We start from the raw sequence: 112137 nt of genomic DNA on the forward strand, positions 1-112137 counted from the left end.
TGAGCACCTCGTTGGCCCGTCGAAGCTCCCGGTTCTCCTGCTCAAGCTCTCGCACCCGCTGCGCCTCCGCAGTGCTGATACCGGGCGTGACGCCGTCGTCGATGTCGGCCTGCTTGACCCACATCCGCACGGACTCGACCCCGTATCCGAGCTGCGTCGCGACCCGCTGCACGGTCCCTTGCGTGAAGCCCAGCTCGGCGCGCAGCGCCCTCACCATCCGCACCGCGGCGGCCTTCTCCTCGCTCGAGTAGCGACGCGTCGTCGGCTTCCCCGACGCCAGTTCCTTCGGCATAACTCCATCCTCGTTTCCAAGGTCAGGAGCCTCCAACAATCTCAGGGCGCTTCAGCTACCTCTCCGACATCTCCATGTGCAAACTCATCCAGACCCTCCACGAAAACCCCGAACCACACGATCCGAGCTCTACCTCACCGCCTGACCACCCACCAGGACACAGCCAAAGCCACCCCACAGGACTTGACCTCACGAGGCGAGCCGACGCACGCGGAGTTCTAGGAACCCATTCCCAGGAAGGACACCTGACTCGGCTTGGTCGACTTTCCATCCGAAAGAGCACGAACTCGAACACATGTCGTCCAAGACCGCCCGCAAATTACGGAACTGGGCCTCGGAGTCTGAATCTCGCACGGAGTCAGGCGTCGTCGACAGCGTCTTCAGTCCGCAGTTGCATCACCCGCCTCGCTGCGGTCAAATGGGGTGGGTGAATCCGTTGCCGCGGCTCCACCCACCCCGGTGCCTACCTAGGTTCCAGCGTGATTGTGACTGACCCCTTAGTCCAAGCGATTGTCAGTCGAAACCCTCGCCACTTCATCGGCACCACCTCCTCGATGCTGGTCGCCCCACACCGTCTCTCGGCGCTGGGGCCCAGCACCATCCACTATCGGGCACGCACGCCCCTTGCGCGACCCAATCACAACCCCGGTAACAGCGGATTGACAGCGAGGATTTCAGCGGAGCCTACAAAACGTAATCAGCGGAGTCGCCCCCACACCTGTGGCAGAATGACACTCGAGATATGAGCAGACTCTCTTTACAAGTACTACTAGGTACCTCGTGGACCCCTATGAATCCCATGGGACCTCTCCGGGATCCGCTCAAACCGTGAACGAGTTCCTTACTCAGGTAGGAGATGACCATGTCGCAGGCTTTACCCGCTGAGGCACTCAACAAGCTGCGCCGGTTTGTCGAACGTTCCAAACGCTCGTCGAGCGTCCGGTTTCCAGTCAGCTTCGTCCGATCCCAACTCGACTCCGCAACCCCACCGCTCGCCCGTCTCGTCATATCAGGCGGTGTCCGCCTCAACATGCATCTCTTGCTGGCATTGATGGCGACACGGGACCCGTTCGAAATCTCCGAGCCACCTCCAGCGAGCTACTTCGCCCAGGCCCTTGCCTTGCCGAACCCCGACACTGCCGGCGCCCGACGAGTGACGGATGCTCTGACCTGGCTGCATGATCACGAATACATCGTTCGCACACGGCGCCCCGGCAAGACTGCACACATCCGTCTCCTGCACCACGGATCTGCCAACACCGGCGCCGGCCGTTACGTGGCGGCCCCGCTGGCTCTCTGGAACCAGGGCTGGATCCTGACGCTCCCTGCTCGAGCCGTCGGCATCTACCTCGTACTCAAAGAGGCGACCGGTGGCAACGCGAACAAGGCGGCAACGCTACCCGGAACACGAAAGGCTCAGTATGGCCTTTCACCTGACACTTGGACCCGAGCCACTCATGAGCTGGAGATGGCCGGGCTGCTGACCGTTAAGGAAGTCTTCGCAAAGGCCTCCCCCACGGACGAGTGGGAGCCAAAGCGACGGCGGCTCGAATACAGGCTCACAGATACCGTTCTGGATCTGGGCCCCAGCACCTTAAGCCGGGTCAGCTGAGCACGCGACCAAGACGATTATCGGTCGAGTCTTGGCTCGCGGTCTTGCCGTGGCAGCTCTGGTGCCAGCTGGGCAGGGGTGGACTTCAGAGATGGCCTCGGCTCGGATCCCTTCTCCGCACGGTCACGTAGTGCTGCGGCTCGTGCCGCAGGGCATCAGTCGCGCTTGGCATCTTGGCCGCTCCTGTCGACGGCCCCGCCTGGGTCGGTGGCCGGTGTGTCGTTGGGGTCGGTTCGCGTAAGGGTCGCTGGTTGACGCCTTCAATGAGCATGGCCGGGGCCTAGTCGTCGTGGGTAGGTGGTTCGGTGTTGATGGTGGCGCCGAAGGCGAGCATGCGGCCCCTTTTGGCGGCTGGCGGCGACGTAGGGACAGGCGTTGTCCGGTGAGTAGCTCCCTGAAGCGCCCTGAGCGCCCCAGGTTTGATGCCGTTCCTTTCTGAGTCACAACCAGGAAGGATGGGCTTGTGTCCACGAAGATTGATCCGGAGCTGAAGGCGCGGGCTGTGCGCTTGGTGTCCGACTACCTCGGGGCGTAGTCGTTGACCGCGGCCTCGGCCGCGGTTGCCAAACAGGTGGGTGTCAGGGGCGAGTCCGTGCGTTGCTGGGTGATCCAGTCCCAGGTCGACGAGGGATCCCGTCCCGGGGGGCACCACCGACGAGTCCGCCGAGATCAAGCGGCTCAAGGCCAAGAACAAGCGGATGCGTGAGGCCAACGAAATCTTGAAGGCGGCCTCGATCTTCTTCGCGGGGGAGCCCGACCCCGCAACCACTGATCGTGGGTTTCGTCGACCACATGAGGGCGAAGGGGCATGCCGCCGAGTCGGTCATGGCCGTGCTGCGTGAGCAGGGCGTCCCAGATCGCGGCACACACCCACAGTCACGCCTACTATGTTTGTTTAGTCGTCGTTAAACAAACGGCTAGACAATCTCGCCACCCGGTGGCCCGGGTTCGCCAGGAACAGCGTTCGGAGGTGGTGCGATCCGTGTCGTCACGAGGCTTCCACGACGCTTCGGTCCGGGTCCGGCCGGAGCGGGGTCGAGCAGCCCGGGCGCCAACTATCTGTCTCGGATCGGCTTGGACGATGTGCGACTGGTCGACCTCGCCACCACTCGGTGTTCGGTCAAACGTCGTCCCGCCCTGCGTGCCTGCGACGTTGAGCCGCTGGCCCTGGTCATCGTGCAGCGCGGCCTGGAGACGGTTACCGGCCCACGAGGCGAGCAGGTGAGCCTGAGAGCCGGGGACGCTGTGCTCTGGGATACCGGCCAATCAGCGGATTTCGCGGTGCCCGGTTCGTTGGCCAAGCAGAACATCCTGCTGCCGCGACGGGCTCTGGATTCGCTCAGCGTCGATCCGGCGAAGGCCAACCAATGGGTCGCCCGAGGCCCCTGGTGCACGCGCTCAGTGTGCTCACCACCCTGCTGGCCGAGCAGGCCGCGACGCTCCCGGCCCCGCAGGCGGTATCCGCCCGCAATGCGGTGGTGGAATTGGTTGCGGCGGTCGTCCGCGGGGAGCACGCGCCGCTGCGCAGCACCGATCTGCGTGCCACGATCGACCGGTGGGTCGAGGCGAATCTGCACGCTTCGGTGACCGCCGGGGAGGCTGCGGCGGCGCACGCGATTTCGGAGCGGACGCTGGCCCGGCTCTACCAACGCGACGGCGAGGGCTACGCCCGACACGTGCGCCGGCTTCGGCTGGCGCGCGCCCGCCGGGAATTGTTGGACGGCACCGAGTTGATCTCGGTGATCGCACACCGGTGGGGCTTTGCCGACGCCAGCCACTTCACCCGTCGCTTCGTCGAGGAGTACGGCGTAACCCCGAGCGAAGCCCGCGACCAGAACCGCGAGAGTCCCTGAGCGTCGCGGGCGGGCACCGATCCCGCTAACGTCCCCGGAAGACCGGCGGACGCTTGTTCCGGTACGCCTCGGCGCCCTCGCCGAAGTCCTCGGTGCCGAACAACGCGACCTGTTCCTCGAGTTCGAGGTCCAGCATCTCCAGCGGCGTGGCCCCGGCGTGCGACCACAGCCGCTTCATCGCCGCCACCGCCAACGGCGGCAGCTGCGCGATGCGTTCGGCGTCCGCGCAGGCGGCCTCCAGCGTGGTCCCCGGTTCGACCAGGCGATCGACCAGGCCGAGTTGGTGGGCGTCGGGCGCCGGCAGCACCTCGGGCAGCAGCATCAGTTGCCGCGCCCGGGCGACGCCGACCCGGTGCGCCAGCGTGGCGAAGATGCCCATATCGCCCGCCAGCCCCACCGCGGCGAAGGCGGTGCCGAAGCGGGCGTCCGCGGCGGCGACGACCCGGTCACCGGCCAGTGCCAGCGACAGCCCCGCGCCGAAGGCTGCCCCTTCGACCGCGGCGATGACCGGCTTGGTCCCGGTCCAGATGATCCGGGGAATCCGCTGGGCCGCCTCCGTCCGCGGTCGCGACTCGGACTCCGACATCCGGGTCATCGTGGAGATGTCCCCACCCGAACAGAATGTGCCGCCCGCGCCGGTCAGCACGATCCCGCGGACCGCATCCTCGGCCATCGCCGCCGCCAGCACCTCAGCCAGGGCGAGCCGCAACGGCAGGTCGATGGCGTTGCGCACCCGGGGCCGGTTCAGCGTGACGACGCGGATGCCGTTGCGGTCCTCGTACAGGACGACCTCGTCGGCCATCATGCCCCCTTGAACGACGGCGCCCGCTTGGCGACCACGGCCTGCAGACCCTCCAGGGAGTCGGCCGTGCCGGACAGTTCGGCCACGGTCCGGGCCTCCTCCGACAGCCGGGCCGCCACACTCGAGCCGAGGCCCTCCCACAGCAGCCGCTTGATCCCGGCGATGGCCAGCGGCGGCGCAGCGGCGATCTCGGCGGCCAGCGCATCGACGGTCGGCACCAGGTCGTCCTCGGCCACCACGCGGGTGAGCAGGCCGTGGTCGAGCGCCTCGGCGGCGGTGAGCACCCGGTTGGTGAGCAGCATCTCCTGGGCCAGCCGCAGTCCGACCAGTTGGGCCAGGGTGACCGAGACGCCGGCGTCGGGAGCCATCCCGACCCGCGACACCCCGGACACGTAGCGGGAGCCCTCGGTGCCCACCACGATGTCACCGGAGCAGACCAGCCCCAGGCCGCCACCCCCGGCAGCGAACCCGTGCACGGCCACGATCACCGGCGCGGCGAGCCGGTGCAGCCCGGTCACCACCAGTTGCAGCCACGAGGTCGCCTCGCGCAGGTAATGCGGCAGGTTCTCCCCCTGGGCCAGGAAGTCCTTCACGTTGCCGCCACCGGAGAAGTTCTTTCCCTCGCCGCGCAGAATCACCGCGCGGACATCCGGATGCCGGTGGCAGGCCATGATCGCCTCGTGCAGGTCGCGCAGGAACGGCACGTCCAGGCCGTTGGAGGTGTCGGGCCGATTCATCACCAGCCGCGCCACTCCCGCGGAGATGTCGAGCAGGACGTTCGGGGCCGGGGTGCTCATGGGTTCCTCTTTCGGTTGACGAACTCGTCCATGCCGTCGGTGGCTCCGCCGGACAGGTGCTGCAGGACCGCCTCGCGCTCGGCGGCCAGGCCGTCGGCCAGCGGCCGTTCGGTGGCGCTGCGCAGCAGTCGTTTGGTCGTTGCCAGGGCGACCGGATCCTTCTGGGCGAGCGCGGCAGCCAGGGCGGCGACATCGTCCTCGAAGGTCTCGGCGGGAAAGGCCCGGTACGCCAGGCCCCAGGCGACTGCCTCGGCGGCCGTCAGCCGGTCCCCGGTCAGGATGTGGGCGTACGCCCGCTGCGGACCCACAACCCGCGGCAGCCGTTGGGTCGAACCCCCGCCGGGCACCATCGCGTGGTTGCTGTGGGTGTCGGCGAGTTTGACGCCCTCGTGCACCACCACGATGTCGGCCACCTGGAGCAGTTCGAAGCCGCCGGCCATGGCGTACCCCTCGACGGCGCACACCACCGGCTTGGGCAGCTCGCCGATCAGGTCACAGGCTCGCCGGAAGTTGTCGAACATCGGCTCCATCGCGGTCCGCCCCCGGCGCTGCAGTTCCTGGAGCTGCTTGAAGTCGCCACCGACGGAGAAGTTGCCGCCGCGGCCCCGCAGCACCACCACCCGAACGCCCGGGTCGGCGGCCCCGGTCAGGGCAGCGATCAGCGCCTCCCCCTGCCCGATGGTGAAGGCGTTCATGGCGTCCGGTCGGTTCAGCCAGACGGTGAGAATCCCGTCGGCCAGGGTCGACTCGACCGAACCGTCGCCATGACTGGTCACGGTGCTCACATGTACCGCCCCCCGCCGACCTCGAGGACCGCACCGGTCATGTAGCTGGACAGCCCGGACGCCAGGAAGAGCGCCACATTGGCCACTTCCGCCGGCTCCCCCGCGCGCTGCATCGGGATGTCGGCCTCGCGGGCGGCGAACACCTCCGGTTTCATCGCGTCGGTCATCGGCGTCCGGATCAGGCCCGGTTGAATGGCGTTGACCCGCACGCCCTTGTGGGCGAGTTCCTTGGCGGCCGCCTTGGTCAACCCGACAATGCCCGCCTTGGCCGCGGAGTAGTTGGTCTGGCCCTTGTTGCCCGACTTGCCCGACAGCGAGGACAGGTTGATGATCGACCCCGACCCCTGCTCCCGCATCAGGTCGGCGGCGGCGCGTACGCCCAGCCAGGTGCCACTCAGGTGGACGGTGGTCACCAGTTCGAAGTCGGCCAGGGTGAGGTTGCGCAGCGACGCGTCCCGGGTGATGCCGGCATTGTTGACCCAGGTGTCCAGCCGCCCCCAGCGCTCGCTGACCAGGGCCGCCACCGCCGCCACATCGGATTCTTTGGTGACATCGCAGGCCATCCCGACGATCTCCCCGCCGCCGTCGTCGGCCAGCCGGGCGGCGGCCGCGATCGCCGCGTCCCCGTTGATGTCCACCAGTACGACGTGCGCGCCCTGCTCCGCCAGCACCCGGGCGATCTCGTAGCCGATCCCCTGGGCCGCTCCGGTGACCACGGCCACGTGCCCCTTCTCCAGTAGTTCCATGTCGCTCCTCAGCTCGTGGTGAAACTGGCGGCCAGCCCCTGGCCGCCGCCGATGCACATCGTGACCAGGCCCCGGTGGGCATGGCGGCGCTGCAGTTCGTACAGCAGCGTGGTGACCATCCGGGCCCCGGTCGCGCCGACCGGATGTCCCAGCGAGATCCCGGAACCGTTCACGTTGAGCCGGTCCCAGTCGGCCCAGTCCAGTTCGGCCAGGACGCCGAGCACCTGGGCGGCGAAGGCCTCGTTGAGCTCCACCAGGTCGTAGTCGGCCATCGTGCGCCCGGTCCGCTTCCCCAGCCGGGCGATCGCCGGGACCGGCCCCAGGCCCATCAGTGCCGGGTCGGTGCCCGCGGCGGCCCAGCCCTCGAGGAAGCCGAGCGGCTCCAGCCCCAGCTCGGCCAGCCGGTCCTCGGCGACCACCAGCATCGCCGACGCCGCGTCGTTCTGCTGGCTGGCATTCCCGGCGGTGACCACCCCGTCCTGGACCGGACGCAGTTTCGCCAGACTCGCCACGGTGCTGTCGGGCCGGATCCCCTCGTCGGTCTCCACCAGTACGGTCGACCGGCCCCGGGCGTCCGGGGCCTCGATCGCGACCACCTCGTCGGCGAAGCGTCCCTCGGCCCAGGCCGCGGCGGCGCGCTGGTGACTGCGGGCGGCCAACTCGTCGCACGCTTCCCGGGTGATCCGGTGCTTCTTCGCGACGTTCTCGGCGGTTTCGATCATGCCGCTGATCACCCCGAAGCGCTCCACCGGCTGGGACCGTTCCCGGCCGCGATCCAGCCGGTCGTACATCGTCACCGCGCCGGAGCGGGTGCCCCAGCGGGCCCCGGTGGTGTAGTGCTCGATGTTGCTCATCGATTCGACGCCGCCGGCGACGACCACATCGGCCGCGCCGGTCTGGATCATCATCGACGCGGTGGCGATCGCCTGCAGTCCGGTGCCGCAGCGCCGGTCCAGCTGCATCCCGGGCACCGAGATCGGCAGTCCGGCGGCCAGTCCGGCCCAGCGCCCGATGCAGGGTGCCTCGGAGTTGGCGTACGACTGGCCGAAGATCACGTCCTCGATCACCTCGGGATCGACCCCGGATCGGGCGACGGTCTCCTTGATCACCACGGTGGCCAGGTCGGCGGCGGTCAGGGTCCGCAGCGCGCCGCCGAACTTGCCGACAGGGGTACGCACCGGGGCGACCAGGGCTGCTCTGCGCAATTCGGTCATGGCGATCAGTCCAACCCGCTGCGGGCGACCAGTTGGCCGACGATGACGTTGCGCTGGATCTCGTTGGTGCCCTCACCCACGATCATCAACGGCGCGTCGCGGAAGTAGCGCTCCACGTCGAATTCGGTGGAGTAGCCCATCCCGCCGTGGATCCGGACCGCGTCCAGGGCCGCCTCCATGGCGATCTCGGAGGCGAACAGTTTGGCCATCCCCGCCTCCATGTCGCAGCGTTCCCCCGCGTCGTAGCGGTCGGCGGCGTAGTAGGTCAGCTGCCGGGCCGCGGTCAGCTTGGTGGCCATGTCGGCGAGGTAGTTGCCCACCGACTGGTGCTTCCAGATCGGCTTGCCGAAACTCTCCCGCTCCTGCGCGTACTTCAGCGAGTCCTCCAGCGCGGCCGCCGCGACCCCGAGCGCCCGACAGGCGACCTGGATCCGGCCGGTCTCCAGGCCCTTCATCATCTGCGCGAACCCGTGCCCGGGGGTTGTGCCCAGGATCGCCGAGGCCGGGATCCGGTAGTTGTCGAAGATCAGCTCGCACGACTCGACGCCCTTGTAGCCCAGCTTGGGCAGGTCCCGGGACACCTCGAGGCCCTCCCCCGGGGTCGCCAGCACGATGGACATCCCCTTGTGCCGCGGCTGGGCGTCCGGATCGGTCTTGCACAGCAGGGCGATCAGCCCGGCCCGCCGCGCGTTGGTGATCCAGGTCTTCGACCCGCGGACCACCAGGTCGTCCCCGTCCCGGGTGGCGGTGGTCAGCATCGCCTGCAGGTCGGAACCGCCGCCGGGCTCGGTGAGCGCCATCGTGGCGCGCACCTCACCGGTGGCCAGCTTCGGCAGCCACTGCGCCTTCTGCTCCTCGGTGCCGAACAGCGTGAGCAGCTTGACCACGACGGTGTGCCCGCCCATGGCGCCGGCCAGCGACATCCAGCCGCGGGCCAGTTCCTCGGTGATCCGGGCGTAGCAGCGCATCGAGACCGGGGTGCCGCCGTACGCCTCCGGAACCGCCAGTCCGTAGATGCCGAGCTGCTTCATCTGCTCGATCCACGCCTCCGGGTACTCGTTGGCGTGCTCCTTGGCCTGCACCTCGGGCTTGACCTCGCGGTCGATGAAGCGCCGGACCAGGGCGACGAGCTCCTGCTCCTCTTCCAGCAGGTCGATCATGGTTGTGACTCCTTGTCGCTGTCGGTCACGAGTCCCCACTCGTCGACCAGGTGGGTGACTTCATCGGGGGTGAGTCCCGCCCGGGCCAGCACGTCGGGGGTGTCCTCGCCCAGGACCGGGGCCGGTCCGGCCTGCGGGTAGCTGCCGTCGATGTCCAGGGGGACGCCGGCGGCGAGGTAGGTGCCCAGGCCGACCTGGTCCAGGGCGCGGAACAGCGGGTTCTCGCCGAGCTGTCCGCCGGTCACGTACTGCTCGGTGGTCTGGAATCGCTCAGCCAGCACCGAGGTGTCCGCGAGCTCGGTCAGCACCGCAGCGGTGGGACGGGCGGCGAACCACGGGGCCATCAGGGCGATCAGCCGGGCGCGGTGCCGGAACCGGTTCGCCTCGGTGGTGAAGTCGACGCCCAGGTCGGCGGCGAGGGCGTCGACCGCGTCGGTGGTGCCGGTCACCGCCAGCAGGTCCCGCCAGTGCCGATTGCTCAGCGCAACCACCATCACCCGGCCGTCCGCGGTGGGGAAATCGTGCCCGAAGGTGCCGTAGACGTCGTTGCCGACGCGCTCGCGGCCCCGCCCGGTGAGCTGGACCTCGGCCAGATAGCCCAGCTGGCCCAGCAGGCCGGCCCCCACGTTCTCCAGTGGGATCACGATGTTCGCGCCCGCGCCGGTGGCGTCGCGGCGGCGTACGGCCGAGACGACGGCCAGGGCGGCGTACAGACCACAGGAGATGTCCCACGCGGGCAGCGAGTGACTGACCGGGTCACTGCCGGGCGGTCCGGTGAGGTACGGAATGCCGAGCTTGGCGTTGACGGTGTAGTCGACCGCCGCCGCGCCGTCGTGGCGGCCGGTGATGCGGACCATGATCAGGTCCGGACGCACCGCCGACAGGGCTTCGTAGCTGTGCCAGGGGCGGGCCGAGTTGGTGACGAACACCCCGGTTCGCCGGACCAGTTCGGTGAGCACGTCCTGCCCCCGGGCCGAGCGCAGATCGAGGGTCGCCGACTGCTTGCCACGGTTCAGGCTGGACCAGTAGATGCTGCGGCCCGTGTCGGTGACCGGCCAGCGGTCCCGGTCCGCGGAGCCGCCGAGCGGATCGATCCGCAGCACGTCGGCGCCGAGGCCGGCCAGGGTGGTCCCGCACAGCGGCCCGGCCACGAAGGTGACCAGTTCGACCACCGACAGGCCGGCCAGGAGTCCCGCGGTCGTCATCGGACCACCGCCTGGAACACCCAGTCCAGGACCGGCCGGGCAGCGTCGGTGCCGGCGTTGACCAGGCTGCGGAAGGTGACCAGCTGGCCGCCGCTGGCCGGGTGGTCGGCAACGGCCTCGACGTGCAGCCGGCTGGTGAGCAGGTCGCCTTCGCGGACCGGCCCGGTGTGGTCACAGGATTCCCAGCCCAGCACCGCGAGCAGGCCCGGAACCGCGCGGGTGGCCTGGGCCAGGGCAATCCCGATGGTGTGGCCGCCGTAGACCAGCCGACCCTCGGGGCTGGTGCGTACGTCGTGGTGCGCGGCGGCGATGTTGAGCGTCAACCGTGCCAGTTCGGGGGCCGAGGAGACGACATCGCCGCTGCTGCGATAGACGTCGCCGGCCACCAGCGCCGGGCCGGGCGACCCCAGCGCCGCGAAGTTCCAGTCGGCGGTCGGGTCGCCGGGCGGGGTCTGTTCGGTCACCGCGTGGACGTCGTCGGCGGGTCCGGTGACCGCCCCCGGTTGCTCCCGATACGGGATCATGGGGCAGCGCCGGTAGTCCAGCACCGGGCGGCCCGCCTGGTCGGTGGTGGTGATCCGCAGTACGGCCAGTCCGGTCGCGGGCCGGCCGGGGCGTACGGTGTTCTGCTTCAGTGCCTCCACCTCGGTGCGGGTGGACAGGGTGTCGCCGAGCAACGGGAACCGGTGGAACCGCAGCCCCCGGTAGAACAGGTTCGCGCGGACGTGGTGGGTGGCCAGCGTCGACTGGCCGATGCTCACGTCGCACACGAGCCCCGGATGGGCCAGCGCCCCACCGGCCACCGCGGTCGCGCGGTGGTGGTCCAGGGGCAGGGCCATCCGGTCCCCGAGAATCGCCTGGTGGGTGGCGGCCAGTCCCTCGGTCAGCGTTACTGCCGGTGCCCCGTCGAACACCTGCCCGTGCGCCAGGTCCTCGAAATGGGGCCCGCCGACGTCATACTCGCTCACGCACTGTCTCCTCGTCCTCGCCCGGGGCCGTCGCCGGCACCGGTACCCGTTCATCTGTCGGTCCAACTGCACCACTGCAACCCCCGACGGCGCAGCACCTGCCGCGCGCCCCCACGCCTCACGCCCGACCGACCCCTTTCTGGTCGGGTGCGAGGTCCTGGCGTACGCGGCGGCGCAGGAGCTTGCCGACGCCCGACTTGGGCAGTTGATCGACGAAGACCACCGAGGTGACCTTCTTGATCGAGCCGACCAGGTCCCGGGTGTGTGCGATCAACTCGGCCTCGGTGACCTCGGCGCCGGGGTGCAGCACGACCACGGCGGTGGGGGTCTCGCCCCACTTCGGGTGATGGACGCCGACCACGCACACTTCCCGGACCGCCGGGTGGGAGGCCAGCGCGTTCTCCAGTTCGGCCGGCCAGATGTTGTAGCCGCCGGAGACGATCATGTCCTCCTTGCGATCGGTCACGAAGATGTAGCCCCGCTCGTCGACATAGCCCATGTCCCGGGTGAGCAGACTGCCGTCGGGCAGCAGCCGGGCAGCCGTGGCCGCCTCGTCCTTCCACAGGTAGTTCATCTGGCCGGGGGCGCGGGCGGCGATCTCGCCCACCTCACCGGCGGGCAGCGGGTTGCCCGCGTCGTCGACGACGGTCACCGTGACGTGCGGGGTCGGCCGCCCGCCGGAGCGCAACAATTGCCGCTGCTCGGCAGTGCCGTCGGGGACGTGCTCGTGCGGGAGCAGCATGCTGATGGTGATGGCTTCGCTCTGGGCGTACAGCTGGTAGAGCACGGGACCGAACCGCTGCACCGCGCGCGACAGGGTGTGCTCGGCGATCGGGGCCCCGGCGTAGTTGAAGCAGCGCAGGCTGGACAGATCGCGCTGGTCGATGTCGGGATGGTTCAGCAGGGCGGTGATCATCGTGGGTACGCCGAGGGTGACGGTGGCCCGCTGCTCCTCGATCAGCTGGAGCGCCCGGCCGGCCTCGAACTGGCGCATGATGATGATCTTGGCGCCGACGGTGAAAATGGGCCAGACCCACAGGGCCGCGGCATGGGTCAGCTGGCCGGCCGCAAGGTACCCGTCATTCTCGTCGAGCTGCGGGGTGACCCAGCGATACTCGTCGTCGTTGGCCCGCCACCGCTGGTTGGTGTGGACGATGCCCTTGGGGCGCCCGGTGGTGCCCGCGGAGAACCGGATCACGTGAATGTCGTCGGGCTGCCCGATCCGCATCGGGTCCGCCGCCGACGCTGCCGCCAGGACCTCCTCGTACGCCAGGGTCCCCTCAGGCGCGTCCCCGGCGTAGACCAGGACGTGCTGCAGGCTCGCGACGGTCTTGAGTCGCTCGGCGATCACCGGGTACAGGCCCGCCTCGACGATCAGCACCTTGGCGTCGACCAGGTCGAGCAGGTAGCCATTCACGTCGGCGGTTTCATGGGCATACAGGCCGGCGCGGGCGAACCGGCCCAGGGCCAGCGCCGCGGTCTGCTCACCGGTCAGCAGGGAGTTGTAGCCCAACAGCGCGACCCGGTCGCCGATCTCGACCCCGAGGTCGATCAGCCCGTTGGCCAACCGACTGGCCCGCTCGTACAGCGTGGTGTAGGTCTGCGACCGACCGTCGTCCCAGATGGCGATGTTGTCGCCGAAGCGCTGCGCCGAGTTCCTGATGATCGATCCGAAATCCATGAGGCTCCCTTGCCTGCCGGTCGAATAATTTAATTGAAACTAGATTAAGTGGCTGGGTCGCGGCTGCGCAACCCCATGTTCAGGTTTGACTCAGGCGCCCAGGGCCGCCGATTCGACGCCCACCGCGGCGGGCGGCGCCGCGTCCTCGGCGCACCCGACCATCCGCCGGACGGCCGTCTGGGCCGAGTGGATCAGCGCCTCCAGCGTTCCGCGTGCGGGCCGATACCAGTCGACCGCGGAGTTCAGCGCGCCGATCAGCAGCATCCGGGTCACCCGCACATCGAACTCCGACCGGGGCTCCTCACCCGCCTCGCGCACCAGCTTGTCCCAGAAGTCCAGGTACTCCCGGCCCTTGGGCTCGAGATCCTTCTGGACCTCCGGCGGCGCGTGATTGGCGTTGCGCGCCACCGCGGTGGCAAATGCCGACAGGCGCAGCTGGGTGACCATGTGCACCCGCACCGCCGTGTCCAGGCGCTCGACCGCGGTCGAGTCGAGCGGCAGCTCGTCCACGGCATTGGTCACGTTCTCGATCAGCGCGCGCTGCCCCTGGCGCAGCACCTCGGCGATCAACTGCTCCCGGGATTCGAAGTAGTAGTAGAGCGCGGGCACCTGCACCCCGGCGATCTTGGCGACGTCGGACAGCCGGGTCCCGGCGTACCCCTTCTCGCTCAACACCTGCGCGGCCGCCTCCAGGAGCCGCTCGCGTGAGGCAGCGCCCTTGGCGCTGGGGGTCTTCTTGGCCATGGTCGACATGCTATCCGCCGCCTCCCCGATCACGGCATCACGAATCCGCCGCTGACCGACAGGATCTGCCCGGTCGTTTGCCGGCTGCGCAGCTCCGAGGACAGGAACACCACGGTGTCGGCGATGTCGGTGGCGCTGGTCAATCGGCGCAGCGGCAGGCTCTTTTCGATGGAGGCGACCTGCGCCTCATCGAAGATCTCCGCCCCCGACCACAGACTCTCCGCGCCGATCTCCTCGGCCGATTCGGGCACCACCAGCCCCGGGCACACCACGTTGCAGCGGACGCCGTCGCGACCGAACTCCTTGGCCACCGTCCGCGCCAGCGCGACCTGCGCGGCCTTGGTCGCGCCGTACACCCCTTGGCGCAACTGACCGAACGCGGCATCGCTGGCAATCATCACGATCGAGCCCCGCCCCTGCCGCTGCATGAGCGGCAGCACCGCCTGGGTGCACTCGATGGTGGCGAAGAGGTTCACGTCCACCAGTCGCTGCCACCGGGAGCGATCGGTGTCCTTGAGCAGAAAGTTGGGCACGCTCCACCCGGCGTTGTTCACCAGGGCGTCGACCCCACCCCAGGCATCCTCCATCGCCGCCACGACCGCGACCGCCGCGCCGGGTTCGACCAGGTCGGCGTCGGACAGCAGGATCCGGTCCGTCGGTACGCCGGAGGCGTACAGGTCCTCGGCGGTGCGGTCCAACTGGTCCCGATCGCGATCGGCGATCATCACCCGAGCACCCTCGGCGACGAAGCCGCGGACGATGCCCCGACCGATGTTGGCCGCACCCCCGGTGACCATCACACGCGCACCGCTCAAACCCAGATCCATGTCACATCCCGTCAGTTCCACCGGCCCACTGGCACGTCAATTTTAATCTAGTCTAGATTAAATAGCGTGCGAGCGAAACCTGCCGCGCAGACCGCCGACCCGATGAGGTGCCATGACCACACTGCCACTGCCCGGAACACCACTGCCCGGAAAACCACTGTCCGGAACGACCGTGATCGAGCTGGCCGGACTCGGCCCGGCCCCGTTCGCCGCCATGCTGCTGGCCGAGCTCGGCGCCGACGTGATCCGCGTCGAGCGCCCGGCCGCCAACATCTTCTTCCGCGGCCGGGAGACCGACGATCTCACCAACCGGGGCAAACGCTCCTTCGCGGTCGATCTCAAGCAGCCGGGCGCGGTCGATCTGGTGCTGGAGCTGGTCGAGCGCGCCGACATCCTGATCGAGGGCAATCGTCCAGGGGTGGCCGAGCGGCTGGGCCTGGGTCCCGAGCAGTGCCATGCGCGCAACCCCCGGCTGGTGTACGGCCGGATGACCGGCTGGGGGCAGGACGGCCCATTGAGTCAGAGTGCCGGGCACGACATCAACTACATCGCCCTGACCGGCGCGCTGCACGCCATCGGCACCCCGGCGGACCCGATCCCGCCGCTCAACCTGGTCGGCGACTTCGGCGGCGGATCGCTCTATCTGGTCGTCGGGCTGCTGGCCGCCCTGAACGCCGCGCGTACCGGCGTCGAACGGCAGGTCGTGGACGCCGCGATCGTCGACGGCACTGCCCATCTGCTCACCGCGATCCACGCCTTCCTGGCCGCCGACAGCTGGGTGGAGCGGCGGGGAGAGAACCTGCTCGACGGCGGCCGGCCGTACTACACCACCTATCGCACCAGCGATGGGCGGCACATGGCGGTCGGCTGCCTGGAACCGCAGTTCTACGCCGAGTTCGTTCGGCTGCTCGAGGTGGACCTCGATCCGGCCGACCAGATGAACGCGGACACCTGGCCGGCGGCTCGGGTGGCCATCGCGGCCCGCTTCGCCACCGCGACGATGGCGGAGTGGTCGGCCCGGTTCGACGGTACGGACGCCTGCGTCACCCCGGTGCTGTCGCTGACCGAGGCGGCCGCCTCCCCGCACCTGCGGGCCCGGGGCACCCTGCAGGAATCCCCGCTCCAGGCCGCTCCCGCTCCCCGTTTCGCGGGAGTACGCCCGAGCGTACCCACGCCGCCGCCGGCGCCCGGGGCACACACCCTGGAAATCCTCGCCGAACTGGGCCATGCTCCGGAGCAGTTGGTCCGCGAGGGGGTCGTGTTCACCCCGCAGACCCGCGCCGGCCGCTGACCACCGACCCCTGACCACCGAACCCTGCCCACCGAACCCTGACCACCGAACGCTGACCACCGAGGAGACCACGATGAACGTCAAGAGTTACGCCGAGTCGACCGCCTTCATCATCGGCGGTTCCACCGGGATCGGGCTGGCCACCGCGTACCGGCTGGCCGAGTCGGGCGTACCCCGGATCGCCCTGGCCGGCCGCACCGCAGCCCGGGTCCGGTCGGCGGCCGAAACCCTCAGCACCACCTACGGGATCCCGGCGGAGGGCTTCGCCTTCGACGCCACCGACCTGGCCGCCACCCGGGCCGGGGTCGCGGCGGCCGAGGAGTTTCTCGGCGGGGTCGACATCATGGTGAGCTCGGTGACCGACGCCGCCACCCCCGAGTTGTTGGTCGACCAGCCCGTCGAGGGACTCGAGGGCGATCTCCGGGGGCTGCTGATCCCGCCGGTGACCCTCACCCGGCTCATCCTGCCGGGCATGTACGCCCGCGGCGGCGGCTCGATCGTCCTGGTCGCCTCCGACGCGGCGAAGACGGCCACCCCCGGCGAGACGGTGATCGGCGCGGCGATGGCGGGCATCGTGATGTTCGCCCGCACCGTCGCGATGGAGGCCAAACGGCAGGGGGTGCGGGTCAACGCGGTGACACCCTCGCTGGTGGCCGGCACCCCGACCAGTGAGCGGCTCATCCAGGAGGGCTTCAGCGCGAAACTGTTCGCCGCGGCCACCAAGCAGGCTGCCCTGGGGGTCACGGTTCCCGACGATGTGGCCGCACTGATCGCCTACCTCGCCGGGCCGGACGCCGCCCGGCTGACCGGGCAGGCGATCAGTGTCAACGGCGGCATCTCCGCCGCCTGACCGAGCCGGCCGGGGTTAGCGCGCCGGCACCCACCGCGGGAAGTCCCCGTCGGTCTGGGAGCGGACCCGGCCCTCGTCCTGGAGTACCAGCAGGTGCGCGACGACCTCCATCACCGCCGACATCTGGTGCACGACGTCCAGGTCGTCCAGCTTGCGCTCACGCTTGGTCCAGGGCAGGGCACGCGCCATCTCCAACGCAGTCCGGGAGCCGCCGGCGACCAGGTGTTCGATCTCGGTCAGCCGCTCGGCGTGATGCGCCAGGAGTTCTTCGGTACGCGCGTGCACGCTGCCGCCGATCGGCCCGTGCGCCGGCAGCATCAGCGCATCCGGGTCGGCCCGCGTACGGCGCAGCGAATCCAGGTAGGTGCGCAGCGGATGTTCGTCGGGGACGAGTTCCATCGCCAGCGCCGGGGTGGCATTCGGCAGCACGTGATCCCCGGTGAACAGCATTCCGGCGGCGGGCCAGCGTACGGTCAGATGGCCCTTGGTGTGCCCCGGGGTCTCCTCGATCTGCAGGCTGCCGTCGGCCAGCGGGAGGCGGTCCCCCTCGGCCAGATAGCGGCTCGGCGCATCGAAGGGCACGTCCCGCTCATAGGCCTCGCGATCCTTGGCGTCCACGCGGTCGGCGATCTCGGCCGCGCCGTGCCGGCGCAGTTGCGCACTCTGGCCGCCGTGGATCCCGATCTCGGAGGTGTATCCCTCGATCGTCTCCCGCTCGCCGCGACCGACCACCAGCCCGACCTGCGGGTGGTCCTGCCGCACCCGGGACGCGAGGCTGTAGTGGTCCCAATGGGCATGGGTGATCACGAACGTGTCGATGTCGCCGAGCCGGTGCCCCAGTTCCGCCAGCCCCTGCCCCAGTCGGTCGTACGCCTCCTGCGAGGCCCAGCCCGCATCGATCAGGATCAGCCCGTCGGGACCTTCCAGGACGTACACATTCACCGCGGGCAGGCCGACCAGGGGCAGCGGCAGCGGCATCCGGTACAGGCCCGGGGCCACCGGAAACACCCCTCGTTCGGTCCAGTCCGCCGGCTGTTCGGCAACCGTGTGGGTCATCTTCATGGCCGTCCCCGTCCTCTGTGCATCTTGACGCCTTACTTAATTGAACCTAGATTAAATACTTGTCCGAGGCAAGGAGGCTGCGTGACAAGCCAGCACATCGATCTGATCCGACGCCTGTACCCCGCACTGGCCACCGGCGACCGGGAACAGCTGACCACAATCCTGTCCCCCGACCTGGTCGGCATCACCACCCCCGGGCTGCCGCTGGACCTGGGCGGACGCTACGAGGGTCGCAGCACGATGCTGAAGCAGTTCTACGGCCGGATCGCCCGCCACTTCCGGGCGCAGGCCGACCCCGAGACCTTCACCGAACTCGCCGACGGACGCCTGCTCGTCGAGGGCCGGTACACCGGGCATGCCTTGCACGGCGGAACCGAACTCGACGCCACGTTCTTCCACATCTTCACCTTCGCAGACGGACAAGTCGTTCGCCTGCAGCAACTGACCGACAGCGGACGATGGCGCGACGCCCTCCCCCACACTGATCACCCGGCAACTACTGATCACCCGGCAATTGGAGACGATTCATGAGCGACACCCCCCTCGAGTACGACGCACTGGTCATCGGCGCCGGCGCCGGTGGCCTGTTCACCGCCGCCCGCCTGGTGCAGGCCGGCTACCGCACCCTGGTCACCGAGCGACTCGATCGCGTCGGCGGCCGCGCCTCCACCCACGACATCGACGGCTTCAAGGTGAACAACGGCGCCATCGTGATCGAGATCGGGGGCATCACCGAGCAGACCTTCACCGAGTTGGGCATTCCGTTCCCGGTCCGCGAACCGAAGCCGCCGATCCTCTACCGGATCAAGAACAAGGACGTCGACGTGACCGGCGGCGGCTGGGGCATGCTGATCGGGCAGCTCACCCGCCAGGGCGCCAAGCTGGTCTCCGGGCTGGGCGCGGCGCGCAACGACTCCGGCCTGCCCGAGGACGAGATCTCCACCGCCGACTGGGTGCGCAAGTTCACCAAGAACGAAGCGGTGCACGGCATCTTCCACAACATGTGCGGCTCCATCTTCGCCGTGGGCTCCGAAGACCTGCCGGCCCGGGTCTTCCTCACCTACTTCACTCGCAAGAGTGCCTTCAAGCGGTTCGGCTTCTGCCCCGACGGCACGATCGGGGTGTGGCAGGCCCTGGCCGACTACATCACCGGCAACGGCAGCGATGTCTGGTTGAACACCGAGGTCACCGGACTTCAGGTCACCGAGAACCGGGTCACCTCCGCGACCGTACGCCGCGACGGCACCGACACCCGGGTCAACGTCCGGGTCGCGGTCAGCGATGCCGGCCCGTCGGCCACCGTCGGCCTGCTCGGCGCCGACACGCTGCCCGCGGACTACGTCGCCGAGGTCGCGCGCAAGGACCGGCCCTGCGCCATGATCGCGGTCACCTTCGCCAGCCGGACCCCGTTGATCAAGGCCTCGGGCATGCTGTCCTTCGCCACCACCCAGCGGTTGTGCTACATCGCCAACTTCACCGATCTGTGCCCGGAGATGGCGCCCGAGGGGTGGCATCTGTACGTCGGCACGGCGGTCCCGAAGCCGGCCATCGGCGACTTCGACGAGGCGGCCGAGACCGAACTGCTGATGGCCGACCTGCGCGAGCAGGTCCCCGGCTTCGAGCAGGCCCGCATCCTGTCGACCACCATCACCCGGGACGGGTGGCCACCCCAGCGCGCGGTCGCCGGGTTCGATCTGCCGCACGACACCCCGCTGGACAACCTGTGGAACGTGGGTGACGCGGTCAAGGAGTACGCCAACGGCGGCACCACCGCCTGTGCGGAGACCGCCCAGCTCGTGGTGGAAAAGATCCGCGCGGCCGTGCCGGTTGCGACCGGAGCGGGAGACCCCGCATGAGCGTCATCCGGACCACCGGCCATGACGGCTGGATCCACGTCGAGCTGAGCAGCCCCGCCAACCGGAACGCACTGGGTACGCAGTTCGTCGAGGCTCTGATCGCCACCGCCGAGCACCTGCACCGGGAAATGCCGCGGGCGGTACTGGTGACTGCGGAGGGGCCGACGTTCACCGTCGGCGGTGACCTGAAGCTGTTCGCCGGGCTGTCGGCCGAGGAGCTGCCCGCCACCATGGACTGGATGGTGTCGGGATACCACGGGGCCCTGCTGCGGTGGCTGGAGTTGCCGATGCCGGTGGTGGCGGCGGTGCACGGCGCGGTGGCCGGTGGCGGCCTGGGCCTGTTGGGGGTGGCCGACACCGTGCTCGCCGCCGAGGGGACGGTGTTCGCGTCCGGCTTCGCGGCGCTCGGGCTGTCCGGAGATGGCCTGTGGTCCTGGTTCCTGCCGCGGATGATCGGCCAGCGGCGTACCGTCGAGTTCGTCTTCGAGCAGCGCAACCTCGAGGCCGCCGAGGCCGCCGACTGGGGGTTGGTGACCCGGGTCGTGCCCGGCGCGGACCTGCTCGCCGAGGGCACCCGGGTCGTGCAGCGGTACGCCGCCGGCCCGAGCGGGTCCTTGGCCCGGATGAAGGATCTGCTGGTGGGGCCGACCCGCGAGGCGCTGCGGCAGCAGGCGGCCCGGGAGACCGCGGCGATGCACGACACGGTTCGCTCGCCGGACGCCGTGACCGGCATTCGGGCGTTCGTGGCGAAACAGCAGCCCCGCTTCCAGGGCTCCTGACTGCCGGGGTGGCTCGGGGCGTCCCGGAACGCCCCGAGCATCACCCGAGCACGGGCACGTCGGCCGGTTTCAGGATCTGCCAGACGGTGTGGGCGACCCGCTCGGCCGGCACGTTGTCGGTGGTGCGGGCCCACCAGACCAGGGCCGCGGTGAGGACGGCCCCGTGCAGGTGCGCCATCAGGTCCGCCGACGCCGCCGCCGCACGCGATCCGGCTCGGGGCGCCCGCGCCTTCAACTGTTGAACGAGCTCGCGGGTCAGGCGTTGGGTGGAGGCGGGTGACAGGTCCGCGTCGGCGAGCAGGAGGAACAGGGTCGGATCCGCCCGCATCCGGTCCAGAAACCCGGCCAGCCGCTCGACCGGCTGCCCGGGCGCCGGCACCAGGTGACCGGCGGGCAGGCCCGTTGCGGTGAGCACCTCGTTGATCCGGTCGCTCAGCAGGTCGTCGAACAGCGCTTCCTTGTCGGCGTAGTGCTTGTAGAACGTGGTCCGGTGGACCAGCGCGGCCGCGCACAGCTGGGTCACGGTGATCTCCCGGAACTGATGCTGCCCGAGCAGCTCGGCCAGGGCGCGGCGCAGGTGGGCCCGCGTACGCCGCACCCGCAGGTCCTCGGCTTCGTCGTGCCTGATCGACATTTCGCTCCCCCTGTCGAGTTACCCGACACCCGGCGCCGCGCGGGTGGTCCGTCGGCGGCGACGCACCTACCGTCAAATCTACATCCGTCGCCTAACTGGGCGATCGTAGAAAGGGAGCTCAGATGTCCGATCTGGAACGAACCCGCCTGGCGAACCGGGCGCTCGCGGCGGTCGGGGCCGCGTACGCGCTGACGACGATCCACCATGTCTACGGTGGTCTGGTCGACGGCTCGACCGGTCGGTTGCTGGTTCCGCTGATCCTCGCACCGCCGGTCCTGGTCGGGGTCGGCGCGCTGCTGCGGTACCGACGCTCCGGGCGCCGCCCCCTGCTGATCGGGTACGCCGCGATCACCGGAGTCGTCTTCGTCGGCCTGCTCGGGATCTTCCACGGTGGGTACGCGCACGTGTACAAGGACCTGATCTTCCTCCTGGGCGCCCCGAGCCAGTGGTACGCGGCACTCAATCCCGACGAGCACTTCCCACCCGATGATGTGTTCTTCGAGGTCACCGGCGTGTTGGAGGTCGCCGCCTCGGCCCTGGTCGCCCTGACCACCGTACGCCTGCTCCGAGCCGACGCAGCCCGACCGGAACAGACCGCCGGCATCCCCGTCGCAGGTGGGCACCGGTGACCGCGGCCGCGCTCGCCCGGGAGTTGTACGCCGCGCTCGACACCGGACAGGACGCGACGATCGCCCGGCTGCTGCACCCCCGGGCCCGGCTACGGGTGCCCGGCGACAACCCGCTCTCGGGGACCTACACCGGCACCGCCGGGCTGCAGGAATTCAGCACCCTCGCCCGGACGATCGCCCCCGGCGGAGCACACACCACCGTGCTGGAGATCCTGGCCGGCCCCACCCACGCCGCCGTCCTGGGCGTCTCGCACGCTCGCCGCGCGGGCCGACCGGATCTGGCGAACCGGACCCTGCACCTGCTCGAGGTCTCCGGTGGTCAGGTGATCGGGGTCGAGATCTTCAATGCCGAGCAGGCGGCGGTCGACCGATTCTGGTCCTGAGCACGTCCGGTCATCAGCGGGAGCGGCGCACCAGGCGCCACACCAATCCGGCAGCGCCGGCGGCCAGGACGGCCGCAGCGATCCACCTGCCCCGCCCGGCGGCCCCGGTCCGTTGCGGCGCGGCCGGGGTCGGCGCGGCCGGGGTCGGCGTGGCGGCCTCGTCCAGCAGGGTGACCGTCCCGGCCTCCCCGTCGACGGTGATCCGGTCCCCGGTGGCGATCCGCGTGGTGGCGACCGTGGTCCCGAGGACCGCCGGAATCCGGTACTCGCGGGCCACGATGGAGGAATGGCTCAACGGCCCGCCGATATCGGTCACCACCGCGGCCGCCAGCCCGAACAGCGGGGTCCACGCCGGGGTGGTGATCTGCGCGACCAGAATCTCCCCGGGTTGCATCCCGCCGAAGTCCTCCTGGCCGCGCACCACGCGCGCGATCCCGGTGACCCGGCCACCGCTGGCGCCGGTCCCGGTGAGCACCGGTCCGCTCTGGTCGGTCATCACGTTCGGCATCACCGAGTCGAACGCGTGCCAGATCGAGTTCAGCGGCAGGATCGCCGGGGGTGTGGCGCGACGCCGGCCGCGCCAGTCGGCCTGCCGGCCGGCCACGAGGTCCGTCATGGGCTCCGGCGGGTCGGCCCGGTCCAGCCGTCGGGCGGCTTCGGCGAGTTCCTCGCGGTGCAGCCAGTACACGTCATCGGGCCCGGACAGAGTCCCGGCGTCGGTGAGCCGCCGCCCCAGCTCCTGGGCGTACGCCCGGGCGACCGGCCAGCCCAGCCCGACATCGGCCAGCGCGTCCTCCCGGACGGGGCCCAGGGCGTTCGCGAAGTCGAGCAGCCGGACGAACAACTCCCGCCGCGGCCCCCGGAGCCGACCGAGGACGGCCTCGCGCGCGGCCACCCGCCGGTCGGCGAGCCCCTGGCGACGCTCCGCCGGCGACACCGCCTCGGGCCGCAGGTAGTAGCGCAGCGCATCGAGCACCGGGGCCGGATCGTCGGCGGCCACGGGGTTGACGAGGTCGAGATTGTAGGTGGCGTGACCGAACCGGGCCAGGTGGTCGTGGAAGCGGCCCCGGAACTCCTGCCACAACTCCGCCGGCACGTCCGCGGGTACCCGGTCCGACATCCCCTCCCCCGCCTCGAGGGCCCGGGCGAGGGCGGGCCGGCGGCGTACCCACTGCGCGAGCTCGAAGACCGACTGGTCGGCCCGCAGCGGCGCGGAGTCGAACCCGAGCAGGAAATCCTCCGACCGCGGGTCCGCCGGTCGCCGCACGAGCCGGTCGTAGAACGTGGTGAACAGCGATTCGCTGGTGACCGCTTCGGGGATGATCGCCTGCACCGAGGTGTAGTACGCGAACGCCTCCCCCACCACCTCGACGATCCCGTCGAGCAATTCGGTGGCGGTCAACGAGTGCGGTTCCTGTGCCTGCCGGCGCCGCACGACCTCGGCGTACCGGGGCCGGAAGTCAGCCCGCCACCGATCCCGGCCGAGCGTGCTGAACACCAGGCGCAGCGCGGCCGGGAGGTACAGCCCGACCTTGAGCATCAGCGAGTTGCGGTAGCCGTAGTAGGCATACCCATTGATCGTCACGAAGGACAGATCCGCCGGCCCGAACCAGGGGAGCTTGCGGCCGAGGAAGCGCTCCAGGGTCCGCAGCAGGCCCGGGACCACGAGTTCGGTGGACAGGTCCGCGAACAGCGGGGAGAGCGGGTCGGGCAGTTGTTCGATCAGACTGCCCCGGATGTACACATCCGCGCCGGCGGGGACGGGCCACTGCGTCGGGACCGGCCCGACCGGCTCGGGCAGCGCCGTGATCGGCCGCGACTGGACCAGCCAGAACCGTCCGTCGGCGTCGCGGGCCCATTCGAGATCCTGCGGTACGCCGAAGTGCGCCGCGGCCCGGGAGCCCAGAGCGGCCAGTTCGAGCGCATCGGCATCGGTCAGCACCGCGGCGGTGCGCTGCTCATCGGTGGTGGGGAGGTTGCGTACGCCCTGTTCGGTCAGCACGGTCCGGGTCTGCTTGGCCGCCGTGGTCCGGGAGGTGACCCGGCCCCCGCGAACCACCACGTCATCGGTGGTCACGGCTCCGGAGACGACCGCCTCACCCAGTCCCCAGGCGGCGGAGACGATGATCTCGTCGGTCCGCCCGGTGGTCGGATTCGCGGTGAACATGACCCCGGACGCGGTCGCGGCCACCAGCCGTTGCACCACCACCGCCAGCGCCAGCTGTCCCGAATCGACCCCGCGGGCCGCGCGATAGTCGATCGCCCGGGCACTCCACAGCGAGGCCCAGCAGCGGCGTACGGCTGCCTCGAGGGCGGCCCCGCCGCGGACATTGAGAATGGTTTCCTGCTGCCCGGCGAAAAAGGCCTCGGCCAGGTCCTCCGCGGTCGCCGAGGACCGGACCGCGACGGCGACGTCGGTGCCCAGCCGGGCGTACGCCTCCCGCAGCGCGGCCGCTATCGGGGGCGGGAGCGCCCCCGCGGCAAACAGCTCGGCAATCGCCGCCGAGCCCGCCGCGAGGTCACCCCCGGCGAGCAGGCCCTCGATGCGGGGCTGCAGGTCGTTGTCGGCCACGAAGGCGCGATAGGCGTCGGTGGTGAGCACGAAACCGTCGGGCACCGGCAGGTCGGCCGCCAGCAACTCGCCCAGATTCGCACCCTTTCCACCGGCCAGCGCCAGATCGTCGCGCCGCAGGACTGTGAGATCGCATGTGCTTGGCACCCACCCAGCCTAGGCACGCATTCGCCCGGCGGAGCGGGTGGGCGGCGAAGTTCCCGGTCCTGCGGCGCCCGGGCCGTCAGTCGGCGTACACCTCCTGGGCCAGTCGGAACGCGGCCCAGGCCTTCGGCCAGCCGGCGTAGAAGGCGGCATGGGTGAGCACCTCAGCCATCTCCTGCCGGGTGACCCCGTTGGCCCTGGCCCGCTCGATGTGCCCCTTCAGGGAGCTGTCGAGCACGCCGGAGGCGATCAGGGCGGTCACCGTCACGATGCTGCGGTCGCGCAGCGGCAACTCCTCCTCGCGGCTCCAGACCTCACCGAACAGCACGTCGTCGTTCAGCCGGGCGAAGGTGGGAGCGAACTCGCCCAGCACGTCCCGACCGGCGGTTACCTTGTCCATCTGCTGCTCCTCACTTGCCCGCGAAGACCGGGAAGGCGCTGTAGTCGCCGTAGTCGGCGGCCTTCATCCCCTCCAGGGTTGCCATGTCGGCAGCCGAGATCTCGAAATCGACCTGGGCGTTGGACCGCATGTGGTCGGGGTTCGCGGTCTTCGGCAGCGACACCGTGCCCAGCTGCAGGGTGTAGCGGATGCACAGTTGCGGCACGCTCACCCCATAGGTGTCGGCCAGCGCGGCCACCTCGGGGTTCTTCAGCATCGCGCCGTGCGCGATCGGCGAGTACGCCTCGACCAGGATTCCCTGCTCGGCGCAATGGGCGATGAGCTCACTGGGGGTGTTGCCGACGTGGGCCAGCACCTGATTGACGTGCGGGACGACGCCGGCCCCCTCGGCGATGTTGGCCAGGTCGGCCTCGCGGAAGTTGGACACCCCGATCGAGCGCAGCTTGCCCGCCCGGTACGCCTCCTCCAGTGCCCGCCAGGCGGCCCGGTTGCCGTCGGCGTAGTCGCCGCCGCGGAAGTCGTCCCAAGGCTGCGGGCTGTGGATCAGCATCAGGTCGATGTAGTCCAGACCCAGCGTGGCCAGCGACCCGTCGATCGCGGCGACCGCGGCGTCGTAGTCCTTGATCTCGGCGGCCAGCTTGGTCGACACGAACAGGTCCCCGCGCGCGACTCCGCTGGTGCGTACGCCCTCTCCCACGCCGTGCTCATTGCCGTACGCCTGGGCGGTGTCGATATTGCGGTAGCCGATCTCGATGGCGTCCCGGACCGCCTGGGCAGCCAGCGCGTCGTCGATGAACCAGGTGCCGAGGCCGAGCTTGGGGATCTCGATGCCGTTGGCCAGGGTGTAGGTCTCGTTCAGAATGCTCATGCGTTGTCCTTCGTGCTCAGCTTGTTGTAGACCTCGTCGGTGACCGGCTCCAGCCATTCGTTGTGGGCGTCGATGCCGGGGACCTCGATCGCGATGTGGGTGAACCACGAATCGGCCTTGGCGCCGTGCCAGTGCTTGACCCCGGCCGGGACCTGGATCACGGTGCCGGGCACCATGTCGTCGGGTTCCTGGCCCTCGATCTGGTGCCAGCCGCTGCCCGCGGTGCACAGCAGGATCTGCCCACCGCCGGAACTCGCGTGATGGATGTGCCAGTTGTTGCGGCAGGCCGGCTCGAACGTCACGTTGCCGATGACGACACCCTCAGTGGTGAGCATGTTCAGGTAGCTCTGCCCGATGAAGTTCGCGGCGTACGCGTCATTCTTGTCACCGCGCGGAAAGATCGGATCGATGTCCATCTCGCTCATAGCGACTCCTTCTGGATCCGGGCGCACCGACTCGGGTACGCCCATCTCGATCATGGCGCGCGGCACCGCGGCACAGAAGTGGAAGGAATCATCCGGGGAGAGATTTATCCCCCTCAGGCGCCCCGCCGGTCGGCGTGGAACTCCCAGGGTGCCTGCGGCAGCACGGCGCCGGTCTCGAGCAGGGTCTTGAGATTGGCGAACACCGCCGGCCAGCCCAGGCCGATGTTGTCGAGTTCCTCGGCGCTGGACAGCTTGGTGTGGGTGACGGTGAGCTTCACGATATCTGCGCCGGCCTCGATGTCGAAGGCGACCTCGCTCGGCTCGCGGGTCGGGTCGTCGTAGAACTGCGGATCACCGAACCCGAAGACCAGCCGGCGGGGTCGGTCGGTTTCGATCACCCGGCCGGAGACATCGGGGATTCCCGATCCGTCGGTTCGGACGTGATCGACCCGGCTGCCGACCTGCCAGTCGGAGACCTGGGCGTGCCCCCAGAACCGGGCGGTCAGGTCGGCGTCGGTCAGCGCGTCCCAGACCTGCTCGGCGGTGGCGCGGATGTAGGTGGTGTAGACGTAGTCGGGCACGGTGTTGGTGGTGGTTGCTGAGGTCGACATGGCGGACTCCTCTGCTCGTTGTTTGATGCCTTCGAGCGCCGCCAGGCGCGGCTGCTCGAACTTGCGGATCCAGCGGCGCTGGATCTCGTGGATGGGGACCGGGTTCAGGTAGTGCAGTTTGCGCCGCCCGGAGCGGACGGAGGTCACCAGGCCGGCGGACTCCAGCAGGTCCAGATGCTGGCTGACCGACTGTCGGCGCAGGTCCAGGCCCTCGCACAACTCACCCAGGGTCAACCCGGATCGGGCGTACAGCATGTCCAGCAGGCGTCGCCGGCCCGGGTCGGCCAGCGCCCGGAACACGGTGTCCTCATCCATGCCCCCATTATGCAGGTAAATACCTGCCTATTTCCAGACCGGCCGCTGTCCGATTCGACCGATGCGGTTCGTAACAGGGGTGAGCGGCCCACCGCGGGCCGCGGAAGGGAACATCATGTCCACCAGCTACACCTGGGACGTCTTCTCCAGCATCGACGGGTTCGGCTCCCACCACGGGGACTGGGGCGGGTACTGGGGCAAACAGGGCCCCCAACTGCTGGCCCGTCGCCTCGAGATCGCCGAGCAACCGCAGCGGATGATCTTCGGCGCAACCACCTACCGCACCCACGTGCAGATGCTGGCCGCCGACAGCGATCCGGAGGCCTACGACCCGTGGGTCACCCGGATGTGGAATCTGCCGATGACGGTCATCTCCTCGACCCTGCACGACCTCGATCGCGCAAACGCCACGGTGGTCAGCGGTGACGGGGTGGAGATCGTCGGCGGACTCAAACGCGAGTCGCCGGTGCCGCTGCGCTCCCACGGCAGTCTGTCGCTGAACCGTACGCTGCTGGCCGCCGGCCTGATCGACTTTCTGCACCTGACGATCTTCCCGGTGCTCACGGGCCGGACCGGGGACGGGCGGATTCTCGACCTCGCCGAGGACTTCGACCTCGAGCTGGTCGAGCAACGCACCCTGGATGGGCGTACGCAGGAACTCATCTATCGACCCGCGCGCCACGATCGGCGATGATCGCTAGATGCAGTACCTGATCTCAGTGATCGACGACCTGAGCAAGCCCGGCAGCACCGATCGACAGCCGGCGATCGACGTCTTCAACCAGCGGCTGATCGCCGAGGGCTACTGGGTCTTCGCCGGCGGCCTGGCCGATCCCGACACTGCCACCGTGGTCGACAACCGGGGCGACCAGCCACTGCTCACTGACGGGCCGTTCATGGAGTCGAAGGAGTACCTGGCCGGGTTCTGGGTCTTGGACGTCCCGGATCTGGATGTGGCGCTGCGGCTGGCGAACGACGCGTCGCGGGCCTGCGACCGCAAGATCGAGGTGCGGCCGTTCCGGTGATCGGGGTCGAGCAGGCCCTGGTCGGCGCCCACCGCGCGCAGTGGGTCCGGATCGTCGCCACGCTGGCCCGGCGTTTCGGCGACCTCGACCTTGCCGAGGAATCCGCCGCCGAGGCCTTTGCGGCCGCGGTCAAGCGGTGGCCGCGCGACGGCGTACCGCCGAATCCCGCAGGGTGGCTGACCACGACGGCGAACCGGCGGGCGATCGATCGGCTCCGCCGGGACCACCTGCGCAACGACAAGTATCGACAGGCCCTGATGCTCTCGGCGGACCCCGAACCGGAACCGGCCGAGTCGATCGAGGACGATCGACTCCGGCTGATCTTCACCTGCTGCCACCCCGCCCTGGCCCCACAGGCGCGGGTGGCGCTGACCCTGCGTCTGGTCGGCGGCCTGACCATGCCCGAGATCGCCCGGGCCTTCCTGGTCGGTGAGAGCACCATGGGCCGCCGGATCAGCCGGGCGAAGGCGAAGATCCGGGCGGCGGCAATCCCCTACCGGGTGCCGTCGGCCGAGGACCTGCCCGGCCGGCTGACCGGGGTCCTGACGGTGCTGTATCTGGTGTTCAACGAGGGCTACCTGGCGACTGGCCCGCAGGCGGATCCGATCCGGCCCGCGCTGACCGGGGAGGCGATTCGGCTTGCGCGGCTGCTGCGGGAGTTGTTGCCCGACGACGGGGAGGTTGCGGGCCTGCTGGCGCTGATGCTGCTGACCGAGGCCCGGCGGAACGCCCGCCTCTCGACCGAGGGCGAATTGATTCCGCTGGCCGAGCAGGATCGGGACCGGTGGGATGCCGAGCTGATCGGCGAGGGCCATCGGCTGGTCCGGGAATGCCTGGTCGCCGCCGCCGGGGGTGGCCAGGCGCCGGGGCGATTCCAGATCCTCGCGGCGATCGGGGCGGTGCACACCTCGGCACCGAGCATCGCCGAGACCGACTGGGCCCAACTGCGGGCGCTCTACGATCAGCTGATCCGCCTCGACCCGTCGCCGGTGGTCGCGCTCAATCGGGCGATCACCGTGGCCGAACTGGAGGGGCCGCAGGCCGGTCTGACTCTCCTCGACCCGCTTGCCGCGGCGTTGGCCGACTATCACGCGTACCACGCCACCCGGGCCGACTTGTTGCGCCGGCTGGATCGGAACTCGGAGTCGCGGGCGGCGTACGACCGCGCGATCGAGCTGGCCGGCAACACCGCAGAGATCGCCCACCTGACGCGCCGCCGCGCAGAATTGCCGGACTGACGCGGTTCGTCAGCCGACCCGGAGCGCCGGCTTGCCGCCGGAGTACTGCGCCAAGGGCCGCGAACCCCGGGGGCGCAACCGCAGCGTGGGCGGATCCTGCCACTACTCGGCGCCCAACCGACGGAATCGGCCGGAACGACCCGACTGGTGGCAGGATCGGCCCACCGGATCAGTGCAACCCGGCCCGGACACCCGGTCGCTGTCATCGGGTCAGCGCTACCGGTCCAGCTGCCACCGGTCGTGTTCCCCAGGGCGCCCGCCACGGGCGACACCACTTACAGGACCGCGGGCCTTCACAGGACCTCGCGGGCCCTCAAGGGGTTCGCGGCCCCTGCAGGACCCGCGCACCCCACCGACCGGGCCCCGCGAACCGCACCAAGGGCCGCGAACCCGGGGCACAACCGCAGCGTGGGCGGATCCTGCCACTACTCGGCGCCCAACCGACGGAATCGGCCGAAACGACCCGACTGGTGGCAGGATCGGCCCACCGGATCAGTGCAACCCGGCCCGGAGCATGGCCGTTCAACAGTTGTCGAACACCAGATGGAATGGCGCCGTGGCCGCACCTATCGGCTTCCGCCCCACACCGGACGACGAGCGCATCCTCCACGAGGCGGCGCAACCCGGCGCGACCACCTCGGACACATTGCGCCACGCACTGCGACTACTGGATCGCCAGCGCTGGCTGGAACAGTTCCGCACCGACGCAGAGACACTCACGTGTGAAGATCTCACGACGGAGCCGGAGGCCTGGTGATCCGAGGGGCCGAATACCGGACCTGGGGCGCCTCGTCGACCAAGTTCGCTCCATCGATGTCGACCATGTCGTCGGCGACCCGGTCGACTACCTCACTCGAGACCAGCTCGCGCAGGTCGAATACGCAGTGGCCCCCTACCTCGGAGTCCAGGACGCACCACCCGCGCGGCCCCAGCCCCAGGTCCCCTGGGCTCGGCGCCGCTGCTCTGAGCAGAAATCTGCGTGCCGGGTTGGTCTGCGGACGTACGGTGGAGCATGACCGAACAGACCGCTCCCGCCCGCGCCGAGACGCCCCAGCCGGTACGCCCGACCACACCGCCGCGGTCGCCCCGGGAACCCGAACCGTTGTGGCGGCACCTGTTGGGAAACCACCTGCGGGCCCGACGCGCCGAGCGCGGCGACACGCTGGGTGAGGTGGCCGCGCGAGCCGGGATCTCGCCGCAGTATCTCTCCGAGATCGAGCGGGGCCGCAAGGAACCCTCCAGCGAAATGATCGCCGCGGTCAGCGAGGCGCTGGACACCACACTGCTTGACCTCACCCTCGACGTTGCCCGGTCGCTGACCGTCAGCAGTCCGGTGCCCGCCGGCGCCACCCGGGCCGACTTCACCCTGGCCGCCTGACCCGCTGAGGCGAGCTGAGCCGGAGCAGCGGCACTTCACTCCATGGCAGCGAAGGTTCGTCGCGGGCAGCGACGACTGGTGCGCTCGCTCCCCGGGGTTATGCTTCGCTGCCTGCCCCAGCGGGGAGATCACCCTCTACAATTCGTCCACAATGGGCTCATGAGTTCCTCGGATACGACCACCGTTCGGGTCCGGCGTCCGGACTCCGAGCGACTGAATTCCCTCGCCAAAGCCCGGCAGACCTCGGTCATCGACGTGGTGCACGCGGCCATTGATGCCCTGGAGCGGCAGGAGTTCCTGCGCGGTCTGGCCCAGGACTACGAGCGACTCCGCGCCGACCCTGAACTCTGGGAGCAGTACCTGGCCGAACGCCAGGAATGGGACACGCTGGCGTGATCTGGCGAGGCGAGGTCTACGACGTCGACCTGGGTCAGCCCGTCGGTCACGAGTCAGCGTACCGGCGGCCGGCGGTCGTGGCATCGGTCGACATTCTGAACAACAGCCCCGGCCAATTTGTCATGATCGTACCGATCGGCTCCACCCCGTACGGCCTGCGCAGTCATGTAGAGGTGGAGCCAGGCAGCAGCGGATTGAGCCACACGTCGTACGCTCGCTGTGATCAACTCCGGGTCATCTCGACCGTGCGACTATCCTCTCGCCGCGGAGTCGTCGCGCCCGACCAGATGCGTGCGATCGACCAAGCGCTGCGGTTCGTGCTCGACCTGTGAGAGCCGGACCCAGGTACTGCCCGACCTCGTGAGGCAACAGTCCTCGGTCAGCTGTGGCAGGTGCTCCAGACACCCGATTTCCGCGCCGACCTCAGGCACGGGCCGCACTGCGCTCGGCGGCGGCCCGGAAACGCTGCAGGTACAGCGGCCAGCCATTGCCGGTATCGAGCCCGGACAGGGCCTGCCAGCCCTCCCCGTGCCGATCCAGGTGGCGATGTTCCAGGTCCACCCGCGTACGCTCCGGCGCCTCGGCGACGAATCGGATCTCCACTTCGCTGGTGCGGTTCGGATCGGACTCGATCTGCCACTGCGGGCCGATGTCCCAGCTGAACACCAGCCGATGCGGCGGATCGTAGGCGAGCACCCGGGCCCAGGTGCAGATGCTGCCATCCACCCCGACGTCGTAGATGGTGCCGCCGACCCGCGGCTCGAGCACTGTGCGTGCGATCGGGACGGCGAGCAGGTTGTGTTCGTGCGGCTTGATCTCATCGAAGCGCTCGGTGAAGACGCCGAAGGCATGTTCGATGGGGGTCTCGACGGTCACCGAGACGTGCAGGCTGGTCTGTTCCTGCGGATTTGCACTGGTCATGGCGTGGTTCCTTCCGATGGATTGTTCGCCCGATAGCTCTCTTCGGCCAGGTTCTTGAAGGCGTCCAGGGTCTGCACCCAGTAGGACTCGAGCTCCTGGCGAAGCTCGGCCAGCCCCTCACGGCGAGGCCGGTAGCGCCGCTCCCGCCCCTGGCGATCGACATCGACGAGGCCGGCGTCCAGCAGCACTTTCAGGTGTTGCGAGACCGCGGGCCGACTGACCGGCAGTTCGTCGGCGATCTCGGTCACCGAGCGGGGCCGGGCCACCACCTTGCCGAACACCAGTCGTCGGGTCGGATCCGCCAGGGCGTACCACGGATCGCGGATTGCAACACTCACAATCCGTAAGCTATCACTTACGCTTTGGAAGGACCAGACCCCGCCCGGCCTCACCGCTCGGCGATCACGTGATCCAGCAGGCCGTAGTCCCGGGCCGTCGCGGCGGTGAAGACCCGATCGTGATCGGTGTCGGCGCGCAGCCGCTCGACGCTCTGCCCGGTGTGCTCGGCCAGCACGCTCTCGATGTCGGAGCGCAACCGGATGACTTCGTCGGCCTGGAGAATCAGGTCCGGAATACTCCCCCGGCCCTGCCCCGCGGGCTGGTGCAGCACGATCCGCGCATGCGGCAGCGCGGCCCGCTTGCCGGATGCCCCGGCGGCAAGCAGCACGGCGCCGACCGCGACGGCCTGGCCGACGCAGGTGGTCGCCACCCGGGGCTTGATGAAGCGCATCGTGTCGTAGATCGCCAGCATCGCGCTCGGGTCACCTCCGTCGCAGTTGATGTAGAGCTGGATGTCGCGGCTGTCGCTGTCTGCCTCGAGGTACAGCAACTGCGCGATCAGGGCATTCGCGACCCCGGCGTCGATGCTGGTGCCGAGGTAGACCACCCGCTCGGTGAGCAGGTGGGAGTAGACATCCATCACCCGTTCCCCGCGCGGATGCTGGGCGATCACGTTCGGAATGGTGTAGCTGCTCATCGGACCGCTCCCTCCGGCGCGCTCCGGAAGCCGACCGTGCTGCGGTCCTGCGGGCGATAGTCCTGGAAGGACGTCACGATCGTGTCGATGAAGCCGTACGCCCGGGCCTGCTCCGCGGTGTACCAGTGGTCGTGCAGCGAGTCCTCGAAGACCCGCTCCAGCGGCTGGCCGGTATCCGCGGCGATCAGGCCGAGCACGGTGTCGCGGGTGTGCCGCAGATCATCGGCCTGCAGCGCGATGTCGACGGCGGTGCCACCGATCCCGGCGGAGCCCTGGTGCATCAGGACGCGGGCGTTGGGCAGGGCCTTGCGTTTGCCCCGGGTACCGGCCGAGAGCAGGAACTGCCCGGCGCTGTAGGCAATGCCGAGCACCAGGGTGGACACGTCGTTGGGGATGGTCCGCATCACGTCGCGGATCGCCAGCATGGCGGGCACCGAGCCGCCGGGCGAATGGATCCACAGGGCGATGTCGGCGTACGGATCATCGCCGGCCAGGGCGATCAGTTGGGTCGCGAGCAGGGTGCCGTTGTCGTCGTCGAGGGCGCCGTCCAGCACCAGGACGCGGCGCTCGTACAGTTCGCGTCGGACGAAGTCGGAGAACTGCGGGTTTGTGGTTTCGTCACTCATGTTTCCATGGTTGTGCCGCACGCGGCCGGATCCCCCGATCTCCGCCGTCGGCAGATCTGCCCGCAGCAGCGAGGAAGGAACCGTCATGGCTGAATGGTCCGAGCGGGAACTGCGCGCCCTCGGGAGTGCGTACGAGATCCGCGTCGCCGGTCGACGCAAGGACGGGTCGATCCGGACCCTGACCCCGGTGTGGCACGTGGTCGTTGCCGGGGCGCCCTACATCCGGTCGATGTACGGCGCCGAGGGGCAGTGGTACAAGGGCATCGTGCACCACTTCGAGGGTGCCATCGAGTGGGACGGGACCGTGCACGAGGTCACCTTCGTCCGCGACGGCGCCCATGACGACGACATCGACACCGCGCTGTACGCCAAGTACGGCACCGGGTCCGCGACCCACGGCATCACCAACGCGACGGCCCGGTCCACGACACTGCGGATCGAGCCCCGCTGAGGTCGGATCGATGTGAGAAGCTGCGTCGGTGCTGACCGACGACATGATTCCCGACTGGTTGCAACGCCTCGGCGTCCCGGGGATCGTTGATCTCCATGTCCATTTCATGCCGGACCGGGTGCAACAGAAGGTGTGGGGATTCTTCGATCGCGTCGCCGAGACCGGCGCCGCGCCCTGGCCGGTGACCTACCGGTTCAGCGATCAGGAACGGGTGGAGATCCTGCGTCGCCTCGGGGTCCGGGCGTTCACGACGCTGAACTATGCCCATCGCGCGGGCATGGCCGGGTGGCTGAACGACTATTCCCGCGAGCTGGCCGCCACCTACCCCGCCGTGATCAGCTCGGGCACGTTCTTCCCCGAGCCGGAGGTCGAACAGGTGGTCGCCGACGCGCTGGCCGGCGGCGTACGCGTGTTCAAGGTGCACATCCAGGTCGGCAACTTCTCCCCCGTCGACGACCGACTCACCCCCGCGTGGCAGCAGATCGCGGCGGCCGGGACGCCGGTGGTGATCCATTGCGGGAACGGGCCGCATCGCGGCGAGCACACCGGGATCGGCCCGATCCGGGAACTGGTCGAGCGGTATCCCGAGCTCGTGCTGGTGATCGCGCACGGCGGGCTGCCCGACTACGCCGAGTTCGCCGAGCTCGCCCAGCAGCATCCGAACGTCTATCTGGACACCACCATGGTGGGCACCAGCTACATGGAGCAGCTCGCGCCGATCCCGCCGGACTACCCCGAGACGATGGCGCGGTTGGCGGGCAAGGTCGTCCTGGGCACCGATTTTCCGACGATCCCGTACGCCTACGCCCACCAGCTCGAGGTCCTGGCCAACTGGGGACTCGGCGACGCCTGGCTGGCCGACGTGCTCTGGCACACGCCGCGGCGACTGCTCGGGGACGCGTGACCTTTTCCGGTGCCCAATGAGGAACCCGAAAGTCTGAGCAGCCACCCGTTCCCCTGATCTTTCGCACAGCTGCATACTGATCAGTAGCGTCGAGGGGATTCGGCGTCCACGGCGATCAAACGGAGATCCGATGAGCACTGTCACCCCCGTTCCCACACCGTCGGATCGGCCGGGCCCGGCCGGCTCCGGCTTCCCGACCCTGGACTCCGCAATTCAGGTGGTGCGTGCCGGATCGGCCGCGTGGGGCGCGCTGTCGGCCGCGGAGCGGGCCGCCGTGCTCGCCGAGGTGCATCAGTCGATGGTCGAGGTGGCCGACAGTTGGGCCCGGACCGCGTGCGAGATCAAGGGCATCCCGTTCGCCGGCCCGTACGCAGGGGAGGAATGGATGTCCGGCCCGTACGCCGCGCTCGCCGGCACGGGCGCGCTGGCCGCAACTCTCGCCGACCTCGCCGCCGGACGGAGCCCGTTGCACGACGCGACGATCACCCCCGCCCCCGGCGACCGCTCCCGGATTCGGGTTCTCCCCCACGATCGGCGAGAAGCGATCCTGATGCACGGGTTCTCCGCCGAGGTGTGGACCCTGCCGCACGTCACCGCGGAGCAGGCGCGGGAGCGGGCCGGGCTCGGGATCGCCGCCGGCTACCCGCAACCCGGGGTCGGGATCGTGCTCGGCGCGGGAAACATCACCTCCATCGCTCCGCTGGATGTGCTGTACGAGCTGGTCGCGTACGGGCGTGGCGTTGTGCTGAAGGTCAATCCGATTCTCGCCGGGATGATGACCGTGCTCAGCCAGGCACTGTCGCCGCTGATCCGCGACGGCTATCTTCGGATCGTGCAGGGCGGTGCCGCGGAGGGTGCGTACCTGACCTCGCATCCGGACATCGATCACGTGCACATCACCGGCAGCGCGGCCACCCACGACGCGATCGTGTGGGGCACCGGGGCGGACGCCGCCCGACGCAGGGCGGCCGGGACGCCGCGACTGACCGTGCCGATCTCCAGCGAACTGGGCGGGGTGTCCCCGGTCATCGTGGTCCCGGGCCGCTGGTCCCCGGCCGATCTGCGCTTCCAGGCCGAACACATCGCGACCATGCGGCTGCACAACGCCGGCCACAACTGCATCGCCGGACAGGTGGTGATCCTCAGCTCCGACTGGGAGCAGCGCGACGCGTTCCTCACCGAGCTGCGCGACGTGCTGCGCCGCGTCCCCGCCCGGGCGTCCTGGTATCCCGGGAGCGCCGCGCGGGTCACCGCGGCCGGCGAACGGCCCAGCGCCGAGAGCTTCGGTGACGGCCGGCGGGTGCTGGTGACACCCGAGACAGCCGAGGAGCAGGACTGGCTGGAGAACACCGAACTGTTCGCCGCCGTGCTCGGCGTGGTCGAACTCCCCGGCACCGGCGACGCGTTCGTGCAGACCGCGATCGACCACGCGAACGAGCATCTGGCCGGCACCCTCGGCGCGAACATCCTCATCGACCCGCAGACCCAACGCAGCATCGGGCCGGCCCGGTTCGACGACCTGCTCGCCGACCTGCGCTACGGCACGATCGGGGTGAACGTGTGGACCGGGTTCGGGTTCCTCGCCGCCCGGGCCCCGTGGGGCGCGTTCCCCGGCCACACCCTGACCGATGTCGGCAGCGGCACCGGGGTGGTGCACAACGCGCTGCTGATCGACGACGTGGAACGCAGCGTGGTGCGCGGACCGTTCCGCCCCTTCCCGCGCTCGGTGCTGGGCGGGGAGTTCTCGCTGTTCCCGAAGCCGCCGTGGTTCATGACCGTGCGTACCGCCCCGGTGACCAGCCGTCGCCTGACCGGGTTCGCCGCGCACCCCTCGTGGGGGAAGCTGCCCGCCATTTTCGCCTCGGCCTTCCGTGGCTGACCACTTCCCTCAACCTGCGCTCGGGGTGAACCAGATCGGTGGACTCAGCCCTGGCGCCGATGTGGAACGCGACCATCCCCCGGCTCCGAGCCCGAGCCACCGTCCGATCACGCCTGCGCGGTGGATGCGGCGATCACCGACTGGCTGACCCTAAGGCCGACAGCGTCCTGACCGTACCTTGCGGTTGGCGGTCATTGGGGTCGAGGAGCATCCAGCGCCAGATCGCCGGACCAGTAGACCGCCGGGGCCGGACCCAGTTCTCGTGCCAATCGGCGAGCCAGGACCCAGCCCTGAAGGACGTAGTCTCGGGGGATCCGGTCCCCTCTGATCGGGTTGTAGTCAAGATGGAGGAAGGCGTCCTCCCAATCGTGCATGGCCGCCTTCAACTCCGGACTTACCGGAAGCTCCTCGGGATCGACCTCGCCCCTGCCGTGTTCACTGGTCCACGTGAAGGGCGAGTATCCCCAGCGCACCCATATGCGGATCGATTCCATGCCTGTCCCCCGCTCGCCCACCGGCAACTGACAGCATTGTGTAGCAGTTTGTGTAGACGCGGGGCCGACGCCCTGCTGGCCTCCGCATGCATGTGCGGCCTGGCCAGGGGTTTTAGTGGTGGAGCATAGGGGATTCGAACCCCTGACCTCTTCCATGCCATGGAAGCGCGCTACCAACTGCGCCAATGCCCCGAGTGGGAGTGCCTCGGGCGTTTCCGACCCGTTCAGGCAACTAGAGAACCATAGCGCGGATTCCGCGCCGGTGCCAAATCGAGCCGCCCCGGCGTGTCTCAGGCGTCCGCGCCGAGGTTGTACGCCGTGATCCGCCACCCCTTCGCCAGGTCACGGTCGAGCACCAACCACTTGCAATTCTCCAACGGGCCGAGCCAGCCGGCCGGGTGCAACGGCGCTCCGACCAACTGGAAGGCCCCGATCCGGGCCGCCGCACCGTGCATCACCACCGCGACCACCGCCCCCTCGGACGCCTGCTCGGCAATGTCGGTCAGCGCCTGCGCGACCCGCTCGGCGGTCTGCAGCAACGACTCCCCGTTCCCACCGCGGATCTGATCGATCGATTCGGGATTCAGGTGGTGCGGATACTTCGCCAGGATCTCGGCCTTGGTCAGGCCCTCCCAGTCCCCCATCGAGATTTCCCGCAGCCGCGGGTCGGTGCGTACGCCCAACCCGGTCAGGCCGGTCAACTCCGCCGCGGTCCGGGTGGCCCGTTTCAGGTCCGAGGACCAGATCTCGTTCGGCTTGTACTCCGCCACCCCGGGCGCGGCCGCGATCGCCTGGGAGATCCCGGTCTCGTTCAGTTCGACATCGGTCTGCCCCTGCCAGCGGCCCTGCAGATTCCAGTCGGTCTGCCCGTGCCGCCACACAACCAGCCGGCCGGCGGTCATGCCCCGGCCCTGCCCTCGAGCTCTGCCGCGGGGGCGTGCTCGGGCATCGGGACCTCCTCGGTCATCCCCAGCTCGATCCGCGGAGTGTCCTTCCACAGCCGCTCCAGGGCGTAGAAGCCGCGCTCCTCCTCGTGCTGGATGTGCACCACGAGGTCGATGTAGTCCAGCAGCACCCACCGATTCTCCCGGTCGCCCTCGCGACGTACCGGCTTGACCTGGCACTGCTCGCGCAGCTGGAGCTCGATCTCATCCACGATCGCCGAGACCTGGCGCTCATTGCTCGCCGAGACCAGCAGGAACACGTCGGTGATCGCCAGTTGCTCGGATACATCGTGCGCGATCAGCTTCTTGCCCAGCTTGTTCTCGGCGGCCTCGGCCGCCACCTTGGTCAGGGTGATCGCTTGTTCAGTTGCCGCCATGGAGTCCTCTCGAGGGGTTCGCCCGTACTGTGGTCATCGCCGTCATTCACCGTCCTGATAGAGCCCGCGTTTGGCGATGTACTGCACGATGCCATCGGGCACCAGATACCAGATCGGCTCCCCGACGTGCACCCGCTGCCGACAGTCGGTCGAGGAGATCGCCATCGCCGGAATCTCCAGCAGGGTCACCTTGTCCGCGGGCAGATGATCGACCGCGGGCGACTCCAACTCCACCCCGGGCCGGGACACCCCGACGAAGTGCGCCAGGTCGAACAGTTCGTCGGCCCCGCGCCAGGTGAGGATCTGCGCCAGGGCGTCGGCGCCGGTGATGAAGTACAGGTCCACATCCGGGCCCCGCTGGGCCTGCAGGTCCTTCAGGGTATCCACGGTGAAGGTGTCCCCGGGGCGCACGATATCGACCCGGGACGTGGTGAACCGGGGATTCGAGGCGGTCGCAATGACCGTCATCAGATACCGGTCCTCCGCTCCGGAGACCTCGCGGTTCTTCTTCTGCCACGGTACGCCGGTGGGCACGAACACGACCTCGTCCAGGGCGAACTTCGAGGCCACCTCGGAGGCGGCCACCAAGTGCCCATGATGGATCGGATCGAACGTGCCGCCCATCACCCCGAGGCGATACCGTCGGTTCTCGCCCTTGGGTCGGGCAAGACCCAGTTCACTCACGCGCGGTGTCACTCACCGTCGCCGCACCGTTCAGTTGCGCGGCCGGCTGTGGCCGGCGGCCCGGGTGATCCCGAGCGCGATCAACAGGCCCAGCAGGGCGATCACGAAGAAGCCCCAGTTCGGGATCGGCAACGGATTCACGATCTCGTGGCCGGCCGCGAGGGTCACCAGAAAAGCAGACATAGCAGGCACCTTATCGGGTCAGGCCCGGGTCTGCCCTGTTCCGACCACAACGTATTTCGTCGAAGTCATCTCCGGCAGGCCCATCGGTCCGCGCGCATGCAATTTCTGGGTCGAAATCCCGATCTCGGCCCCGAATCCGAACTCCCCGCCGTCGACGAATCGGCTGGACGCGTTGACCAGCACCGCCGCGGCGTCCACCTCGTGCACCCAGCGATGCTGCGCGGTCGCATCATTGCTGACGATCATCTCCGAATGCCCCGTGCTGTACCGCCGCACATGGGCCAGCGCCTCGTCGATCGAGCCGACCACCTTCGCCGACAGGTCCAGCGACAACCACTCCGCCTCGAAGTCGGCCTCGGTCGCCGCCACCGCACCCGGCGACAGCTCCAGCACCCGGGCGTCCCCGTGCAGTTGTACGCCGGCCCCGCCCAGCACCTCGCCCGCCCGGGCGAAGAACGCCTCGGCCACCTGCTCGTGCACCAGCAGCGTCTCGACCGCGTTGCACACCGACGGCCGCTGCGTCTTGGCATTCAACGCGATCGTCACCGCCATGTCGAGGTCGGCGGCCGCATCGACGTACAGGTGACAGTTCCCGGTCCCGGTCTCGATCACCGGCACCTTGGAGTTCTCCACCACGGCATTGATCAGGCCGGCGCCGCCACGCGGGATCAGCACATCGACCTGCCCGCGCGCCCCCATCAGTTCGGTGGTGACCTCCCGGCCCCCTTCGACCAGTTGCACCGACTCCCGCGGCAGCCCCGCCGCGGCCAGCCCGTCCTGCAGCGCCGCGGTGATCGCCCGATTCGAGTTCACCGCCGAGGAGGACCCGCGCAGCAGTACCGCGTTGCCCGCCTTCAGGCAGATCCCGGCGGCATCGGCGGTGACGTTGGGTCGGGCCTCGTAGATCATCCCGATCACGCCGAAGGGGACCCGCACCTGGCGTACCTCCACGCCGTTGGGATTGGTCCACCCCCGGACCACGTCCCCGACCGGATCGGGCAGCCCGGCCAGGTCCCGCAGCCCGGTCGCCATCTGGCCCAGCCGGACCGGCGACAGCCGCAGCCGGTCCAGCAGGGACGCCGGGGTCCCGGCCCCCTCGGCGGTCGCGATATCGGCCCCGTTCGCGGCCAGAATCGGTTCCTCGGCGGCGAGCAGCGCATCGGCCATCGCGTGCAGTGCCGCATCCTTGGCGGCGCGGTGGGTCACCGCGAGAACGCGCGCGGCCTCCCGCGCGGACAGGCACTGGGCGGCAAGCTGATCATTCATGCCCCACAGATTACCGGGGAGCGCCTGACACGCTTTGCCCCCGGGGAGACAATGGAACAGAGGTCGGCACGAAGGACAGCCACACCGCAGAGGAGGACGCACCGACGATGAGCACACTGATTCAGCAGTATCCAGGACCGGACACGCTTCCGGTCCGGATGACCGAGACGGTCATCGACCACACCCGACTGCACGTGGCCGTGATCGAACCCGACGGACCCCGCTCCGGTGCCCCACCGCTGATCGCCACCCTCGGCATCATGGCCGAACTCAATGACTTCGAGGTCGCCCGCTATCGCTACCTCGCCTCGCTGCAGCGCCGCCCGGTCCTGGTCCTCGACACCCCCGGCTGGCTCGCGTCCCAGGGCCAGTCCACTCGGTCCTGGTCCAGCCTGCGCCGCGGTTCCTTCGCCAAGGTCGCCGACGACATGTACGCCGCGCTGAAGCAGGCGGCCCCGGAGTTCCTCGACGAGCCGGTCAGCGTGATCGGCTATTCGATGGGCTGTTCCTCCGGCTCCGCCCTCGCCTGGCGGCTGGCCAAGGCCGCGATCCCGGTCCGCGCGGTCACCCTGGTCGAGCCGGTGGCGATCGAGAAGACCGATGTGATCCGGCTGGGCGTACGCAACGGCCGGGAGAATCTGCGTCTGGGCCGACACCTGGCCGACAACGCCGACCTGGTCGACGTGCCCCGGTCCGAGCCGACCGTGGTCAGCGATCCCGCCGCCTGGACGACCCTGGCGCACCTGGTCTGGGCACTGTCGCGGGCGGAGATGCCGCACGTGCTGGGCAAGTTGACCGCACTGAACCACCCGGCGTACACCCTGATCCACGGCGGTTCCTCCCGCCTCGCGCCGGCCGGTGCGGTGACCCGGCTCGCCGAGCATCTGCGCAAGGGCGGCAGCCCGGTCCAGGTGGTCACGGTGCCGAAGGGCCGGCACGGGCTGTGGCAGTCGTTCCCGGTGGTGGAGACGCTGAGCCCGTTCATCGGCTGAGGGCCGATCAGAGCGGGCGGGCCCGGGGCAGCACGACCAGGGCGTCCTTGTGGACGGCGGTACCGCCGAAGTCCGGCCCGAGCGTGTCCAGCAGCCGGGCGGTGGTCAGCCCCTTCATCCGGCGCAGATCGTCGGCATCGAAGCCGGCCAGGCCGCGGGCGATCACCAGATTGTCCGGATCGACGATGTTGACCGGATCGCCCTCGTGGAAGTCGCCGCGGACCTCGGTGATCCCCACCGGCAACAGGCTGGCGTCGCGTTCGGTGAGCGCCCGGGCGGCCCCGGCGTCGATCACCAGGTCCCCCTCGGCCCGGGTGGCGTGCGCCACCCACAGTTGCCGGGCCCCACGCCGGCGTCCGGTGACATGGAAGCAGGTGCCGACATCTCCCCCGGCCAGCGCCTCGACGCACTGGTCGGCGTTGGTCAGCAGCACCGGAATCCCCGCCGAGGTGGCGATCTGGGCGGCCTCGACCTTGGTGGTCATCCCGCCGGTGCCCACCCGCGACCCGATCCGGGAGGTGTCGACCCCGAGCAGATCCTGCGGGTCGCGTACCTCCGCGATCCGTCGGGCCCCGGGGTTGGCCGGATGATCGGTGTAGAGCGCATCGACATCCGACAGCAGGATCAGCGCATCCGCGCGGACCAGATGGGCGACCAGGGCGGCCAGCCGGTCGTTGTCGCCGAAGCGGATCTCCTGGCTGGCGACGGTGTCGTTCTCGTTGATGATCGGCACCACCCCGAGCTCCAGCAGTCGGGTCAGGGTCCGATTCGCGTTGCGGTACTGCCCGCGGCGGACCACATCGTCCTCGGTCAGCAGTACCTGTCCGACGGTGTAGCCACGCTCCAGGAAGCGCCGGGTGTAGTGCGCGACCAGCAGCCCCTGCCCGACCGACGCGGCGGCCTGCTGCGTCGCCAGGTCCCGCGGGCGCTCCTGCAGTCCCAGCGGCATCAGGCCGGTGGCGATCGCGCCGGAGGAGACCAGGACGACCTCGCGGTTGCGGTCCCGGGCATCGGCGAGCGCGTCCACCAGCCGCTGCAGTCGGGACGGCGCCAGCCCACCCTCGGGCGTGGTCAGCGAGGACGATCCGACCTTGACCACCACCCGGTGCGCGGCGCCGATCCGGCTGCGGACCGACTCCTCGGCCGCGACCGCCGGCTCAGGCATCGTCGCCATCGCCGTCCCCGGCCGCCTTGCGGGCGTGGTAGTCGGCGTCCTTCTCCCGTCGGCGGACCGCCGCCGGGCGTTCGTGCTCCAGGCGTACGTCCTCACCGCGGCGGCCCAGAATCTCCGCGCCGCCCTCGATCTGGGGCGCGAAGTCGAACACGACCGCATCCTCGCCACCGATCGCGACCGCATCGCCGGCGTGGGCGCCCAGCCGCAACAGTTCGTCCTCGATCCCGATCCGGTTCAGCCGGTCGGCCAGGTAGCCCACCGCTTCGGCATTGGTGAAATCGGTCTGCCGGACCCAGCGTTCGGGCTTGTCGCCGCGTACGCGCCAGATGAAGCCGCCCTCGCCGTCGCCCATCTGCCGGATGGTGAAGCTGTCGCCGCCGTCGACCGGCTTGGGCCGGATCACGATCCGCGGCGCTTCCGGCTCCGGTGCGTTGGCCCGGCGCTGTTCGACCAGGTCGGCCATGGCGTACGTCAGCGCGCGCAGACCCTCGCCGGTCTTGGTCGAGATCACGAACGTACGCATGCCCCGGGCCTTGACGTCCTCCAGCACCAGGTCGACCAGATCATGGCCGTCGGGCACGTCGACCTTGTTCAGCGCCACCAGTCGGGGCCGGTCCTCCAGTCCCCCGTGCGCGGCGAGTTCGGCCTCGATCACGTCCAGGTCGCTCAGCGGATCGCGGCCCGGCTCGAAGGTCGCGGTGTCGATGACATGCACCAGCGCGGCGCAGCGTTCGATGTGCCGCAGGAAGTCCAGGCCCAGCCCCTTGCCCAGCGAGGCCCCCTCGATCAGACCCGGGACGTCGGCGACGGTGAACGTCGTGTCCCCGGCCACGACCACCCCGAGGTTCGGCACCAGGGTGGTGAACGGGTAGTCCGCGATCTTCGGCCGGGCCCGGGAGATCGCGGCGATCAGCGAGGACTTGCCGGCGCTGGGAAATCCGACCAGGCCGACGTCGGCGACGACCTTGAGTTCCAGGGTGACCGTACGCGCCTCCCCCTCCTCCCCGAGCAGGGCGAACCCGGGTGCCTTGCGGGCGGAGGTGGCCAGCGCGGCATTGCCCAGCCCGCCGCGCCCGCCGGCGGCCACGACGAACTCGGTTCCCGGCCCGGTCAGGTCGGCCAGCACCTCGCCGGTCTCGGCGTCGCTGACCACGGTGCCCTCGGGCACCTTCAACACGATGTCGTCACCGTTGGCGCCGTTCTGGTGGTCGCCCTTGCCGGGCTGCCCGTTGGTGGCGCGGCGCTTGTTGCTGCGGTGGTAGTCGACCAGGGTGGTCAGGCCGGAATCGACGCGCAGAATGACCGAGCCGCCGTGGCCGCCGTTCCCGCCGTCGGGTCCGCCCAGCGGCTTGAACTTCTCCCGGTGCACCGAGGCGCAACCGTGTCCGCCGTTACCCCCGGCGACCTCGAGGGTCACCTGATCGACGAAGGAGGGGATGGCCATGTTGTTGCCCGTTCTTGCTGGTTCGGTTCTCGCGCGGCGTCCCGCGGTTGTGGGGAATGCGCGAAGGGCGGCCCAGGAATCTCCGGACCGCCCTCAAAGCGTATGCGCTCAGCTGTGGTGCTGTGGCCTCACTGGGCCGCGGCCACCTCGACCGGCTTGATGTTGATCACGTTGCGGCCGCGGCGGGTGCCGAACTCGACGTGGCCCTCGCGCAGCGCGAACAGGGTGTCGTCGCTGCCCCGACCGACCCCGTCACCGGGGTGGAAGTGGGTGCCCCGCTGGCGGACGATGATCTCGCCGGCGTTGACCAGCTGACCACCGAACCGCTTCACTCCGAGGCGCTGTGCCTTGGAATCGCGACCGTTCTTGGACGAGGATGCGCCCTTCTTATGTGCCATGGTTCCGCCTCAGCTCTCGATGCCGGTGACTTTGACCTGGGTGTAGCGCTGGCGATGGCCCTGACGCTTCTTGTACCCGGTCTTGTTCTTGTACTTCAGGATCCGAACCTTCGGGCCCTTGGTCTCGGCCAGCACCTCAGCGGTCACCGACACCTTGTCCAGGGCACCCTTGTCGGAGGTGACGGAATCGCCGTCCACCACCAGCAGCGGCTGCAGCGACACGCTGGAGCCCACCTCTTCGGCGACCTTGTCGATCTCGACAATGTCGCCCACGGCCACCTTGTGCTGGCGGCCGCCACTGCGCACGATCGCGTACACGGCGAACCTACTCTCTGTTGCTGTCTCAAGACTTGTGCACCGCTGCGGTCCCAGGCCCATGGCCAACGGAACTGCGCGCCGTCAAGGCGTACCGGCACCGAGGATTAAGACTACGTGTCCGGGCCCGGACGGTCAAACCGGGGCGCGCACGCCTGTTGCGCCCACGCCCCGGGACCTTTTCTACACGCCCCAGGTGACGTGAAGTTCTTTCGGCCCCTGGGACACCCAGTCCCAGAAGCACCCGTCGGCCGGAGCCTGCGACTGCAGCGCCGGCAGGGCCCGCAGCAACTCCTCCAGCCCGATCCGGCAGACCGCGGTGGCGAAGTAGCCGCCGGGGCAGGCCCGGCGTCCGGTCCCGAAGGCCAGATGCTGGTCGGCGGCCCGCCACAGGTTGAATGTGGTCGGGGTGTCCCAGTGGGTCTCGTCGTGGTTGGCCGACCCGTAGGACTGGATGATCACCGTGTGCTTGGGCACATGGAATCCGGCGATCTCGGTATCGGCGATGGCGACCCGGGGCGTGGAGCACCAGGCGGGGGCGACCCAGCGCATTCCCTCGGCCACCGCGCGCGGGATCAGCGTCGGATCGGCGACCACCGCCGCCAACTGGTCGGGGTCACTGAACAGTCCGACCAGCGTCGCGAACATCGCGCTGCCCGGCTGCTGCATTGCGCACAGCAGGAAGGCGTAGATCGTGGGGTAGATGTGACCCCAGTCCCGGGTCTCGCCGGCGGGCATTCCGTCATGCAGCCAGTGCGAGAGCCACACGTCCTCCGGCGAATCGGTCCAGGTGTCCAGCAGCGGATCGACCGCTTCGCGGATCGCCGTCTTGGCCCGGTCCCCGACCTCGAACCGCCCCTGGTCGAGGAAGCGGCCGTCGTCGTCGACGGCGACGTTGGTATAGGACACGCTCAGCTCATCGGACCAGGTCAGCAGCCGCTCGCAGCTGATGCTGTACAGCCCCATCGCATCGCCCAGCACCCGCACGCTCAGCGGCATGAAGTACTGGCGGACCAGTTCGGCACGGCCGTCCTCGAGGAACCGGGCCAGGCAGTCCCGGGCGATCGGTCGCACCAGGTCATCGACCCAGCGGTCCACCTCGGCCGGTTGCAGACACGGATCCACCATCGCGCGCAGCTCGGCATGGATCGGGCCGTTGGCCCCGAACACCGCCGGGTGCCCGAGCGTACGCCCGCCGGCCGGGGTCGCGACCGCCCCGAAGTCCGGGCTGCCGGCCACCTCACGGCAGACCTCGTGGGAGGTCCCGACCACCGCTCCCAGGTGCGGCAGATGGGCCAGCGGAGCCTCCTTGCGCAGCCGCGCCCAGGCCGGGTACGGATTGCGGTCCCACTGCTCCGCGGTCAGGTCATCGGCCCACGACAGGGTCGGAATCTGAATCTTCATGGAGACTCCTTCCTCCGCGCTAGGGGGTATGACGCAGATCACATAGGCTGGCTGTGCATTCAAGCTACGGAGAACCGCGGAACCGGGAAATACTGAAAGCGCGGGCTGTACGAAAAGCGCGGCGCCGATCGGGGGGAATCAGGCGTCACCAGTCCGCGGAAGCGGATCCGGGGGATCCCGCGGCGTCGCCTGATTGGGGGGATTCCAGTGCACCGCAGTCGTACCCAGAGTTGGGACGGGGCCACCGAACTCACCAGCGCGGCCTATTTCCCCCACCGCCTGGTGCCCAAGGGACACGCCGCGCCCGACTTCCGGATCGCGGCCGTGGACTACGGACCGGTCACGATCGGCCGGGTCAGTTTCGGGGCCGAACTCGCGATCGAATGTGAATATCCCGGCGCGATCGAGATCAACTTTCCGCTCGTGGGCGCGGTGGAGTCCCGGTTGGGGTCGGCGGAGTTCGGTGCGGCGCGGGGGCAGGCGACCATCTTCGACGCCGACCAGCGTCACGACATCACCCGCTGGACGACCGATTGTGAAGTGATTGCGGTCAAGTTCGATGCGGCCTGGCTGCGCGAGCAGGCCGCCCGGGGCTTCGACGCCGGCCCCGGCCTGCAGCTGCCGCATCAACTCGATCTGCGGCGGGCCTCGACCGCGGATTGGTTCCGGTTGCTGCGGGGACTGCACAGCAGCGGGGTGTCCGGCGGGCCGGTGGCGCCGATGCTGGCCGATGCGGTCGCGACCTCGTTCCTGTTGGCTTCGCTGCCGGACCCCGATCACGGCCGGGGCGTCAACGATCGCACCGCGGCCACCGTGGTCCGCCCGGTGCTGGAGGCGCTGGCCGCCGACCCGGGCCGGAACTGGACCGCGCTGGAGATGGCCGAGATCGGTCAGGTGAGCATCCGACGGCTGCAGGAGGCCTTCCGCAAAACGCTCGGCCAAACGCCCCGGCAGAAGCTCCTCGAGCTACGGCTGGAGCACGCCCGGGCCCAATTGCGCGCGGGCCGAGGCAGCGTCACCGAAATCTCGGCCGATCTCGGCTTCAGCAACCCCGGCCGCTTCGCCGCCGCCTATCGCCGGCGGTGGGGCGTCCTGCCCAGCGAGGACGTGCCCCGCTGGGCGCTGCAGCATCCGCCGGGGCGCCAGCGCCTGCTCACGCTGCAACCCGCCTGAGCCGCCGCCGGCGCCGGGTCAGCCGGCGACCAGGTCGCGGGTGCGAGCCGGGGTGAAGCGTTCCCGGAACGTACGCCGGGGCGCCAGCCGCCGCCGTTTCGCCGCGGCCGCGACCCCGTCGACGAACCGGTCCGAACCACACAGGTAGCCGGTCATCCCGCGACAGGTCGACAGATCCTCCAGCAGCCGGTCGGAGACGTACCCCATGCAGCCCTCGTGATGCTCCCGGCTGACCGCCGGGCGGAAGGTGAAGTTCGGGTGCGCCGCGGCGAGGTCGGCCCAGAACTGCTGATCGTAGAGGTACGCGCAGGTGCGTACCCCGTGATAGACGATGACTTCCCGCTCGGGGTTGTCAGCCAGGGCGGCGCGGGCGATCCCCTTCAGCGGGGCGATTCCGGTGCCGCCACCGAGCAGCAACAGTCCCCCGTCGGTGTCGCTGGGATCGTAGACGAAGTCGCCGAGCGGACCGCTCAGTTCGACGCTCTCCCCCACCCGGATCGTCCCGTTGGCCCACTGATCGGAGGCCACGCCCCCGGCTTCGCGACGGATGTGCAGTTCGATCTCGGGGTCGGTGGGTAGGCTGGCGATCGAGTACTGCCGGCGCTCCCCCGGCGCTCCGGGGACGTGCAGCGACACCGACTGCCCGGCGCTGAACTCGAACTCCCGATCCGGGCGCAGGTACACGATGCGGGTGTCCTGGGCGACATCGTCGACCCGGGTCACGATGGCGGTGAAGTCGATCAGCGGATGGTGCACCGCATCGGTGCCGCCGTCGGCGGCCTCGACGGTGACGTCACTGGTGGCGACGGCCTGACAGGTCAGCGTGTAGCCGTCGGCGCGGTCCTGGTCGGTCAGGGTGCTCAGCGGGGAGTCCCGGTGGTCGACCTCCCCGCAGAGCACCTTGAGCTTGCAGGTGCCGCAGGTGCCCTGGTTGCAGGAGTTGGGCATCCAGACCCCGGCGCGCAGCATCGCGTCCAGCATGGTCTGATCGGCGGCGGCGGTGACGGTGTCGTCGCGTCCGGCGATGGTGATGGTGTGCTCGGTCATGGCTCAGACCTCCCAGGTGACGTGCAGTTCCTTGGGGCCACGGAAGCCCCAGCCCCAGAACTCGACATCGGAGTCGGTGTCCCGCTCGAGGTTCGGGATGGATTCGAACAGTTCCTCCAGGCCGATCCGGCAGACCTGATTGGCGAAGTAGATGCCGGCGCAGGCATGGTTGCCGAAGCCGAAGGCCAGGTGCGGCAACGGTTTGCGACGCAGATCGTAGGTCGAGGGGGCATCCCAGCCGGCCTCGTCGTGGTTGGCCGAACCGTAGGACTGGATGATCACGGTGTCCTTGGGGATGTGGAAGCCGCTGACCTCGGTGTCGGTGAGCGCGACCCGGGCCGAGGCGGACCAGATCGGGGAGGTCCAGCGCATCCCTTCGGCAATGGCTTGCGGGATCAGGCCCGGCTCGTCGACGACCGCGTCCAACTGCTCCTGATCGGTGAACAGGCCGACCATCGTGGAGGCCATCCCGTGGCCCGGCTCCTGCATCGCGCCCAGCAGGAACACGTAGATCGTCGGGTAGATGTAGTCGCGGTCCCGGGTCTGGCCCTCGGGCATGCCGTCGTGCAGCCAGTGGGAGATCCACACGTCCTCGGGATCGGTGGTCCACTTGTCCAGCAGCGGGTCCACCGCGGCGCGGATCTCGGCCTTGGCGCGGTCGCCGATCTCGAACCGGGTGTGATCGAGGAACTCGCCGTTCTCATCGACGCCGGCGTTGGTGAACGAGACGCTGAGGGCGTGGAACCATTCGCGGAGTTTGTCCGAGCTGATGCTCTGCAGGCCCATCGAGTCGCCCAGGGCGCGTACGCTCACCGGCTCGAAGTACTGCGAGACCAACTCCGCCGCGCCGTCGTCCTCGAACTTCTCCAGGTAGCTGCGGGCGATCGGGCGGACCAGGTCCTCGATCCAGCGGTCGACCTCCGAGGGCTGCAGGGCCGGGTCGACCATGGACCGCAGGTCGGCGTGCACCTCGCCGTTCACGCCGATCACCGCCGGGTGACCGAAGGTACGCCCACCCGCCGGGGTGATGATGCCGCCGAAGTCCGGGCTCGCGCCGACCGCGCGGCAGGTCTCCAGCGACGTCGCGACCGCGGCGCCGAGAATCGGCAGATGCGCCAGCGGTGCTTCCTTGCGCAGCCGCTCGTAGGTCGGGTACGGATTGCGCTCCAACTGCTCCATGGTGACCTCGCGGGTCCACTCCAGGGTCGGAATCTGCATCGTCATAGGGACTCCCTCGTCCGGACCGGTCTTGTGACCTGAGCCACAATGGGTTACAAGCGAGTACGCTACGAACACCGCGCTGCCCGGTAAATACCGAAAGCGCGGCTGTACGAATAGCGCGGGCCGCCGTCGGCGAAGGAGCCGGCCGGAAGCAAGGGAGCTTCCCGACATCCGCACTGGCACGAGGAGGGCGCCGATGGACCGGAAGGGCAGGACCCGGACCTGGGATGCGGCCCACGAGTTGGCTACCCAGACCTACTTTCCGCATCGGCTGCGTCCGCTGGACCGGCAGGCACCCGACTTTCGGCTGAACGCCATCGACTACGGGCCGGTCACCATCGGCCGGATCACCTTCGGCCGGGATGTCGCGATCCAGTGCGAGTACCCCGGCGCGATCGAGGTGAACTTTCCGCTCACCGGTGGGTTGGAGTCGCGGATCGGTTCGACCGAGGTGTTGTCCGGCGCCGGTCGGGCCACCGTGTTTGCCGCCGGGGAGCGGCACGACATCACCCGGTGGAGTCATGACTGCGATGTCCTGGGCGTCAAGTTCGACGAGGCCTGGCTGCGCGACCGGGCCGCTCGGGGGTTCGGGGTGCACGGTGCGCTCGCGCTGCCCCGCCAGCTCGATCTGCGGCAGGCGCCGACCGCGGACTGGTTCCGCCTGCTGCAGGGATTGCACAGCAGCGGGGCCTCCGGCGGTCCGGTCGCGCTGACCCTGGCCGATGCGCTGGCCACCTCGTTCCTGCTCAGTGTGCTCCCCGAGACCGGGCCGAATCCGGTCGCCGGCGGTCCGGCGGTGGCGGTGGTGCTGGAGGCCCTGGCCGCTGACCCCGGCCGGGACTGGACCGCCCTGGCGATGGCCGAGGTTGCCGGGGTGAGCGTACGCCGGCTGCAGGAGTCCTTTGCGAAGGAGCTGGGGAAGACACCGCGGCAGAAGCTCACCGAGTTGCGCCTGGACCGGGCCCGCACGGATCTGCGCGCGGGTACGGGAACCGTCGCCGAGGTGGCGGCGAACCTCGGCTTCGGGAACCCCGGCCGGTTCGCCGCGGCGTACCGGGAGCGGTGGGGTGTGCTGCCCAAGGAGGACCTGCCCCGCTGAGCCCGGCGGCCACCCGCCTACGCTGAGGGGACCCTCTCACCAACGAAGCGGAGAACCCATGTATCGCCTGCACGTCATCTACGGCCGGCCGACCGACCCGGCTGCCTTCGACGAGTACTACTCGACCACCCACGCGCCGCTGGCCCGGGCCATTCCCGGCCTGCGCGATCTCACCGTGGCCAAGACCGAGTCCCTCGACGGGTCCACGCCCACCACCTACCTGATCGCGACCCTCGACTTTGACTCGCAAGAGGCCCTCGGGGCAGGGCTCAGCTCGGCGGAGGGCCAGGCTGCCGCCGCCGATGTGCCCAACTTCGCCACCGGCGGGGTGACCATGCTCGGTGCCGAGCTGGACAAGCAGCAGCTCGGCTGAGCAACCGACCGTCGTTTTCGGTGCAGCAAAAACTTCCAACTGCCCGCTGACTGGAGCGGAATCGCGTTTTTGGAAATCTGCTGCACCGAAAACGATGATCCCGCCCGGGCGGCGGAACTCAGTCCTGCTGCTCTCCCGCGTCCGCAGCCGACTCGGCCGGGGAATCCTCGGGCTTGGGCTCCTCGGACTTCGAGTCGTTGTGCTCCTCGGAGTCGTCGCCATGATCGTGCCGGTGGCTGCGCCCGCGTCCACTGTCGGACTTGCCGTTCCCGTCGGACTTGCCACCGCGCCCGCGGCGGCCACCTCGGCGGTTGCCCCGATCCCCGCCGTCGGCGGGAGCCTGGGAGTCCACCGGCATGTCATGGATGATGAAGCCACGGCCGTTGCAGCATTCGCACTCTTCGGTGAACGCCTCGGCCAGGCCGGTCCCGATCTTCTTGCGGGTCAGCTGGACCAGGCCCAGGCTGGTCACCTCCGACACCTGGTGCCGGGTCCGGTCGCGGCCCAGGCATTCCACCAGCCGACGCAGCAGCAACTCGCGGTTGGCCGGCAGCACCATGTCGATGAAGTCGATCACGATGATGCCGCCGATGTCGCGCAGCCGCAGCTGACGGACGACCTCCTCGGCCGCCTCCAGGTTGTTGCTGGTGACGGTGGCCTCGAGATTGCCGCCGGCCCCGGTGAACTTGCCGGTGTTGACGTCGATGACGGTCATCGCCTCGGTCCGGTCGATCACCAGCGACCCGCCCGAGGGCAGGAACACCTTGCGCTCCAGGGCCTTGGCGATCTGCTCGTCGATCCGGTACACGGCGAAGGCGTCGCGGGTGTGCCCGTCGGCGTCGGTGCGTTCCCAGTGCTCGATGCGATCACTCAGATGCGGGGCGACGTGCCCGACGTAGGCGGTGATCGTGTCGTAGGCGTCGTTCTGGGTCCCGTTGCCGTCGATGATCAGCTTGCTGAAGTCCTCGGTGAACAGGTCCCGCACGATCCGGACGGTCGCGTCGGGCTCGCTGTACAGCTGCTGCGGCACCGGGCCCGACTTCGACTTCTTCTCGATGACCTCCCACTGGGCCTTCAACCGGTTCACGTCGCGGACCAGTTCCTCCTCGGTGGCCCCCTCTGCGGCGGTACGGACGATCACGCTCGCGTCGGCGGAGATGAGCTCGCCCAGGATCCCCTTGAGCCGCTTGCGCTCGGGCTCGGGCAGCTTCCGGGAGATCCCGGAGAGGTGACCGCCCGGGGAGTAGACGATGTAGCGCCCGGGCAGTGAGATGTGGGTGGTCAGTCGGGCACCCTTCTGCCCGACCGGGTCCTTGGTCACCTGGACCAGGATCTGCTGCCCGGACTTGAGCACCTTCTCGATCTGCTTGGGCTGCCCGCTGCCCCCGAAGGCGTCCCAGTCGAGTTCGCCGGCGTACAGCACCGCGTTGCGGCCCCGGCCGATGTCGATGAAGGCCGCCTCCATCGACGGCAGGACGTTCTGGATCCGGCCCAGGTAGACGTTGCCGATCAGCGAGGTCGCCGACGCCCGGTCGACGTAGTGCTCGACCAGGATGTTGTCCTCCAGCACCGCGATCTGGGACAGCTCCTCGTTCTGTCGGATCACCATGGTCCGCTCGACGGCCTCCCGGCGGGCCAGGAACTCGGCCTCGCTCAGGATGGGCGTACGCCGGCGCCCGGCGGCCCGACCCTCGCGCCGGCGCTGCCGCTTCGCCTCCATCCGGGTCGAGCCGTCGATCCCGGTGACCTCGTCATTGGCCGAAGTGCGGCGCGGCTCCCGGACCCGCACGACGGTGTCGGACGGATCGTCGTCGGAACCGGAGGTGTCCTCACCCCGACGCCGGCGCCGCCGACGCCGCCGCCGACCCTCACCGGAGGAGTCGGAATCACTGTCGGCGTCCTGCTCGTCGGAGTCGGAATCCTCGGCATCGGAATCCTCGGACTCATCCCCGGCGGAGTCCTCGGCGTCGGAATCCTCCGCGCCGTTACCCCCGCGGCGACGCCGGCGACCGCCGCGACGCCGGCGCCGACGCCGCGGCTGGTTGTCGGAGTCCTCCGAGTCCGCCGGCTCATCCTCGGCATCCTCGCCGTCGTCCTCGGTGTCCTCGGACTCGGCGGCATCCTCGTCGCGGCGGGCCGGCGTACGCCGACGCGAACGGGTACGCCCGGACTCGGCGTCGGCATCTTCGTCGGTCTCGGCCGAGTCCGGCTCGCCGGCGTCCTCGGTGGTGTCGCTGTCCGCCTTCGGGGTGGCCGGCACCTGGACGATGCTGAACGGATCGGTGAGGACCCGACGCGTACGCCGGCGCCGCCCCTGGGGCTCGGCCTGCTCTTCGGGCTCGGTCTCGACGCTCGGCGCGTCGAGGTCGTCCTCGGCGGTCATGCCGGCCGCCAGGTCGACCGCGACCGGCTGCGGCTCGCCCTCGGTTTCCTCGGTGGCAGCCTCCTCGGCGACCTGCTCCTCAGCGTCCTGTTCCTCGGCGACCTGTTCCTCGGCGACCGGCTCCTCGACGGGCTGCTCCTCGGCAACCGGCTCGTCGGTCGCCTGCTGCTCGGGGATCTGCTCCTCGGCAGCTTGCTCCGCGGCAACCGGCTGCTCCGCCGCGGCCGGCTTGCGCCGGGGGCGCCGCACCACGGTCCGGGCCTCGGTGGCGACCGCTACCGACTCGTCGGGCATCTGCACGGTGGGCTGCTCGGAAACGGGAATCTCGGGGACATCCACCGGCGGACCGGCCGGTCGGCTCGCCGCCCGGCGGCGTCGCCGCGGGGCGGGCTGGGTGCTCTCGGGGCTGTCCCCCTCGGCAGGGGTGTTCGGCGTTTCGTTGTCGAGCATGTGGCTCCTTCAACCGGCCGGGACCGGTTCGTACGCTGCGCGCGTGCGCAGAAAGCTGGCGGCTCTCGATGTGCGCCGGGCTGGCCGCGGTCGTCATGCGTCGCGGCGGGCTCGCACAGATCTCGGGTTCCTCGAGTGAGGTTCCCGACATCGAAGGGGCACCGGCGGCGCCCCGAAACCTGATGCCAGTGTGCCACAGAAAACCCCGAATGCGGGATCACCGCGGCGTCCCCAGACAGGGGGACGCGCTCAGGCGTCGGCCAACGGGTCCCGCAATTCACCCTCCACCAGGGTTCCCTGAGCCAGTCGATTCACCAGCAATCCGGTCGGCAGCGACCACTGCGGCGCCACCACCGTCAGGGCCTTCAGCACATCATCGGGGCGCACCAGCGGCACCTCGTGGCGAATCAACAGGCGCAGCCGATCCGGTGTTGCCTCCGCCGACAGGACCGGTCCGCGGGCATCGAACTCGCGCAGGCCGTTCTTGGTCATCCGCTCCACCAGCACCTCGCTGCGGCCCAGGAACTCCCGCAGCGGCTCGGTCAGCTCGAGTTCGCGGCCGGGCCAGGTCACTTCCCACAGCGAACCGGTCAACCGGTCGGCCAGCGAGGCACCGCCCCCCTCGGTCACCCGCTCGATCGACAGCCCCGCCGGCAGCGCCTGATCCAGCGCCACGCGGACCCGCTCCGGATCGCACACCTTCGCCAGGCCGATCTCGAGGTACTCCGCCTCGCTGGCCGCCCCGGTCGGCGACGCATTCGCGAACGAGATCCGGGGATGCGGATTGAACCCCGAGGAGAACGCCATCGGAATTCCCGCCCGGCGCAGGGCGCGCTCGAAGGCCCGCCCGAAATCCCGGTGGCTGGAGAATCGGGCCGGGCCGCGCTTGGCGTACTGCACCCGCAATTTCTGGACCGGTGGGGCCTGCTGCTGCGGCGGTTGCTTCTGGGGGGCCATAGCCCGCAAGGATAGCGGCGCCGCACGAGCAGCGTCGGGTCCGGTTCAGAGCGGTTGGACCAAGAGGGCCTGCAGCGAGTTGCCGATCCGACCGTGGGTGTCGAACAGAGTGCCCACGGTCGTGCCCACACCGTCGGGGCCGATCGAGGCCTGCGCGCTCACCCCGATCCACTCGCCCTGCGGACGCCGCTGCAGGTGCACCACCAGGTCGGTGTTCATGAACTGCCACTCCCGCGGATCCAGGACGGCCCCCACACCATTGGCGATGTCGGCGATCATCATCACCCGTTCGGCCGGGGTCGGTTCCTCGCCGGCCACCAGGGGCATCCGCGTCCGCGCCCAGACTGTGCCGTCGGTGTCCTCGCGGCAGTCCAGGGAATCCACGAAACCGCTGGCTCCCCAGGTGTTGGCGAACCACGTCCGGTCGCTCTGCTCGGGAAGCTGTCGCGCCGGGGTGGTGGTCTGGGCGACCGCGGCGGTGTCGCCGATCGCCATCCGCCAGGCCGAGGCCCGCGCCACGACCCGATCGCCGGCGGCCAGTTCCGCCTCCACCAACTGGATCCGGCGCCCGGGCCGGCTGATCCAGGCGCGGGTACGCACCTCACCCAGCGGAACCGCGCCGAGCAGATCGACGGTGATCCGGGCGATCCGGGTGCTCTCACTGCGCTCGTGGCGATCCATCGCCCGGGTCAGGATCGCCGCCGGCGGCGCACCGTGCTGGAAGTCGGGTCCCCACGCGGTTTCGGTGTGCTTGGTGGCGTTGAAAATTTCCCACTCACCGGCAGTGCCGCGTGGCTCGAAATATGCCTCCGACATGGTGACCTCCGCATTTCTTGGACTTACCCCTCGGTAGCGCCCGGGGCACGGGCAGTCTAGTCACCAAACTTGGATTTCCCGGTCCCGCAGGCCAAGGCCGCTCCGCTAGGCTCGCCCCTATGGCCCGACAGTTCCAGTTTCTGAACACCCCCGAGGGGGAGGTCGTGGAGATCGCCGTACGCGGTCGCCAGATCACCACTCGTCCCATGATCAACTTCGGCACTGGGTATACCCGCGAAGAACGCCACGCTCTCGGGCTCAACGGCGTACTGCCGCCCGCGGTGACCCCGATCGAGACGCAGGAGAAGGTCGCCTACTCCCAGTATCAGAAGCAGCCGGACAACCTGTCCCGTTACACCTTCCTGATGTCCCTGCAGGACCGCAACGAGGTCCTGTTCTACCGAGTCCTGGCCGAACATCTCGACGAGATGCTCCCGATCATCTACACCCCGACCATCGGGCAGGCGATCCAGGAGTTCAGCAGCTGGTTCAACGTGCCCCGCGGCGCCTTCTGCTCCATCGACGACATCGACAACCTGGACGAGGCGCTGCGCAGCTCCAACCAGGGCCCCGATGACATCGACCTGATCGTGGTCACCGACTCCGAGGGCATCCTGGGCATCGGCGACCAGGGTGTCGGCGGCATCCGGATCGCGGTCGGCAAGCTGTCGGTCTACACCGCCGCCGCGGGGATCCATCCGCTGCGGGTGCTGCCGGTGGTGCTCGACGTGGGCACCGACAACCTGTCGCTGCTGCATGATCCGACCTACCTGGGGGCCCGGCATGCGCGGGTACGCGGGGAGCGCTACGACGAGTTCGTGGCGGCGTTCGTGGAATCCGCGACCCGGCTCTACCCGAAGGCGATGCTGCACTGGGAGGACTTCGGCGCCTCCAACGCGCACCGGATCCTGGAGACCTACCGGGACCAGCACTGCACCTTCAACGACGACATCCAGGGCACCGCCGCCGTGGTCGCCGCCGCCGTCCTCTCCGCGGTTCGCGCGAACGGGGAACGCCTCAGCGATCAGCGGGTGATCATCCACGGCGCCGGCACCGCCGGGGTCGGCATCGCCGACCTGCTGCGGGAGGAGATGGTCCGCGAGGGCACCGATCCGGCCGAGGCGTACCGCAAGTTCTGGGGCATGGGCAGCCGCGGCCTGATCCACACCGGCGGCAAGATGCGCCCGTTCCAGGAGCCGTACGCCCGCCCCGCCGAGGAACTGCGCGACTGGCAGGTCGCGGTGCCGGGTGAATACCGCCTGCTGGACGTGGTGCAGAACGTCCGGCCGACCATCCTGATCGGCACCTCGGCCCAGCCGGGTTCGTTCACCGAACAGGTGGTCCGGGAGATGGCCGCGCACACCGAGCGCCCGATCATCCTGCCGCTGTCGAACCCGACCAGTCTCGCGGAGGCCAATCCGACCGACCTGCTCGAGTGGACCGACGGCCGGGCCCGGATCGCGACCGGTTCGCCGTTCCCGAAGGTGGAGTACAACGGGGTCACCCACACCATCGCGCAGGCGAACAACGCCCTGGTCTTCCCCGGCCTCGGGCTGGGTGTGATCGCCTGCCGGGCGACCCGGATCAACGACGAGATGATCGCCGCCGCGGCACGAGTGGTGGCCGAGAACACCGATGCCTCGAAGCCGGGCTCCGGCCTGCTGCCGAGCATGGATACCGTCCGGGCGGTTTCGGCGATGGTCGCGGTCGCGGTGGTCGAGGCCGCAGAGAAGACCGGGGTCGCCACGGTGCACCTGGCGAACCCGATCCAGGACGTGTTCCAGTTGATGTGGAACCCGGTCTACCCGAAGGTGAAGGCCGTGGTGAACGAGTTCACCCCGAAGCCCAAGAACCCCAACTGATCGACATCCACCTGATCGACAGCGCACCTGATCGACAGCACACCGGCCGGCCCCGAACGGGGCCGGCCGGTGGCGTTGCGAGCAGGTGCGGGCCGGGGTCAGCCCAGATCCGGCCGGACCTGCGGAATCGGCAGCAGCGTCTTTCCGGTCGGACCGATCTGGATCTCGGTGTCGAGCTGCTGGCACACGCCGCAGTCGAAACAGGGCGTCCAGCGGCAGTCGTCGACCTCGATCTCATCGAGGGCGTCCTGCCAGTCCTCCCACAGCCACTCCCGGTCCAGTCCGGAGTCGAGGTGGTCCCAGGGCAGCACCTCGTCGTAGTCGCGCTCGCGGGTGGTGTACCAGTCGGTGTCGATCCCGAATTCGGCCAGTTCCCGGGTCGCGCAGGTGATCCAGCGGTCGAAGGAGAAGTGCTCGGACCAGCCGTCGAAGCGGCCGCCGTCGCGCCAGACCGCCTCGATCACCCGGCCGACCCGGCGATCGCCCCGGGACAGCAGGCCCTCGATCAGGCCCGGTTTGCCGTCGTGGTAGCGGAAGCCGATCGCCCGGGCGTACTTCTTGTCCGCGCGGATCGCGTCCTTCAACTTCTGCAGCCGGGCGTCGGTGGTCTCCACATCGAGCTGGCCGGCCCACTGGAACGGGGTGTGCGGCTTGGGCACGAAGCCGCCGATCGACACGGTGCAGCGGATGTCGCGGGTCCCGGTCTCGGCGCGGCCGGTGTCGATGACCCGCTTGGCCAGATCGGCGATCGCCAGCACGTCCTCGTCGGTCTCGGTCGGCAGGCCGCACATGAAGTACAGCTTCACCTGCCGCCAGCCCGATTTGTACGCCGTGGCGACGGTCCGGATCAGGTCGTCCTCGTCGACGGTCTTGTTGATCACCCGGCGCATCCGCTCCGACCCGCCCTCGGGCGCGAACGTCAACCCGCTGCGCCGCCCGTTGCGGGACAGCTCATTGGCCAGGTCGATGTTGAACGCATCCACCCGGGTACTGGGCAGCGACAGTGAGACGAACTCGTCCTCGTAGCGGTCGGCGAGCTGCTTGGCGACCTCCCCGATCTCGGTGTGATCGGCACTGGACAGACTGAGCAGGCCGACCTCCTCCAGGCCGGTGGCGCGCAGGCCCTGCTCGACCATGGACCCGATCGTCTCGATCGACCGCTCCCGCACCGGGCGGGTGATCATCCCGGCCTGGCAGAACCGGCAGCCCCGGGTGCAGCCGCGGAAGATCTCCACCGAGTACCGCTCGTGCACCGTCTCGGCCAGCGGCACCAACGGCTGCTTCGGGTAGGGCCAGGCGTTCAGATCCATCAGCGTGTGCTTGGTGACCCGGAACGGTACGCCGGAGCGATTCGGCGCGACCCGGCGGATCCGGCCGTCCTCGAGGTAGTCCACGTCGTAGAACCGCGGCACATAGACCCCACCGGTCGCCGCCAGCCGCAGCAGCACCTCGTCGCGGCCGCCCGGGCGTCCCTCGGCCTTCCACTCGCGGACGATGTCGGCGATCCGCAGTGAGGCCTCCTCGCCGTCACCGAGCACCGCGGCATCGATGAAGTCGGCCAGCGGCTCGGGGTTGAACGCGGCGTGTCCGCCGACCAGCACGATCGGATGCTCCTCGGTCCGCTCGGCGCTGTGCAGCGGAATCCCGGCCAGATCGAGCGCGTTCAGCAGGTTGGTGTAGCCGAGTTCGGTCGACAGGGAGAAGCCGAGCAGGTCGAAGGCGCCGACCGGGCGATGGGTCTCCAGGGTGAACTGGGGGATGCCGTGTTCACGCAGTTTGGCCTCGAGGTCGGGCCACACGGCGTACGAGCGCTCGGCCAGGATCCAGTCGATCTCGTTGAGCACCTCGTACAGGATCGCCACGCCCTGATTGGGCTGGCCGATCTCGTACGCGTCGGGGTACATCAGGCACCAGCGGACCTGGACGGCGTCCCAGTCCTTCACCACGGCGTTCTGCTCACCGCCGATGTACTGCACGGGCTTGCTCACCTCGGACAGCAGCGGTTCCAGGCGCGGGAACAGGGATTCAACAGCGTGGGTCGTCATAGGGGACCAAGCCTACGACGTCTCCCCCGAAACGGGTACGCCCGCGGCGCTCAGCCGGCGAGTTCGGGGAACCAGATCGGGATCTCCCGCTCGGCGGATTCGGCCGAGTCGGAGCCGTGGACCAGGTTCTCCCGGTTCGACAGCGACCAGTCCCCGCGGATGGTGCCGGGCGCGGCGACCCGGCCGTCGGTCTTGCCGTTGAGCAGGCGGACCGCCTCGATCGCCGAGTCCCCGGTGAAGATCGCCGCGATCACCGGACCGGAGGTGATGAACTCCCGCAGGGCCGGGTAGAAGTCCCGCTCCAGGTGTTCGGCGTAATGGGTATCGGCCAGTTCACCGGTGGGGGTCACCAGCTTCAGCGCGGCCAGCTCCAGGCCCTTGGCTTCGTAGCGGCTCAGCACCTGTCCGGCGAGACCTCGGCGGACGGCATCGGGCTTGATCAGGACCAGGGTGCGCTCAGTCATGGCCCACACTGTATCGGCTTCCGCGACCGCTCCCGGCCACGCGGAGAGCGCCGGCTCAGTGCGCGGTTCCCTGGCCGGCGCGGCGCTGGTCCAACCGGCGGCCGAGGACGAAGGAGATCACCCACAGTGCGGCGAACATCACACCCATGATGATCATCCCGTAGGTGAGGAAGCCCAACAGCAGGACCCCGATCTGGGTGATCCAGCCCAGCAGGTAGTGATCCTTGCGCAGCCGGCCGGCCGCGACCAGCGCGAGCAGTGCGACCACTCCGCCGGCGACGCCGGCGACCGGCGCCGAGACGTGGGCGACCATAATCATCACCGGGATCGCCAGCCCCACCACCAGCACCTCGCTGAACAGGACCGTCGACAGCGGGGTACGCATCGGGTTCGCGGGCTCGAGATTGAGGTTCATCGCAGGTCTTCCTCGGTCGGTTCGTCGAAGCCGTCGGCGCCGAAGCTGGACACTCCGAAGGCGGTCAGGGGATCCGCCGGAGCGGGGTCGTCGTCGGGGTCGGGCTCGACCTCTTCGAACTGGCGCGGGCCGCCGCTGACCAGCAGGGCGCGGGCCTCTCCGGCCGCGATCACCGATCCGGTCACCAGGATGCCGGGCTGCCCGTCCGGCACCAGGTCGGCGAGCATCGAGGCGACCTCGAGTGCGGTGCCCAGGCTCGGTTCGGTACGCACGCGCTGGACTCCGAAGATGCCGGTGGCGATGTCGGCGAGATCCTCGGCCGGCAGCGCCCGCGAGGTGGAGGAGACCTGCGTACACACCACCTGGGACATCACCGGCTCCCAGATCCGCAGCACCTCCTCGGCGTCCTTGTCGGCCATCATCGCCACCACCCCGATCAGCGGGGCGAAGCCGTACGCCTCCTCGACCGCCTCGGCGGCGGCCCGGGCGGCATGCGGGTTGTGGGCCCCGTCGAGCACGATCGACGGGTCGGTGCGGACCAGTTCGAGCCGGCCGGGCGCGGTGACCTCGGCGAATCCGTCCGCGATCACCTCCGCCGACAGCGGCTTGTTGCCCAGGAAGGCCTCGACCGCCGCCAGGGCGACGGCGGCATTGCGGGCCATGTGGGCCCCGTACACCGGCAGTGTCAGGTCCCCCAGCGGCCCGTCGGCGGTCTGCAGCCGGATCACCTGTCCGCCCACCCCGGGCTGGCGGTCGAGCAGCCCGAAGTCGCGGCCCTCCAGGCGTACATCCGCACCGACCTCGGCGGCCCGGGCCAGCAGCACCGCCGCGGCCTCGGGTTGCTGGCCGGCGAGCACCGCGTGGGAGCCGGGTTTGATGATGCCGGCCTTCTCCTTGGCGATGTCGGCGATGGTCGGACCGAGGATGTGCATGTGATCCAGGTCGATCGGCAACACCACCGCGACGGCGGCGTCGGCCACCGAGGTGGCGTCCCAGGTGCCCCCCAGGCCCACCTCGACGACGGCGACATCGACCGGGGCATCCGCGAAGGCCGCGTACGCCATCGCCGTGATCACCTCGAAGAACGTCATCGCGATGCCGTCGATGGCCATCTCGTCGACCATCTTCACGTACGGCTCGATATCGCTCCACAGTTCGGCGAAGCGCTGCTGGGAGATGTCCTGACCGTCGATGCTGATCCGCTCGGTGACATCGATCAGGTGCGGGGAGGAGAGCCGGCCGGTGCGCAGCCCGACCGAGCGGAGCAGGGACTCGATCATCGTCGCGGTCGAGCCCTTGCCGTTGGTGCCGGTGATCTGGATGACCGGGTAGGCGGTCTGCGGGTCTCCGAGCAGTTGCAGCAGCGCGCGCTCCCGCTCGAGGCCGGGGCCGATCCGGTGTTCGGGCCAGCGGGCAGTGAGGGCGGCGACGAGCTCAGCGTGGGACATTGTCATGGCCGGGCCAGTCTAGTGTGCCGCGGCCGTCCATCCAGTCGGCGGACGTGCTTCGGATTCGTCCGCTTCCGTAAGATGCCGCCATGACGACTGCGCCTGCTGCCGATTCCCGCGTGCCCGACAAGCCCAAACTCGAGGGCCTGGAGGACAAGTGGGCGACGAATTGGGCCGCCGACCGGACGTACGCGTTCGTCCGGCCGCAGTCGCGCGAGCAGGTCTTCTCGATCGACACTCCCCCGCCGACGGTGTCCGGGTCGTTGCACGTGGGGCACGTGTTCTCCTACACCCATGCCGACCTGGTCGCTCGCTATCAGCGGATGACCGGCAAGCAGGTGTTCTACCCGATGGGCTGGGACGACAACGGCCTGCCGACCGAGCGCCGGGTGCAGAACTACTTCGGGGTCCGGTGTGATCCGTCGATCCCCTACGACCCCGATTTCCAGCCGCCGGCCAAGCCGGACCCGAAGCGGCAGGTGCCGATCAGCCGCCGCAACTTCGTGGCGCTGTGCCTGGAGTTGACCGCGGTCGACGAGCAGGCCTTCGAGGATCTGTGGCGCCATGTCGGCCTGTCGGTCGACTGGGACCACCTGTACACCACGATCTCCCCGGACACCCAGGCGGTCACCCAGCGCGCATTTCTGCGGAACCGGGCCCGGGGCGAGGCGTACCTGTCCGAGGCGCCGACGATGTGGGACGTGACCTTCCAGACCGCGGTCGCCCAGGCCGAGCTGGAGGCTCGGGACTACCCGGGCTTCTACCACAAGCTGGCCTTCGCGCTGACCGAGCCGGTCGATGCCGGCGGCGCCGACGTGCCGTGGGCCGACGGGAACGTGGTCATCGAGACCACCCGTCCCGAACTGCTGGCCGCCTGTGGCGCCCTGATCGCGCACCCCGACGATGAGCGCTACCGGGCGCTGATCGGCAAGACCGTCACCACGCCGGTGTTCGGGGTCGAGGTGCCCGTGCTGGCCCACCCGAACGCCGAGATGGACAAGGGCTCGGGGATCGCCATGTGCTGTACCTTCGGCGACCTCACCGACGTCACCTGGTGGCGCGAGCTGCAGTTGCCGATGCGGACGATCATCCAGCGCAACGGCCGGATCGTGCAGGACACCCCGGACTGGATTCCGAACGCCGCCGCCTTCACCGAGATCGCCGGCAAGACGACCTTCTCCGCCCGGGAGACGATGGTCGAACTGCTCCGCGACGCCGGCGCCCTGCTGGCCGAACCGGAGGCCACCCAGCGCAAGGCGAACTTCTACGAAAAGGGCGACAAGCCGCTGGAGATCATCTCGACCCGGCAGTGGTACATCGCCAACGGGGGCCGCGACGACGCCCTGAAGCAGAAGCTGCTCGAGCGCGGCGATGAGATCGCCTTCGTGCCCGAGCACATGAAGTACCGCTACAAGAACTGGGTCGAGGGCCTCAACGGGGACTGGCTGATCTCGCGCCAGCGCTTCTTCGGCGTGCCCTTCCCGGTCTGGTACACCCTGGACGCCGACGGGGAGCCGGACTACCAGAATCCGATCTTCGCCGCCGAGGAGTCGCTGCCGGTCGACCCGTCCAGCGATGTCCCGCCGGGGTACGCCGAGGCGCAGCGCGGGGTGCCCGGCGGCTTCATCGGCGACCCGGACGTGATGGACACCTGGGCGACCTCCTCGCTCACTCCGGAAATCGTGACCGGCTGGGGCCGTGACGAGGAGCTGTTCAGCCTGACCTTCCCGATGGATCTGGCGCCCCAGGCCCACGACATCATCCGGACCTGGCTGTTCTCCCGGGTGGTGCGCTCGCACTTCGAGTTCGACCGGGTGCCCTGGAAGCGGGCCACGATCTCCGGCTTCGTGGTCGATCCCGACCGCAAGAAGATGTCGAAGTCCAAGGGCAATGTGGTCGTGCCGACCGAGATCCTGGAGAAGTTCGGTGCCGACGCGGTGCGCTGGCGGGCGGCGATGGCCCGGCCGGGCACCGACTCCCCCTTCGACGAATCCCAGATGAAGGTCGGCCGCCGCCTGGCGATGAAGGTGCTGAACGCCTCGAAGTTCGTCCTCGGCATGGGAGCCCGCCCCGGCGCGGTGTCCAACCCGGCCGACGTGGCGCTGCTGGAGCGGCTGCACCTGGTCGTCGAGCAGGCCACCACCGCGTTCGAGGCCTACGACTACACCGCCGCGCTGGAGGCGACCGAGACCTTCTTCTGGTCCTTCTGCGATGACTACCTGGAGTTGGTGAAGGAGCGGGCGTACGGGGCGCAGGGCCCGGACGGGGCCCAGTCGGCGCAGGCCGCGCTGGCGACCACGCTGGACGTGGTGCTGCGGCTGTTCGCTCCGTTCCTGCCGTTCGTCACCGAGGAGGTGTGGTCGTGGTGGCAGGAGGGATCGATCCACCGGGCCCCGTGGCCGACCGTGGCCGACCTGCCGCAGGGGCCGGCGCTGCTGCTGGGTGAGGTGTCCCAGGCCCTGATCGGGATCCGGGGGGCGAAGTCGAATGCGAAGGCGTCGATGAAGACCGAGGTGGCCCGCGCCGAGTTCTCCGGACCGGCCGCGGCGCTGTCCCGGTTGCGCTCGATCGAGGCCGATCTGCGCGCGGTGGGCCGGATCACCGGTCAGGTCGAGTGGGCCGAATCCGAGAGTGAATCGATCGATGTGGCTGTGGAGTTGGTCACACAGGCTTAATCTGGAACGTGTCCTCCGACGTCGCCACCGAGAATTCATTGCGCTTCAGCGCGAGCGCTCCGCGCCGTCTCACGCTTGCGGAGCACGATCAGTTGACCGGGATCGCCGAGCGATTCAACCAGTCCGCCGCCGAGGAGAACCGGTTGGAGTTCGACGGCCCGGATGTGTTGCCACTGGGCGTACGCCTGGCCGGGTCGATCCATCTCCCGAACTCCTCCGAACACTGGAGTCAGGTGGTGGATCACTGGCTGGACGCCCTGGCCCAGATGCGGCTGGCCATTCCCGACCTGACCTGGGACGTCCAGCTCGGCCGGGTCCCGTATCGCTGGAGCGGGACGCACTGGCACTGGAAATAATCGGTACCGGCCGGTACCTTCCCCGCGCCTGTCCGTATCGTGTTGCCATTCCTCCGGAAGGGACACGACACCATGCAAGAACGCACTCTCGGCAGCCAGGGGCTGTCCGCCACGGCCATCGGGTACGGCTCCATGGGAATCTCGATCGCCTACGGCGACGCCGACCCGGCGGGTGGCACCGCGGCCATCCGGCGCGCCCACGAACTCGGGGTCACCATGTTCGACACCGCCGAGATGTACGGGTGGGGTGAGAACGAGCGCATCGTGGGCGCAGCGGTCAAGGACTTCCGCGACGAGATCGTGCTCGCGACGAAGTTCGGCTTCACGGCCCCGAACCTGGGCGTGGACAGCCGCCCCGAGCACATCCGAGAGGTCGTCGACAACAGTCTGCGCAATCTGCAGACCGACTGCATCGACCTGCTCTACCAGCACCGGGTCGACCCCGCCGTGCCGATCGAGGACGTCGCCGGGACGGTGCAGGAGCTCATCGACGCCGGGAAGGTGAAGTACTTCGGGATGAGCGAAGCCGGCGAGCAGACCATCCGGGCCGCCCATGCCGTCCAACCCGTCTCGGTGCTGCAGACCGAGTACTCCCTGTTCGAACGTGATGTCGAGCAGCTGTTTCCCACCCTGCGGGAACTGGGCATCGGCTTCGTGGCGTACTCCCCGCTGGGGCGCGGCTTCCTCACCGGACAGGCCCGGCCTGCCGATCAGTACGCCGCCAACGACATGCGCCATCGTGATCTGCGGTGGCAGCCCGGCAACTTCGAGAAGAATGTCGCGGCCACCGAACAGTTGGCCGAACTGGCCGGCACGAAGGACGCCACCGTGGCCCAGCTCGCCCTGGCCTGGGTGCTGGCCCAGGGCGAGGACATCATCGCCATCCCCGGTACGCGCAGCCCGGCGCGGGTCGAGGAGAACGTCGCTGCCGCGGACCTGGTCCTCACCGCCGACGACCTGGCCCGGATCGCCGAGATCCTGCCGACCGGGAGCTTCGGCGCCCGGTACGACGAGGGGCGCCTGCCGGTCTGGCGGTGAGGCGTCGGGTCAGGCGCTCTTGGAGCGCCGTTCGCGCTTGACCAGCTTGGACCGCGGGATCAGCTCGGGGTCCGCCCCGTCCCGGACGACGGAGCCGGTGACCACAACCTGACCGATCTCGTCCTCGCTGGGCACGTCGTACATGACGCTGAGCAGGGACTCCTCCAGGATCGCCCGCAGGCCGCGGGCGCCGGTCCCCCGGGCCAGGGCCATGTCGGCGACCGCTTCGATCGCGTCGTCGGTGAACTCCAGATCGACCCCGTCGAGTTCGAACAGCTTGCGGAACTGCTTGACCAGCGCGTTGCGCGGCTCGACCAGGATCCGCATCAGCGCATCGCGATCCAGCGGGGTCACCGTGGAGATCATCGGCAGACGGCCGATGAACTCGGGGATCAGGCCGTACTTGACCAGGTCCTCGGGCCGGACCAGGGACAGCGGATCGACCGACTCGACCTGGCGCGATTCCAGGTCGTTGTTGAACCCGATCGGACGCTTCCCGACCCGGGAATCGATGATGTGGTCCAGGCCGGCGAACGCGCCCCCGACGATGAACAGCACATTGGTCGTGTCGATCTGGATGAAGTCCTGATGCGGGTGCTTGCGCCCGCCCTGCGGCGGAACACTCGCGGTGGTGCCCTCGAGGATCTTCAACAGCGCCTGCTGTACGCCCTCCCCGGACACGTCACGGGTGATCGAGGGGTTCTCCGACTTGCGGGCCACCTTGTCGATCTCGTCGATGTAGATGATGCCGGTCTCGGCCTTCTTCACGTCGAAATCCGCGGCCTGGATCAGCTTGAGCAGGATGTTCTCGACGTCCTCACCGACGTAGCCGGCTTCGGTCAGCGCGGTGGCATCGGCCATGGCGAACGGCACGTTCAGCATCCGCGCGAGGGTCTGGGCCAGGTAGGTCTTGCCGCAGCCGGTCGGGCCGATCAGCAGGATGTTGGACTTGCCGAGTTCGACGTTGTCCTCGTCGGCGGCCCGACGGGCGGTCGGCTGAGACTGGGCCTGGACCCGCTTGTAGTGGTTGTAGACCGCCACCGACAGCGCCTTCTTGGCCGAATCCTGCCCGATCACGTACTGATCCAGGAACTCCCGGATCTGGCGCGGCTTGGGCAGTTCGTCGAGCAGGCCGACATCGGAGGTCTCGGAGAACTCTTCCTCGATGATCTCGTTGCACAGGTCGATGCACTCGTCGCAGATGTACACGTGCGGGCCGGCGATCAGTTTGCGGACCTGCTTCTGGGATTTACCACAGAACGAGCACTTCAGCAGGTCACCGGTCTCCCCGATGCGTGCCATTGGTGTTCCCCTTCACTGCTGTAATTCTCGTCTGCCCCGGACCCCGGGGGTCCTGGAGACCATTGTGCGCCCGGCGAAATCTGGGCTGTCCGCCACCCTAACCCGGGTCGGGTCAGGATCGGTTGACCCGGGCTGCGGTGGCGACACGATACCTCCCCGACGCGGGGCCGGGGAGGCATCTTCGATTCAGTTCTGCAGTTCCTTGAGGCTGGTGAGCACGTCGTCGACGATGCCGTACTCCTTCGCCTCGGCCGCAGTGAGGTACTTGTCGCGGTCGACATCCTTGCTGACCTGCTCGATGGTCTGCCCGGTCGCGTCGGCCAGCATCTGCTCCATCAGGGCCCGGATCCGCATGATCTCCTTGGCCTGGATCTCCAGGTCGGAGGACTGCCCGTAGGAGGGCTGGCCCATCGACGGCTGGTGGATCAGGATGGTGGAGTTCGGCAGCGCGAGCCGCTTGCCCTTCGCACCGGCGGCCAACAGCACCGCGGCCGCGGAGGCAGCCATGCCCAGGCAGATGGTCTGCACCTCCGGCTTGATGTAGTTCATCGTGTCGTAGATCGCCGTCATGGCCGAGAACGAACCGCCCGGAGAGTTGATGTACATGCTGATCTGACGATCGGAGTCCATCGACTGCAGGCAGAGCAGCTCGGCCATGATCGCGTTGGCCAACTCGTCGGTGACCGGGTCACCGAGGAAGATGATGCGATCCTCGAAGAGCTTCGCGTACGGGTCGATCCGGCGCAGGCCGTAGGAGGTGCGCTCCTCCCACTGCGGCAGGTAGTGCGCCGCCCGCGGGGCGGGCACGCCGGCCCGCATCATCTGCTCAGCGTTGAAGGCAGCCATGCTGTCGAAGTTCATATTCTGCATCCTCACTGATTCGGCGAATCGGTCTTGATCTGCGACGCCGACGTGTAGACGTGGTCGATGAAGCCGTACTCCAGCGCCTGCTCCGCGGTGAACCAACGGTCCCGATCGGAATCGGCGTTGATCTGCTCCACGGTCTGGCCGGTGTGCTGCGCGATCAGCCCGGCCATCACCTTCTTGATGTGCAGGGACTGCTCGGCCTGGATCCGGATGTCGGAGGCGGTGCCGCCCAGACCGCCGGAAGGCTGGTGCATCATGATCCGGCTGTGCGGCAGCGCGTAGCGCTTGCCCTTGGTGCCGGCGCTGAGCAGGAACTGCCCCATCGAGGCAGCCAGCCCCATGGCCACGGTCGCGACGTCGTTGGAGATCCACTCCATCGTGTCGAAGATGGCCATGCCCGAGTCGACCGAACCGCCCGGGGAGTTGATGTAGAGGTAGATGTCGCGCTGCGGGTCTTCGGCATTGAGCAGCAGCATCTGCGCGCAGATGGCGTTCGCGTTCTCGTCGGTGACCTCGGAGCCCAGGAAGATGATCCGGTTGGCCAGCAGCTGATGGTAGACGTTGTCGTTCAGACCGCCGACGCCCGGAGTCGCCGCGGCCCGGATCTCGGTACCAGGTGTGTTCACGACTCCGAACCTACCCGGCACCTCCGACAAAACCTGAGGGTTCCGGGCGTTGTTCGCTCACGGCGCACCCTGGGCCGTCCGCCCCACCCCTGGCCACCGGTCCGGCGTACGCTGCTCTAGGCTCCACCGTGACCAGGTGCAGCACACCCGACAGCATGGTCGGACGGATCGGCTTCGGGCCCGGCCGCTCGTGCGCACCCCCAGCAGGAGGAGCTGACCCCATGATTCGTATTGGCTACAAAGCCTCGGCCGAGCAGTTCGCCCCGCGCGAGCTCGCTGACTTCGCGGTCCGGGCCGAGGAACTCGGCTTCGACTCCGCGACGATCTCCGACCACTTCCAGCCCTGGCGGCATCAGGGCGGGCATGCGCCGAACTCGTTGATCTGGATGTCCCACGTCGGCGCGCGCACCGAACGGCTGATCCTGGGCACCTCGGTGCTCACCCCCACCTTCCGGTACAACCCGGCGGTGATCGCGCAGATGTTCGCCACCATGGGGTGCCTGTACCCGGGCCGGATCATGCTCGGGGTCGGTACCGGCGAAGCCCTGAACGAGATCGCGGTCGGGCTGACCGACTGGCCGGATTTCAAGGGCCGCTTCGCCCGGCTGCGGGAGTCGGTCCGGCTGATGCGCCGGCTGTGGACCGAGGATCGGGTCACCTTCGAGGGCGACTACTTCCGGACCGTCGACGCGAGCATCTACGACCGGCCCGACCAGCCGATCCCGGTCTACATCGCCGCCGGTGGCCCGACCGTGGCCAAGTACGCCGGTCGCCAGGGTGACGGGTTCATCTGCACCTCGGGCAAGGGGGTCGAGCTCTACCGCGACCAGCTGATGCCCGCCGTCCGCGAGGGCCTGGAGCTGAACGGACGCAGCGAGGACGCCATCGACAAGATGATCGAGATCAAGCTGTCCTACGACCCCGATCCGCAGCGGGCGCTGGAGAACTGCCGGTTCTGGGCGCCGTTGTCGCTGTCGAAGGAGCAGAAGCACGACATCACCGACCCCGAGGAGATGGAGGCCGCCGCCGACGCCCTGCCGATCGAGCAGGTCGCCAAGCGTTGGATCGTGGCGTCCACCCCCGAGGCCGCCATCGAGCAGATCAAGTTCTACACCGATCTGGGCTTCAACCACCTGGTCTTCCACGGCCCCGGCCACGATCAGGAGCGGTTCCTGTCGACCTTTGCCGAGCAGGTCGTCCCCGGAATCCGCGAACTGGGCTGACCCCGGGAAGCGACACGGTGGCCGACCCCCTCAGGGATCGGCCACCGTGTGTGTTCAGTGCCGGGTGGTCAGCGCCGAGTGTTCAGCGCCCGGTCGGTGCGTCGCCGGGGCTCACTTTGCTTCGTCGGTCTCCTCGGCGGCAGCCTCGTCGGTGGTGACCTCGGCGGCAGCAGCCTCCTCGGCGGCGTCCTCGTCGTCACCCTCGGCCTCGGCGTCGGCGAGTTCGGCCGGGTCGGCGTACGAACCGTCGGACTGCAGCTTCTCCAGGTCGATCTCGTTGCCGTCGGTGTCGACGACGGTGGCGGTCTCGACCACCAGCGCGAGCGCCTTGCCGCGACGGATCTCGGCCATCCACTCAGCCATGTGGTTGTGTTCCATCATGTGCTGGGCCTCCTGCTCCGGGCTGGTACCCGACTGCTGGGCCTTGCGCAGCAGGAGCTGGGTCAGGTCGTTCTGGTCGACCCCGACCTCGCGATCGTCGGCGACCGAGTCGAGCAGGATCTGCGCCTTCAGGGCGTCCTTGGCGCGGGCGTCGATGTCGGCCCAGAACTCCTCGGCGGTCTGCTCCTCCTCGTCGGACTGCTCGAGGTACTGGTCCAGGGTCAGCCCGGCCTGAGCCAGTTGCTGGGTGATCTGCTGGTGCCGCATTTCGATCTCGTTGGCCAGCAGCTTCTCCGGCACGTCGATGTCGATCTTGGCGATGATCTCCTCCAGGACCTTGTCCCGGGCGGTGGCGGCCTGCTCCAGCCGGGCCTGCCGCAGCAGGTTGTCGGCCAGGTCGGCGCGCATCTCCTCGACGGTCTCGAACTCCGAGACCATCTGGGCGAACTCGTCGTCCAGCTCGGGCAGGTCCTGCTCCTGGACCTTGGTGACGGTGACCTTGATGTCGGCACGCTCGCCGCGCAGCGAACCGCCGACCAGCTCGGAGTTGAACTCGGCCGACTCACCGGCGGACAGGCCGGTCACAGCCTCGTCCAGGCCGTCGATCATGCCGCCGGCGCCGAGCTTGTAGGAGATGTCCTTGGCGGTGGCCTCCTCCAGTTCCTCACCGTTCATCGACCCGACCAGGTCGACCACGATCACATCGCCCTCGGCGGCGGGGCGCTCGACCTCGCGGACCGAGGCGAACCGCTCCCGCAGGACCTTGATCTGCTCGTCGACGGCCTCATCGGAGACCTCGAGGGTGTCGACCTCGACCTTGACGTCGCTGAGGTCGGGCAGTTCGATGTCGGGGCGCACGTCCAGTTCGGCGGTGAACTCGACCAGTTGGTTGTCCTCCAGCTTGGTGACCTCGATCTCCGGCTCACCCAGCGGGTTGAGCTCGTTCTCGGTCACGGCCTTGCTGTAGAGCTCCGGCAGCGCATCGTTGATCGCCTGCTGCAGCACCATCTCGCGACCGAATCGCTGATCGATGACCAGCGGCGGCACCTTGCCGGCGCGGAAGCCGGGGATGTTCACCTGGCTGGCAATTTCCTTGTACGCCTTGTCGACACTGGGCTTGAGTTCCGCGAACGGCACCTCGATGGTGATCTTGGCCCGCGACGGGCTCAGCTTCTCAACAGTGCTAGGCAAGGTGGTCTCTCCCTTGGGGATTCTGGCCGACAGTCGGCCTACGGCATGTGGCGCCACGTTGACGCATACCGGCTGATTCTATCCACACCGGTTCACTGCGCATCAAGACCGACACCGCTCGGTACGCTGTCCCCGCATTTTTGGCCCGTACGCCTCCGCGCCGGGCCCACGGGAAGGGACTCAGATGCACTGGACACTCCACGGTGACGGCCGCAGTGCGGGCGCCGGCACCATCGTGCTGCCCGAGGAACGGCTGACCTGGCCGCGCACCATCGGGTTCGGGATGCAGCACGTGGTCGCCATGTTCGGGGCGACGTTCCTGGTCCCCATCCTGACCGGGTTCCCGCCGTCGACGACGCTGTTCTTCTCCGGCATCGGCACCATGCTGTTCCTGATCATCACGCAGAACCGGCTGCCGTCCTACCTGGGCTCCTCCTTCGCGTTCCTGGCTCCGATCGGGGCGGCGACCGCGCAGGGCGGGCCCGGTGCCGCGCTGGCCGGGGTGGTGCTCACCGGCGCGCTGTTGCTCCTGGTCGGGGTGATCGTTCACCTCACCGGATCGGGCTGGGTGGACAAGCTGATGCCGCCGGTGGTGGCCGGCGCGATCATCGCGCTGATCGGGTTCAACCTGGCTCCGGCGGCCAAGGCGAACTTCGAGAAGTCCCCGGTCACCGCGTTCGTCACCCTGCTGGCGGTGATCCTGACCGGGGTGATCTTCCGCGGCCTGATCGGTCGGCTGTCGATCGCGGTCGGCGTCCTGGTCGGCTACGTCTGTGCGGTGATCCGCGGTGAGGTCGACTTCTCCGCGGTCGGCGAGGCGGCCTGGATCGGGCTGCCCCAGTTCCATTTCCCCAGCTTCGACTCCGCCCACCTGCCGGTCTACCTGATGTTCCTGCCGGTGGTGCTGGCCCTGGTCGCGGAGAACGTCGGGCACGTGAAGGGGGTCGGACAGTTGACCGGCCGGGATCTGGGGCCGCTGACCGGGCGCGCGCTGATGGCCGACGGGGCCTCGACGATGCTGGCCGGGTCCTTCGGTGGCTCTCCCACCACCACCTATGGCGAGAACATCGGCGTGATGGCCGCCACCCGGGTGTTCTCCACCGCGGCGTACTGGGTCGCGGCGATCACCGCGGTGCTGCTGGGCCTGTGCCCGAAGATCGGTGCGGTGATCTTCACCATCCCGGCCGGGGTGCTGGGCGGGGTGACCACGGCCCTGTACGGCCTGATCGGGATCATCGGGGTGCGGATGTGGGTGGAGAACCGGGTCGACTTCGGTCGGCCCAAGAATCAGCTGACCGCGGCGGTCGCGCTGATCATGGGCATCGCCGACTTCACCATCCATCTGGGCAATCTCACCTTCGGCGGGATCATTCTCGGCACCGTGGCCGCGATCGCGACCTATCACCTGATGTCGTTCTGCGGCCGGGTCTTTCGGACCGATGTGACCGAGGAGCCGGTCGTGGCCGCCGGGGCTGAAAGGGACTGAGGCCAACGGCCAGTCCCGTCGCGGTGCCGGGTCAACCCGCGCAGCTTCCGCCAGCCAGCGACAGCTATGCCGACCCGAGCCCGTCCCGCGACAGAAAAATCCCCCAGTACGCTTTCCGCACCCGAACCGACCACACCGCGACACCAAGGCTCAACCCGCAGGCACTGCAACACCCGCGGGAGCCACCCGCTGTCGCCGAATCGCCCGGGCTATCGCACGAAGCCCCCGCACTGGCGTTCCTGTCGCGGGACGCTCCGGCGCCGACATCCCCCTGGCGGCCTCCCCCGTACGTGATCTCCGTCTCGGCGAGCCGTGCGCCGACATTCCATCGCGGGAACGCAGCGCCCGGGCGTCCTGCGACGGCTCCGAACATCCTGCGGCTGGAACCCTTTCCCGCACCTGCTGCAGCACCCGCGAGGACCCTTCTGCCGTCGCCGAATCGCTCGGGCTGTCGCACGAAGCCCCCGCGCTGACGTTCCTATCGCGGGAAGCCCCAGCTCCGAATTTCCTATCGCAGCAAGCCCCGACCCCGAACTTCCCATCGCGGGAAGCCCCTTGCCCGAGGAGCCGGTCCCACCTCAGCTGAAGCGCGCCTGCTCGATCCGCTCGATCGAGTCCAGCTTGTGCACCCGCTCGTCGTGCCCGATCTGGCGGAACAGGTCGGCCTGGGAGGCGTAGGTGCCGTAGACCGTGGTCAGGTCGGAGTCGTACGGGGTCGTCTCGAGGTGCGGATTCTCCGCGACGAAGCCCATGTACTCGTGCTCGGCGTGGTCCTCGAAGTCGGCGTTGAGCTTGTAGGACTCCTCGGGCTTGAGCACGAACAGCAACCAGGAGACCGCGTAGTAGACCAGCGCGATGGCCTGCGGGATCCAGAAGAAGTAGATCTTGTTCTCCTTCTTCCCCGACTCGGCGATCAGCTCCTCCAGGATCAGCAGGTGCCACTGCTCGTTGTCCTGCTGGTGGCGCGATTCGCGGACCCGCTCGGCGATCCGGCGCGCCAGCCCGGTCTTGTCGTACACGTGGGTGATCGCGATGTAGGCGACCTGCTCCCAGGCCTGGTACGGCACCCGGGCGACCAGTTCCAGGACCTTGAACTTCGACAGGGTGCGCTTCTTGCCGTAGAGCAGGTCGAAGGTGGTGAACAGGACCTTGGCCGGGAGCCCGTACGCGCGGCGCGGCGCAGCCAGGGTTTCTTCTTGAGCGGCACGCAGTTCCGCGGGGGCCAGTTTCGGCGGACCCTCCTGGAGCGCTACCGATGCAGGGGTGTTGTCGTCGTTGTTTCCACGCACGGCGGTGACCTCGTTGTGATCGTCGGCTGGGACCTGATTCAGCTTTGTCGATCGGTACGCCGGTGTCAACGGTCGATCGGCCCGGCCGCGATCCGCCGGCCCAACTCGACCAGGTCGGCCCCACCCAGGCCGGGCCACCCGTGTACTGCGGCGGCCTGCTCGGCAGGGATGGCGGCGACGCCGTAGCAGGCGCCGAGCAGTCCTCCGGCAATCGCGGCGACGGTGTCGGTGTCGTGCCCAATGGCGACCGCGGTCTGCAGGGCTGCCTCGACGTGCGCGGTTCCGCTCTCGTGGCGGGTGGCATGGATCGCCGACCATGCCGCCTGCAGGGCGTGCACGGTGAACCCGTTCGGGTTGAAGCTCTCCGGCGGCCGGGACTGGGCCTGGTCCAGCAGGTCGTGCCAGTCGTTGCGCCGATCCGCGGCGAGCAGGTCGAGTCCGGCGCGGACATCCAGCGTCTCCTCCATCACGGCCAACCGCACCGCCTCCGACCACAACACACTGGATTCCACGCACAGGTGGTGAGCATGGGTGAGCGCCGCGATCTGCGCGCTTGCCTCGGCGGTGCGCACCCGATCGTCGGGGGCGATGAGCCCGACCACCGCGGTCCGCATCAGCGCACCGTTGCCGGCCTGGTCGGCGGCCGCCGCCTGGGTCGCGGCCCGGTGCATCGCCGCGAGCAGGTCCCACTGGTGCCGGGCACTGCTCAGCACGCTGCGGGTGAGATTTCCGACATCGGTGGCGCCGTCGTCCAACCAGCCCAGGAAGGCTTCGGCGATGGCCCGCAGCGTCGGCTCGCCGTGGAATCCGCCGGTCAGTTCGCGGGCGACGCACACGGCCATCTGGGTGTCGTCGGACCACTCGCCCGGCGCGTACGGGCCCAGGCCGCCACCGATCATCCGGGCCTGGCCAACGGGGATCCGCGGTGCAAATTCGTACGGTACGCCCAGCGCATCACCGACGGCCTGCCCCAGCAGGACACCCCCGGCCCGGTCCAGTTGAGCCTGCGACAGCGTCATCGTTGCCTCCCACCTGTTGCCCCGGCCCCCAGCCTAGGGCCCCCGCGTACCAACGGGGACCCCTCCTAGGCTGGGCGCGGAAGCAACCGAAGGAGAGAACCGTGTCCGACCCCCGGCCCGAACAGCCCACCAGCAAGCGCTTCACCGCCTCCGACGGGGTGGAGATCGAGTACTACGACCTGGGCACGGGCCCGGCGCTGCTCAACCCGCACCCCTACGGCGGCTCGGCGACCAACCAACTGCCGCTGCTGGCCGGGCTGAGCGATCGCTTCCGCTGTGTCACCTTCAGCCAGCGCGGCTGGGGCGAAACCCCGCTGGCCGGCGCGATCTCGCTGGACCGGTCGGCGCAGGACGCGCACGAGCTGCTGGAGTTCCTCGGCATCGACGACGCCTACTTCGTCGGCCTGTCGATGGGCGCGTCGGTGATGTTCGCGTACGTGGCGCGGTACGGGACGCAGTTCATGAACCGGGCCTTCATCATGGACATGACCCCGTCGCTGGTGAACCGGGACGACTTCGTTGGCGGGCTGTACCAGGGGTGGTACTCCCCCGAGCGGTACGCGGCGGATCTGGCCCTGCAGGAGACCGACCTGCCGACGTTCCTGCGCTACTTCTACGAGCAGGCGCTGTTCCCGCACACCCGCGACCAGGTGCGCACGTTCGTCGCGGACCCGCAGTTCGACGGCCCGCTCGAGGCGGCCGCGGCCCTGACCGGAGTGACGGCCGCGGAGATGTACGCCGGCGCCCCGAATGACCCGGCGACGCTGCGCGCGTACTGGCGGGCGATGGGGGAAGCGGACTTCCGTGCCGATCTGGCCCGGTTCGATGTGCCGACGTTCCTGTACTACGCCCAGCCCGGATCGATCTATGACCAGCGGACCGCCGAGTTCGTCCGTGACCAGATCCCGGGGTCGGAGTTGGCGTACTCCCCCGACAGCACGCACATGAGTTTCCTGGCGCAGAACCTGGCCGAGCAGGTCGCGCTGATCCGGGAGTTCGCCGACCCTGCGTGAGCCCCGCCGCCGATCCGTGGTCGGCGACTCAGGCCTGTAGGTTCACGGTGTGGTCGAGCACGCCCCAACCGACCTCGAACTTGGCCAGACCGAGCGTCCGGCTGTCGGTGCTGCCGGTGTTCCAGCACCAGTCGAAGGCCCGCGAGGGAAGCGGGGTGTAGAACGGTCCGCCCCACGATCGGGTGCGACGTTCGTTCTCGGCGAAGAAGAAGTACTTCCCGTCGCCGGCCCACCCGGAGAACACCTTCACGGTGCCGTTGGGGCCGATCCGATACCAGCCCTTCTTCGACCACTGCACGGCTCCGCAGCCGGGGCTGTAATAGGCGTAGGCAACGAAGACGGTGTCGCCCGTGGCGTTGCGAAAATAGAGTCCCATCACTTGCTCGCATCCGGGAAGGTGGTCGGCGGGTCGGCCGGCAACTGGGTGGAGGCCTCGCCGACCGGGCGCGCGTCGGCGCGGACGTCGGTCTGAGTGGCCGTGAAATCGGTGGGGAGATCCACCGGCGTGGCCTCCGGCGCGTCAGCATCGCGGGTAACCGGTGCGGAGGCGTCGTGGGCCAGCAACTGGTCCAGGGGGAGCGGCGACGGAGCATCGTCGGCCGCCGGCATCGCCGGGGTCAACGACGGTGCCGCCGGGGCCTCGTCGGCGCCGCCGGACCCCGCCGCTGCGAGTCGGTCGAGGGGCATCGGTGCGGGAGCTTCCGCGGAGCCGTACGGCGACATGTCTGGAGCGGACATGGTGTGACCTTTCAGAGGTAGGCCTGGGTGATGTTCTTGGCCGCGTCGAGCACGACGAAGGCCTGTTTCCCGTTGGCGCGGGCCAACGAGAGCAGCAGATGCACATTGGTGACCCCGTCGGCGGCGTTCGGCAGGATCTTGTGCCAGGCGTTGTCGGAGGCAAGGTGGGCCCATGCGTTCTGGGCGTGGTGGGTGGTGAAGACCTGGTTGACCTGGGTCCACATGGGTCGTCCTTCGTCAGTTGGGTGGGGATCAGAGATAGGCCTGGAACACCGTGGCCGGATCGGCCCGGACGGTGACCTTGAGGTTTCGCGCCTTCGCCAGAGCGAACGTGGTCAGCATGTTGGTGACGCCATCGGCGGCACCGGTCTGGATCTTGCGCCAGCCCAGCCCGGACAGGCTGACCCAACCGTTCTGCGCATGGTGGGTGGCGAAGACCATGTCGACACCGAGGTTGGCGTACGTCTGGGCCCCGGTGGCCCGGGTCCGCACGGTCATGCTCGCGCCGACCGCGGAGATCTGGTCGATGTCGAGGCCGGAGGTACTCGCGTCCCACCAGGCGCTGTTGGGCGCGGTTCCCGGCCCGAATGCTGCCGCGGCGCCGCCGTACAGGTCCTCGGCGTCACCTCGATTGACGCGGCGTTCGAGGTCGAACCGGTTGTCGGCCTGCTCCAGCGAGCATTCGTAGTGCTGCGCCGGTGTCATCTGTTCGAAGCTGTTGTTGCCCTTGACATCGCAGTGCCAAATGGCGATGCCGGCGTCCGGTAGCGATGCGTCGCGACCGGTCTGCTGGCGGTTCTCCAGGATGAAGTACTCCTGGGCATTGCGGGCGTGCAGCGCGAAATCGTTCTTGCCCGACTCCAGCGTGGCGGTCATCCCGCTGGTGAGCGTCGTCACCCGGGAGGCCCAGCCGGCGGCATGCTTCAGGTACGCCTCGACCTGGGTGGGGTTCTTGTCCGATCCGCCGAAGCACATCAGCGAGTAGTCTCCGATGCCGTTGCCGACATTGACCGCGTCGTAGTCGTACAGATCGGGGAAGTCACAGATCATGTGACCGTTCTCGTGACAGAACGTGCGCAACGTCAGTTGGTTGCCGAGGTCGGTGATCTGATAGTCGGAGAATCTGCGCCCGCCGGGCACCGCGTAGGAGGTGGCCAGCGACCAGGAGTGCGGCCACAACCCCTGGGACCAGGCGTTGGAGCGCACCCCGGCGTAGAAGACGCTCAGCGCCCGGATGAAGCCGGCGTAATCGGCGGTCAGAGCGGAGAAGTCGAACCCTCCCGCGACCAGTGAATCCAGTGCCTCTCGGATCAGTTCCTGCGCCCGGGTCCCGTAGGCCACCGCTGGATCGGTGTAATAGGTGCGCGGATGCTTGGCCCGATAGTACGCCGCCACATGATTCTTGTAGCGCAATTTACCGTCGGAAACGTCGCGGTAATAATCGAAAGCGGAGCCATTGTTCCCGAACCCGGAATAGCCTGGCTTGTTGCAGAAATCATCCACTTCCTGGCGCGAGATGGTTGCCGGAAAATCGGAAAAATCGACCAGCAGGACCAGGCCCAGATAGTCGCCGGTGGTGGTGGCCGGCGGCGGTGCGGCCCCGGGCCCCTCGGTCGCTTCGGGGCCTGCCGAGGGCAGTCCCGCGGGCGGTCGGGCGATTCGTCGTTCCAGGTTCTCGGCGCGCCGCTGCATCCAGCGCGGGACGGGACCGAGGGCGTCCTGGGCCGCTTCGGCGCTGCGCATACTGGCTGCCCGGGTGATTCGAGCGTGTCTGGGCAGGCCGAGGGTCTGCGGATCTGCCGCCCCGACCCGGACTCCGCTGGGGACCAGGGACTCGCCGTCCTCGGCCAGCCGGGCGTATTCGTAGTAGCCGTCTGCGGCTTGGGTGACGGTAAAACCATCAAGGGTTTCGAACACCGCCACAAATTGGTTCCCCCATCCCCGGAGCATCAGTTCCGAACTGTCCGGATTCAGGATGGTGAATATTTCGCCCTCGAATGGAGTGGGCACGATGGCCTCCCGGGATGGACTGGATAATTACCAGTATTCGGATCCGGGGAGCCCGATCAAGTCATCATTTCAAGGGATATTTACCGGGGCTTTCGGGCGTTGGCCGGTGCACCGGTACGCGTGGCACCGGGCAAATACGGAGACAGCACGGGCCCCGCCCGGGCGTTCATCCGCGGAGGGACAACGAAAAACAGTGGTCGGGGCGACAGGACTCGAACCTGCGGTCTCCTGCTCCCAAAGCAGGCGCGCTAGCCACTACGCTACGCCCCGGTGACCCGCCCGAGTGTACACGGGACGGGGCACCGGGGCGCCACGGGTGGTCAGTGATGGGTTACTTGGTGCCCATCGGCATGTAGTCGGCGTAGAACACAATCCGGGAGTCCCAGTCGTCCTTGGGCTGGTTGTAGTCCCAGCAGATCAGGATGGCCAGCTGCGGCTTGCCGTTCGGGTTGTGCCACACGTCGGAGTTCTCGTCGTAGGAGGCGACCCAGATCTTGGTGTTGCCGGAGTACTTGTAGCAGACCTGCTTGCCGGAATCGTCGGTGATCCGGAAGACGTCGCCGGACTTGAGCGCGCCGGGGGCGTACATCCGGTTGCCGAGGGCATTCGAACCGTTCTTCGGGGAGAAGGTGTGGATCGTCATCATGACGTTGCCCTGCTTGGAGCCGACATCGGGGCTGCGGTTGTACCAGCCGGTCTGCTCACCGCCGGTGGGCGCCTTCGGCGTACCGTCCGGCTCCTCCCCCAGGCTCTGGACCTCGCTCTTCTCCTTCATGGAGTCGATGTACATCGTGGAGGGGTCCGTCAACGGCTGGTCGGTGGTGGTGCAGGTGTCCCCGGGGGTAGCGGTGCTCGCCGCACTGGGGTCCTGGGACGCCGGCGCCACGGTCGACTCCCCACCGGAAGATTCCTCGGGCTGGCTGGTCTGTCCATTGACCCGGAGCGGTTCCCCCGCGGACGTACCACCTTGCGTACGCGTGGCCGACACCCCGACCACGATCAGCACCACCAGCACGATCACACCCACGGCGATCAGTGCCGCCGGGAGCCAGCGACTCTTGGTTACCTTCGACATCTGCCCTCCACGTTCACGGCCGAACCCGTGCGGAGCCTAACCCGCGCCCGGGCCAGTCCCAAACGGGCGCGCGGTGGGACGCAGATGCGTCGAAGAGGATTCCCCGCTACCATTGCGGGGCAACGCGGATGTAGCTCAATGGTAGAGCCTCAGTCTTCCAAACTGATTACGCGGGTTCGATTCCCGTCATCCGCTCCAATAAAACCCCTGGTCAGGGCCGGGTACGAGCGTATCCACCGGATCCGACAGGATCGGCGCGCGTGCGCGTGGCACCTCACGGTTGCACATTGGGACGAAGATCGAGCACGCCTCCATCTCGATGTCTGGCACACGCCGCCCCTCTCGCCACGCAGCCAACTAATCTCCCGCACCGGGTTCTCTCGCACCTGGCCGGTCTTCATCGCATGCCGGCAGACCCGGGACAAGCCGTTGAGCGAGCCCGACGCCACCGATGAGGTCTTCTTACGCCCGGGTGTAGCCGGCACGGATGCCGTCGACCAGAGAACGGCCGGCGCTGCCCAGGAGCGTCGCGTCGTTGCTGACCAGAATGAAGGCGTAGCCCGCGTCGTGGAGTTGCGCCGCCCTTTCGGGTTCGGCCCCGACTGCGATGCCGCATGGGATTCCGCGCGTTCGACAGTCCGCGACCACAGCGCTGATCCGTGGGGCAACATCGGGGTGATCGATGGGCTTGCCCATCGAGATGGACAGATCAGCGGGCCCGATGAACAGCGCATCCAGACCGTCCGGTCCGATCAGGTCGGCTGCGTTCGCCAGGGCCGTTTCGCTCTCGATCTGCCCGACGACTGCGGGAGGTTGTCGGGGTGTGAAGTAGTCGGACGGGTCGAGGAGGCCCCACCCGCCTGCTCTACTGGTGGATCCGGCGCCGCGGACACCGCGGGGTTCGAACTGTGCACTGGCCTTCAGCGACTGTGCCTGCGTGGGGGTATCGACGTGTGGGGCGACGATTCCGGCTGCACCGGCGTCCAGACAGCGACCGACCCAGGCGGGGGTGTGGTCCGGGATACGGACGAGTGCCGGCAGGTCGAGCGCCTTCGCGGCAGCGAGGTGTCCGGCGACTGTCTGGATGCTCAGCGGCGAGTGCTCCATGTCGATAACGATGAAGTCGAACCCGGCAAGGTGGAGCAGTTCGATGCTTTCGACCGCAGGCAGTTTGACGAAGGTTCCGATCGTCGGCCCGGGCCCCTGGGTGACGTCGAGAAAGCTGCTCATCGGTTGCTCTCCTCGCTCGTGCTTGCGGGGGCCGGGTAGTCCTCGGCATTGAGCACCCACCCGGGTTGCTGGGAGAAGTCAACCCGAGGAGGTGAAAAGATGTCGATCAACTGGTTGCGTCCGGGCCCGATCGCCACGCTGGTGTGGATGGTCGGCGGCGGGATGACCGCCAGAGATGGCGAACCGACCCGGTCGTGCCTGTCTTCGCGCCACTGGCTCTGCCGAGGCGTCCAGCTCGTGCGGACGTGGTGGATCCAGTCCCCGGCAAGCGCCAGGGAGCCCTGTTCAAAGTCGTCGTGGTGGTGCGGCGAGAGATTCTCGGTGTCCCGCGGCCCTTCCTGCGGCTCCATGAAATTCACCATGAAGGCCGACGTCCGGTAGATGCGGCCGAAGCGTTGGGGGTTCTTCGCCACTCGGTCCACGAGGTAGATCCGCAGCCGGTGACCGTCGACAGGGTCGGGCCAGGGAACCAACGGAGCCACCCGCGGGTGCGGCGTGGCGTAGGAGGCGGAGTTACTTGCTCGTGCCACCACGTCGGAGGTGCGGACGTCGAAGAGTCGCACGACCTCGGTGTCGGACTGGGCGGTGACGGTGCTCGCGCCGGGCGGTACGACGATCAGCGCCCGCTCGGTGACGTGCTCGGAGGTGGCGATTCCGTCTTCCTGGGCCGTGACCAGGACATCTGGTGCGGAGTCGTTCAGGAGGATGACAAATTCCTCGTCCTGGTCCGAACCGCGGGTCAGGCTGTCGCCGGCCCTCAGCGAGGTCAGGGCGACGATGAAGTTCTGGCCCCGGAAGTACCAGGTCGGGCTCCCGGCAGGGCTGATTTCGTCGGGCTCCTCGGTGCTGAAATCTCTGACGGCCAGCTCAGCGACCTCGTTTTCCCGTTCGGTTGCATAGGTGTTCATGTTCGAGCGCGGGTCGGTCGGCGGTGTCATGCGGTGGCTCCTTGGTGCGCGGACGGAAATGGAGGGGTGTGATCCCGGGGCATGGGGGGATCAGACCTTGCTGGTCGCGGCGATGATCGTCCTGGGTGCGCGACGCATCGGATCGCCTTTCCGGCGTAGTGTCAGGAGTTGTCAGCCGACGTGGCTGCTGCCCTTCTGGTGGTGCTCGGCGTAGTGCTGGGCCAGCAGGTTGCGCCCATAGTCGTTGCCGTTGGGCTCGCGCACGATGGTGTGGACATGGAAGCGCTCCGGCTCGGTGTTGCCCAGGAAGATGCCGGGGTGGTTGTCGTACTCGATCAGTGCGACTGGTGAGTGGATGCGGTAGTAGAACGGGCTTGTGTCGCCGTGGCCACCGCGCCAGGCGAAGTAGGTGTCATCGAGATGGTGCTCGAACTGACGCATCCGCCGTGCGGCCTGCGGTGCCGGCAGTCGTCCCATGTAGACCTCGACAAGGCGGAGGAGTCGCTCTCGCTGTGGTTTGGTGAGTTCTGGTGCGGTGATCCCCTCGGGGGCCAGGACGAGATTGTCGGAGCCTGCGCCGCCGAGGTGGCGTCCGTTGAATGGTCCGGCCAGCTCGGGCGGGAGGTCCTTGGACAGCATCGATGTTCCGAGCAGGAAACGGGATTCCTGATCGGTCGTCAGGACGCGACGGAGAGCAAGACCCAGATCGGTCTCGGCGGTCAGGGTTTCTGAGCCGGCGTATGGCCCGGTGGTCACCTTGGTGGGCTCCGCGCCGATGAAGGTGGGTGCCAGGACGGTGTGGGCACCGACGAACACGCAATGCAGTGCAACGTGGTGGCCCATCAGCTTCCATCCCCACGCGTCCTCTCCTGGGTGACCGAAGATGGTGAACCAGTAGTTGAATTCGGTGAGGGTGTCGCGGTAGTCATCAATGATGTCGCCGAGCGCCGCGTTGAGCTTCATTGCTTCGCGGACCGTACGGTATCCCTCGGGGCTGAGGCTGACCTGCATCACCTTCAGCGCACTTTCGCGGACCTCGGCGTCCAGTCCGCCCAGTCTGGCGCCGGTCGGCACCCAGGACGGGAAGGCGTTGGTCCAGAGGCGCCATTGGGCCGAGTCCATCGGGAGATTGCCCATGTGCCGGTGCGAGGGCGGGAGGAGCTCGAGATAGGTTCGCGCCGCGGCGATTGCCTCACTCAGGTCCTGTGTTGTCGGGTCGAACTCGTACAGTCCCGGTTTCGGGGTTCCGTCGGTGGTGACGCCGACGAACGGGTCGGTGTAGTGCCGCAACCCGGCGGTGAGGGCGGCCTCGGCCTCCGGCGGCATGAATGTCGGGTGGAGGTAGCCCTCCGCGACGGGGTGGATGCCCTTGGCCGGGGGAAGGGGGAAGTCGTAGGTGTGGGGGTGGCTGTGCGGCGGTTGCTCGGTCACTGGTTGCCCTCTCGTTGTGGTGGCGTCGCGCTCGTGCTGTAGGGCACGGTGAACTCGGCGTCGGGGGAAACGAAGATGTTGGTGATACGGCGGCGGCTGATCAGCCATCGACCGTCGACGAACTGGAATTCGTCGCGAACGTCACTGACGGTCAGTGGCGCAGTCAGCGGCATCGGAGGTTGGCCGTCGGCGGCATACAGGATGAAATTCGACACCGCGATAGCCTGGTGCGCGTCGGCCTCGACGACGTGCAGGTTCGTGGTGATGTGCCGCGAACATCGGGTGCCGCTGGCAGCCCGACGCGCGTAGACAGCGTTGATCTCGGCTGTGCCATGAACTTCGGTGGTACCGAAGAACAACGAGCCGTTCGGCACGAAGTAGGACGACACCTGGGAACCGGTCCGATGGTCGATGTCGAACCAGATCGCGTTGACCGTGGCGAGCAACTCCGCTTCGAGAAGATGGTTGACGGTCATGGGCGGACGCCCCGGGGCAAGTTCCAGGCCCGCGAATCGACACCGACCATACGCGGTTCGTCCTTGTGGATCCGCTGGGCGGCGGTGGTGGTACACGGGGCGACCACGCGGAGGTCGCCCGACCCAACTTGGCGGGCCGGATGATCCGCCGGCAAACGGTGCAAATCCTCCATGGGACCTCCTAGACTACCCAAAGCGATCACTTTAGATTTGTGTGACATAGGTTACGGCTGACCACGCCGGCGTTGTCAAGCCTTCGCTGCGCGCCGTCGCCGGTGCGCGGGCTGGTTGAGGAAGGCTCGCCAACTGGGTCGTCAGGCCGATTCCCATGTCTGACCATCGACACCGATCTCGCGGAGCTTCGCCTTCTGAATCCGCAGGGTCGCCTCCGTTTTCGGGAATGAGTCGATGAATCGGATATAGCGGGGCAGCATGTAGCGAGCGAGCCGGGGCTGCAGGAACTGGTAGACATCCGCCTCGGTGACCGTGTGACCGGGTTCGACACGGATGAAGGCCATGACTTCTTGTTCGCCATCCTCGGCAGGCACACCGATGACGGCGGATTCGGCCACCGCGGGGTGGGCATTGATCTCGGTTTCCACTTCAATGGAGGAGATGTTTTCCCCGCGGCGACGCAACGCGTCCTTGAGCCGGTCGACGTAGAAGTAGTTGCCGTCATCGTCTCGGAAGAATGAGTCTCCGGTGTGAAACCAGAGATTGCGCCATGCCTCGACGGTCTTCTCGGGTTGGTTCCAATAGCCGGCCATCAGCGTCCACGGTTCGCGGGCCCGGACAATGAGTTCACCCGTCTCGCCGATTGCCACCTCCTGGTCGTCGGAATCGACCAGGCGACATTCGAAGCCGTCGCGAACCTTGCCGCAGCTTCCGGCCACGGTCTGGTCCAAACCTTCGGTGAGGATGGGCATCGCGAGCTCGGTCATGTTGAATCCGGTCCGGGCGGTGACGCCGAACCGGTTCCGGAATGCGTCGATCTCCGGAAGCAGCGGAACCATCGCCACGTACTTCAGTGGTGTCGAGGCATCCAGGTCGGAGGGGGGCGCGGCCAACAGGAACTTGGCCATCACCGGCATCATCATGGTGGCGGTGCACCGCGTTTCGGCGATGTCGGACCAGAATCGATCAGTCTTGAAGGATGCGCGGTACACACAGCGTCCCTCGAACATGGCTGCGGCAAAGAGGGCTGCCCGGCCGGCTTGATGGAACAGCGGGAGCACCGAGTAGTAGCCGTCCCCGGGAGACATCTGGTCCAGCGGCGCCATACAGGCCGTGCTTTCACGCACCTGACGCCACGTGCACATCACGCCTTTGGACTGTCCGGTGGTGCCGGAGGTGTACATGATCCAGGCAATGGCTCGATCTCGAGGTCCCTGCAGTCCGGATGCGTCAGCAGCGGTGGGGGTGGCCGCAAGGACGTCCGAGGCAGTGCGCCACGAAACTGCGGATTCAGGCCGGTCCGGCAACGCTTCACCAAACACGATCACCGCCCTGACCCCGGTCGCTGCCAGATCGACGAGGTCGAGAGCGGCGAGCAGCCGCTCATGAATGAAGAGCACCTGTGCGGCCGAGTCGGCGAGGATGTACTGGAGGAGAGCACCCTTGGCAGCGTTGTTGATCGGCACCTCGACGCCCGGGCTCCAGGCAATCCCGAGCACCAGGGCGGTGTAGTCGATGCCCGGCGGGAGCATGGTCGCCACCGTGCCACCTGCGGTGACACCGAGGGCATCGAGGGCCGCAGTCCAGTGCAGCGCCGCTTGATGCGCCTCTGCGTAGGTCATGCTCGGTCCGGCCACATCCTGGAGATAGCAATCGTCAGGGATTTGGGCGGCACGTTGTGCGACTAGTTGGGGAAGGTTCAGCGTGGTTGTGATCATCGCTTCTCATCGATTCGAGGTCAGGGACGGACGCGGGCCTTCCCACCGAGCTGAACTGGGGGAAAGCCCGCGTGCGCCGCGGAAGGAAGTACCTGGGTTCGACAGGCCGGCCAGGTACGTCCGGCCGCCAGACCTAGTTGTTCTTCACGAAATCCACAACGAGTCGGTTGAACTCATCCGCGTGCTCGATCATCACCCAGTGGCCGCAACGGTTGAGCAGGACGAGGCGGGAGTTCGGAATATGTGCCACCAGAATGAGTGAGTTCTCGTACGTCACGACCCGGTCGTCCCGGCCGTGAATCAGCAAAGTCGGAACTTTTGACCCGCGCAACCGCTCAAGGTCGGCGAACGGCGTGCTCCCGTTCGCGAGCGTGTCGAGAAAGTTCGTCAGGTGCTCAGGACGACTGCTCGCCAGCCGCGCGCGCTCGTTACAGATTTCCTCAGTTGCGTACGACTTGTCGTAGACCATGACCTCGACAAGATTGCGCATGGCCTCGGGGGTTGGCGTGCGATACGCATGGACCAGAGCCTTGAAACCTTCGGTGGGCCCGTCTCCTGCACTGAAGAGCTTCGGACCGAACCCGGTCGGGGCGCCCATGGTGATCAGGTGGCTGATCCGTTCCGGGTGATCGTCGGCGATGACGAGGGCGGCACCGCCACCCATCGAGTTGCCCACGATAGCCGCCTTGTCGATACCGAGTGCGTCCATGAACTGCAGAGTGGCGCCCACGGGATCAAACTGATCACGGGTACAGGGGTCGGATGCTCCCCACCCCGGCAAATCGATTGCGTACACATGGAAATGCTCGGCGAGGGGGCCGATGTTGGCCGAGAAGTTCACCCATCCGGCTGCTCCCGGGCCACTACCGTGCAGGAGGATGACCGGATGTCCTTCACCTGCCTCGTGGTAACTGATCGTCCAGTCGCGAGTCCTGACGGTCCGCTGGGTGCTCTCGTAGGTGAGTTCATGCTGTTCTTGGGACAAGGTTCTTCCTCGTGGTCTAGAAGGTGGTCGGGCGATCCGTTCGTGATGCGATCCGTTCGTGATTCAGTGGGAAGGCGCCTCAGCGGCGGGGGGTCGGTGACCCCACACACTCACATGGTCGTAGTGGGCGATCTCCCAATCGGGCCCGATCTCCACCCCGCCGTGCCCGTACTCCATGGAGAATCCAGAGGGAGTGGCAGCGTAGAACGAGAACATCCGATCGTTCGGATGCAGACCCAAGGTTCGCGAGATCGGTACGCCGTTATCGAGGGCACGGTCGTATGCCAGGCCGACATCGGTCGAGTCCCGCACTTCCACCATGAAGTGATCGATTCGCTTGGGGAAGGGGGCTCCGGCAAAAGCCAACGTGTGGTGCCGACCGTTACAGTGCATGAACGCGAACTCGATCGCCACCCCAGGGGCGACCTCTTGCTTGATGTAGTCGCTGATCTCGAACCCGAGCAGGGTGTAGAAGTTGACCAGGGCGTCACGATCCGGCCCGACGAGAACCGCGTGGCCGGCCCCCAATCCCTCGGTCACGAAACCGGACTTCGTGACTGGTGAGACGAAGGGAGCCTCGGCGATCGTGGGACCGACGAAGAGCTCGACCCGGATCCCCAGCGGGTCCTCGACGACCGCAATCCGGTTGACCAGACGGCGGGCCGCCAACTCCCCGGTGCGGTCCTCCACGGAATGCCCGGCCTGCTGCAGCCGCTGGATGAGAGCGTCCAGGTTTTCGTCGGTCCCGCAATCGAATCCGAGGAAAGTCACATCATCGGCGGGCCCCTGCTCGAGCACGAGACGGTACGCATGTTCGTCCAGCCGAAGCGAGAGCGTTTTCTCGTCCTTGCGCCCGATGGTCATGCCAACGACGTCGACGGCAAACTTCTCCCAGGCCTGCAGGTCGGAAACTTCGAAACCGTAGTACCCGAGTTCCTTCACACTGGTCATGATCTTGTTCTCCTTGTTGATGGCTGAATGGCGAAGTGACGGTTGGGTGCGTCACTTGGTGGCGGGGGCGGGTTCCCCAGCGACTGTGCTGGTCGGGACGTCGAGACCGGCTGAATCACTGGCGGCCACGAACTTGTCGGGCCGGACCGCGATCACCCGGACGCCGTGCCCCCGCATCCACTCCAAGAGTGTGCCTTCGATATCGATCAGTTCATCGGGCCCCGCAGTTCCCTGGTCCGGCTGACGGACCGCGATATACCTGGCCAGCAGCGAATCCCAGCCTGCCTTCTGCTCGACCGTCAGGACCTCAGCCGGGTCGATCCCGTCGCCCAGTAGCACGAATCCATTGCCAAGATGGGCGTCCAGCAAGTCGATCACGCCACGAGGATCCCCGACGCGCGGCTGGGGAATCATCTTTCCCACCGCCGATTCAGGAGTCGGGGTCGCACTGAACCAGCCGTCCACATAGAAGGGAGGCAGCAGCATCGGAGGAAGCTCCCCGGGCTTGGGGGCCATTGCGGCCATCTCCTCGGGCGACATCTCCTGCTTGACCAGCCGTCCCATCTGCACCGACAGGTCGGTGTAGAAGCGGACGTTCGGTTCCCGCTCGGGCTGATAGCTGTCGAGAAGGCCGCTCGGGAGACGGCCCTGGATCACTTCGCGCAGCTTCCAAGCAAGGTTGAAGGAGTCCCGCATTCCCGACTGCATTCCCGCACCTGCCCACGGCGGCATCAGGTGAGCGGCATCACCGACGAGGAAAACTCGACCGACCCGCCAGTCTTTGGCGAACCTGACGTTGTGGTTGTAGAACGCCCACTGGTGCAGGTCGACATCCTCGTGGGTGACCCCGAAGGCTTCCAGCAGTGGCCACACCTTGTCCGCGCTGTCGAAGTCCGCATCGGTCTCGTCGGCCTTGAGCGGCATCTCCCACCGGTGGTTGCCACGGCTGAGGGCGATGTCCACGACAGGTCGCTCGGTGTCGGACCAGAAGGTGAGGATGTGGCGGTTGGGCCACCACCGCTTGACCTTTGCGTCGATGATGATCCAACGCACGGGCAGGGTTTCCCCCTCGAGCGGCACGTCGAGGTACTTTCGCGTGAAGCTTGACCCGCCATCGCACGCCAGGGCGTACTTCGTCCGGATCGTGCTGGTCTCGCCGCTCCCGAGCGACCTCATGGTCACAGTGACGCCCTCAGCGTCCTGATCCACTGCGGTCACTTCATTCCCATACCGAACACTCACCTGCTCATAGCGCTCAACGCCCTTGCGCAGCGTTTCCTCCAGGAGCGGTTGGTAGATGGCGTAGGCCTGCTCGTGCCCCAAATTGCCGGGGAGGGAGTTCATCCGCATCAGTTCCTGGCCGTCGTAGGTGATCCATCGCAACGCCCGCGAGACATCGGTGTCCTTCTTCACCTCCTCGTCCAGGCCCAGGCTCTGCAAGCAGCGCATCGTCCATTCATGCACGGTGACGGCTCGTGCCCGGGGATAGATGTCAACCTCACGCTCCAACGCGATGGCCGAGATTCCGTACTGCCCCAACGCGTTCGCCGCGACCACGCCTGATGGCCCGTAGCCGATGATCGCGACATCCGCATCGAATGGGGAATGGGTCATGTCAACCTCCAAGGCGGAGAAGCCGCCGGTCAAAGAGTCTTCGTAAAGTGATCGCTTTAGGTTTGTGTGAGCTTTATAACAGTCCATCCACGGCCTGATGTCAAGAGTGGGTTTTCAAAGGTGCGCAACTGCTCAGCGAACGGATTGGGACGACACGGCGGCCTGACCGATCACCGGACACTTGCCGGCCCATGTGGCCCTCATCACAGCAGGGCGCCGCACGTCGCCCGTTGGGCACGTCAGAAGATCGGGGTCGACCCCGTGTCGGCGCGTCAGACAGGTCCCGACGCCAGCACCGCACACATCCAGCGTTCGGCAGAACAACGATGCACTGCCCGCCGGGGGCCACCCCCGTGCGATGCGCTGGTGCAACTCGGACGCGTCGAACTATGGGCGACGCGTCGAACTATGGGTTCTGCGATCGGTACCGGTCCACAGCCTGCTCGCTGAGAATAATCTGCGAGTTGACCAAAGCTTCCACCAGCCGGGCGAACTCCAGGTCGGCGCGGATCTCGCTGGACAGGAACGCACCGTTGATGTGGACAACGGTGAAATCGACGATCTCGTCGGCGATGGCTGCGGCGATCTCCTGCCCGTACTCCCCGGAAAGCGCCCAGCGCAGATGGCGGTACACACTCGCGCGCCCCTCGGCCCAGACCCGCTGAACACCCTCGATGGTCGGTTGGTCACGCGAGTGCAATCCCAGCAGCATAAGCAAGCGCAGGAACTCTCGATGACTGCTAACTACGTCCACGACTTGCGCCATCGCCCACGCAATACGCTCGGACGCGGACGCCAAGGGAGGCGGCGCGGCCATGGCCCGATCGATTTCGGCAAAGTACCGGACGGCACCACGTTCCATGAGGGCTGCAAGCAGGCCTGCCTTTGACCCGAAGTGCCAGTAGATCGAACTGACATTCACGCCAACCTCATTGGACAAGGCGGCAACGCTGACCCCGTCGTACCCCTGCTCCGACATCATCCGGCTTGCCGTGTCGAGGATCTCATCGACGGTGCGCTCCCCCTGGCTAGTACGCCAGTTCACCTTCGCCCGACCAGCCATGCCGCAAACCCTAACCGACCCGGACGCTGGATGGCTGACGGGACTCACCGGTGGATGCAACAGCGCCAACGAGTGTTGCGACGACCGGTTGATCCGCCGGCCACTCCCGGCCCCTTGACGTCATCGAGTCTGGATGACTAGATTGACTCAACTTTCTACAGCGAATGCTTTAGATTATTCTCCTCGGGAGTATCGATGCAGCCTCAGGTTCGAACGACAGCGCGCCAAGGTGAGCTACCGTGAACGCGGACGACGCAGCGGGACCGAGCATCCAGGTGCATGTCGCAGGGAGCGTGATCTCAGTCCGGATCGATGCCCCCAACAAGGTGAACGCCATCAGCCCCAGCATGTTGCAGGACTTGGAGACTGTGGTCACGAACCCGCCCGCCGCCCCCGAGGGGAGTGTGCTGATCCTGTCCGGGCGTCCGGGCATCTTCTCCGCGGGAGCCAATCTGCCTGACGTGGCGGCGCTGGGCTCCGAAGAGTGGATGGCCTTTCTCGAGCAAATTCAACGAGTCTGCGACCTGATTGCTGAACTCCCGTTGCCGACCATCGCCTCCATTGATGGCCCCTGCATCGGCCTGGCCGCTGAGATCGCACTGGCCTGCGACTTCCGAATCGCCAGCGACCGGGCAACTCTCGCCTGGCCCGAGGTGACTGTGGGCCTGCCGTGCCCGGTTCGCCAACTCACCCAGTACCTCAGCAAGCCGCGAGTGGTCGACCTGGTGCTGACAGGAAGGATGGTTCCTGCCGATGAAGCCCTCGCGCTCGGGCTGTTGACCCAGGTCACCGAGGGTGAGGGCCTCGAGTCGGCGACCGCCGCGTACGCTCGAAGCCTCACGGGCAGATCACCCATTGCGGTGGGCGCCACCAAGAAGGGACTGGTGGATCTTGGCGGGGCTCCGGTCTCGCGGAACGGCAGTTTCTTCACCGCGTCCGCCCGAGCTCGCGACTCGTCACAGTTTCGTGCGGCAGTCAACCGGCTGAAACCCCGCTCGGGTGACCCCGCCACCGCGCCGGAATGACCCTGGACGGCTGGGAGTGAGCTGTGGGCCGAGTCACCGATCCGTCCAGAACCGCGGATTCTACGAAGCCAAGTGCCGCAGCACCCCCGCCGCAACAACTGGCGCATCGTCGGGAGCCCCGCGCAGGAGTGCCGAACTCTGGCTCCGCAGGAACGGGGTGCCGGAGAAGAACAGCCCGGGTACCACACTCGAAGCACCGTCGGTCTGCAACGGCAGGCCCATCTCGTCAAACGCGTCCGCAGGCTCGATCCAGGAAGCGTACGCCGGCCGAAAGCCCGTCGTGAGCACGATGGCGCCAACCTCGCCGAGGTCCAGCGACTCGAGCTCATCAGCCACGAAAGGCTCAGGTCCGGGCAGTGCGGGAGGAGTCACGCCCAGCTCGCCACACCTGCGCTCGATCAGCCCGCACAGCATCGCGTAGCGCTGATCCCCCCAAGCCACGCTCTCGCGGAGGTCACCGGCGAACCGCGCCCCACCGTGCTCGACCCCGGTGAGATGGCCCCCGAGCCGCACCCCCGCCGCCCGGAGGGTGCGTGTGGTCAGATCGTGTCCCCCGTCCCGGCCGGTCATCTGGCCTCCGCCGAACAGGCGCATTCGAGGATCGGGCAGTTGGTCGGATTTGGTGTCCATGAAACCCACCAGGATGAGCCAGTCAACGAAGTCCTGCCCGCCGACCCGGCGCGGGCTCCAGGTCGACCTGCCGCAGGCGAGCACCACCGATCGCCCGGCGAGGACAAGGTCCTCGGCGACCTGACAGCCACTCTGGCCGGACCCCACGACCAAGATCGTGCCCTCGGGGAGCGCTCCCGGGTTGCGATACTCCCCCACCTCCAGCACGCGCACCGCGTCCGGCACATCCGCGACCCACGCCGGGCGGCGCAGTCGTTGGTACGCCCCGGTCGCCACGACCACGGCACGCGCGACCATGCTGTCGCCGGCCGCGGTGCGCAATTCCAGCCGTGTGTCGGGGCGCGGCCGCAGGGAGGTCACTTCCACGCCCGTGCGCACCGGTGCGGCGAACGAGTCGGCGTACTCCCGCAGCAGCGCCACCACGTCGTCCCGGGCGAGGAAACCGTGCGGGTCATCCCCGCCGTAGAGACGTCCGGGGAGTTGGATGGTGTGATTCGGCAGGACAAGGGTGAAGGAGTCCCACCGACCCGCCCAGGCGCTGGCCACCGCGGCGGCGCGCTCCAGAATGACGTGATCGACCCCCGCGACACTCAATTCGTGACTGACCGCCAGGCCGGCGTGCCCGGCCCCGATGACAACCACGTCCCTGTTCTCGGCGGCCATGATCCACCTGCGGTTCTGGGCGTACGCGCGACCCCCTCGCTCACAGTATGGCGCACATCACACACCCGCGGCCGTCCTGCGTTTCGGGGGCTCGCGCACGGATCGTCGTTTGCGGTGCAGCAGAATCCGACCCGGTCCAGTCAGAGGCACTTTGGCCGAGCTCTGCGCGCATCTGCTGCACCGAAAACGACGTTCGCCACCGGTCAGTGCTCATTCCTGGGACTCGGACTCGGGCCCTTCCCAGCTCTCGGGGCCCCGCGGCCCCCGCCGACCACCGCGCCGGTGGCCTCCGCGACCACCACGGCGGAATTCCCCGGGCCCACCCTCGGGCGGACCCCACGGACCCTGACCCCACGGACCGGGACCCCACGGGCCACGCCCGGGCGGACCCCACGGCCCGGAGCCCCACTGCCCGCCACCGGGACCACCGCGCATGCCACGGCGCAGCTTGCCGACCACGGCATGGGTGATCCAGGCGTTCACCGACAGGCCGTCTTCCTCGGCCGCGTCATCCACGCGCTTCTTCACCGACTCCGGCAGCCGCAGGCTGATCCGCGACGTCGCCTCGTCCTCACCGGTCGGCGCCTCGAACGGCGCCTCCGGGAACTGCGGGACGAAGTGCGGTTCCCCGTCGACGATCCGGACTTCGATCGGAACCCCCGTCTCGCTCGCCTCGACGGCGGCGTCACTCAACGCCTCCACCAGGGCCAGCCGCAGCGCGGATTCCAGGGACGCCCCGAGCTTCTGGGCGACTTGTTGGGTGTTCTCATCGGCCAGGGCGGTCGTCGCAACGAGCTGCTCCTGGACTCGGTTCACATACTTTGACATCTGCATGACTTCAGAATGACACCATTCTTGACGTCATACAAGACCTTTTTGGACGCTATTTTGACGCCATGCTGCACGCCGGCGGTTGACCCCGCCGGATGCCTAGGCTGAGCCATGGACATTCGGAAGGTCCGCTTCCTCGAACCCGGAAACCTCCCCTATCGCCGCTCGCTGCGCAATCTGGTCACCTACGACAAGTATCTGCGCAACCCCGCACTGGGCCTGACGCTGCTGGCCACGATCGTCCGCGACCGGGTACCGGACACCTACTTCTATTCCGAGTCGATCGCCCGGATCGATTGGGCCGACGTGCTGGATGCCGACCTCGTCTTCATCGGAGCCTTCACCTTCGCCGCACCCCGGGCCTACGAGTTGGCGGCGCACATTCGAGCCAACAGTGACGCCATGATCGTGCTCGGCGGGATGCATCCCTCACTCAACTACCCCGAGGCCACCGAGCACGCCGACTACGTCCTGCTCGGCGAAGCCGACGAGTCGATCCTGGAGTTCCTCGACGCCCTCGCCGCCGACCGGCCGATCGACTTCCGCGGCGTCGCCCACCGGCGCGACGGCCGGCTCGTGCACACCGGTGAGCGGGTCGCCCCGACCGATATCGAGCGCTCCCCGGACCATTCCCTGGTCCACAACTACGCCGCCATGGTCGGCCACAACGCGCTGTGGCCGCAGGTGCTCGCCTCCCGCGGCTGTCCGTTCCGCTGTGACTACTGTGCGGTGGTCCGTCACTGGGGCAAGAAGATGCGCGGGCGTACGCCGGAAGCGGTGATCGCCGACCTGCACCACACCATCGACTTCTACGAGCAGCGCCGACTCCCCCGACTGAACAAGGCCTGCTGGATCGTCGATGACAACTTCTTCGCGCTGCGCCCCTGGGCGATCTCGGTGCTCGAGGCGATGGCCGAGGAGGACTTCCGCGGCTACCGGTTCACCGCCCAGGCGCGCTGGGAGGTCGGCCTGGACGACGAACTGCTGGAACTGCTCAAACGCGCCGGCTTCTTCGAACTGGCCCTGGGCATCGAGTTCCTCGAGGACGACTCCTTCGAGGCCTACCACAAGAAATGCACCCACGACGACGTCCTGGCCTCGATCCGCAACATCCAGCGCCACGGCCTGAACGCCCGCGGCCTGTTCATCCTCGGTGCCGACACCCACACCGCCGGCGTCGGGGACCGGCTGGCCGACTTCGTGATCGACAACGACATCCGCGGCATGCTGGTGCAGTCGATGTACTTCGTCCCCGGCACCCCGGTCTGGCAGACCCACCAGCACCGGCTGATCCACCGGGACTGGTCGAAGTTCACCGGCAACGTTGTCCATTACCCGACGAACATGACCCCCGCGGAACTGAACCGCGAACTGGTCCACGCCAGTCGCAAGGTCTACTCGGTACCCCGGCTGCTGCGCAGCCTGGTTCGTGACCGCGGCCTGAACCGGCTGCTGTTCGCCGGCGAATTCTTCTGGCAGCGCAGCGTCGCCGCGGACCGGGCCCGGGAGGGACGCAAGCTGCGCCATCTGCCCGGTCCGAACAGCTCCGCCGGCTCAGCCCAGGTCGTCCAGCGCAGCCTCGAGCCGCTCAACCTTCCCGGTCAGCTCCCCGGTGTGCCCGGGCCGGATGTCGGCCTTCAGAACCAATGACACACGCGGCCCGTACGCGGCGACCGCCTCGCAGGCCCGCTTCACCACGGCCATGCACTCGTCCCACTCCCCCTCGATGGTGGTGAACATGGCATCGGTCCGGTTCGGCAGTCCGGAGTCGCGGACCACCTTGACCGCCGCGGCCACGGCGTCGTGCACCGAGCCGTCGGCACCGGATGCGGAGGGGCTGACAGAGAAGGCAACCAACATGTCTCGACCCTACTCCCGCGCCACGGCGTGGATGGCCCGGGCGACCGCATCGGGCCGATCCACCATCATCAGGTGCCGCGAGCGCGTCACCACCGTCTGCCGCGCGCCGAGCAGGGCGGCCAGCCGGGCCTGACAGGCGTACCGCGGGTCGGGTCGCTCGGCCGTCAGCACCGTCACCGGCAGCTCCGGCCACGGGTACGCCCGGCGTACCCCGAGCAGGTCCCAGGCCTGGGCCCGATAGGCGAAGAACTCCGCCACCGCCGCCGCCAGCGAGTCCGGATCGCTGTAGATCTCCTGGATCCGTTCCGGCCAGACATGGGTCATCTGCAGCCGACTCTGCTGCACCGCACTCACGTGATGCACCCACGCCCCGGCCCGGCGCAGCGGCCACCAGCCGCTCGCCCGACGCACCGCCCGGGCCGGCCACAACGGGCCCGGGCCGGGATCGGTCGCCAGAAATTCCGCCGACGGCTCGACCAGCACCAACCCGGCCAGCCGTCCCGGGTACTGCCGCGCGTACGCCTCGGCATGGAACGCCGCCATCGAATGGGCCACCAGAATCAGCGGGGCTCCGACCTCCTCGACCAGCCCGGCCAGGGTGGCCACCTCCTGGGCCAGGGTCGGAAGCTCCCCGGGCCACGGCGTACCGAACAGTCCCGGCCGGTCGAAGGTCACCAACTCCTCGCGCCGCAGCCGGTCCAGCACCGGACGCCAGTGCTCGGCCGACAGCCCGCAGCCGTTGCTGAACACCACCACCGGGCGCCCCTGGCCCCGCTGCCACCACTGGACCGGGCGTCCGCCGAACTCGGCGACGGCCTCCTTCACCGCCACCGTCATCGCACCGGGCCCCGGGGACGTACCAGCGGGAAGGTGATCACATCGCGGATCGAGGTCCCGGTGATCATCATCACGATCCGATCCAGGCCCAGCCCGAGCCCGCCGGTGGGCGGCATCCCGTACTCCAGCGCCTCCAGGAAGTCCTCGTCCAGATCCATCGCCTCCGGATCACCACCGGCAGCCTTCAGCGACTGCTCGGTCAACCGCTCCCGCTGGATCACCGGGTCGGCCAGCTCCGAGTACGCCGTGCCCAGCTCCATCCCGAGACAGACCAGGTCCCAGCGCTCGGCCAGCCGCGGATCCTTGCGGTGCGGCCGGGTCAGCGGGGACACCGTCGCCGGGAAGTCCAGATAGAACGTCGGCGCGACCGTGTTCGCCTCGACCAGTTCGCCGTACAGCTCCTCCAGGATGGTGTCCCGGTCGTCGTCGGCGTCGACCTCGACCCCGCACCGCCGCGCGATCGCCAACAGCGTCTCCCGATCGGTGTCGGCCGTCACGGTCTGCCCGACCGCGGCGCTGACCGCATCGTTCACGGTGATCGCCGGCCACTCCCCCGACACGTCGAGGGTGACCTTCGCCCCGTCCGGACCGGTCCCGCTGATCTCGCAGCGGCCGGTCGCGGCGACGATCGCGTTCTGGATCATCTGCCGGGTCAGGTGGCGCATGTCGGTGTAGTCGGCGTACGCCCGGTAGGCCTCGACCACGGTGAACTCCGGATTGTGGGTGGCGTCGGCCCCTTCGTTGCGGAAGTTCCGGCCGATCTCGAAGACCCGATCGACCCCACCGACCAACAACCGCTTCAGGTGCAGCTCGGGCGCGATCCGCAGGAACAGGTCGACGTCGTAGGCATTGATGTGCGTCCGGAACGGCCGGGCATTGGCACCCCCGTGCACCGTCTGCAGGATCGGGGTCTCCACCTCCAGATAACCGTCGGCGCGCAGCGTGTCGCGTACCGCCCCGATCACCGCGGAGCGGGCCTGCAGCCGGTCCCGGGCGTCGGGGTTGATCGCCAGGTCGAGATAGCGACGGCGCACCCGGGTCTCGGGATCGGTGAGGCCGTGATGCTTGTCCGGCAGCGGCCGGATCGCCTTGCTGGTCAGCTGCCAGCCGTCGGCGAGCACCGAGACCGTCCCGGTCCGGGACCGCCCCATCGTGCCGTGCACCCCGACCTGGTCGCCGAGGTCGATCAGGTGCGCGAGCTTGCGCAGATCGGGGATCCGGTCCGCACTCAGCAGCACCTGGACATCCCCGGTCCAGTCCCGCAGATCGAGGAAGGACACCCCGCCGAAGTGTCGGATGCCGAGCACCCGACCGGCGATCCGCACCGCCGTTCCGGCCGGGGCCGCCACGGCGGCCCGGCAACTGGTGTCGGGCGCGAAATCGGCCGGGTACGCCTGCTCCCCCGCCGCGAGCACCCGGGCCCGCTTGGCCAGGCGTACCTCCACCTGCTCGGGCCGGTGGACCGTCACCGGCTCCGGGGCCGGGAGCGCGGCGGCCACCTGCTCCGGCGTCGGCGGCAGCGACTCCAGCGGCTCCCCGACCAGCCACCGCGGCAGGTCGATGAACCCCTCGGCGAACGCCGAGGCGGCACCGACCCGGGCAATGTCAGTGCCCTCGGGGAAGCACAGGAACCGGGCCACCCACTCCGGCCGGTACTTCACGTTGGAGCGGTACAGCGACTCGATCTGCCACCAGCGCGAGGCGACCAGCAGCAGCCGGCGCCACAGCCGCAGCAGGGGGCCGGCCCCGATCCGGGCGCCCTCCTCGAACGCGGAGCGGAACATCGCGAAGTTCAGCGAGACCCGCTGCACCTGGGGCTGCCCGGTCAGCAGTTCGGTGACCATCAGCTCGACCGCGCCGTTGTCGACCTCCGGGCTGCGCCGCATCAGGTCCAGGGAGAACCCGTCCCGCCCCCAGGGCACCAGCGACAGCAGCGCCGCCACAGCGCCGGTGTCGGGGAACAGTGTTTCCACCAGCAGGCAGTCCCCGTCCAGCGGGTCGCCGAGGCGGCCCAGCGCCATCGAGAAGCCGCGCTCGTCCTCGGTGTCGCGCCAGCTCTCGGCGAGTCGGCCCACCTCCTCGAGTTCGGCTGTCGTCAGTTCCCGGTGCCGGCGTACCCGCACGGTGTAGCCCCGTCGCTGCATCCGGTGCACGGCCTGACGGACCGGTTTCAGCTCCGGATGATCCAGCGAGTACGTGCGGGCCGACAGCACCGCTTCATCGCCCAGCGGCATCACCCGCAGCCCGGCGTGGGCCGCGTACGCCTCCGCCCCGGCCTCGGAGGCGCCGATCACCGCCGGCACCCAGCCGTAGCGGCCGATCTCGGCCTGCCAGGCCCGGATCGCGGCCGGCCAATGGACCCGCGGACCGATCGGGTCGCCGGAGGCCAGACAGGTGCCGAGCACGACCCGGTACGCCACCGCGGCCGACCCGTCCTCGGCGAAGCACCAGACCTTGTCCCGGCGGGTCGCGAAGTACGCCAGGGAATCGTCCGGGGACTGCGCCACCAGGGCCCGGATCCGGACCTCGTCGGCCGGAGCGTTGACCGTCGCGGCCTGCCGGGAGCGCAGCAGGACCAGAACCGCGGCCAACACGGTCAGGGTCAGCAGGACGCCCAGGAGGTCGTCCAGCCATCGGGGCGTCCACACCGGCGGCACCGGGTCGCCGGTCATCCGGTGATACAACCAGACCAACCGGGTCCGCGGCGGCTGCCCCTGGATCGGCAGCACCAGCACCAGGATCGTCCCGATCGCGGCGGTGATCAGCGCCCCCACCAGGGCGGTCAGGGCCGCCTTCCACAGATTGGCCGGCGGCACGTGCGCGGTGAACGCCCGCCGGTTCACCAGCAGGAGCACGATCAGGACCAGGTTCGCCGTGACCCCGACCACCGCCCGGATCAGGATGCCGAGGTCGCCGTGCCGTTCGGTGGTCACATTCACCACCACGATGGTGACCACGTTCAACACCAGTTGCACGGTGAAGATGGCCGTGGCTGCCCACCACGCCAGCCGTTTGGCCCGGCCCAGCGCCACCCCGAGCAGCGCGAGCAGGGCAGCCATCGCCAGGGAGCCGACCCCCACCTCCAGGAACAGCACCGAGAACCAGTTGGCCACCCCGCGCACCCAGTGCAGCGACCGGAAGAGCAGGAACACCAACTCCAGCACTGCGGCAAGATAGAACAGCCGGGCAAACCAGATCGGCGCCGAGCGCCAGCGCTTTCTCACCGCCCCATTGTGCTCCCGATCCGGGAACCCGGAGGTCCGGGCGCGCAGCTAGTGCTCGCTCAGCGCCAGCCAGGCAGCGGCCCGGGCGGCGTCCCCGGCAGCGAGTCGGGCCTGCGCCGCCCGCTGGTCGGGGCCGGGATCGAAGCGGGCGGTCAGCTGATCGGTGGCGACCCGGCAGCGAATGTCGGCCTCGGCGCGGGCCAGTACCTCGGCGGCACCGGCGGGCCAGGTCGCCTCGACCTCGGCCGGCGGCAGTCCGCGCAACTGGTAGCCGAAGCTGAGCACCGCGCAGGCGTACGCGCTGCGGGCCGGCGACCACTGCGGCAGGGGCGCCCCGAGCAGGCCGCGTCCCAGGCCCAGTTCCAGGTACGCCGTGCCCGCCGCGGCGGCGTCCCCACCCCGGATCACCCCCAACTCGGCAGCGAACAGGCGATCCTCGGGCCGGGCCCGGGCGATCCGGGCCAGGCCCGCGGCCAGTCGGGGATCCTCCCCGAGCCCGGTCAGGTTGGCGGTGGTCCAGATCGAGGTCAGCGCCAGCCCGGCCCCGCGGGTCAGCGGCACCTCGGCGAAGACGGTCAGGGCCCGGTCCACCAGGTCGGGGTCGCCGGTGCGCTGGTGCTCGGCGATCAGCGCCGGGATGCGCAGCGGGGTGAGCGGTCCGCTCGGCCGGTCCAGGTACTCCGCCAGCGCGGCCTCGACCGCCGCCGGGTCCCCGGTGCCGGCCCGATGGTGCTGCAGCACGATCGCCTCGGCGTCGGTGCGTACGCCGGCCCCGAGCACCCGGCGGGCCTCCTCGGCTCCGATGTCCCAGCCGACCCCCGCCGCGGCGACCCGCAACCGGGTCACTCCGGCGGCGTCGGCGACCCGGACGTCGACCGGCCCGACCCCCTCGGCGGCCACCTCCACCACACCGTCGACCGGCTCGGCGGTACGCCCGTTCTCGGTGATCACCGCATCGGGGTGCCGGATCAGGATCGGCTCCCGGCCGGTCGCGGTCAGCGTCGCCGGGAACCACCCCGGTTGGGTGGCGGCCAGCTCGCGCGGGGTGGCGTACCACTGGCCGGACCAGGTGATCAGGTACTGCTGCCCGGGTTCCAGGACGAGGTCGCTGAGCATCAGCCAGTCGTCGTCGCGCCGCACATCGCCGCGGGTGAGCCGCAGCCCCAGCAGCGGGCCGCCCGGCACCGGGAAGGTCAGCAGCGCCCAGGCCCCGGCGGCGTGCGCCCAGGTCACCGTGTCGTGCGCGCCGCGCGCGTCCAGATGCACCCGGGCCACCCGGATCGGCTCCTCGGTCGGATTCTCCAGGACCATCCGCCACGACCAGGTCCGATCGAAACCGTGTCGGGAGCGCCAGCGCAGCGGCCCGCAGCGACCGGCGTGGCCCACCTCGTCGGGATCGGTGGTGACCTCCTCGACCACCGGCCGGTGCGCGGTACCGGCGATGTCGACGCCGGCCAGGCCCAGGGTGAGCACCAGCAGCCGACCCTGATGGGTCACGTGCCGCAGCGTCCCGGCCGCATCGAACTCGAAGGTGGCGTCCTGCCAGGTGAGGGTGTGGGTCAGCGGCGCTGGCATGTGGGGCACCAGTAGAGATTGCGCCCGACCAGTTCCCGGGTGCTGACCGGCGTACCGCAGACCAGGCAGGGCAGATCGGCGCGCCGGTACACGTACACCTCTCCCCCGTGGTCGTCCACTCGGGGTGGGCGGCCCATCGCCTCGGGGGTGTGCTCGGGCGCGACGGTATCGATCCGGCCGATCCGCACCCCCTCGGTGAGCAGCCCCACCAGGTCGGTCCAGATCGCGTCCCACTGGGCCCGGGGCAGCTTGGCGCCGGGCAGCGCCGGATCGATGCCGTGGCGGAACAGCACTTCGGCCCGGTAGACGTTCCCGACCCCGGCCAGGACTGCCTGGTTCATCAGCAGTTCGCCGATCGATTTCGTCGAGGCGTGGATCTTCTTCCAGGCCTGCTCCGGGTCGGCGTCGGCGTGCAGCGGATCGGGCCCGAGTTTGCCGACCTTGGCCCGCAATTCGGCCGGGGTGAGGAGTTGGCACCGTTGCGGGCCGCGCAGGTCGGCGGCAATCCGGTCGTTGTGGATCCGCAGCCGGATCTGGCCGACCGGCGGGCGCAGCGGCGCGAAGGTGAAAGTGCCGATCAACCCGAGGTGGATCAGCACGATCCGGTCCTCGGCGAAGCGGGCCCAGACGAGCTTGCCGTGGGCGTCCGCCCCCTCGAACGCGGTCCGGTTGAGCAGCGCGGCCGCATCCGCGAACCGGCCCTGCGGGCTGGAGACCGTCGGCGCCACCCCGGCGAAGTGGGCATTCAGCTCATTCGCGATCCGGCGCAGGGTGTGACCTTCGGGCATGCCTGACAGGCTAGGCCCTCGGCCCCCCGAATTCGGCACCGGCGCCTAGGCTGGGCGCATGCCCGCGCACCGCACTCCCTCCCCCGACGTCGAGCCGCACGAATTCGGCCGCGACGGGGTCTCCGGCATCGTCAGCCTCGACCGGGCCCTGCGTGCCCGCGAGGTTTCCCGGCCGGCCCGCGCGGCGCGACCGACCCCCGGCCACCGCGACGACCCACTGCCGAACGCCGCCGAAGTGATCGCCGACCTGCAGGCGGCCGCCCGCGGCCGGCGCCGCTGATCCGGTCGTGCCTGTGCTGTCGCGTCGTACCCCGCTGTCGCGTCGTGCCCTGCTGGGCGCGTCCACCGGACTGGCCGTGCTCGCCCTGGCCGGCTGCACCGTGGACAACCCGCTGACCCGGGACCGGCCGACCCCGGTCCCCCAGAACTCCCTTCCGGGCTTCACCACCCTGGGCGGTGCGACGCTGCTCTACGAGGAGGATCGCCGGCCCCGCGAGTTCCACCTCACCGCGGGCTTCCATGACCAGTTGGAGGCCTGGTACGCCGAGTGGAGCGAGTTGAGCGGACAGTCCGCCGACCGGATCCGCAGTTACGGCGCCTGGACCGAGGCGGCGACCAAGGGCACCTCGTGGCACAACGCCGGCCGCGCCTTCGATCTGTGTGCCCTGATGGCGAACGGGTCGGTGCTCGCCTCGATGCGGCGCGATCAGTGGCAGAACCCGGACGATCCGGCGATGCTGCGGCGGTACTGGGGGGTCGCCGCCAGTCTGCATCTGCATTTCGCGTACGTGCTGACCTACCTGTTCGACGCGAACCACAGCAATCACATCCACATCGACAATGCCGTCTCCGGTGCCGGCATGTCGACGTTCACCGGTCGCTCGAAGGTCCAGAACCAGGCCGTGCAGGCCCTCAGTACGCACGTGTGGGGCCGCCCCACCCCGATCAACGGGTCCTGGGACAGCCCCACCCAGCGCGAGGTGCGCTTCGTGCTGCGCAGCCGCAAACTCGGCGACGACCTCACCGCGCAGCCGGTCTGGCAGGCCTACCTGCGCGCGTCCGTACGCCGGGCGTACGGCACCGATCAGTGATCGGCGATGACGAAGTTCGGCCCCACCGTCCGGGTGCGCTTCACCTCGAAGAACCCCTCGTACTCGGTCATCAGCTTGAAGCCGTCGAAGAGTCGACCGGCCTTTTCCCCCGCGGGGGCCGGGGAGATGACCGGGCCGAACAGGGCCATCCCGTTGATGTGCAGCACCGGCGTACCGACGTCATTGCCGACCGGATCCATGCCCTCGTGGTGGGACTTGCGCAGGGCGTCGTCATTGGCGTCGGTCAGCCCGACCTGGGCCAGTTCGATCGGCAGCTGGGTATCGGCCAGCGCGCGAATGGCGGTCTCCAGCTCCAGCGGGGATTCGCCCTCGGGATGGATCCGGGTGCCGACGTTGGTGTAGTAGGTGCGCAGCGTGTCCGGCCCGTACTGCTCACCGACCGCCAGGGCGACGCGGGCACCGGCCCAGGCCTGATCCATCCGGGCCCGGTAGTCGGGAGCCAGGTCGCGGCCCTCGTTGAGCACCGCCAGGCTCATCACGTGGAACACGGTGTGCACCGGGCGTACCTTCTCCACCTCGAGCATCCAGCGGGAGGTCATCCAGGCCCAGGGGCACATCGGGTCGAACCAGAAGTCGACCCGGGTCTGTTCATCGGCGGCTGCGGCATCGGGGGTCTGCGTCACGGCGTCAGTCATGGCCCCAGCATAGGGGGCGGATTCGGACCCGGGACGGAATGCATTTGCCACCGGCGGGGCGATACTCTCGCACAACAAGTCAGACGGCTCACAGGGTCGAACAGGGAAGGCCACGGATGTACCCAGCGAACATCACCCGAGCCGAGGCGGCTGCCCGATCAACACTGATCAGCACCGACTCGTACCGGATCGCCGTCGATCTCACCGGCCGTGATTATCCGTACCAGCCGATCCGGCCCGACGAGCAGTTCGTCACCACCTCGCAGATCTCCTTCCGCTCCCGCGCCGGGGTCACCTTCGTCGACTGCATCGCCGACGCGATCCTGGAGGCCGAGCTGGACCAGCGCCCGGTGGACCTGGCCCACTTCGACGGCACCCGGTTCGGGCTGGACCTCTCCGAGGGCGAACACGAGCTCCGGGTGGTCGCGATCCATCGCTACTCCCGCTCCGGCGAGGGCCTGCACCGCTTCGTCGATCCGGTCGACGACCGGGTGTACCTGTACACCCAGTTCGAGTCGGCGCACGCTCGCCGGGTGTACGCGAACTTCGAGCAGCCCGACCTGAAGGCCCGCTTCACCTGGTCGGTGACCGCCCCGAGCCACTGGCTGGTGGCGGCCAACGGCGCCGAGGTCTCCGCCCGCAGTGGGGACGGCTTCACCACCCGGACCTTCGCCGAGACCCAGCCGATCTCGACCTACCTGACCGCGCTGGTGGTCGGTGAGTACGCCGAGGTGAAGCGGACCATCCGGTCGGCGTCCGGGGAACTGCCCGCCTCGGTGATCTGTCGCCAGTCGCTGGTGGAGCACCTGGACACCGACCGGATCATCGCGACCACCCAGGGCGGGTTCGAGGTGTTCGAGGACATCTTCGGCGTGGCCTACCCGTTCGGGAAGTACGACCAGGCGTTCGTGCCGGAGTACAACATGGGCGCGATGGAGAACGCCGGCCTGGTCACCTTCCGCGACGAGTATGTGTTCCGGTCCCGGGCCACCTCGGCGCAGTACGAGTCCCGGGACAACACGATCCTGCACGAGCTGTGCCACATGTGGTTCGGGGACCTGGTCACCATGCGCTGGTGGGACGACCTGTGGTTGAAGGAGTCCTTCGCCGAGTGGGGGTCGCACTTCGCCCAGTCCCGGCTGGACGCCGACCCCGAGCATGCCTGGACCGCCTTCTCCAACGCGCGCAAGACCTGGGCCTACCGGGCCGACCAGTTGCCCTCCACCCACCCGATCGCCGCCGACATGGTCGACCTGGAAGCCGTGGAGCTGAACTACGACGGCATCACCTACGCCAAGGGCGCCTCGGTGCTGCGCCAGCTGGTCGCCTTCGTCGGCGAGGACGCCTTCATCGCCGGCACGAAGGCGTACTTCGCCAAGCACGCCTACGGCAACACCACCCTGGACGATCTGCTGGCCGCCCTGGCCGAGGCGTCCGGCCGCGACCTGTCCGGCTGGGCCGAGGAATGGCTGGAGTCCACCGGGGTGAACACGCTGCGCGCCGAGGTGGCCGTCGATGAGCAGAACCGGATCACCGCGTTGTCGGTGCAGCAGAGCGCGAGCCCCGAGCAGCCGCTGCTGCGGCATCACCGGATCGCGATCGGCTGCTTCAACCGGGTCGGCGACTGCCTGGAACGCACCGCCCAGGTGGAGCTCGATGTCGCCGGTGCCGCGACCACGGTGCCGGAGCTGATCGGCAGCGCCCGCCCCGACCTGCTGCTGGTCAATGATTCCGACCTGACCTTCGCCAAGATCCGACTCGATCCGGCCTCGCGGCAGACGATGATCGAGCAGACCGGAGCGGTCGGCTCCGAGCTCTCCCGGGCGCTGCTGTGGGGGGCCGCGTGGGACATGACCCGCGACGGCGAACTGCCGGTGGTCGCCTACCTGGACATGATCGAGCGGGCGATCGGGTCCGAGACCGACATCACCGCGGTCGGCCGGGTGCTGGGCCAGTCCCTCACCGCGATCCACCGGTACGCCCCCGCCGCCCAGCGCCCCGACCTGCTGCGGCGGCGTACGGCCATGACCGCGGAGCTGCTGGCCGGGGCGACCCCGGGGTCGGATCACCAGCTCGCCTTCGCCCGCGCCCTGATCGCCGGGATCAGCGATGCCGCATCGGCCGAGCCGGTCCGGGCCTGGCTGGCCGGCGACCGGGTGCCCGAGGGCCTGAGCGTGGACGCCGACCTGCGCTGGTCGATGGTCATCGCGCTCGCCTCGATCGGGGCGATCGGGACTGCCGAGATCGACGCCGAGGCCGAGCGGGACAAGACGATCGCCGGTTCCGAGCACGCCGCCGGCGCCCGGGCCGCGCTGCCCGATGCCGCGACCAAGGCCGCCGCCTGGGAGTTGGCCACCGCCAGCGCGACCATCCCGAACGAGACGCACCGCTCGGTGTGCACGCAGTTCTACCAGCCCGGTCAGCAGGAGCTGCTGGCTCCCTACGAGGCCCGCTACTTCGCGCTGGTCGAGCAGATCTGCGCGCAGGAGGGGATCTGGGCGACCCAGTCCACCTCGATGGCGAAGACGGCCATCGCGGGGCTGTTCCCGCGGTACCACGAGGAGACCGGGTTCGTGGAACGGCTGGACGCCTGGCTGGGCACCGCGGAGATCAACGAATCCTCCCGTCGAATTCTGCTGGAGGGTCGCGACGACGCGTTGCGGGCCCTGCACGCGCAGCAGCACAACGCCGGGGGCGCGGGGGCATGACCACTCTCGCCGACCTCACTCGGTGGCTGGACGGACGCTATCCCCCGGCGTCCGCGGAGTCCTGGGACCGGGTGGGAGTGGTCTGCGGGGCGCCGGAGGATCCGGTGACCTCGGTCCTGCTCAGCGTGGATGTCACCACCGCGGTCGTCGCGGAGGCGGCCGACAGCGGTGCCGATCTGCTGATCGCGCATCACCCGCTGCTGCTGCGCGGGGTCCACGGGATCGACGGGCGCCAGCCCAAGGGCCGGATGCTGCTGGATCTGATCCGCGGCGGGATCGGCTGTCTCGCCGCCCACACCAATGCCGACATCGCCACCGACGGGGTGTGCCGCAGTCTGGCCGAAGGGATCGGCCTGACCGCGCTGACCCCGCTGGATCCGCGCCCGGCGGCGCTGGACCAGGTCGTGGTGTTCGTTCCGGTGGAGCACACCGCCGCGGTGGTGGCGGCGCTCGGCGCGGCCGGAGCCGGGACGATCGGCGACTATGACCACTGCCACTGGTCGGTGCCCGGGACGGGGTCGTTCCGGCCGCTGCCGGGCGCGCAGCCCTTCCTGGGCCGGCCGGGGGTCACCGAGACGGTGGCCGAGGACCGCGTCGAGATGGTGCTCCCCCGCGGTCGCCGGGCCGCCGTGCGGGCCGCGCTGCTGGCGGCGCATCCCTATGAGGAGCCGGCGTACCACTTCCTCGAGCTCGCCCCCGGACCGACCGACCTGGGCATCGGCCTGCTCGGCGAACTCGCCGAGCCGCTCAGCGCGGACGCGTTCGCCGCGCAGGTCGCCGCCGCGGTCCCGCCGACCGTGCCGGGCGTACGCCTGGGCGGCGACCCGACCCGGCAGGTACGCACGGTCGCGGTGCTGGCCGGCGCCGGGGATTCCCACCTGGATGCGGCCCAACGGGCCGGGGTGGACGCGTACGTCACCTCCGACCTGCGGCACCACCCGGCCACCGAGGCCCTGGAGTACGCCGATGCGCCGGTGCTGATCGACGTACCGCACTGGGCCGCCGAGGCGTTGTGGCTGCCCCGGTTGCGCGCCCTGCTGGCCGCCGATTTCCCGGAGCTGCGCATCCGCGTCAGCGAGGTTCGCACCGACGCCTGGACCCGCCGCTACCCCGGCTGAGGTCAGCCCTCGATCGCCGGATCGTCGGCGTGCACGACCGGCTGGTGCCGGGCTCCCAACGCCAGCACCTGGATCCCCTGGATCAGGCCGTCGACGAGTTCGCCCTCGCGGAACGCGGCGACCATCGCGGTCGCGGCGAGCGCGGCCTGCTGGTCGGTGAGCCAGCCGCGGACGCTCCTCCCGAGCACGATCTCCAGTACGCGCCGGTCCGGATCGCAGGCAATGAAGATGGTGGAGTCGGGCTCGGCGACCTGCTTGAACAGTTCCAGCGCCGCCGGTCGCGGCTCCCCGGCCAGGGGGCCCAGGTGCAGCGCGAAGGGGAACCCGGATTCCTGCTCGGCCACCTGCAGGGCGGTGGTCAGATCGTCGATCTGGTTCGGGGTCAGATCACCACTGGGCACTTGCGCCTCCGGTCTCGCTCGGGGTCGGGTCGGTGGTCAGCGCCTTGCGCGCCCGCTTCCCCAGCCACACCGGCGCGGTCAACGTCACCTTGCTGCCACGGCCGGCTCGGATCAGCCCGGAGCCGCCCGCAAAGGCGGCGATGATCAGGCTGATTCCGAGGGGAATCCCCAGGTAGACCGCCAGGAAGTCGGGTACGCCGACCTCGAGGAGCGGCCACGCCGTCACGGTCGGGGCTGCAGGGATTACGATGCTCAACAGATCGCTCACACGCCTACCGTAGTCCACCCGACGCGGCCGCGACCCCGGGTGGGCCAGCACAGGGAGGATCCGATGACCGAGCCAGCCACCAAGGTGGTGATGGACGCCGAGGAGATTTCCCGGGCGCTCACCCGGATGGCCCACGAGATCCTGGAGGCCAACCGGGGCCGGGCGGGCCTGATCCTGCTCGGGATCCCGACCCGCGGCGTACCGCTGGCGGAGAAGCTGGCCGCGATCATCGCCGAGGTCGAGGGCGAGGTCCCGGTGGGCCGCCTGGACATCACCATGTATCGCGACGATCTGCGCCGGCAACCGGTGCGCAAGGTCGGCCGGACCCACATCCCCGCCCCGCTGGACGGCGCCACCGTCGTCCTGGTCGACGATGTGCTGTTCTCCGGCCGTACGGTGGCCGCCGCCCTGGACGCGCTGAAGGAACTCGGCCGGCCCGCCGCGGTCCGCCTCGCGGTCCTGGTGGACCGGGGCCACCGCCAACTCCCGATCCGCGCCGACGTGGTCGGCAAGAACCTGCCCACCTCGGCCACCGAACGGGTGGTCGTCCGGCTGGCCCCGACCGACGACACCACCGAGGTCCGCATTTCCCAGGAGCGCGCATGAAGCATCTGCTGTCCGCGGCCGACCTGAGCCGCCCCGAGATCGACGCGATCTGGGAGCTGGCCGAGGAGATGTCGGAGGTCCAGCATCGCGAGATCAAGAAGCTGCCGACCCTGCGCGGTCGCACCGTGGTGAACATGTTCTTCGAGGACTCCACCCGGACCCGCTCCTCCTTCGAACTGGCCGGCAAGTGGCTCTCGGCCGATGTGATCAACGTCTCGGCGAAGGGCTCCTCGACCTCCAAGGGTGAGTCCCTGCGCGACACCGTGGCCACCCTGGACGCAATGGGGGTGGACGCTCTGGTGGTCCGCCACTCCGCCTCCGGCGCCCCGGCCCAGACCGCGCAGTGGGTGCGGGCCTCGGTGATCAACGCCGGCGACGGCACCCATGAACACCCGACCCAGGCCCTGCTCGACGGGTTTGCCCTGGGCCGACATTTCCGGGCGAGCGACCCGGACTTCGACTGGGCCGACAAGAAGATCGCGATCGTGGGCGACCTGACCCATTCCCGGGTGGTGCGCAGCAATGTCCTGCTGCAGCAGACCCTCGGCGCGCAGGTCACCCTGGTGGCGCCACCGACCCTGTTGCCCAGTGGCGTGGACACCTGGCCGGTCGAGGTCTGCACCGATTTCGACGCGGTGCTGGGCGAGGTCGATGCGGTGATGATGCTGCGGGTCCAGCGGGAGCGGATGGCCGGAGGCTTCTTCCCCACCCCGCGGGAGTACACCGTGGGCTACGGCCTGACCCGCGACCGGCTGGCCCGGCTGCGGCCGGGCACCGCCATCTGTCACCCGGGCCCGATGAACCGGGGCCTGGAGATCTCCGCCGATGCCGCCGATGCGGCCCAGTCATTGGTGCTCGAGCAGGTCGCCGCCGGGGTCGCGGTGCGGATGAGCGTGCTCTACCACGTGCTGAGCGGGGAGACCGCCGCCACCGGCGGCAGCAAGGAACGCCGCAGTGAATGATCCGAACAAGGGAGCCGATGTGACCGACCTGCTGATCGCCGGGGTGCAATTGCCGAACGGGACCCGGACCGACCTGGGTGTCTCCGGCGGCCGACTGGTCGAGCCGGCCCAGCTGTCGCGCCCCGAGCGGATCGATGCGGCCGGTCTGCTGGCCCTGCCCGGGCTGGTCGACCCGCACACCCATCTGCGCGAACCCGGCCGGGAGGATGCCGAGACCATCGAGTCCGGTACCCGGGCGGCGGCCCGCGGCGGCTTCACCGCGGTGTGCGCGATGGCGAACACCTCCCCGGTGACCGATACCGCCGAGATCGCGAATCTGGTCCGGGGGCTGGGCGAGGCGGCGGGGCATGCGTACGTGGCCCCGGTCGGCGCGGTGACCAAGGGCCTGCGCGGGGAGGAACTGGCCGAACTGGGCCTGATGGCGCGCACCGGGGTGCGGATGTTCTCCGATGACGGCAAATGCGTCCATGACCCGCTGCTGATGCGCCGGGCGCTGGAGTATGTGCGGGCCTTCGACGGGGTGATCGCCCAGCACGCCCAGGATCCGCGGCTGGCCGGTCCGGGTGCCTGCTGCGATGAGGGCGAATACTCCGGCCGGCTCGGGCTGGGTGGCTGGCCGGCCCAGGCGGAATCGGTGATCGTGGCCCGCGATGCCCAACTGGCCGAGTTGACCGGTTCCCGGGTGCACGTGTGCCACGCCTCCACCGCGGAGACCGTCGACGTGCTGCGCTGGGCCAAGGCCCGCGGGATCAACATCACCGCCGAGGCCACGCCGCACCACCTGATGCTGAGTGTGGCCGAGGTCGCGAGCTACGACCCGACCTACAAGGTGAACCCGCCGCTGCGCAGCGAGGAGGACATCACCGCGATCCGGGATGCGCTGGCCGACGGCACGATCGACGCGGTCGGCACCGACCATGCCCCGCATGCCCGGCAGGACAAGGAGCACGCCTTCACCGACGCCGCGTTCGGGATGCTCGGGCTGGAGACCGCGCTGGGGGTGGTGATCGAGGCGATGGTGAATCCGGGGCTGCTCGACTGGGCCGGGGTCGCCGACCGGATGGCGTACGCCCCGGCCCGGATCGCCGGGCTCACCGACCAGGGACAGCCGCTGCAGCCGGGCAGCCCGGCGCATCTGTGCCTGATCGATCCGACCCGGCGGACCCGGGTGGACCGGGAGGACTCGTTGTCGCTGTCACGGAACAACCCCTGGCACGGGCGGGACCTGCCCGATCCGGTCGAGCTGACCATCTATCGCGGGCGGGTCAGCTACCGACGCTGACCGCGTGTGCAAAAGTACGGCCATGCCACGTGTGAAACTCGACTAT

General features: G+C 68.8%; 112 protein-coding genes and 3 tRNA genes (1 of these 115 only partly in view). 41 read left to right on the forward strand and 74 right to left on the reverse strand.

Features of this window, described 5'->3' with window-relative positions; genetic code table 11:
• Window positions 1-292 (reverse strand): transposase (locus G531_RS0103300; protein WP_035757194.1); only part of this gene is annotated, 292 nt, incomplete at its 3' end.
• Between the two features lie 856 nt (window positions 293-1148).
• On the opposite strand from G531_RS0103300, the gene G531_RS25590 reads away from it, so the two are divergent.
• Window positions 1149-1904 (forward strand): hypothetical protein, encoded by a 756-nt coding sequence (locus G531_RS25590; protein ID WP_145978717.1) that lies wholly within the window; start codon window positions 1149-1151, stop codon window positions 1902-1904.
• 1367 nt (window positions 1905-3271) lie between these two features.
• Window positions 3272-3757 (forward strand): helix-turn-helix transcriptional regulator, encoded by a 486-nt coding sequence (locus G531_RS0103310; protein ID WP_145978718.1) that lies wholly within the window; start codon window positions 3272-3274, stop codon window positions 3755-3757.
• A gap of 25 nt (window positions 3758-3782) precedes the next feature.
• Here the strand turns inward: G531_RS0103310 and G531_RS0103315 are convergent, their stop codons facing one another.
• The 11 genes from G531_RS0103315 to G531_RS0103365 all read right to left on the reverse strand — a co-directional run bounded on the left by G531_RS0103315 (window position 3783) and on the right by G531_RS0103365 (window position 14674).
• Window positions 3783-4559, reverse strand: a complete 777-nt coding sequence (locus G531_RS0103315; RefSeq protein WP_026926160.1) for an enoyl-CoA hydratase/isomerase family protein — start codon at window positions 4557-4559, stop codon at window positions 3783-3785.
• The gene (locus G531_RS0103320) at window positions 4559-5356 is read right to left on the reverse strand and encodes an enoyl-CoA hydratase/isomerase family protein (protein ID WP_026926161.1); all 798 of its coding nucleotides are present in this window, start codon (window positions 5354-5356) and stop codon (window positions 4559-4561) included. Before G531_RS0103320 ends, G531_RS0103315 begins: the two co-directional genes overlap by 1 nt.
• The gene (locus G531_RS0103325; protein ID WP_026926162.1) at window positions 5353-6141 is read right to left on the reverse strand and encodes an enoyl-CoA hydratase/isomerase family protein; all 789 of its coding nucleotides are present in this window, start codon (window positions 6139-6141) and stop codon (window positions 5353-5355) included. Before G531_RS0103325 ends, G531_RS0103320 begins: the two co-directional genes overlap by 4 nt.
• Window positions 6138-6887, reverse strand: coding sequence for a 3-oxoacyl-ACP reductase FabG (gene fabG / locus G531_RS0103330; RefSeq protein WP_026926163.1), 750 nt, complete (start codon window positions 6885-6887; stop codon window positions 6138-6140). The genes G531_RS0103325 and fabG overlap by 4 nt, the downstream gene beginning before the upstream one ends.
• 8 nt (window positions 6888-6895) lie before the next feature.
• Window positions 6896-8101, reverse strand: a complete 1206-nt coding sequence (locus tag G531_RS0103335) for an acetyl-CoA C-acetyltransferase (RefSeq protein ID WP_217996382.1) — start codon at window positions 8099-8101, stop codon at window positions 6896-6898.
• A gap of 5 nt (window positions 8102-8106) precedes the next feature.
• Window positions 8107-9261 carry an acyl-CoA dehydrogenase family protein gene (locus G531_RS0103340; protein WP_026926165.1) on the reverse strand — a complete coding sequence of 385 codons (1155 nt, stop codon included), beginning with the start codon at window positions 9259-9261 and terminating at the stop codon, window positions 8107-8109.
• Window positions 9258-10466 carry a CoA transferase gene (locus tag G531_RS0103345; protein ID WP_026926166.1) on the reverse strand — a complete coding sequence of 403 codons (1209 nt, stop codon included), beginning with the start codon at window positions 10464-10466 and terminating at the stop codon, window positions 9258-9260. The genes G531_RS0103340 and G531_RS0103345 overlap by 4 nt, the downstream gene beginning before the upstream one ends.
• Complete coding sequence (locus G531_RS0103350) at window positions 10463-11434, reverse strand: MaoC family dehydratase (RefSeq protein WP_026926167.1); 972 nt, start codon at window positions 11432-11434, stop codon at window positions 10463-10465. Before G531_RS0103350 ends, G531_RS0103345 begins: the two co-directional genes overlap by 4 nt.
• A gap of 118 nt (window positions 11435-11552) precedes the next feature.
• The gene (locus G531_RS20135; RefSeq protein WP_051214989.1) at window positions 11553-13115 is read right to left on the reverse strand and encodes a class I adenylate-forming enzyme family protein; all 1563 of its coding nucleotides are present in this window, start codon (window positions 13113-13115) and stop codon (window positions 11553-11555) included.
• Between the two features lie 90 nt (window positions 13116-13205).
• A complete protein-coding gene (locus G531_RS20140) occupies window positions 13206-13859 on the reverse strand; it encodes a TetR/AcrR family transcriptional regulator (RefSeq protein WP_162143135.1) in 654 nt (217 codons plus the stop codon).
• A 29-nt stretch (window positions 13860-13888) separates the two neighbouring features.
• On the reverse strand, window positions 13889-14674 hold the full coding sequence (locus tag G531_RS0103365; protein ID WP_217996383.1) for an SDR family NAD(P)-dependent oxidoreductase: 786 nt from the start codon (window positions 14672-14674) through the stop codon (window positions 13889-13891).
• Between the two features lie 124 nt (window positions 14675-14798).
• Between G531_RS0103365 and G531_RS20145 the strand changes: the two genes are divergently transcribed.
• Window positions 14799-15977, forward strand: coding sequence for a CaiB/BaiF CoA transferase family protein (locus tag G531_RS20145; protein ID WP_051214991.1), 1179 nt, complete (start codon window positions 14799-14801; stop codon window positions 15975-15977).
• A 73-nt stretch (window positions 15978-16050) separates the two neighbouring features.
• Complete coding sequence (locus tag G531_RS0103375) at window positions 16051-16827, forward strand: SDR family NAD(P)-dependent oxidoreductase (RefSeq protein ID WP_026926169.1); 777 nt, start codon at window positions 16051-16053, stop codon at window positions 16825-16827.
• A gap of 15 nt (window positions 16828-16842) precedes the next feature.
• Here G531_RS0103375 and G531_RS0103380 read toward each other — a convergent pair whose 3' ends face one another.
• Entirely contained in the window at window positions 16843-17889 is a 1047-nt protein-coding gene (locus G531_RS0103380) for an MBL fold metallo-hydrolase (RefSeq protein ID WP_211221759.1), read from the reverse strand.
• 81 nt (window positions 17890-17970) lie between these two features.
• Here G531_RS0103380 and G531_RS26075 point away from each other — a divergent pair, with 81 nt between their 5' ends.
• From G531_RS26075 to G531_RS20150, 3 genes are read left to right on the forward strand one after another with little or no spacing between them, the layout of a single operon-like run.
• Window positions 17971-18420 carry a nuclear transport factor 2 family protein gene (locus tag G531_RS26075; RefSeq protein WP_026926171.1) on the forward strand — a complete coding sequence of 150 codons (450 nt, stop codon included), beginning with the start codon at window positions 17971-17973 and terminating at the stop codon, window positions 18418-18420.
• Window positions 18417-19745 carry a phytoene desaturase family protein gene (locus G531_RS0103390; RefSeq protein WP_026926172.1) on the forward strand — a complete coding sequence of 443 codons (1329 nt, stop codon included), beginning with the start codon at window positions 18417-18419 and terminating at the stop codon, window positions 19743-19745. Before G531_RS26075 ends, G531_RS0103390 begins: the two co-directional genes overlap by 4 nt.
• The gene (locus G531_RS20150; protein WP_051214992.1) at window positions 19742-20524 is read left to right on the forward strand and encodes an enoyl-CoA hydratase/isomerase family protein; all 783 of its coding nucleotides are present in this window, start codon (window positions 19742-19744) and stop codon (window positions 20522-20524) included. The genes G531_RS0103390 and G531_RS20150 overlap by 4 nt, the downstream gene beginning before the upstream one ends.
• Window positions 20525-20564: 40 nt before the next feature.
• On the opposite strand, the gene G531_RS24325 is transcribed toward G531_RS20150, so the two are convergent.
• Window positions 20565-21158 (reverse strand): TetR/AcrR family transcriptional regulator, encoded by a 594-nt coding sequence (locus G531_RS24325; protein ID WP_026926173.1) that lies wholly within the window; start codon window positions 21156-21158, stop codon window positions 20565-20567.
• Between the two features lie 122 nt (window positions 21159-21280).
• On the opposite strand from G531_RS24325, the gene G531_RS0103405 reads away from it, so the two are divergent.
• Together G531_RS0103405 and G531_RS0103410 are read left to right on the forward strand one after the other, a co-directional pair.
• Window positions 21281-21787 carry a hypothetical protein gene (locus tag G531_RS0103405; protein WP_026926174.1) on the forward strand — a complete coding sequence of 169 codons (507 nt, stop codon included), beginning with the start codon at window positions 21281-21283 and terminating at the stop codon, window positions 21785-21787.
• Window positions 21784-22170 carry a nuclear transport factor 2 family protein gene (locus tag G531_RS0103410; protein WP_026926175.1) on the forward strand — a complete coding sequence of 129 codons (387 nt, stop codon included), beginning with the start codon at window positions 21784-21786 and terminating at the stop codon, window positions 22168-22170. Before G531_RS0103405 ends, G531_RS0103410 begins: the two co-directional genes overlap by 4 nt.
• A gap of 13 nt (window positions 22171-22183) precedes the next feature.
• Here the strand turns inward: G531_RS0103410 and G531_RS0103415 are convergent, their stop codons facing one another.
• The 5 genes from G531_RS0103415 to G531_RS0103435 form a co-directional block, all read right to left on the reverse strand.
• A complete protein-coding gene (locus G531_RS0103415) occupies window positions 22184-24889 on the reverse strand; it encodes a PEP/pyruvate-binding domain-containing protein (RefSeq protein WP_026926176.1) in 2706 nt (901 codons plus the stop codon).
• A 76-nt stretch (window positions 24890-24965) separates the two neighbouring features.
• The gene (locus G531_RS0103420; RefSeq protein ID WP_026926177.1) at window positions 24966-25286 is read right to left on the reverse strand and encodes a carboxymuconolactone decarboxylase family protein; all 321 of its coding nucleotides are present in this window, start codon (window positions 25284-25286) and stop codon (window positions 24966-24968) included.
• Window positions 25287-25296: 10 nt separating this feature from the next.
• Window positions 25297-26154: an aldo/keto reductase gene (locus G531_RS0103425; RefSeq protein WP_026926178.1), complete on the reverse strand. Its 858-nt coding sequence runs from the start codon at window positions 26152-26154 to the stop codon at window positions 25297-25299.
• Complete coding sequence (locus G531_RS0103430) at window positions 26151-26579, reverse strand: cupin domain-containing protein (RefSeq protein ID WP_026926179.1); 429 nt, start codon at window positions 26577-26579, stop codon at window positions 26151-26153. Before G531_RS0103430 ends, G531_RS0103425 begins: the two co-directional genes overlap by 4 nt.
• A 113-nt stretch (window positions 26580-26692) precedes the next feature.
• Window positions 26693-27505 (reverse strand): ArsR/SmtB family transcription factor, encoded by an 813-nt coding sequence (locus G531_RS0103435; RefSeq protein WP_026926180.1) that lies wholly within the window; start codon window positions 27503-27505, stop codon window positions 26693-26695.
• A 115-nt stretch (window positions 27506-27620) separates the two neighbouring features.
• On the opposite strand from G531_RS0103435, the gene G531_RS0103440 reads away from it, so the two are divergent.
• From G531_RS0103440 to G531_RS0103470, 7 genes are all read left to right on the forward strand, one after another.
• Window positions 27621-28199 (forward strand): dihydrofolate reductase family protein, encoded by a 579-nt coding sequence (locus G531_RS0103440; RefSeq protein ID WP_026926181.1) that lies wholly within the window; start codon window positions 27621-27623, stop codon window positions 28197-28199.
• Window positions 28200-28206: 7 nt separating this feature from the next.
• Window positions 28207-28530 carry a YciI family protein gene (locus G531_RS0103445; protein ID WP_026926182.1) on the forward strand — a complete coding sequence of 108 codons (324 nt, stop codon included), beginning with the start codon at window positions 28207-28209 and terminating at the stop codon, window positions 28528-28530.
• Entirely contained in the window at window positions 28527-29768 is a 1242-nt protein-coding gene (locus G531_RS0103450; protein ID WP_026926183.1) for an RNA polymerase sigma factor, read from the forward strand. The genes G531_RS0103445 and G531_RS0103450 overlap by 4 nt, the downstream gene beginning before the upstream one ends.
• 556 nt (window positions 29769-30324) lie before the next feature.
• Complete coding sequence (locus G531_RS0103455) at window positions 30325-30525, forward strand: hypothetical protein (protein WP_026926184.1); 201 nt, start codon at window positions 30325-30327, stop codon at window positions 30523-30525.
• A gap of 255 nt (window positions 30526-30780) precedes the next feature.
• The gene (locus G531_RS0103460) at window positions 30781-31146 is read left to right on the forward strand and encodes a helix-turn-helix domain-containing protein (protein WP_026926185.1); all 366 of its coding nucleotides are present in this window, start codon (window positions 30781-30783) and stop codon (window positions 31144-31146) included.
• A gap of 159 nt (window positions 31147-31305) precedes the next feature.
• The gene (locus G531_RS0103465) at window positions 31306-31542 is read left to right on the forward strand and encodes a hypothetical protein (protein WP_026926186.1); all 237 of its coding nucleotides are present in this window, start codon (window positions 31306-31308) and stop codon (window positions 31540-31542) included.
• On the forward strand, window positions 31539-31874 hold the full coding sequence (locus G531_RS0103470; protein ID WP_026926187.1) for a type II toxin-antitoxin system PemK/MazF family toxin: 336 nt from the start codon (window positions 31539-31541) through the stop codon (window positions 31872-31874). Before G531_RS0103465 ends, G531_RS0103470 begins: the two co-directional genes overlap by 4 nt.
• A 91-nt stretch (window positions 31875-31965) precedes the next feature.
• Here G531_RS0103470 and G531_RS0103475 read toward each other — a convergent pair whose 3' ends face one another.
• Genes G531_RS0103475 through G531_RS0103490 form a run of 4 tightly spaced genes read right to left on the reverse strand, consistent with a single transcriptional unit; the run spans window position 31966 to window position 34065 of the window.
• Window positions 31966-32463, reverse strand: a complete 498-nt coding sequence (locus tag G531_RS0103475; RefSeq protein WP_026926188.1) for an SRPBCC family protein — start codon at window positions 32461-32463, stop codon at window positions 31966-31968.
• Entirely contained in the window at window positions 32460-32801 is a 342-nt protein-coding gene (locus G531_RS0103480; protein ID WP_026926189.1) for an ArsR/SmtB family transcription factor, read from the reverse strand. Before G531_RS0103480 ends, G531_RS0103475 begins: the two co-directional genes overlap by 4 nt.
• Before the next feature lie 50 nt (window positions 32802-32851).
• Window positions 32852-33439 carry a ClpP family protease gene (locus tag G531_RS0103485; protein ID WP_026926190.1) on the reverse strand — a complete coding sequence of 196 codons (588 nt, stop codon included), beginning with the start codon at window positions 33437-33439 and terminating at the stop codon, window positions 32852-32854.
• Window positions 33436-34065: a ClpP family protease gene (locus tag G531_RS0103490; protein WP_026926191.1), complete on the reverse strand. Its 630-nt coding sequence runs from the start codon at window positions 34063-34065 to the stop codon at window positions 33436-33438. The genes G531_RS0103485 and G531_RS0103490 overlap by 4 nt, the downstream gene beginning before the upstream one ends.
• Before the next feature lie 85 nt (window positions 34066-34150).
• Between G531_RS0103490 and G531_RS0103495 the strand changes: the two genes are divergently transcribed.
• The 3 genes from G531_RS0103495 (at window position 34151) to G531_RS0103505 (ending at window position 37299) form a co-directional block, all read left to right on the forward strand.
• Window positions 34151-34516: a DUF2255 family protein gene (locus G531_RS0103495; RefSeq protein WP_026926192.1), complete on the forward strand. Its 366-nt coding sequence runs from the start codon at window positions 34151-34153 to the stop codon at window positions 34514-34516.
• Window positions 34517-34544: 28 nt separating this feature from the next.
• Entirely contained in the window at window positions 34545-35420 is an 876-nt protein-coding gene (locus G531_RS0103500; RefSeq protein ID WP_026926193.1) for an amidohydrolase family protein, read from the forward strand.
• Window positions 35421-35550: 130 nt separating this feature from the next.
• Window positions 35551-37299, forward strand: a complete 1749-nt coding sequence (locus G531_RS0103505) for an aldehyde dehydrogenase family protein (RefSeq protein WP_026926194.1) — start codon at window positions 35551-35553, stop codon at window positions 37297-37299.
• A gap of 610 nt (window positions 37300-37909) precedes the next feature.
• On the opposite strand, the gene G531_RS0103510 is transcribed toward G531_RS0103505, so the two are convergent.
• The 6 genes from G531_RS0103510 to G531_RS0103535 form a co-directional block, all read right to left on the reverse strand.
• Window positions 37910-37985: transfer RNA gene (locus G531_RS0103510), tRNA-Ala, on the reverse strand.
• Between the two features lie 98 nt (window positions 37986-38083).
• On the reverse strand, window positions 38084-38695 hold the full coding sequence (locus tag G531_RS0103515) for a histidine phosphatase family protein (RefSeq protein ID WP_026926195.1): 612 nt from the start codon (window positions 38693-38695) through the stop codon (window positions 38084-38086).
• A complete protein-coding gene (gene rsfS, locus G531_RS20160; protein WP_051214993.1) occupies window positions 38692-39114 on the reverse strand; it encodes a ribosome silencing factor in 423 nt (140 codons plus the stop codon). The genes G531_RS0103515 and rsfS overlap by 4 nt, the downstream gene beginning before the upstream one ends.
• Window positions 39115-39156: 42 nt before the next feature.
• On the reverse strand, window positions 39157-39738 hold the full coding sequence (gene nadD, locus G531_RS0103525; protein WP_145978725.1) for a nicotinate-nucleotide adenylyltransferase: 582 nt from the start codon (window positions 39736-39738) through the stop codon (window positions 39157-39159).
• Between the two features lie 90 nt (window positions 39739-39828).
• The gene (locus G531_RS25595; protein ID WP_155827936.1) at window positions 39829-39981 is read right to left on the reverse strand and encodes a hypothetical protein; all 153 of its coding nucleotides are present in this window, start codon (window positions 39979-39981) and stop codon (window positions 39829-39831) included.
• An 18-nt stretch (window positions 39982-39999) separates the two neighbouring features.
• Window positions 40000-41247: a glutamate-5-semialdehyde dehydrogenase gene (locus G531_RS0103535; protein ID WP_026926197.1), complete on the reverse strand. Its 1248-nt coding sequence runs from the start codon at window positions 41245-41247 to the stop codon at window positions 40000-40002.
• A 107-nt stretch (window positions 41248-41354) separates the two neighbouring features.
• On the opposite strand from G531_RS0103535, the gene G531_RS0103540 reads away from it, so the two are divergent.
• Window positions 41355-42239 (forward strand): alpha/beta fold hydrolase, encoded by an 885-nt coding sequence (locus tag G531_RS0103540; protein ID WP_026926198.1) that lies wholly within the window; start codon window positions 41355-41357, stop codon window positions 42237-42239.
• 7 nt (window positions 42240-42246) lie between these two features.
• Here the strand turns inward: G531_RS0103540 and proB are convergent, their stop codons facing one another.
• From proB to G531_RS0103565, 5 genes are all read right to left on the reverse strand, one after another.
• Window positions 42247-43404: a glutamate 5-kinase gene (proB, locus tag G531_RS0103545; RefSeq protein WP_026926199.1), complete on the reverse strand. Its 1158-nt coding sequence runs from the start codon at window positions 43402-43404 to the stop codon at window positions 42247-42249.
• Complete coding sequence (gene obgE, locus G531_RS20165) at window positions 43397-44857, reverse strand: GTPase ObgE (RefSeq protein WP_035757212.1); 1461 nt, start codon at window positions 44855-44857, stop codon at window positions 43397-43399. The genes proB and obgE overlap by 8 nt, the downstream gene beginning before the upstream one ends.
• A 128-nt stretch (window positions 44858-44985) precedes the next feature.
• Window positions 44986-45255: a 50S ribosomal protein L27 gene (gene rpmA / locus G531_RS0103555; RefSeq protein ID WP_026926200.1), complete on the reverse strand. Its 270-nt coding sequence runs from the start codon at window positions 45253-45255 to the stop codon at window positions 44986-44988.
• A gap of 9 nt (window positions 45256-45264) precedes the next feature.
• Window positions 45265-45573 (reverse strand): 50S ribosomal protein L21, encoded by a 309-nt coding sequence (gene rplU, locus G531_RS0103560; protein ID WP_026926201.1) that lies wholly within the window; start codon window positions 45571-45573, stop codon window positions 45265-45267.
• A gap of 180 nt (window positions 45574-45753) precedes the next feature.
• On the reverse strand, window positions 45754-46974 hold the full coding sequence (locus tag G531_RS0103565; protein ID WP_026926202.1) for a cytochrome P450: 1221 nt from the start codon (window positions 46972-46974) through the stop codon (window positions 45754-45756).
• A 207-nt stretch (window positions 46975-47181) separates the two neighbouring features.
• On the opposite strand from G531_RS0103565, the gene G531_RS20170 reads away from it, so the two are divergent.
• Window positions 47182-48147: an AraC family transcriptional regulator gene (locus G531_RS20170; protein ID WP_051214994.1), complete on the forward strand. Its 966-nt coding sequence runs from the start codon at window positions 47182-47184 to the stop codon at window positions 48145-48147.
• Window positions 48148-48165: 18 nt separating this feature from the next.
• Here G531_RS20170 and G531_RS0103575 read toward each other — a convergent pair whose 3' ends face one another.
• Both G531_RS0103575 and G531_RS0103580 read right to left on the reverse strand, forming a co-directional pair.
• On the reverse strand, window positions 48166-49194 hold the full coding sequence (locus G531_RS0103575; protein ID WP_026926203.1) for a 2Fe-2S iron-sulfur cluster-binding protein: 1029 nt from the start codon (window positions 49192-49194) through the stop codon (window positions 48166-48168).
• 3 nt (window positions 49195-49197) lie between these two features.
• Window positions 49198-50418: a cytochrome P450 gene (locus G531_RS0103580; protein ID WP_035757215.1), complete on the reverse strand. Its 1221-nt coding sequence runs from the start codon at window positions 50416-50418 to the stop codon at window positions 49198-49200.
• Window positions 50419-50611: 193 nt separating this feature from the next.
• Between G531_RS0103580 and G531_RS0103585 the strand changes: the two genes are divergently transcribed.
• Both G531_RS0103585 and G531_RS0103590 read left to right on the forward strand, forming a co-directional pair.
• A complete protein-coding gene (locus tag G531_RS0103585) occupies window positions 50612-51514 on the forward strand; it encodes an AraC family transcriptional regulator (RefSeq protein WP_026926205.1) in 903 nt (300 codons plus the stop codon).
• A 58-nt stretch (window positions 51515-51572) separates the two neighbouring features.
• Window positions 51573-51887 (forward strand): EthD family reductase, encoded by a 315-nt coding sequence (locus G531_RS0103590; RefSeq protein ID WP_026926206.1) that lies wholly within the window; start codon window positions 51573-51575, stop codon window positions 51885-51887.
• Window positions 51888-52005: 118 nt separating this feature from the next.
• Here the strand turns inward: G531_RS0103590 and G531_RS20175 are convergent, their stop codons facing one another.
• From G531_RS20175 to G531_RS0103605, 3 genes are all read right to left on the reverse strand, one after another.
• A complete protein-coding gene (locus G531_RS20175; RefSeq protein ID WP_081683792.1) occupies window positions 52006-54720 on the reverse strand; it encodes an Rne/Rng family ribonuclease in 2715 nt (904 codons plus the stop codon).
• Between the two features lie 249 nt (window positions 54721-54969).
• Window positions 54970-55677, reverse strand: a complete 708-nt coding sequence (locus G531_RS20180; protein ID WP_035757218.1) for a TIGR03936 family radical SAM-associated protein — start codon at window positions 55675-55677, stop codon at window positions 54970-54972.
• A gap of 45 nt (window positions 55678-55722) precedes the next feature.
• Entirely contained in the window at window positions 55723-56493 is a 771-nt protein-coding gene (locus G531_RS0103605) for a thioesterase family protein (RefSeq protein WP_026926207.1), read from the reverse strand.
• A 119-nt stretch (window positions 56494-56612) separates the two neighbouring features.
• On the opposite strand from G531_RS0103605, the gene G531_RS20185 reads away from it, so the two are divergent.
• The gene (locus tag G531_RS20185) at window positions 56613-58355 is read left to right on the forward strand and encodes an NAD-dependent malic enzyme (RefSeq protein WP_051214995.1); all 1743 of its coding nucleotides are present in this window, start codon (window positions 56613-56615) and stop codon (window positions 58353-58355) included.
• Window positions 58356-58453: 98 nt separating this feature from the next.
• On the opposite strand, the gene G531_RS0103615 is transcribed toward G531_RS20185, so the two are convergent.
• From G531_RS0103615 to G531_RS20190, 4 genes are read right to left on the reverse strand one after another with little or no spacing between them, the layout of a single operon-like run.
• The gene (locus G531_RS0103615) at window positions 58454-60400 is read right to left on the reverse strand and encodes a TIGR03960 family B12-binding radical SAM protein (protein ID WP_026926208.1); all 1947 of its coding nucleotides are present in this window, start codon (window positions 60398-60400) and stop codon (window positions 58454-58456) included.
• Window positions 60401-60450: 50 nt separating this feature from the next.
• Window positions 60451-60864, reverse strand: coding sequence for a nucleoside-diphosphate kinase (gene ndk / locus G531_RS0103620; protein ID WP_026926209.1), 414 nt, complete (start codon window positions 60862-60864; stop codon window positions 60451-60453).
• Window positions 60865-60919: 55 nt separating this feature from the next.
• Window positions 60920-61279 (reverse strand): DUF4233 domain-containing protein, encoded by a 360-nt coding sequence (locus tag G531_RS0103625; protein WP_051214996.1) that lies wholly within the window; start codon window positions 61277-61279, stop codon window positions 60920-60922.
• A complete protein-coding gene (locus G531_RS20190) occupies window positions 61276-62733 on the reverse strand; it encodes a bifunctional folylpolyglutamate synthase/dihydrofolate synthase (protein ID WP_306304600.1) in 1458 nt (485 codons plus the stop codon). The genes G531_RS0103625 and G531_RS20190 overlap by 4 nt, the downstream gene beginning before the upstream one ends.
• 83 nt (window positions 62734-62816) lie before the next feature.
• On the opposite strand from G531_RS20190, the gene valS reads away from it, so the two are divergent.
• From valS to G531_RS0103645, 3 genes are all read left to right on the forward strand, one after another.
• Complete coding sequence (gene valS / locus G531_RS0103635; RefSeq protein ID WP_026926211.1) at window positions 62817-65402, forward strand: valine--tRNA ligase; 2586 nt, start codon at window positions 62817-62819, stop codon at window positions 65400-65402.
• Window positions 65403-65410: 8 nt separating this feature from the next.
• Complete coding sequence (locus tag G531_RS0103640; protein ID WP_145978720.1) at window positions 65411-65758, forward strand: hypothetical protein; 348 nt, start codon at window positions 65411-65413, stop codon at window positions 65756-65758.
• Between the two features lie 72 nt (window positions 65759-65830).
• Window positions 65831-66796: an aldo/keto reductase gene (locus G531_RS0103645; protein WP_026926213.1), complete on the forward strand. Its 966-nt coding sequence runs from the start codon at window positions 65831-65833 to the stop codon at window positions 66794-66796.
• 9 nt (window positions 66797-66805) lie between these two features.
• Here G531_RS0103645 and clpX read toward each other — a convergent pair whose 3' ends face one another.
• The 3 genes from clpX to G531_RS0103660 all read right to left on the reverse strand — a co-directional run bounded on the left by clpX (window position 66806) and on the right by G531_RS0103660 (window position 69591).
• Window positions 66806-68098, reverse strand: a complete 1293-nt coding sequence (gene clpX / locus G531_RS0103650) for an ATP-dependent Clp protease ATP-binding subunit ClpX (protein WP_026926214.1) — start codon at window positions 68096-68098, stop codon at window positions 66806-66808.
• 186 nt (window positions 68099-68284) lie between these two features.
• Window positions 68285-68959 carry an ATP-dependent Clp protease proteolytic subunit gene (locus G531_RS0103655; RefSeq protein WP_026926215.1) on the reverse strand — a complete coding sequence of 225 codons (675 nt, stop codon included), beginning with the start codon at window positions 68957-68959 and terminating at the stop codon, window positions 68285-68287.
• Between the two features lie 11 nt (window positions 68960-68970).
• On the reverse strand, window positions 68971-69591 hold the full coding sequence (locus tag G531_RS0103660) for an ATP-dependent Clp protease proteolytic subunit (protein WP_035757228.1): 621 nt from the start codon (window positions 69589-69591) through the stop codon (window positions 68971-68973).
• Window positions 69592-69812: 221 nt separating this feature from the next.
• Here G531_RS0103660 and fgd point away from each other — a divergent pair, with 221 nt between their 5' ends.
• Window positions 69813-70814: a glucose-6-phosphate dehydrogenase (coenzyme-F420) gene (gene fgd, locus G531_RS0103665; protein WP_026926217.1), complete on the forward strand. Its 1002-nt coding sequence runs from the start codon at window positions 69813-69815 to the stop codon at window positions 70812-70814.
• Window positions 70815-70925: 111 nt separating this feature from the next.
• On the opposite strand, the gene tig is transcribed toward fgd, so the two are convergent.
• Window positions 70926-72386, reverse strand: coding sequence for a trigger factor (gene tig, locus G531_RS0103670; protein WP_026926218.1), 1461 nt, complete (start codon window positions 72384-72386; stop codon window positions 70926-70928).
• 184 nt (window positions 72387-72570) lie between these two features.
• Between tig and G531_RS20195 the strand changes: the two genes are divergently transcribed.
• Window positions 72571-73872, forward strand: coding sequence for a uracil-xanthine permease family protein (locus G531_RS20195; protein WP_035757231.1), 1302 nt, complete (start codon window positions 72571-72573; stop codon window positions 73870-73872).
• Window positions 73873-74450: 578 nt separating this feature from the next.
• Here G531_RS20195 and G531_RS0103680 read toward each other — a convergent pair.
• Together G531_RS0103680 and G531_RS0103685 are read right to left on the reverse strand one after the other, a co-directional pair.
• Window positions 74451-75161: an alternative oxidase gene (locus G531_RS0103680; protein WP_162143136.1), complete on the reverse strand. Its 711-nt coding sequence runs from the start codon at window positions 75159-75161 to the stop codon at window positions 74451-74453.
• Window positions 75162-75226: 65 nt separating this feature from the next.
• The gene (locus G531_RS0103685; protein ID WP_026926220.1) at window positions 75227-76180 is read right to left on the reverse strand and encodes an ADP-ribosylglycohydrolase family protein; all 954 of its coding nucleotides are present in this window, start codon (window positions 76178-76180) and stop codon (window positions 75227-75229) included.
• A gap of 101 nt (window positions 76181-76281) precedes the next feature.
• Here G531_RS0103685 and G531_RS0103690 point away from each other — a divergent pair, with 101 nt between their 5' ends.
• Window positions 76282-77193 (forward strand): alpha/beta fold hydrolase, encoded by a 912-nt coding sequence (locus tag G531_RS0103690; RefSeq protein ID WP_026926221.1) that lies wholly within the window; start codon window positions 76282-76284, stop codon window positions 77191-77193.
• A 28-nt stretch (window positions 77194-77221) separates the two neighbouring features.
• Here the strand turns inward: G531_RS0103690 and G531_RS20200 are convergent, their stop codons facing one another.
• The 6 genes from G531_RS20200 to G531_RS20205 all read right to left on the reverse strand — a co-directional run bounded on the left by G531_RS20200 (window position 77222) and on the right by G531_RS20205 (window position 81016).
• Window positions 77222-77569 carry a DUF1036 domain-containing protein gene (locus G531_RS20200; RefSeq protein WP_051214997.1) on the reverse strand — a complete coding sequence of 116 codons (348 nt, stop codon included), beginning with the start codon at window positions 77567-77569 and terminating at the stop codon, window positions 77222-77224.
• A complete protein-coding gene (locus G531_RS0103700) occupies window positions 77569-77931 on the reverse strand; it encodes a hypothetical protein (protein WP_145978722.1) in 363 nt (120 codons plus the stop codon). The genes G531_RS20200 and G531_RS0103700 overlap by 1 nt, the downstream gene beginning before the upstream one ends.
• Window positions 77932-77942: 11 nt before the next feature.
• A complete protein-coding gene (locus G531_RS0103705) occupies window positions 77943-78155 on the reverse strand; it encodes a hypothetical protein (RefSeq protein WP_026926223.1) in 213 nt (70 codons plus the stop codon).
• A gap of 28 nt (window positions 78156-78183) precedes the next feature.
• Window positions 78184-79941, reverse strand: a complete 1758-nt coding sequence (locus tag G531_RS0103710) for a M6 family metalloprotease domain-containing protein (RefSeq protein ID WP_026926224.1) — start codon at window positions 79939-79941, stop codon at window positions 78184-78186.
• A 194-nt stretch (window positions 79942-80135) separates the two neighbouring features.
• Window positions 80136-80211: transfer RNA gene (locus G531_RS0103715), tRNA-Pro, on the reverse strand.
• 61 nt (window positions 80212-80272) lie between these two features.
• Window positions 80273-81016: a class F sortase gene (locus G531_RS20205; protein ID WP_051214998.1), complete on the reverse strand. Its 744-nt coding sequence runs from the start codon at window positions 81014-81016 to the stop codon at window positions 80273-80275.
• Window positions 81017-81140: 124 nt separating this feature from the next.
• On the opposite strand from G531_RS20205, the gene G531_RS0103725 reads away from it, so the two are divergent.
• A tRNA-Gly gene (locus G531_RS0103725) sits at window positions 81141-81214 on the forward strand.
• A 264-nt stretch (window positions 81215-81478) separates the two neighbouring features.
• Here G531_RS0103725 and G531_RS0103730 read toward each other — a convergent pair.
• From G531_RS0103730 to G531_RS24335, 9 genes are all read right to left on the reverse strand, one after another.
• Window positions 81479-82246 carry an HpcH/HpaI aldolase family protein gene (locus tag G531_RS0103730; RefSeq protein ID WP_051214999.1) on the reverse strand — a complete coding sequence of 256 codons (768 nt, stop codon included), beginning with the start codon at window positions 82244-82246 and terminating at the stop codon, window positions 81479-81481.
• Window positions 82243-83184 (reverse strand): cupin domain-containing protein, encoded by a 942-nt coding sequence (locus G531_RS20210; RefSeq protein ID WP_035757236.1) that lies wholly within the window; start codon window positions 83182-83184, stop codon window positions 82243-82245. The genes G531_RS0103730 and G531_RS20210 overlap by 4 nt, the downstream gene beginning before the upstream one ends.
• A 141-nt stretch (window positions 83185-83325) precedes the next feature.
• Entirely contained in the window at window positions 83326-84585 is a 1260-nt protein-coding gene (locus tag G531_RS0103740) for a DUF3500 domain-containing protein (RefSeq protein ID WP_026926226.1), read from the reverse strand.
• Window positions 84582-85061 (reverse strand): nuclear transport factor 2 family protein, encoded by a 480-nt coding sequence (locus G531_RS24330; RefSeq protein ID WP_051215000.1) that lies wholly within the window; start codon window positions 85059-85061, stop codon window positions 84582-84584. Before G531_RS24330 ends, G531_RS0103740 begins: the two co-directional genes overlap by 4 nt.
• A gap of 314 nt (window positions 85062-85375) precedes the next feature.
• On the reverse strand, window positions 85376-86953 hold the full coding sequence (locus tag G531_RS0103755) for an AMP-binding protein (protein ID WP_026926227.1): 1578 nt from the start codon (window positions 86951-86953) through the stop codon (window positions 85376-85378).
• A 133-nt stretch (window positions 86954-87086) separates the two neighbouring features.
• Entirely contained in the window at window positions 87087-87938 is an 852-nt protein-coding gene (locus G531_RS0103760; protein WP_026926228.1) for an alpha/beta fold hydrolase, read from the reverse strand.
• A 63-nt stretch (window positions 87939-88001) separates the two neighbouring features.
• Window positions 88002-88880, reverse strand: a complete 879-nt coding sequence (locus G531_RS0103765) for a VOC family protein (RefSeq protein ID WP_217996384.1) — start codon at window positions 88878-88880, stop codon at window positions 88002-88004.
• Between the two features lie 60 nt (window positions 88881-88940).
• The gene (locus G531_RS20220) at window positions 88941-90503 is read right to left on the reverse strand and encodes a bifunctional 3-(3-hydroxy-phenyl)propionate/3-hydroxycinnamic acid hydroxylase (RefSeq protein WP_051215018.1); all 1563 of its coding nucleotides are present in this window, start codon (window positions 90501-90503) and stop codon (window positions 88941-88943) included.
• Between the two features lie 406 nt (window positions 90504-90909).
• Complete coding sequence (locus G531_RS24335; protein WP_051215002.1) at window positions 90910-91566, reverse strand: TetR/AcrR family transcriptional regulator; 657 nt, start codon at window positions 91564-91566, stop codon at window positions 90910-90912.
• Window positions 91567-91805: 239 nt separating this feature from the next.
• Here G531_RS24335 and G531_RS0103780 point away from each other — a divergent pair, with 239 nt between their 5' ends.
• Complete coding sequence (locus G531_RS0103780; RefSeq protein WP_026926230.1) at window positions 91806-92591, forward strand: enoyl-CoA hydratase/isomerase family protein; 786 nt, start codon at window positions 91806-91808, stop codon at window positions 92589-92591.
• A 60-nt stretch (window positions 92592-92651) separates the two neighbouring features.
• Here G531_RS0103780 and G531_RS0103785 read toward each other — a convergent pair whose 3' ends face one another.
• Together G531_RS0103785 and G531_RS24340 are read right to left on the reverse strand one after the other, a co-directional pair.
• Window positions 92652-93884, reverse strand: coding sequence for a flavin-containing monooxygenase (locus G531_RS0103785; protein ID WP_035757240.1), 1233 nt, complete (start codon window positions 93882-93884; stop codon window positions 92652-92654).
• Between the two features lie 210 nt (window positions 93885-94094).
• The gene (locus tag G531_RS24340) at window positions 94095-94718 is read right to left on the reverse strand and encodes a toxin-antitoxin system HicB family antitoxin (protein WP_051215003.1); all 624 of its coding nucleotides are present in this window, start codon (window positions 94716-94718) and stop codon (window positions 94095-94097) included.
• A 108-nt stretch (window positions 94719-94826) separates the two neighbouring features.
• On the opposite strand from G531_RS24340, the gene G531_RS20235 reads away from it, so the two are divergent.
• Entirely contained in the window at window positions 94827-96365 is a 1539-nt protein-coding gene (locus G531_RS20235) for a B12-binding domain-containing radical SAM protein (RefSeq protein WP_081683795.1), read from the forward strand.
• Here G531_RS20235 and G531_RS25105 read toward each other — a convergent pair.
• The 5 genes from G531_RS25105 to G531_RS0103815 are packed head-to-tail and all read right to left on the reverse strand — an operon-like array spanning window position 96270 to window position 102999.
• Window positions 96270-96575, reverse strand: a complete 306-nt coding sequence (locus G531_RS25105) for a thiamine-binding protein (RefSeq protein WP_081683796.1) — start codon at window positions 96573-96575, stop codon at window positions 96270-96272. The genes G531_RS20235 and G531_RS25105 overlap by 96 nt on opposite strands.
• Window positions 96576-96584: 9 nt before the next feature.
• A complete protein-coding gene (locus G531_RS20240) occupies window positions 96585-97412 on the reverse strand; it encodes an alpha/beta fold hydrolase (RefSeq protein WP_051215004.1) in 828 nt (275 codons plus the stop codon).
• The gene (lysX, locus tag G531_RS0103805) at window positions 97409-100636 is read right to left on the reverse strand and encodes a bifunctional lysylphosphatidylglycerol synthetase/lysine--tRNA ligase LysX (RefSeq protein WP_081683797.1); all 3228 of its coding nucleotides are present in this window, start codon (window positions 100634-100636) and stop codon (window positions 97409-97411) included. The genes G531_RS20240 and lysX overlap by 4 nt, the downstream gene beginning before the upstream one ends.
• Before the next feature lie 48 nt (window positions 100637-100684).
• Window positions 100685-102220 (reverse strand): hypothetical protein, encoded by a 1536-nt coding sequence (locus G531_RS0103810; protein ID WP_145978723.1) that lies wholly within the window; start codon window positions 102218-102220, stop codon window positions 100685-100687.
• Window positions 102196-102999 (reverse strand): Fpg/Nei family DNA glycosylase, encoded by an 804-nt coding sequence (locus G531_RS0103815; protein ID WP_026926234.1) that lies wholly within the window; start codon window positions 102997-102999, stop codon window positions 102196-102198. The genes G531_RS0103810 and G531_RS0103815 overlap by 25 nt, the downstream gene beginning before the upstream one ends.
• Window positions 103000-103057: 58 nt before the next feature.
• On the opposite strand from G531_RS0103815, the gene G531_RS0103820 reads away from it, so the two are divergent.
• On the forward strand, window positions 103058-103279 hold the full coding sequence (locus tag G531_RS0103820) for a hypothetical protein (RefSeq protein WP_026926235.1): 222 nt from the start codon (window positions 103058-103060) through the stop codon (window positions 103277-103279).
• A 7-nt stretch (window positions 103280-103286) separates the two neighbouring features.
• Window positions 103287-104090: a hypothetical protein gene (locus G531_RS20245; protein WP_145978724.1), complete on the forward strand. Its 804-nt coding sequence runs from the start codon at window positions 103287-103289 to the stop codon at window positions 104088-104090.
• On the opposite strand, the gene G531_RS0103830 is transcribed toward G531_RS20245, so the two are convergent.
• Window positions 104084-104746, reverse strand: coding sequence for a mycothiol-dependent nitroreductase Rv2466c family protein (locus G531_RS0103830; protein WP_051215006.1), 663 nt, complete (start codon window positions 104744-104746; stop codon window positions 104084-104086). The two genes, G531_RS20245 and G531_RS0103830, sit on opposite strands and share 7 nt — an antisense overlap.
• A gap of 116 nt (window positions 104747-104862) precedes the next feature.
• Between G531_RS0103830 and pepN the strand changes: the two genes are divergently transcribed.
• Window positions 104863-107454: an aminopeptidase N gene (gene pepN / locus G531_RS0103835; protein ID WP_026926237.1), complete on the forward strand. Its 2592-nt coding sequence runs from the start codon at window positions 104863-104865 to the stop codon at window positions 107452-107454.
• Window positions 107451-108572, forward strand: coding sequence for a Nif3-like dinuclear metal center hexameric protein (locus tag G531_RS0103840; protein WP_026926238.1), 1122 nt, complete (start codon window positions 107451-107453; stop codon window positions 108570-108572). The genes pepN and G531_RS0103840 overlap by 4 nt, the downstream gene beginning before the upstream one ends.
• A 2-nt stretch (window positions 108573-108574) precedes the next feature.
• On the opposite strand, the gene G531_RS0103845 is transcribed toward G531_RS0103840, so the two are convergent.
• Together G531_RS0103845 and G531_RS0103850 are read right to left on the reverse strand one after the other, a co-directional pair.
• The gene (locus G531_RS0103845; RefSeq protein WP_026926239.1) at window positions 108575-108973 is read right to left on the reverse strand and encodes a DUF5130 family protein; all 399 of its coding nucleotides are present in this window, start codon (window positions 108971-108973) and stop codon (window positions 108575-108577) included.
• Entirely contained in the window at window positions 108960-109241 is a 282-nt protein-coding gene (locus tag G531_RS0103850) for a hypothetical protein (protein WP_035757244.1), read from the reverse strand. Before G531_RS0103850 ends, G531_RS0103845 begins: the two co-directional genes overlap by 14 nt.
• A 63-nt stretch (window positions 109242-109304) precedes the next feature.
• On the opposite strand from G531_RS0103850, the gene pyrR reads away from it, so the two are divergent.
• The 4 genes in view from pyrR to G531_RS0103870 are tightly spaced (at most 22 nt apart) and all read left to right on the forward strand, a layout consistent with a single transcriptional unit that may run on beyond the window.
• The gene (gene pyrR, locus G531_RS20250) at window positions 109305-109847 is read left to right on the forward strand and encodes a bifunctional pyr operon transcriptional regulator/uracil phosphoribosyltransferase PyrR (protein WP_035757247.1); all 543 of its coding nucleotides are present in this window, start codon (window positions 109305-109307) and stop codon (window positions 109845-109847) included.
• Complete coding sequence (locus G531_RS0103860; RefSeq protein WP_026926241.1) at window positions 109844-110809, forward strand: aspartate carbamoyltransferase catalytic subunit; 966 nt, start codon at window positions 109844-109846, stop codon at window positions 110807-110809. Before pyrR ends, G531_RS0103860 begins: the two co-directional genes overlap by 4 nt.
• Window positions 110802-112091, forward strand: coding sequence for a dihydroorotase (locus tag G531_RS0103865; protein ID WP_281177521.1), 1290 nt, complete (start codon window positions 110802-110804; stop codon window positions 112089-112091). Before G531_RS0103860 ends, G531_RS0103865 begins: the two co-directional genes overlap by 8 nt.
• A gap of 22 nt (window positions 112092-112113) precedes the next feature.
• Window positions 112114-112137, forward strand: the 5' end (the start) of a protein-coding gene (locus G531_RS0103870) for an acyl-CoA thioesterase (RefSeq protein WP_026926243.1). The gene runs 399 nt beyond the window's last position; the window shows 24 of its 423 coding nt (coding positions 1-24); its start codon is at window positions 112114-112116; the stop codon falls past the right edge of the window.

It is taken from the genome of Granulicoccus phenolivorans DSM 17626 = NBRC 107789 = JCM 15570 (assembly GCF_000423085.1).
GTDB lineage: Bacteria > Actinomycetota > Actinomycetes > Propionibacteriales > Propionibacteriaceae > Granulicoccus > Granulicoccus phenolivorans.

Excerpts from the sequence above, each read along its gene's own strand:
- G531_RS0103425 (WP_026926178.1), bottom strand. The coding sequence starts at position 26,154 with ATGAGCATTCTGAACGAGACCTACACCCTGGCCAACGGCATCGAGATC.
- G531_RS20185 (WP_051214995.1), top strand. The coding sequence starts at position 56,613 with ATGGCCCGACAGTTCCAGTTTCTGAACACCCCCGAGGGGGAGGTCGTG.
- G531_RS25595 (WP_155827936.1), bottom strand. The coding sequence starts at position 39,981 with ATGTCTGCTTTTCTGGTGACCCTCGCGGCCGGCCACGAGATCGTGAAT.
- G531_RS0103445 (WP_026926182.1), top strand. The coding sequence starts at position 28,207 with ATGCAGTACCTGATCTCAGTGATCGACGACCTGAGCAAGCCCGGCAGC.
- rsfS (WP_051214993.1), bottom strand. The coding sequence starts at position 39,114 with ATGGCGGCAACTGAACAAGCGATCACCCTGACCAAGGTGGCGGCCGAG.
- pepN (WP_026926237.1), top strand. The coding sequence starts at position 104,863 with ATGTACCCAGCGAACATCACCCGAGCCGAGGCGGCTGCCCGATCAACA.
- G531_RS0103515 (WP_026926195.1), bottom strand. The coding sequence starts at position 38,695 with ATGACCGCCGGCCGGCTGGTTGTGTGGCGGCACGGGCAGACCGACTGG.
- G531_RS20150 (WP_051214992.1), top strand. The coding sequence starts at position 19,742 with ATGAGCGTCATCCGGACCACCGGCCATGACGGCTGGATCCACGTCGAG.
- G531_RS25105 (WP_081683796.1), bottom strand. The coding sequence starts at position 96,575 with ATGTTGGTTGCCTTCTCTGTCAGCCCCTCCGCATCCGGTGCCGACGGC.
- G531_RS0103485 (WP_026926190.1), bottom strand. The coding sequence starts at position 33,439 with ATGAGCAGCTACACCATTCCGAACGTGATCGCCCAGCATCCGCGCGGG.
- G531_RS0103605 (WP_026926207.1), bottom strand. The coding sequence starts at position 56,493 with ATGTCGGAGGCATATTTCGAGCCACGCGGCACTGCCGGTGAGTGGGAA.
- G531_RS0103345 (WP_026926166.1), bottom strand. The coding sequence starts at position 10,466 with ATGACGACCGCGGGACTCCTGGCCGGCCTGTCGGTGGTCGAACTGGTC.
- G531_RS0103335 (WP_217996382.1), bottom strand. The coding sequence starts at position 8,101 with ATGACCGAATTGCGCAGAGCAGCCCTGGTCGCCCCGGTGCGTACCCCT.
- G531_RS0103590 (WP_026926206.1), top strand. The coding sequence starts at position 51,573 with ATGTATCGCCTGCACGTCATCTACGGCCGGCCGACCGACCCGGCTGCC.
- G531_RS0103420 (WP_026926177.1), bottom strand. The coding sequence starts at position 25,286 with ATGGACAAGGTAACCGCCGGTCGGGACGTGCTGGGCGAGTTCGCTCCC.
- G531_RS0103705 (WP_026926223.1), bottom strand. The coding sequence starts at position 78,155 with ATGTGGACCCAGGTCAACCAGGTCTTCACCACCCACCACGCCCAGAAC.
- fabG (WP_026926163.1), bottom strand. The coding sequence starts at position 6,887 with ATGGAACTACTGGAGAAGGGGCACGTGGCCGTGGTCACCGGAGCGGCC.
- G531_RS0103460 (WP_026926185.1), top strand. The coding sequence starts at position 30,781 with ATGACCGAACAGACCGCTCCCGCCCGCGCCGAGACGCCCCAGCCGGTA.
- G531_RS20235 (WP_081683795.1), top strand. The coding sequence starts at position 94,827 with ATGGACATTCGGAAGGTCCGCTTCCTCGAACCCGGAAACCTCCCCTAT.
- G531_RS0103465 (WP_026926186.1), top strand. The coding sequence starts at position 31,306 with ATGAGTTCCTCGGATACGACCACCGTTCGGGTCCGGCGTCCGGACTCC.
- G531_RS20175 (WP_081683792.1), bottom strand. The coding sequence starts at position 54,720 with ATGCTCGACAACGAAACGCCGAACACCCCTGCCGAGGGGGACAGCCCC.
- G531_RS20180 (WP_035757218.1), bottom strand. The coding sequence starts at position 55,677 with ATGGCCCCCCAGAAGCAACCGCCGCAGCAGCAGGCCCCACCGGTCCAG.
- proB (WP_026926199.1), bottom strand. The coding sequence starts at position 43,404 with ATGCCTGAGCCGGCGGTCGCGGCCGAGGAGTCGGTCCGCAGCCGGATC.
- obgE (WP_035757212.1), bottom strand. The coding sequence starts at position 44,857 with ATGGCCATCCCCTCCTTCGTCGATCAGGTGACCCTCGAGGTCGCCGGG.
- pyrR (WP_035757247.1), top strand. The coding sequence starts at position 109,305 with ATGACCGAGCCAGCCACCAAGGTGGTGATGGACGCCGAGGAGATTTCC.
- G531_RS20210 (WP_035757236.1), bottom strand. The coding sequence starts at position 83,184 with ATGACACCGCCGACCGACCCGCGCTCGAACATGAACACCTATGCAACC.
- G531_RS0103440 (WP_026926181.1), top strand. The coding sequence starts at position 27,621 with ATGTCCACCAGCTACACCTGGGACGTCTTCTCCAGCATCGACGGGTTC.
- G531_RS0103430 (WP_026926179.1), bottom strand. The coding sequence starts at position 26,579 with ATGAGCGAGATGGACATCGATCCGATCTTTCCGCGCGGTGACAAGAAT.
- fgd (WP_026926217.1), top strand. The coding sequence starts at position 69,813 with ATGATTCGTATTGGCTACAAAGCCTCGGCCGAGCAGTTCGCCCCGCGC.
- G531_RS24330 (WP_051215000.1), bottom strand. The coding sequence starts at position 85,061 with ATGACCGTCAACCATCTTCTCGAAGCGGAGTTGCTCGCCACGGTCAAC.
- G531_RS20195 (WP_035757231.1), top strand. The coding sequence starts at position 72,571 with ATGCACTGGACACTCCACGGTGACGGCCGCAGTGCGGGCGCCGGCACC.
- G531_RS20200 (WP_051214997.1), bottom strand. The coding sequence starts at position 77,569 with ATGGGACTCTATTTTCGCAACGCCACGGGCGACACCGTCTTCGTTGCC.
- G531_RS0103830 (WP_051215006.1), bottom strand. The coding sequence starts at position 104,746 with ATGACTGACGCCGTGACGCAGACCCCCGATGCCGCAGCCGCCGATGAA.
- G531_RS0103700 (WP_145978722.1), bottom strand. The coding sequence starts at position 77,931 with ATGTCCGCTCCAGACATGTCGCCGTACGGCTCCGCGGAAGCTCCCGCA.
- G531_RS0103625 (WP_051214996.1), bottom strand. The coding sequence starts at position 61,279 with ATGAACCTCAATCTCGAGCCCGCGAACCCGATGCGTACCCCGCTGTCG.
- G531_RS0103785 (WP_035757240.1), bottom strand. The coding sequence starts at position 93,884 with ATGGCCGCCGAGAACAGGGACGTGGTTGTCATCGGGGCCGGGCACGCC.
- G531_RS0103535 (WP_026926197.1), bottom strand. The coding sequence starts at position 41,247 with ATGAATGATCAGCTTGCCGCCCAGTGCCTGTCCGCGCGGGAGGCCGCG.
- G531_RS0103505 (WP_026926194.1), top strand. The coding sequence starts at position 35,551 with ATGAGCACTGTCACCCCCGTTCCCACACCGTCGGATCGGCCGGGCCCG.
- G531_RS20220 (WP_051215018.1), bottom strand. The coding sequence starts at position 90,503 with ATGACCCATTCCCCATTCGATGCGGATGTCGCGATCATCGGCTACGGG.
- valS (WP_026926211.1), top strand. The coding sequence starts at position 62,817 with ATGACGACTGCGCCTGCTGCCGATTCCCGCGTGCCCGACAAGCCCAAA.
- G531_RS0103615 (WP_026926208.1), bottom strand. The coding sequence starts at position 60,400 with ATGACGACCCACGCTGTTGAATCCCTGTTCCCGCGCCTGGAACCGCTG.
- G531_RS20205 (WP_051214998.1), bottom strand. The coding sequence starts at position 81,016 with ATGTCGAAGGTAACCAAGAGTCGCTGGCTCCCGGCGGCACTGATCGCC.
- G531_RS0103860 (WP_026926241.1), top strand. The coding sequence starts at position 109,844 with ATGAAGCATCTGCTGTCCGCGGCCGACCTGAGCCGCCCCGAGATCGAC.
- G531_RS20140 (WP_162143135.1), bottom strand. The coding sequence starts at position 13,859 with ATGGCCAAGAAGACCCCCAGCGCCAAGGGCGCTGCCTCACGCGAGCGG.
- G531_RS0103815 (WP_026926234.1), bottom strand. The coding sequence starts at position 102,999 with ATGCCCGAAGGTCACACCCTGCGCCGGATCGCGAATGAGCTGAATGCC.
- G531_RS0103390 (WP_026926172.1), top strand. The coding sequence starts at position 18,417 with ATGAGCGACACCCCCCTCGAGTACGACGCACTGGTCATCGGCGCCGGC.
- G531_RS0103405 (WP_026926174.1), top strand. The coding sequence starts at position 21,281 with ATGTCCGATCTGGAACGAACCCGCCTGGCGAACCGGGCGCTCGCGGCG.
- G531_RS0103755 (WP_026926227.1), bottom strand. The coding sequence starts at position 86,953 with ATGATCACAACCACGCTGAACCTTCCCCAACTAGTCGCACAACGTGCC.
- G531_RS0103685 (WP_026926220.1), bottom strand. The coding sequence starts at position 76,180 with ATGACGCTGTCGCAGGCTCAACTGGACCGGGCCGGGGGTGTCCTGCTG.
- G531_RS24325 (WP_026926173.1), bottom strand. The coding sequence starts at position 21,158 with ATGTCGATCAGGCACGACGAAGCCGAGGACCTGCGGGTGCGGCGTACG.
- G531_RS0103475 (WP_026926188.1), bottom strand. The coding sequence starts at position 32,463 with ATGACCAGTGCAAATCCGCAGGAACAGACCAGCCTGCACGTCTCGGTG.
- G531_RS25590 (WP_145978717.1), top strand. The coding sequence starts at position 1,149 with ATGACCATGTCGCAGGCTTTACCCGCTGAGGCACTCAACAAGCTGCGC.
- G531_RS0103490 (WP_026926191.1), bottom strand. The coding sequence starts at position 34,065 with ATGAGTGACGAAACCACAAACCCGCAGTTCTCCGACTTCGTCCGACGC.
- G531_RS24335 (WP_051215002.1), bottom strand. The coding sequence starts at position 91,566 with ATGGCTGGTCGGGCGAAGGTGAACTGGCGTACTAGCCAGGGGGAGCGC.
- G531_RS0103540 (WP_026926198.1), top strand. The coding sequence starts at position 41,355 with ATGAGCACACTGATTCAGCAGTATCCAGGACCGGACACGCTTCCGGTC.
- G531_RS0103585 (WP_026926205.1), top strand. The coding sequence starts at position 50,612 with ATGGACCGGAAGGGCAGGACCCGGACCTGGGATGCGGCCCACGAGTTG.
- G531_RS0103310 (WP_145978718.1), top strand. The coding sequence starts at position 3,272 with ATGGGTCGCCCGAGGCCCCTGGTGCACGCGCTCAGTGTGCTCACCACC.
- G531_RS0103565 (WP_026926202.1), bottom strand. The coding sequence starts at position 46,974 with ATGAAGATTCAGATTCCGACCCTGTCGTGGGCCGATGACCTGACCGCG.
- rpmA (WP_026926200.1), bottom strand. The coding sequence starts at position 45,255 with ATGGCACATAAGAAGGGCGCATCCTCGTCCAAGAACGGTCGCGATTCC.
- G531_RS20145 (WP_051214991.1), top strand. The coding sequence starts at position 14,799 with ATGACCACACTGCCACTGCCCGGAACACCACTGCCCGGAAAACCACTG.
- ndk (WP_026926209.1), bottom strand. The coding sequence starts at position 60,864 with ATGACTGAGCGCACCCTGGTCCTGATCAAGCCCGATGCCGTCCGCCGA.
- G531_RS24340 (WP_051215003.1), bottom strand. The coding sequence starts at position 94,718 with ATGCAGATGTCAAAGTATGTGAACCGAGTCCAGGAGCAGCTCGTTGCG.
- G531_RS0103320 (WP_026926161.1), bottom strand. The coding sequence starts at position 5,356 with ATGAGCACCCCGGCCCCGAACGTCCTGCTCGACATCTCCGCGGGAGTG.
- G531_RS0103655 (WP_026926215.1), bottom strand. The coding sequence starts at position 68,959 with ATGAACTTCGACAGCATGGCTGCCTTCAACGCTGAGCAGATGATGCGG.
- G531_RS20135 (WP_051214989.1), bottom strand. The coding sequence starts at position 13,115 with ATGGATTTCGGATCGATCATCAGGAACTCGGCGCAGCGCTTCGGCGAC.
- clpX (WP_026926214.1), bottom strand. The coding sequence starts at position 68,098 with ATGGCACGCATCGGGGAGACCGGTGACCTGCTGAAGTGCTCGTTCTGT.
- G531_RS0103645 (WP_026926213.1), top strand. The coding sequence starts at position 65,831 with ATGCAAGAACGCACTCTCGGCAGCCAGGGGCTGTCCGCCACGGCCATC.
- G531_RS0103315 (WP_026926160.1), bottom strand. The coding sequence starts at position 4,559 with ATGGCCGACGAGGTCGTCCTGTACGAGGACCGCAACGGCATCCGCGTC.
- G531_RS0103575 (WP_026926203.1), bottom strand. The coding sequence starts at position 49,194 with ATGACCGAGCACACCATCACCATCGCCGGACGCGACGACACCGTCACC.
- nadD (WP_145978725.1), bottom strand. The coding sequence starts at position 39,738 with ATGGGCGGCACGTTCGATCCGATCCATCATGGGCACTTGGTGGCCGCC.
- G531_RS20240 (WP_051215004.1), bottom strand. The coding sequence starts at position 97,412 with ATGACGGTGGCGGTGAAGGAGGCCGTCGCCGAGTTCGGCGGACGCCCG.
- G531_RS20190 (WP_306304600.1), bottom strand. The coding sequence starts at position 62,733 with ATGACAATGTCCCACGCTGAGCTCGTCGCCGCCCTCACTGCCCGCTGG.
- G531_RS0103495 (WP_026926192.1), top strand. The coding sequence starts at position 34,151 with ATGGCTGAATGGTCCGAGCGGGAACTGCGCGCCCTCGGGAGTGCGTAC.
- G531_RS0103820 (WP_026926235.1), top strand. The coding sequence starts at position 103,058 with ATGCCCGCGCACCGCACTCCCTCCCCCGACGTCGAGCCGCACGAATTC.
- G531_RS0103340 (WP_026926165.1), bottom strand. The coding sequence starts at position 9,261 with ATGATCGACCTGCTGGAAGAGGAGCAGGAGCTCGTCGCCCTGGTCCGG.
- G531_RS0103840 (WP_026926238.1), top strand. The coding sequence starts at position 107,451 with ATGACCACTCTCGCCGACCTCACTCGGTGGCTGGACGGACGCTATCCC.
- G531_RS0103435 (WP_026926180.1), bottom strand. The coding sequence starts at position 27,505 with ATGGATGAGGACACCGTGTTCCGGGCGCTGGCCGACCCGGGCCGGCGA.
- G531_RS0103380 (WP_211221759.1), bottom strand. The coding sequence starts at position 17,889 with ATGAAGATGACCCACACGGTTGCCGAACAGCCGGCGGACTGGACCGAA.
- G531_RS0103730 (WP_051214999.1), bottom strand. The coding sequence starts at position 82,246 with ATGAGCAGCTTTCTCGACGTCACCCAGGGGCCCGGGCCGACGATCGGA.
- G531_RS0103580 (WP_035757215.1), bottom strand. The coding sequence starts at position 50,418 with ATGACGATGCAGATTCCGACCCTGGAGTGGACCCGCGAGGTCACCATG.
- G531_RS0103375 (WP_026926169.1), top strand. The coding sequence starts at position 16,051 with ATGAACGTCAAGAGTTACGCCGAGTCGACCGCCTTCATCATCGGCGGT.